98 protein-coding genes, 2 tRNA genes and 2 pseudogenes (1 of these 102 running past the window's edge) are annotated in these 115,343 nt (G+C 60.4%); 58 read left to right on the top strand and 44 right to left on the bottom strand.

Annotated features, from left to right (window positions below; genetic code table 11):
• The 7 genes in view from AC56KL_RS13850 to AC56KL_RS13820 are tightly spaced (at most 30 nt apart) and all read left to right on the top strand, a layout consistent with a single transcriptional unit that may run on beyond the window.
• A protein-coding gene (locus AC56KL_RS13850; protein ID WP_497180739.1) for a hypothetical protein crosses the window boundary here: on the top strand, window positions 1–575 show its 3' portion. The gene continues 334 nt to the left of window position 1, outside the view; the window shows 575 of its 909 coding nt (coding positions 335–909); the start codon falls outside the window, past its left edge; the stop codon is at window positions 573–575.
• Window positions 576–935, top strand: coding sequence for a FliM/FliN family flagellar motor switch protein (locus tag AC56KL_RS13845; protein ID WP_497180738.1), 360 nt, complete (start codon window positions 576–578; stop codon window positions 933–935).
• On the top strand, window positions 932–1,741 hold the full coding sequence (fliP, locus tag AC56KL_RS13840) for a flagellar type III secretion system pore protein FliP (RefSeq protein ID WP_497180737.1): 810 nt from the start codon (window positions 932–934) through the stop codon (window positions 1,739–1,741). Before AC56KL_RS13845 ends, fliP begins: the two co-directional genes overlap by 4 nt.
• Before the next feature lie 30 nt (window positions 1,742–1,771).
• Window positions 1,772–2,041: a flagellar biosynthesis protein FliQ gene (gene fliQ, locus AC56KL_RS13835; RefSeq protein WP_497180736.1), complete on the top strand. Its 270-nt coding sequence runs from the start codon at window positions 1,772–1,774 to the stop codon at window positions 2,039–2,041.
• A gap of 20 nt (window positions 2,042–2,061) precedes the next feature.
• Complete coding sequence (gene fliR / locus AC56KL_RS13830) at window positions 2,062–2,844, top strand: flagellar biosynthetic protein FliR (protein WP_497180735.1); 783 nt, start codon at window positions 2,062–2,064, stop codon at window positions 2,842–2,844.
• Window positions 2,834–3,973 carry a flagellar type III secretion system protein FlhB gene (flhB, locus tag AC56KL_RS13825; RefSeq protein WP_497180734.1) on the top strand — a complete coding sequence of 380 codons (1,140 nt, stop codon included), beginning with the start codon at window positions 2,834–2,836 and terminating at the stop codon, window positions 3,971–3,973. Before fliR ends, flhB begins: the two co-directional genes overlap by 11 nt.
• Window positions 3,970–6,072, top strand: a complete 2,103-nt coding sequence (locus AC56KL_RS13820) for a flagellar biosynthesis protein FlhA (RefSeq protein WP_497180733.1) — start codon at window positions 3,970–3,972, stop codon at window positions 6,070–6,072. Before flhB ends, AC56KL_RS13820 begins: the two co-directional genes overlap by 4 nt.
• Window positions 6,073–6,133: 61 nt before the next feature.
• Here AC56KL_RS13820 and AC56KL_RS13815 read toward each other — a convergent pair whose 3' ends face one another.
• The gene (locus tag AC56KL_RS13815; RefSeq protein WP_497180732.1) at window positions 6,134–6,961 is read right to left on the bottom strand and encodes a hypothetical protein; all 828 of its coding nucleotides are present in this window, start codon (window positions 6,959–6,961) and stop codon (window positions 6,134–6,136) included.
• Between the two features lie 82 nt (window positions 6,962–7,043).
• A complete protein-coding gene (locus AC56KL_RS13810; protein WP_497180731.1) occupies window positions 7,044–8,198 on the bottom strand; it encodes a flagellin N-terminal helical domain-containing protein in 1,155 nt (384 codons plus the stop codon).
• A 261-nt stretch (window positions 8,199–8,459) separates the two neighbouring features.
• On the opposite strand from AC56KL_RS13810, the gene dusA reads away from it, so the two are divergent.
• The 8 genes from dusA (at window position 8,460) to AC56KL_RS13770 (ending at window position 17,550) form a co-directional block, all read left to right on the top strand.
• A complete protein-coding gene (gene dusA, locus AC56KL_RS13805) occupies window positions 8,460–9,479 on the top strand; it encodes a tRNA dihydrouridine(20/20a) synthase DusA (RefSeq protein ID WP_497180730.1) in 1,020 nt (339 codons plus the stop codon).
• Window positions 9,480–9,818: 339 nt separating this feature from the next.
• Window positions 9,819–11,615, top strand: coding sequence for a methyl-accepting chemotaxis protein (locus AC56KL_RS13800; RefSeq protein ID WP_497180729.1), 1,797 nt, complete (start codon window positions 9,819–9,821; stop codon window positions 11,613–11,615).
• A gap of 96 nt (window positions 11,616–11,711) precedes the next feature.
• A complete protein-coding gene (locus tag AC56KL_RS13795; protein ID WP_497180728.1) occupies window positions 11,712–12,041 on the top strand; it encodes an energy transducer TonB in 330 nt (109 codons plus the stop codon).
• Window positions 12,042–12,201: 160 nt separating this feature from the next.
• Window positions 12,202–12,642, top strand: a complete 441-nt coding sequence (locus AC56KL_RS13790) for a YXWGXW repeat-containing protein (protein ID WP_497180727.1) — start codon at window positions 12,202–12,204, stop codon at window positions 12,640–12,642.
• Between the two features lie 219 nt (window positions 12,643–12,861).
• Window positions 12,862–13,389 (top strand): PEP-CTERM sorting domain-containing protein, encoded by a 528-nt coding sequence (locus tag AC56KL_RS13785; protein ID WP_497180726.1) that lies wholly within the window; start codon window positions 12,862–12,864, stop codon window positions 13,387–13,389.
• 188 nt (window positions 13,390–13,577) lie between these two features.
• Entirely contained in the window at window positions 13,578–15,581 is a 2,004-nt protein-coding gene (locus AC56KL_RS13780; protein ID WP_497180725.1) for a carbohydrate binding domain-containing protein, read from the top strand.
• Window positions 15,582–15,896: 315 nt separating this feature from the next.
• Entirely contained in the window at window positions 15,897–16,508 is a 612-nt protein-coding gene (locus AC56KL_RS13775) for a PEP-CTERM sorting domain-containing protein (protein ID WP_497180724.1), read from the top strand.
• A 484-nt stretch (window positions 16,509–16,992) separates the two neighbouring features.
• Window positions 16,993–17,550, top strand: coding sequence for a hypothetical protein (locus tag AC56KL_RS13770; protein WP_497180723.1), 558 nt, complete (start codon window positions 16,993–16,995; stop codon window positions 17,548–17,550).
• Between the two features lie 525 nt (window positions 17,551–18,075).
• On the opposite strand, the gene AC56KL_RS13765 is transcribed toward AC56KL_RS13770, so the two are convergent.
• The 3 genes from AC56KL_RS13765 to AC56KL_RS13755 form a co-directional block, all read right to left on the bottom strand.
• A complete protein-coding gene (locus AC56KL_RS13765; RefSeq protein ID WP_497180722.1) occupies window positions 18,076–19,032 on the bottom strand; it encodes a hypothetical protein in 957 nt (318 codons plus the stop codon).
• A 543-nt stretch (window positions 19,033–19,575) separates the two neighbouring features.
• Window positions 19,576–20,781 carry a site-specific integrase gene (locus AC56KL_RS13760; protein ID WP_497180721.1) on the bottom strand — a complete coding sequence of 402 codons (1,206 nt, stop codon included), beginning with the start codon at window positions 20,779–20,781 and terminating at the stop codon, window positions 19,576–19,578.
• Window positions 20,744–20,974 (bottom strand): DUF4224 domain-containing protein, encoded by a 231-nt coding sequence (locus tag AC56KL_RS13755; protein ID WP_497180720.1) that lies wholly within the window; start codon window positions 20,972–20,974, stop codon window positions 20,744–20,746. The genes AC56KL_RS13760 and AC56KL_RS13755 overlap by 38 nt, the downstream gene beginning before the upstream one ends.
• A gap of 1,380 nt (window positions 20,975–22,354) precedes the next feature.
• Here AC56KL_RS13755 and AC56KL_RS13750 point away from each other — a divergent pair.
• Complete coding sequence (locus AC56KL_RS13750; RefSeq protein WP_156648926.1) at window positions 22,355–22,729, top strand: SpoIIAA family protein; 375 nt, start codon at window positions 22,355–22,357, stop codon at window positions 22,727–22,729.
• Window positions 22,730–23,112: 383 nt separating this feature from the next.
• Entirely contained in the window at window positions 23,113–23,694 is a 582-nt protein-coding gene (locus AC56KL_RS13745) for a PEP-CTERM sorting domain-containing protein (protein ID WP_497180719.1), read from the top strand.
• Between the two features lie 914 nt (window positions 23,695–24,608).
• Here the strand turns inward: AC56KL_RS13745 and AC56KL_RS13740 are convergent.
• On the bottom strand, window positions 24,609–26,822 hold the full coding sequence (locus AC56KL_RS13740; RefSeq protein WP_497180718.1) for a DUF4214 domain-containing protein: 2,214 nt from the start codon (window positions 26,820–26,822) through the stop codon (window positions 24,609–24,611).
• A 175-nt stretch (window positions 26,823–26,997) separates the two neighbouring features.
• Here AC56KL_RS13740 and AC56KL_RS13735 point away from each other — a divergent pair, with 175 nt between their 5' ends.
• Window positions 26,998–27,219: a hypothetical protein gene (locus tag AC56KL_RS13735; protein WP_497180717.1), complete on the top strand. Its 222-nt coding sequence runs from the start codon at window positions 26,998–27,000 to the stop codon at window positions 27,217–27,219.
• 335 nt (window positions 27,220–27,554) lie between these two features.
• On the opposite strand, the gene AC56KL_RS13730 is transcribed toward AC56KL_RS13735, so the two are convergent.
• The 6 genes from AC56KL_RS13730 to AC56KL_RS13705 form a co-directional block, all read right to left on the bottom strand.
• A complete protein-coding gene (locus AC56KL_RS13730; protein WP_497180716.1) occupies window positions 27,555–29,054 on the bottom strand; it encodes a recombinase family protein in 1,500 nt (499 codons plus the stop codon).
• Window positions 29,048–30,580: a recombinase family protein gene (locus tag AC56KL_RS13725; RefSeq protein ID WP_497180715.1), complete on the bottom strand. Its 1,533-nt coding sequence runs from the start codon at window positions 30,578–30,580 to the stop codon at window positions 29,048–29,050. Before AC56KL_RS13725 ends, AC56KL_RS13730 begins: the two co-directional genes overlap by 7 nt.
• A 1,042-nt stretch (window positions 30,581–31,622) precedes the next feature.
• Window positions 31,623–31,967, bottom strand: a complete 345-nt coding sequence (locus AC56KL_RS13720) for a hypothetical protein (RefSeq protein WP_497180714.1) — start codon at window positions 31,965–31,967, stop codon at window positions 31,623–31,625.
• Between the two features lie 111 nt (window positions 31,968–32,078).
• Window positions 32,079–32,669, bottom strand: coding sequence for a hypothetical protein (locus tag AC56KL_RS13715; RefSeq protein ID WP_497180713.1), 591 nt, complete (start codon window positions 32,667–32,669; stop codon window positions 32,079–32,081).
• Entirely contained in the window at window positions 32,666–32,998 is a 333-nt protein-coding gene (locus AC56KL_RS13710; protein WP_219861718.1) for a hypothetical protein, read from the bottom strand. Before AC56KL_RS13710 ends, AC56KL_RS13715 begins: the two co-directional genes overlap by 4 nt.
• An 879-nt stretch (window positions 32,999–33,877) precedes the next feature.
• Complete coding sequence (locus AC56KL_RS13705; protein ID WP_497180712.1) at window positions 33,878–34,207, bottom strand: H-NS histone family protein; 330 nt, start codon at window positions 34,205–34,207, stop codon at window positions 33,878–33,880.
• Window positions 34,208–34,367: 160 nt separating this feature from the next.
• On the opposite strand from AC56KL_RS13705, the gene AC56KL_RS13700 reads away from it, so the two are divergent.
• Window positions 34,368–35,675, top strand: a complete 1,308-nt coding sequence (locus AC56KL_RS13700) for a DUF2569 family protein (protein WP_497180711.1) — start codon at window positions 34,368–34,370, stop codon at window positions 35,673–35,675.
• 315 nt (window positions 35,676–35,990) lie between these two features.
• Here AC56KL_RS13700 and AC56KL_RS13695 read toward each other — a convergent pair whose 3' ends face one another.
• The 4 genes from AC56KL_RS13695 to AC56KL_RS13680 all read right to left on the bottom strand — a co-directional run bounded on the left by AC56KL_RS13695 (window position 35,991) and on the right by AC56KL_RS13680 (window position 37,794).
• The gene (locus AC56KL_RS13695; RefSeq protein ID WP_497180710.1) at window positions 35,991–36,329 is read right to left on the bottom strand and encodes a hypothetical protein; all 339 of its coding nucleotides are present in this window, start codon (window positions 36,327–36,329) and stop codon (window positions 35,991–35,993) included.
• 116 nt (window positions 36,330–36,445) lie between these two features.
• Window positions 36,446–36,697: a hypothetical protein gene (locus AC56KL_RS13690; RefSeq protein ID WP_497180709.1), complete on the bottom strand. Its 252-nt coding sequence runs from the start codon at window positions 36,695–36,697 to the stop codon at window positions 36,446–36,448.
• 16 nt (window positions 36,698–36,713) lie between these two features.
• A complete protein-coding gene (locus tag AC56KL_RS13685) occupies window positions 36,714–37,025 on the bottom strand; it encodes a hypothetical protein (RefSeq protein ID WP_497180708.1) in 312 nt (103 codons plus the stop codon).
• Between the two features lie 142 nt (window positions 37,026–37,167).
• A complete protein-coding gene (locus AC56KL_RS13680; RefSeq protein ID WP_497180707.1) occupies window positions 37,168–37,794 on the bottom strand; it encodes a tyrosine-type recombinase/integrase in 627 nt (208 codons plus the stop codon).
• A gap of 140 nt (window positions 37,795–37,934) precedes the next feature.
• Between AC56KL_RS13680 and AC56KL_RS13675 the strand changes: the two genes are divergently transcribed.
• The 4 genes from AC56KL_RS13675 to AC56KL_RS13660 all read left to right on the top strand — a co-directional run bounded on the left by AC56KL_RS13675 (window position 37,935) and on the right by AC56KL_RS13660 (window position 42,623).
• The gene (locus AC56KL_RS13675) at window positions 37,935–38,264 is read left to right on the top strand and encodes an H-NS histone family protein (RefSeq protein WP_497180706.1); all 330 of its coding nucleotides are present in this window, start codon (window positions 37,935–37,937) and stop codon (window positions 38,262–38,264) included.
• A gap of 648 nt (window positions 38,265–38,912) precedes the next feature.
• The gene (locus AC56KL_RS13670; RefSeq protein ID WP_497180705.1) at window positions 38,913–39,239 is read left to right on the top strand and encodes a hypothetical protein; all 327 of its coding nucleotides are present in this window, start codon (window positions 38,913–38,915) and stop codon (window positions 39,237–39,239) included.
• Window positions 39,240–41,362: 2,123 nt separating this feature from the next.
• Complete coding sequence (locus AC56KL_RS13665) at window positions 41,363–41,821, top strand: phospholipase D-like domain-containing protein (protein WP_219861723.1); 459 nt, start codon at window positions 41,363–41,365, stop codon at window positions 41,819–41,821.
• A gap of 301 nt (window positions 41,822–42,122) precedes the next feature.
• Window positions 42,123–42,623 carry a hypothetical protein gene (locus AC56KL_RS13660; protein WP_497180704.1) on the top strand — a complete coding sequence of 167 codons (501 nt, stop codon included), beginning with the start codon at window positions 42,123–42,125 and terminating at the stop codon, window positions 42,621–42,623.
• A gap of 376 nt (window positions 42,624–42,999) precedes the next feature.
• Here the strand turns inward: AC56KL_RS13660 and AC56KL_RS13655 are convergent.
• Window positions 43,000–44,427, bottom strand: a pseudogene (locus tag AC56KL_RS13655) (IS1182 family transposase); the annotation flags it as partial.
• Window positions 44,428–44,582: 155 nt separating this feature from the next.
• Between AC56KL_RS13655 and AC56KL_RS13650 the strand changes: the two are divergent.
• The 5 genes and pseudogenes from AC56KL_RS13650 (at window position 44,583) to AC56KL_RS13630 (ending at window position 50,861) form a co-directional block, all read left to right on the top strand.
• A protein-coding gene (locus AC56KL_RS13650) for an IS5 family transposase (RefSeq protein WP_497180703.1) occupies window positions 44,583–45,385 on the top strand; the annotation gives its coding sequence in 2 pieces (ribosomal slippage) (window positions 44,583–44,709 and window positions 44,709–45,385; 804 coding nt in all).
• 1,369 nt (window positions 45,386–46,754) lie between these two features.
• Window positions 46,755–47,084: a transposase gene (locus AC56KL_RS13645; RefSeq protein ID WP_497180702.1), complete on the top strand. Its 330-nt coding sequence runs from the start codon at window positions 46,755–46,757 to the stop codon at window positions 47,082–47,084.
• A 152-nt stretch (window positions 47,085–47,236) separates the two neighbouring features.
• The gene (locus AC56KL_RS13640; protein ID WP_497180701.1) at window positions 47,237–48,148 is read left to right on the top strand and encodes an IS110 family RNA-guided transposase; all 912 of its coding nucleotides are present in this window, start codon (window positions 47,237–47,239) and stop codon (window positions 48,146–48,148) included.
• Window positions 48,118–48,360 (top strand): annotated as a pseudogene (locus AC56KL_RS13635) (IS3 family transposase); the annotation flags it as partial. The gene AC56KL_RS13640 and the pseudogene AC56KL_RS13635, both read left to right, overlap by 31 nt.
• 956 nt (window positions 48,361–49,316) lie before the next feature.
• Entirely contained in the window at window positions 49,317–50,861 is a 1,545-nt protein-coding gene (locus AC56KL_RS13630) for a plasmid recombination protein (RefSeq protein ID WP_497180700.1), read from the top strand.
• Between the two features lie 159 nt (window positions 50,862–51,020).
• Here the strand turns inward: AC56KL_RS13630 and AC56KL_RS13625 are convergent, their stop codons facing one another.
• Complete coding sequence (locus tag AC56KL_RS13625) at window positions 51,021–51,605, bottom strand: hypothetical protein (RefSeq protein ID WP_497180699.1); 585 nt, start codon at window positions 51,603–51,605, stop codon at window positions 51,021–51,023.
• Between the two features lie 382 nt (window positions 51,606–51,987).
• Between AC56KL_RS13625 and AC56KL_RS13620 the strand changes: the two genes are divergently transcribed.
• Complete coding sequence (locus tag AC56KL_RS13620) at window positions 51,988–52,314, top strand: ribbon-helix-helix domain-containing protein (RefSeq protein WP_497180698.1); 327 nt, start codon at window positions 51,988–51,990, stop codon at window positions 52,312–52,314.
• A gap of 212 nt (window positions 52,315–52,526) precedes the next feature.
• Here the strand turns inward: AC56KL_RS13620 and AC56KL_RS13615 are convergent, their stop codons facing one another.
• Entirely contained in the window at window positions 52,527–53,060 is a 534-nt protein-coding gene (locus tag AC56KL_RS13615; protein WP_497180697.1) for a hypothetical protein, read from the bottom strand.
• Between the two features lie 231 nt (window positions 53,061–53,291).
• On the opposite strand from AC56KL_RS13615, the gene AC56KL_RS13610 reads away from it, so the two are divergent.
• From AC56KL_RS13610 to AC56KL_RS13600, 3 genes are all read left to right on the top strand, one after another.
• Entirely contained in the window at window positions 53,292–53,768 is a 477-nt protein-coding gene (locus AC56KL_RS13610; protein ID WP_497180696.1) for a 3'-5' exoribonuclease domain-containing protein, read from the top strand.
• A gap of 80 nt (window positions 53,769–53,848) precedes the next feature.
• Window positions 53,849–54,532 (top strand): hypothetical protein, encoded by a 684-nt coding sequence (locus AC56KL_RS13605; RefSeq protein WP_497180695.1) that lies wholly within the window; start codon window positions 53,849–53,851, stop codon window positions 54,530–54,532.
• 11 nt (window positions 54,533–54,543) lie between these two features.
• On the top strand, window positions 54,544–55,032 hold the full coding sequence (locus AC56KL_RS13600; RefSeq protein WP_497180694.1) for a hypothetical protein: 489 nt from the start codon (window positions 54,544–54,546) through the stop codon (window positions 55,030–55,032).
• A 201-nt stretch (window positions 55,033–55,233) separates the two neighbouring features.
• On the opposite strand, the gene AC56KL_RS13595 is transcribed toward AC56KL_RS13600, so the two are convergent.
• The 4 genes from AC56KL_RS13595 to AC56KL_RS13580 all read right to left on the bottom strand — a co-directional run bounded on the left by AC56KL_RS13595 (window position 55,234) and on the right by AC56KL_RS13580 (window position 58,504).
• Window positions 55,234–55,309: transfer RNA gene (locus AC56KL_RS13595), tRNA-His, on the bottom strand.
• Between the two features lie 82 nt (window positions 55,310–55,391).
• Window positions 55,392–56,276 carry a glutamate racemase gene (gene murI, locus AC56KL_RS13590; RefSeq protein WP_497180693.1) on the bottom strand — a complete coding sequence of 295 codons (885 nt, stop codon included), beginning with the start codon at window positions 56,274–56,276 and terminating at the stop codon, window positions 55,392–55,394.
• A 68-nt stretch (window positions 56,277–56,344) separates the two neighbouring features.
• On the bottom strand, window positions 56,345–57,880 hold the full coding sequence (locus AC56KL_RS13585; RefSeq protein WP_497180692.1) for a fumarate hydratase: 1,536 nt from the start codon (window positions 57,878–57,880) through the stop codon (window positions 56,345–56,347).
• 21 nt (window positions 57,881–57,901) lie between these two features.
• Window positions 57,902–58,504: a TIGR00645 family protein gene (locus AC56KL_RS13580; protein WP_497180691.1), complete on the bottom strand. Its 603-nt coding sequence runs from the start codon at window positions 58,502–58,504 to the stop codon at window positions 57,902–57,904.
• Window positions 58,505–58,698: 194 nt separating this feature from the next.
• Here AC56KL_RS13580 and acs point away from each other — a divergent pair, with 194 nt between their 5' ends.
• Entirely contained in the window at window positions 58,699–60,693 is a 1,995-nt protein-coding gene (gene acs / locus AC56KL_RS13575; RefSeq protein ID WP_497180828.1) for an acetate--CoA ligase, read from the top strand.
• Between the two features lie 195 nt (window positions 60,694–60,888).
• Here the strand turns inward: acs and AC56KL_RS13570 are convergent, their stop codons facing one another.
• Together AC56KL_RS13570 and AC56KL_RS13565 are read right to left on the bottom strand one after the other, a co-directional pair.
• Complete coding sequence (locus tag AC56KL_RS13570; RefSeq protein WP_497180690.1) at window positions 60,889–63,567, bottom strand: polysaccharide deacetylase family protein; 2,679 nt, start codon at window positions 63,565–63,567, stop codon at window positions 60,889–60,891.
• Window positions 63,568–63,710: 143 nt separating this feature from the next.
• Complete coding sequence (locus AC56KL_RS13565; RefSeq protein WP_497180689.1) at window positions 63,711–64,076, bottom strand: VOC family protein; 366 nt, start codon at window positions 64,074–64,076, stop codon at window positions 63,711–63,713.
• 81 nt (window positions 64,077–64,157) lie between these two features.
• On the opposite strand from AC56KL_RS13565, the gene AC56KL_RS13560 reads away from it, so the two are divergent.
• From AC56KL_RS13560 to AC56KL_RS13535, 6 genes are all read left to right on the top strand, one after another.
• Window positions 64,158–64,484, top strand: coding sequence for a hypothetical protein (locus tag AC56KL_RS13560; RefSeq protein WP_497180688.1), 327 nt, complete (start codon window positions 64,158–64,160; stop codon window positions 64,482–64,484).
• Between the two features lie 76 nt (window positions 64,485–64,560).
• A tRNA-Ser gene (locus AC56KL_RS13555) sits at window positions 64,561–64,651 on the top strand.
• 411 nt (window positions 64,652–65,062) lie between these two features.
• Window positions 65,063–67,027: an acyltransferase family protein gene (locus AC56KL_RS13550; protein WP_497180687.1), complete on the top strand. Its 1,965-nt coding sequence runs from the start codon at window positions 65,063–65,065 to the stop codon at window positions 67,025–67,027.
• A gap of 580 nt (window positions 67,028–67,607) precedes the next feature.
• Entirely contained in the window at window positions 67,608–68,723 is a 1,116-nt protein-coding gene (locus tag AC56KL_RS13545; protein WP_497180686.1) for an alpha/beta hydrolase family protein, read from the top strand.
• A gap of 373 nt (window positions 68,724–69,096) precedes the next feature.
• The gene (locus AC56KL_RS13540; protein ID WP_497180685.1) at window positions 69,097–71,133 is read left to right on the top strand and encodes an acyltransferase family protein; all 2,037 of its coding nucleotides are present in this window, start codon (window positions 69,097–69,099) and stop codon (window positions 71,131–71,133) included.
• 122 nt (window positions 71,134–71,255) lie between these two features.
• A complete protein-coding gene (locus tag AC56KL_RS13535; RefSeq protein ID WP_497180684.1) occupies window positions 71,256–72,605 on the top strand; it encodes a chymotrypsin family serine protease in 1,350 nt (449 codons plus the stop codon).
• Between the two features lie 16 nt (window positions 72,606–72,621).
• Here AC56KL_RS13535 and AC56KL_RS13530 read toward each other — a convergent pair whose 3' ends face one another.
• Window positions 72,622–72,948: a hypothetical protein gene (locus AC56KL_RS13530; protein WP_497180683.1), complete on the bottom strand. Its 327-nt coding sequence runs from the start codon at window positions 72,946–72,948 to the stop codon at window positions 72,622–72,624.
• Between AC56KL_RS13530 and AC56KL_RS13525 the strand changes: the two genes are divergently transcribed.
• The 4 genes from AC56KL_RS13525 (at window position 72,947) to AC56KL_RS13510 (ending at window position 77,952) form a co-directional block, all read left to right on the top strand.
• Window positions 72,947–74,560, top strand: a complete 1,614-nt coding sequence (locus tag AC56KL_RS13525; protein ID WP_497180682.1) for an ABC-F family ATP-binding cassette domain-containing protein — start codon at window positions 72,947–72,949, stop codon at window positions 74,558–74,560. The two genes, AC56KL_RS13530 and AC56KL_RS13525, sit on opposite strands and share 2 nt — an antisense overlap.
• 40 nt (window positions 74,561–74,600) lie before the next feature.
• A complete protein-coding gene (waaF, locus tag AC56KL_RS13520) occupies window positions 74,601–75,623 on the top strand; it encodes a lipopolysaccharide heptosyltransferase II (protein ID WP_497180681.1) in 1,023 nt (340 codons plus the stop codon).
• Between the two features lie 22 nt (window positions 75,624–75,645).
• Complete coding sequence (rfaD, locus tag AC56KL_RS13515; protein WP_497180680.1) at window positions 75,646–76,647, top strand: ADP-glyceromanno-heptose 6-epimerase; 1,002 nt, start codon at window positions 75,646–75,648, stop codon at window positions 76,645–76,647.
• 147 nt (window positions 76,648–76,794) lie between these two features.
• The gene (locus tag AC56KL_RS13510) at window positions 76,795–77,952 is read left to right on the top strand and encodes a sensor histidine kinase (protein WP_497180679.1); all 1,158 of its coding nucleotides are present in this window, start codon (window positions 76,795–76,797) and stop codon (window positions 77,950–77,952) included.
• A gap of 61 nt (window positions 77,953–78,013) precedes the next feature.
• On the opposite strand, the gene AC56KL_RS13505 is transcribed toward AC56KL_RS13510, so the two are convergent.
• Together AC56KL_RS13505 and AC56KL_RS13500 are read right to left on the bottom strand one after the other, a co-directional pair.
• Complete coding sequence (locus AC56KL_RS13505; RefSeq protein WP_497180678.1) at window positions 78,014–78,418, bottom strand: putative quinol monooxygenase; 405 nt, start codon at window positions 78,416–78,418, stop codon at window positions 78,014–78,016.
• Window positions 78,419–78,596: 178 nt separating this feature from the next.
• A complete protein-coding gene (locus AC56KL_RS13500; protein WP_497180677.1) occupies window positions 78,597–81,191 on the bottom strand; it encodes a hybrid sensor histidine kinase/response regulator in 2,595 nt (864 codons plus the stop codon).
• Between the two features lie 352 nt (window positions 81,192–81,543).
• Between AC56KL_RS13500 and AC56KL_RS13495 the strand changes: the two genes are divergently transcribed.
• Together AC56KL_RS13495 and AC56KL_RS13490 are read left to right on the top strand one after the other, a co-directional pair.
• Window positions 81,544–82,023: a chemotaxis protein CheW gene (locus AC56KL_RS13495; RefSeq protein ID WP_497180676.1), complete on the top strand. Its 480-nt coding sequence runs from the start codon at window positions 81,544–81,546 to the stop codon at window positions 82,021–82,023.
• A gap of 51 nt (window positions 82,024–82,074) precedes the next feature.
• Window positions 82,075–83,691: a methyl-accepting chemotaxis protein gene (locus AC56KL_RS13490; RefSeq protein ID WP_497180675.1), complete on the top strand. Its 1,617-nt coding sequence runs from the start codon at window positions 82,075–82,077 to the stop codon at window positions 83,689–83,691.
• 75 nt (window positions 83,692–83,766) lie between these two features.
• Here AC56KL_RS13490 and AC56KL_RS13485 read toward each other — a convergent pair whose 3' ends face one another.
• On the bottom strand, window positions 83,767–84,786 hold the full coding sequence (locus tag AC56KL_RS13485) for a porin (RefSeq protein ID WP_497180674.1): 1,020 nt from the start codon (window positions 84,784–84,786) through the stop codon (window positions 83,767–83,769).
• Between the two features lie 298 nt (window positions 84,787–85,084).
• Here AC56KL_RS13485 and AC56KL_RS13480 point away from each other — a divergent pair, with 298 nt between their 5' ends.
• Window positions 85,085–86,185 (top strand): aldose epimerase family protein, encoded by a 1,101-nt coding sequence (locus AC56KL_RS13480; RefSeq protein ID WP_497180673.1) that lies wholly within the window; start codon window positions 85,085–85,087, stop codon window positions 86,183–86,185.
• Window positions 86,186–86,211: 26 nt separating this feature from the next.
• Here the strand turns inward: AC56KL_RS13480 and AC56KL_RS13475 are convergent, their stop codons facing one another.
• A complete protein-coding gene (locus AC56KL_RS13475; RefSeq protein ID WP_497180672.1) occupies window positions 86,212–87,588 on the bottom strand; it encodes a serine hydrolase domain-containing protein in 1,377 nt (458 codons plus the stop codon).
• A gap of 90 nt (window positions 87,589–87,678) precedes the next feature.
• On the opposite strand from AC56KL_RS13475, the gene AC56KL_RS13470 reads away from it, so the two are divergent.
• From AC56KL_RS13470 to AC56KL_RS13460, 3 genes are all read left to right on the top strand, one after another.
• A complete protein-coding gene (locus tag AC56KL_RS13470) occupies window positions 87,679–88,689 on the top strand; it encodes a GlxA family transcriptional regulator (protein ID WP_497180671.1) in 1,011 nt (336 codons plus the stop codon).
• A gap of 147 nt (window positions 88,690–88,836) precedes the next feature.
• Window positions 88,837–91,578 (top strand): GAF domain-containing protein, encoded by a 2,742-nt coding sequence (locus AC56KL_RS13465; RefSeq protein ID WP_497180670.1) that lies wholly within the window; start codon window positions 88,837–88,839, stop codon window positions 91,576–91,578.
• 53 nt (window positions 91,579–91,631) lie between these two features.
• Complete coding sequence (locus AC56KL_RS13460) at window positions 91,632–92,321, top strand: fumarylacetoacetate hydrolase family protein (protein WP_497180669.1); 690 nt, start codon at window positions 91,632–91,634, stop codon at window positions 92,319–92,321.
• A gap of 107 nt (window positions 92,322–92,428) precedes the next feature.
• Here the strand turns inward: AC56KL_RS13460 and AC56KL_RS13455 are convergent, their stop codons facing one another.
• On the bottom strand, window positions 92,429–93,217 hold the full coding sequence (locus AC56KL_RS13455) for a hypothetical protein (RefSeq protein ID WP_497180668.1): 789 nt from the start codon (window positions 93,215–93,217) through the stop codon (window positions 92,429–92,431).
• A gap of 130 nt (window positions 93,218–93,347) precedes the next feature.
• On the opposite strand from AC56KL_RS13455, the gene AC56KL_RS13450 reads away from it, so the two are divergent.
• A complete protein-coding gene (locus AC56KL_RS13450) occupies window positions 93,348–94,205 on the top strand; it encodes a hypothetical protein (RefSeq protein WP_497180667.1) in 858 nt (285 codons plus the stop codon).
• Window positions 94,206–94,393: 188 nt separating this feature from the next.
• On the opposite strand, the gene AC56KL_RS13445 is transcribed toward AC56KL_RS13450, so the two are convergent.
• Window positions 94,394–95,431, bottom strand: a complete 1,038-nt coding sequence (locus tag AC56KL_RS13445; protein WP_497180666.1) for an asparaginase — start codon at window positions 95,429–95,431, stop codon at window positions 94,394–94,396.
• Between the two features lie 364 nt (window positions 95,432–95,795).
• Here AC56KL_RS13445 and AC56KL_RS13440 point away from each other — a divergent pair, with 364 nt between their 5' ends.
• Complete coding sequence (locus AC56KL_RS13440; RefSeq protein ID WP_497180665.1) at window positions 95,796–96,203, top strand: hypothetical protein; 408 nt, start codon at window positions 95,796–95,798, stop codon at window positions 96,201–96,203.
• On the opposite strand, the gene AC56KL_RS13435 is transcribed toward AC56KL_RS13440, so the two are convergent.
• A complete protein-coding gene (locus tag AC56KL_RS13435; protein WP_497180664.1) occupies window positions 96,189–97,070 on the bottom strand; it encodes a pirin family protein in 882 nt (293 codons plus the stop codon). The two genes, AC56KL_RS13440 and AC56KL_RS13435, sit on opposite strands and share 15 nt — an antisense overlap.
• Before the next feature lie 125 nt (window positions 97,071–97,195).
• Here AC56KL_RS13435 and AC56KL_RS13430 point away from each other — a divergent pair, with 125 nt between their 5' ends.
• The 5 genes from AC56KL_RS13430 to AC56KL_RS13410 all read left to right on the top strand — a co-directional run bounded on the left by AC56KL_RS13430 (window position 97,196) and on the right by AC56KL_RS13410 (window position 103,448).
• Entirely contained in the window at window positions 97,196–98,743 is a 1,548-nt protein-coding gene (locus tag AC56KL_RS13430; protein WP_497180663.1) for a dipeptidase, read from the top strand.
• A gap of 472 nt (window positions 98,744–99,215) precedes the next feature.
• The gene (galT, locus tag AC56KL_RS13425) at window positions 99,216–100,322 is read left to right on the top strand and encodes a galactose-1-phosphate uridylyltransferase (protein WP_497180662.1); all 1,107 of its coding nucleotides are present in this window, start codon (window positions 99,216–99,218) and stop codon (window positions 100,320–100,322) included.
• Window positions 100,319–100,540 carry a hypothetical protein gene (locus AC56KL_RS13420; protein WP_497180661.1) on the top strand — a complete coding sequence of 74 codons (222 nt, stop codon included), beginning with the start codon at window positions 100,319–100,321 and terminating at the stop codon, window positions 100,538–100,540. The genes galT and AC56KL_RS13420 overlap by 4 nt, the downstream gene beginning before the upstream one ends.
• Window positions 100,537–101,625 carry a galactokinase gene (gene galK, locus AC56KL_RS13415; RefSeq protein WP_497180660.1) on the top strand — a complete coding sequence of 363 codons (1,089 nt, stop codon included), beginning with the start codon at window positions 100,537–100,539 and terminating at the stop codon, window positions 101,623–101,625. The genes AC56KL_RS13420 and galK overlap by 4 nt, the downstream gene beginning before the upstream one ends.
• Window positions 101,622–103,448, top strand: coding sequence for a glycoside hydrolase family 2 protein (locus AC56KL_RS13410; protein ID WP_497180659.1), 1,827 nt, complete (start codon window positions 101,622–101,624; stop codon window positions 103,446–103,448). Before galK ends, AC56KL_RS13410 begins: the two co-directional genes overlap by 4 nt.
• 106 nt (window positions 103,449–103,554) lie before the next feature.
• On the opposite strand, the gene AC56KL_RS13405 is transcribed toward AC56KL_RS13410, so the two are convergent.
• The 7 genes from AC56KL_RS13405 to AC56KL_RS13375 form a co-directional block, all read right to left on the bottom strand.
• On the bottom strand, window positions 103,555–104,214 hold the full coding sequence (locus tag AC56KL_RS13405; RefSeq protein ID WP_497180658.1) for a hypothetical protein: 660 nt from the start codon (window positions 104,212–104,214) through the stop codon (window positions 103,555–103,557).
• A 174-nt stretch (window positions 104,215–104,388) separates the two neighbouring features.
• On the bottom strand, window positions 104,389–104,790 hold the full coding sequence (locus AC56KL_RS13400) for a VanZ family protein (RefSeq protein ID WP_497180657.1): 402 nt from the start codon (window positions 104,788–104,790) through the stop codon (window positions 104,389–104,391).
• An 85-nt stretch (window positions 104,791–104,875) separates the two neighbouring features.
• Window positions 104,876–105,190 carry a hypothetical protein gene (locus tag AC56KL_RS13395; protein WP_497180656.1) on the bottom strand — a complete coding sequence of 105 codons (315 nt, stop codon included), beginning with the start codon at window positions 105,188–105,190 and terminating at the stop codon, window positions 104,876–104,878.
• 568 nt (window positions 105,191–105,758) lie between these two features.
• Entirely contained in the window at window positions 105,759–106,523 is a 765-nt protein-coding gene (locus tag AC56KL_RS13390; RefSeq protein ID WP_497180655.1) for an SDR family NAD(P)-dependent oxidoreductase, read from the bottom strand.
• A 118-nt stretch (window positions 106,524–106,641) separates the two neighbouring features.
• Window positions 106,642–107,163, bottom strand: coding sequence for a TPM domain-containing protein (locus AC56KL_RS13385; RefSeq protein ID WP_497180654.1), 522 nt, complete (start codon window positions 107,161–107,163; stop codon window positions 106,642–106,644).
• A complete protein-coding gene (locus AC56KL_RS13380; RefSeq protein WP_497180653.1) occupies window positions 107,163–108,044 on the bottom strand; it encodes a TPM domain-containing protein in 882 nt (293 codons plus the stop codon). The genes AC56KL_RS13385 and AC56KL_RS13380 overlap by 1 nt, the downstream gene beginning before the upstream one ends.
• A 3-nt stretch (window positions 108,045–108,047) precedes the next feature.
• A complete protein-coding gene (locus AC56KL_RS13375) occupies window positions 108,048–108,659 on the bottom strand; it encodes a LemA family protein (RefSeq protein WP_497180652.1) in 612 nt (203 codons plus the stop codon).
• Between the two features lie 157 nt (window positions 108,660–108,816).
• On the opposite strand from AC56KL_RS13375, the gene pyrF reads away from it, so the two are divergent.
• The gene (pyrF, locus tag AC56KL_RS13370; RefSeq protein ID WP_497180651.1) at window positions 108,817–109,638 is read left to right on the top strand and encodes an orotidine-5'-phosphate decarboxylase; all 822 of its coding nucleotides are present in this window, start codon (window positions 108,817–108,819) and stop codon (window positions 109,636–109,638) included.
• A gap of 92 nt (window positions 109,639–109,730) precedes the next feature.
• Here the strand turns inward: pyrF and sbcB are convergent, their stop codons facing one another.
• Window positions 109,731–111,188 carry an exodeoxyribonuclease I gene (sbcB, locus tag AC56KL_RS13365; protein WP_497180650.1) on the bottom strand — a complete coding sequence of 486 codons (1,458 nt, stop codon included), beginning with the start codon at window positions 111,186–111,188 and terminating at the stop codon, window positions 109,731–109,733.
• A gap of 105 nt (window positions 111,189–111,293) precedes the next feature.
• Complete coding sequence (locus AC56KL_RS13360) at window positions 111,294–112,259, bottom strand: GGDEF domain-containing protein (RefSeq protein WP_497180649.1); 966 nt, start codon at window positions 112,257–112,259, stop codon at window positions 111,294–111,296.
• A 104-nt stretch (window positions 112,260–112,363) separates the two neighbouring features.
• Between AC56KL_RS13360 and AC56KL_RS13355 the strand changes: the two genes are divergently transcribed.
• Window positions 112,364–113,170 (top strand): helical backbone metal receptor, encoded by an 807-nt coding sequence (locus tag AC56KL_RS13355; protein WP_497180648.1) that lies wholly within the window; start codon window positions 112,364–112,366, stop codon window positions 113,168–113,170.
• A gap of 54 nt (window positions 113,171–113,224) precedes the next feature.
• Here AC56KL_RS13355 and AC56KL_RS13350 read toward each other — a convergent pair whose 3' ends face one another.
• Both AC56KL_RS13350 and AC56KL_RS13345 read right to left on the bottom strand, forming a co-directional pair.
• A complete protein-coding gene (locus tag AC56KL_RS13350; protein ID WP_497180647.1) occupies window positions 113,225–113,602 on the bottom strand; it encodes an HPF/RaiA family ribosome-associated protein in 378 nt (125 codons plus the stop codon).
• A 279-nt stretch (window positions 113,603–113,881) separates the two neighbouring features.
• Window positions 113,882–115,153, bottom strand: coding sequence for an MFS transporter (locus AC56KL_RS13345; RefSeq protein WP_497180646.1), 1,272 nt, complete (start codon window positions 115,151–115,153; stop codon window positions 113,882–113,884).
• Window positions 115,154–115,343 lie beyond the last annotated feature (190 nt).

Below are 115,343 nucleotides of genomic sequence, written 5' to 3'. Positions count from 1 at the left end.
CGAGCGCACCGCGCGACCCGAGCCTGGAGCGCGTGACCGCGACCGAGGAGCGGCTGGCCGCCACCCTGACCGCACAGCTGGCCGAACAGCTGCATGCGCGCGTGGCCGAAGGCCTGGAAGCCGTCGCCGTGCAGGTGCCGGGTGCGGACGCCGCGGTGGTGGAAGCGCCGGTTGCGGCGAGCGCGCCGGGCAAGGCCGGCTGGGTGATCCGCGTGACCCTGTGTACCCAGGGGGTGGCGGATGGCGCTGGCGAACAGCGCAGCCACTGCTGGATCGGCCTGGACCAGGAACTGATGTCCCATGTGCTGCAGGGCCTGAAGGAGGAACGCAGCAGCGTGCGCACCGCGCGCGCCGGCAACGACGGCCTGTCCTCCGGCCTGTTCGTCAGGCTGGATGGCCGCCTGGCCAGCAAGGAAACCACGCTGGGCGCGCTGTTCGAACTGAAGGTGGGGGACATCATTCCCGTATCCGTCGGGCGCGCCGACGTGCTGCTGGACGAATCGCGCCTGTTCACGGCTGCCGTGGCCGAACATAAAGGAAAGCTCTGTTTAACCTCTTTTGAAGATGCCGAGTAAATGGATATGAACCTGAACGAGCAACTGACTGGCGCCGACCTGATCATCGACGACCTCGAGGGCGTCGAGGCGGCCACCGCGGTCGCGGGCAAGAACGCGGCGCGCCAGCTGCCGCAGATGATGCGCCGCATTCCGGTGACCCTCACGCTGGAAGTGGGCTCGGCCCGCCTCTCGCTGCAGGAACTGATGGCGATCGGCCCGGCTTCGGTGGTGCCGCTCGACGCGATGGCCGGCGAGCCGCTGGTCATCAAGGTCAATGGCGCCCCGATCGGCCGCGCCGAAGTGGTCGTCGCCGGAGATCAGTACGGCCTGAAGGTCATCGACCTCGACGGCCTGAACCTGGATGCCCTGACGTCATGATGCAGGCCGTCCGCGGCGCACGGGTGGAGTCGCCCCGGCGCCGCATCGCACCGGCCCTGGCCGGCGCACTGCCGTTGTTGGTCCTGCTCGCGCTGCTGCTGGCCGCGCTGCCTGCCGCGGCGCAGCAGCAGGGACCGAGCATCCTGCCCGGGGTGATCCCCGGTTCGACCCAGGGGATGACGGTCAAGTCGCAGATCCTGGTCCTGATGACCCTGCTCGGGCTGCTGCCCGTGATGGTCATGATGATGACCAGCTTTACCCGTTTCGTGATCGTGCTGTCGCTGCTGCGCCAGGCCCTCGGCCTGCAGCAGGGCCTGCCGAACCGGATCATCACCGGCATTGCGCTGATCCTGACGCTGCTGGTGATGCGTCCGGTGGGCGAGGCCGTATGGCGCGACGCCTTCCTTCCCTATGACCGCGACAAGATCGGCCTGGAGCAGGCCCTGAAGATCGCCGAGGTGCCGGTGACCCGTTTCATGCTGGCCCAGACCAGCAAGACCTCGCTGGCCCAGGTCGCGCACCTGGCGGGCGAGCCGGCCAACCTGGCGCCCGAGCGGCGCGGATTCACCGTCAAGCTGGCCGCCTTCGTGCTGTCGGAGCTGAAGACGGCCTTCCAGATCGGCGCCATGCTGTTCATTCCCTTCCTGATCATCGACCTGGTGGTGGCGTCGGTGCTGATGGCGATGGGCATGATGATGCTGTCGCCGCTGGTGATTTCGCTGCCCTTCAAGCTGCTGCTGTTCGTGCTGGTGGATGGCTGGACCCTGACCGTGAACACGCTGGTCGGCAGCATCCACGCCTATTGACGGCCGAATCATCGCAAGAGAGATAGACACATGAGTCCCGATATCGCTGTCGACCTGGTGGTCGAAGCCCTGCAGGTCGTGATGCTGCTGGTGCTGGTGCTGGTGGTGCCGGGCCTGGTCATGGGCCTGGTCGTGGCCCTGTTCCAGGCCGCCACCCAGATCAACGAGCAGACCCTGAGCTTCCTGCCGCGCCTGCTGGTCACGCTGGCGGCGGTGATCCTGGCCGGCCACTGGATGACGTCCACGCTGATGGATTATTGCGTGTCGGTGTTCCAGCGCGCGGCCACGCTCGCGTCCTGACGGCGGGCGCACGACATCCCATGGAACTGGTCGGCTTCCTGCTGCCGCTGATGAATGCCTTGTGGTGGCCGTTCGCGCGCATCATGGCCATGCTGTCCACCGCCCCGGTGCTGGGCGAGGGCGCGGTGCCGGTCCCGGTGCGCGCGCTGCTGTCGGTGGCGCTGTCCTTCGTGCTGCTGCCGGTGACCACGCAGAACGCCAGCATGCCCGACCCGTTCTCGCTGGCCGGAGTGGTGACGATGTTCGAGCAGGCCGTGATCGGCGGCGTGATCGGCCTGGCCCTGCAGTTCGCCATGGCCGTGATCGCGATGCTCGGTTTCGTGGCCTCGAGCCAGATCGGTTTCTCGATGGCGCAGATGAACGACCCGATGAACGGACAGGCGTCGGACGTGGTGTCCGGCCTGCTGTCGCTGCTGGCGATCCTGGTGTTCTTTGGAATCGACGGCCACCTGGTGCTGATGGGTGTGGTGGGCCAGAGCTTCAAGGCCTGGCCGGTGGGCGCCGGCTACGGCCCGCTGCTGCTGGAGGCGGTGGCGCTGAACGTGGCCTGGGTGTTTTCGGCGGCGGTGCTGCTGGCGCTGCCGATCGTGTTTTCGACAATGGTGGTGCAGCTCGGGTTCGGTTTCCTGAACCGGGTGGCGCCGAGTTTGAACCTGTTTTCGCTGGGCTTCTCGCTGGTGACGATCTTCGGTCTCCTGATGCTGGTGCAGGTCGTGCGTTTCATCCCCGAGCATTACGTCGCGATGACGAACCAGATCCTGGAGATGCTGCAGGAGCAGATGAGGATAGCGCATGGCCGATAACGGAACCGGCGGCGACAAGACCGAAAAACCCTCGGCGCAGAAGCTCAAGAAAGCGCGCGACGAGGGCCAGGTCGTCCGCTCGAAGGACCTGGCGACTGCGGTGGGTATCCTCATCAGCCTGAAGCTGTTCGCCATGCTGCTGCCGGCTTACCTCGAGTCTTTCCGCTCGCTGTTCCGGATGGTGTTCGTGCCGCTGGGCGAAACGGGCGCGATCGAGAACGCCATGTCGGTGGTGTTCACCGGTGCGCTCCTGCTGCTGGTGAAGATGGTGCTGCCGCTGCTGGCAGTCCCCGCGGCGATCATCGTCGCCGGTGTGATCCCGGGCGGCTTTGTGGCGTCGAGCAAGAACATGGCGCCCAAGTTCAGCCGTTTTGGCCCGATCACCAATCTGGGCAACCTGTTCTCGCAGAAGCACTGGATCGGGTTTGCGACCTCGAGCGCCAAGGCGGCCGTGCTGGGTTTCGTGCTGTGGCACGTGTGCGAGTCCAGCATGAAGGCCTATGTCGAGCTGCAGCGCCTGCCGCTGGGCGATGCGCTGGCGGGCGGTTCGGCCCTGATGCTGGACGGCCTGATGGCCATGGTCGCGGTGTTCGTGGTGTTTGCGCTGGTCGACGTGCCGGTGCAGGCCTTCCTGTTCACCAAGAACCAGCGCATGAGCAAGCAGGAAGTCAAGGAAGAACACAAGAGCAATGAAGGCCGGCCCGAGGTGAAGCAGCGCATCCGCCAGCTGCAGAACCAGCTGGCCCAGCGCAGCGTACGCAAGACCGTGCCGACCGCCGACGTCGTGATCGTCAATCCCGAGCACTACGCGGTGGCGCTGAAGTACGACACCAACCGCGCCGAGGCTCCCTTCGTGGTGGCCAAGGGCGTGGACGAGATGGCGCTGTATATCCGCCGCGTGGCGCGCGAGCACAACATCGAGACCCTGTCGCTGCCGCCGCTGGCGCGCGCGATCTACAACACCAGCCAGGTCCAGCAGCAGATTCCTGCGCAGCTGTACCAGGCGGTGTCGCAGGTCCTGAATTACGTTCTGCAATTGAACGCGTTCCGTGCAGGCCGGCGCCAGGCGCCCCCACGGTTCCCCAACGAGATGGCCGTTCCATCTCACCTGAGTGAGGTTACTGCATGAGCATTTCCGCCAACTTCAACGCTTTCATCTCGGAGCTCAAGCGCCAGAAGTTCGCCGGGCCGGTCTTCCTGATCGCGCTGCTGGCGATGATCATGCTGCCGCTGCCGCCGGTGCTGCTCGACGTGCTGTTCACGTTCAACATCGTGCTGGCGCTGATCGTGATCCTGGTGTCGGTGACCGCCAAGCGTCCGCTCGATTTCTCGGTGTTCCCGACCGTGATCCTGGGCACCACCCTGATGCGCCTGGCCCTGAATGTGGCCTCGACCCGCGTCGTGCTGCTCAACGGCCATACCGGCCCGCACGCAGCCGGTAACGTCATCGAGTCCTTCGCCAATGTCGTCATCGGCGGCAATTTCGTGGTCGGCCTGGTGGTGTTCGTGATCCTCATGATCATCAACTTCATCGTCGTCACCAAGGGCGCGGAACGTATCTCGGAAGTGTCGGCGCGCTTCACCCTGGATGCGCTGCCCGGCAAGCAGATGGCGATCGACGCCGACCTGAACGCCGGCCTGATCAACCAGGAGAAGGCCACCCAGCGGCGCAAGGACGTGGCGGCCGAAGCCGACTTCTACGGCGCAATGGATGGCGCCTCGAAATTCGTGCGCGGCGACGCCATTGCTTCGATCCTGATCCTGATCATCAACCTGGTGGGCGGTATCGCCATCGGCGCCCTGATGCACGACTTGCCGCTGGGCGAGGCGTCCAAAGTCTACGCGCTGCTCACCATCGGTGACGGCCTGGTGGCCCAGATCCCGGCGCTGCTGCTGTCGGCGGCGGCCGCGATCCTGGTGACCCGCATCGGCGAATCGGGCGACCTGGAGCACCAGGTGAGCGGCCAGCTGCTGGCCCAGCCGGCGGTGCTGTACTCGGCTGCAGGCGTGATGATCGTGCTCGGCCTGGTGCCGGGCATGCCGACCCTGACCTTCTTCATCTTCGCCGCGGTGGTGGGCTATGTCGGCTGGAAGCTGGGCAAACGCGTCAAGGCGCCCGACAATGCCGGCGTGGCGGCGATCGAGGCCGCGCTGCGCGACGAGCGGGCGCCGGAACTCGAGTGGCAGGCGCTGCCGGTCGTGCAGCCGGTGACGGTGGCGGTCGGCTACAAGCTGGTTGGCATGCTCGATGCAGCCCAGGGCGAGCCATTACTCAAGCGCATCAAGGGCGTACGCCAGAGCCTGTCGGAGCAGATGGGCATGCTGTTGCCGGCGATCGGCGTGCGCGACGACCTCGCGCTGCGTCCCGCGCAGTACGCGATCAGCCTGTCGGGCATCGTGGTGGCCGAAGCCGAGGTGATGCCGGACCACCTGATGGCGATCCCGTCGCCGAACGTGTACGGCGAACTGGATGGCATTCCGGGCATCGAGCCGGCCTACGGTATGGCGATCACCTGGATTGCGCCGGACCAGAAGGGCCATGCGCTGGGCATGGGTTACCAGGTGGTCGAGGTGCCGAGCGCGATCGCCACCCACACCTCGAAGGTGGTGCGCGAGTACCTGTACGAGCTGTTCCGCCACGAAGACGTGCCGGCCATCCTGGAGCGCCTGCAGGCGCTGTCGCCCAAGCTGGCCGGGGCGCTGGAAAAGGCGCTGACCCATACACAGCTGCTGCGCGTATTCCGCGTGCTGCTGGCCGAAGGCGTGTCGCTGAAGGACATCGTGGTAGTCGCCACCACGCTGCTGGACTGCTCGGAAACGACCAAGGACCCGATCCTGCTGGCGGCCGAAGTACGCTGCGCGCTGCGGCGCCAGATCGTTGCCGCCCTGTTCGGCAATAAGAAGGACATGCCTGTGTTTAACCTGTCGGCGGAACTGGAAAACATGCTGCTCGGTTCCCTGAACCAGGCGCGCCAGAACGGCGGCGGCAAGGTGGCGCTCGACAACTACCCGATCGATCCGCAGCTGCTGTCGCAGCTGCAGGTGAACATGCCGGTGGCGCGCGAGCAGATGAAGCAGCAGCGCACACCGCCGCTGCTGCTGGTGCTGCCGCAGGTGCGTCCGCTGCTGGCGCGCTACGCCAAGCTGTTCGCCCCTGGGCTGCATGTGCTGTCATACAACGAGATTCCAGAAAACCGCGACGTCTCGATTGTCGGTACGGTTGGATAAAATCTTATTTGATCAGAAGCCGTCTTATGAGATTCTGTTACGACTTGGCGTGATTTTCTTGCTACTGCATTGGCAGCAGCAATGCCAGTTCGGCGACCGCCCGGAACACTGGCAGGGTAAGGGCCTGCGCCGCCTCGGTATAAGCCAGCCGTGCGTGGACCTCCCCTAACGGAAGGCTGTCACGGTAGCGCCAGCGCAGCACCCGGAGGCCGGCGTGAGTTACCGCCTTTTCCAGCACCGGTTCCATCCTACGCAGGCGCTCCAACGCGCCCGCATCGGCGGCGTACAGTTCCAGCACCAGGCCTTCGGGCGCCGGTTCCACCTGCACCACCACCTTGCTCCCATCCGCTAGTTCGAGCTCCAGACGCAGCGCGGCGCGTCCACGGCGCCGCCGTCCCGGCGGCTGGTCCGCGTCTTCCGCGACCAGGCGCAGTTGCTGGACGTGCGAGCTGCCCGCGTGGACCGTGAAGCGCCAGGCATCCGGCGGCGGCGCCAAGGGGCTGTCGGGCTGGCGTAGCACGCGCCCGTCCTGGCAAGCGGCCAGCACGGCCGGCGGAAGCTGGCCGGCGTGGGCGCGCCCCTCGCGCTTCATTAACTGAGCACTGTAGTTGCGCAGCATCGAGCACCAGGAGATGGCTAGCGTCTGGCCGTCCGCCGCCGCGAAGTGCAGTTGGCGCGACATAAAAACCTGGTCCGGCCGCATCGCCGCACCGGCGGCGGCGATATCTGCCGCCGTAGGGGGCGGCCACAGTGCCTGCGAGGCCGGCAAGGGAGCGGGGAAAGCGTCCTGCTGCGCCATGGCAACGGCGACAGTGGAGGCCACCGCGACGACGTTCAGTTGCGGCGAAGGCGGTGGGAGCAGGGGGACGAGGGGAGGAATGCTAGCCATGGCGCATCCACAAATAAAGAGGGCCAACCGATGCTCGCGGCTGGCCCTGGCGATCCCTGGTGCTAGTCCAGGAAGGATAACATTACTGCAGCAGCGACATGACCATCGAGGACATGCTGTTCGACTGCTTCAGCATCGCGGTGCCTGCTTGCAACAGCATCTGGCTCGAGGTCATCGCGGCGCTCTCGCTGGCGAAATCGACGTCCATAATGCGGCCGGTGGCGGCCTGAGTGTTGCTGCTGATGTTCGACAGGTTGGTGGCGACGTGGTCCAGGCGGTTGGATGCCGCACCCAGCGACGAACGCACGGTGGCCACCGCGTCGATGGCGGTCTGCAACTTGTCGATCGAGGTGGTGGCCGAGCCAGCCAGAGTCAGCTCGTTGCCCGCCACGCCGAGGGTTGCGCCGAAACCGTTGTAGTTCTTGCTGGTCGCGCCCAGGGCGGCATGCAGCGCGCTCATGTCGGCGCCGACGTTCACGCCCATGGTTTCCGAGCCCGATGCGCCGATCTGGAACTTCATCTCGGTTGAGAACTTGCCGTCCTTACCCGACAGCAGCGATGCGTCAGCAGCGGTCTTGTAGGCAGCGGCTGCGGCGTCAGCGGTGGTGGTCTCGGCCAGCGTCTTGTCGGCCGTATCGAGGTTGGCTTTCGCGGTTGCCAAGGCGGTAGCATTGGCAGCGTTCGGCGTGGCGGCGTAGGTACCCGCGGCAGTGGTGTAGGCGGTCGACGCGGTGCCCTGTGCGGTGACGGCTGCAGCCTTGGCGGCGGCTGCGGTGGTCACTGCAGTTCCCGCTGCACCGGCTTCAGCGGCAGTCGCCTTCTTGGCCAGCAGTTTGGCGCCACCGAAGGAGGTGTTGCCGACAATGTTGCTCAGTTCGGTAGCCAGCGCGTCGAATTCCGACTGCATTGCCTTCTTGTCCGCGTCGGTTGCCGAAGCATCCGATGCCTGGGTGGCCAGGTCCTTCATTCGGACCAGGATGTTGCTGGTCTCTTCTAGGGCGCCCTCGCCGGTTTGCATCATCGAAATGGCATTCTGGGTGTTGCGCATGGCGACGTTCATGCCACTGGTCTGCGCCTTCAGGCGCGTAGCGATTTGCAGGCCGGCAGCATCGTCCATAGCCGAGTTAATGCGGAAGCCGGTCGACAGGCGGGTCATCGAGGTCGACAGCGAGCTGTGGGTGCGGCCGATCGCGCTTTGTGCGGAAAGCGCTGCGTTGTTGGTGTGAAGGCTCAGCATGGTGAACTCCTGATTGATATAAAGGGGAGAATTCTGTATTTCGAGTGCGTCACTCGCTCTCACAGATACAAGGCGACATGTTTCGGTGCGGCATTAAGTTCCATATGGAAATTCTTTTCAGAATACGTTTTTTGTTTACATAGCGTGATGTTGGGCTCGGCCAACCACGATGCTACCGGCCCGGTTATGCATCCACGAGATCTGGGGTTTTGCTCTATGATGTCGCCTTCCGTAGCCGACCGGCTGCATGCTACTTCTCTTATGAGTTTGATATTGCCTGTCCCAAAAGCCCAGTTGCCACCACGCCGCCTGTCGGTCGCCCCCATGATGGACTGGACCGACCGCCACTGCCGCGTCTTTCACCGCCACATCACCCGCCATACTTGGCTGTACACTGAAATGGTCACCACCGGCGCCCTGGTCTATGGCGACGTCGAGCGCCACCTGCGCTACGACGCCATGGAGCACCCGGTGGCGCTGCAGCTGGGCGGCAGCGATCCGGCCGACCTGGCGAAAAGCGCGAAGCTGGGCGAGCAGTGGGGCTACGACGAGATCAACCTGAATTGCGGCTGCCCGTCCGAGCGCGTGCAGAAGGGCGCCTTTGGCGCCTGCCTGATGGGCGAGCCGCAACTGGTGGCGGACTGCGTCAAGGCGATGCGCGACGCCGTGGCGATTGACGTCACGGTAAAGCACCGCATCGGCATCGACCACAACGAGGAATACGGCTTCGTGCGCGACTTCGTCGGCACCATCGCGGACGCCGACTGCCGGACCTTCATCGTACACGCCCGCAATGCCGTGCTCAAGGGGCTATCCCCGAAGGAAAACCGCGAGATCCCACCGTTGCGCTATGACGTGGCCTACCAGCTCAAACGCGAGTTCCCCGACCTGGAAATCATCATCAACGGCGGCGTGAAGACGGACGACGAGATCGCCCTGCACCTGCAGCATGTGGATGGCGTAATGCTGGGCCGCGAGGCCTATCACAACCCCTGGGTGATGGCAAGTTGGGACCGGCGCCTCTATGGCGATCCTGCAGCCCCCCTGAAGACGCGCCAGCAGGTGCTGGAAGCCATGCTTCCCTATATTGCCGAGCAGCTGCGCTTGTACGGCCAGCATGGCCTAAAGCTCAACAGTATCACGCGCCACATGCTGGGCATCATGACCGGGCTACCCGGTGCACGCGCTTTCCGCCAGATATTGTCCGACCCGAAGAAGCTGGCACGCGCCGACCCGGCCCTGCTGCTGGAGGCTGCGGCGCGCATGCCGCTTGCGGCCTGAGCCTCTCCTCTTTCGAAAGGCTCACGACGGTGCGCCATTTTTGTTTCTTGTCGGCAAATTGCTACATAATTCAGTGCGATTTGTATAGTCAAGTCGGTTAAAGCTTGCTGCCCAGCAATTCTGCACGCATAATTTCTACTGCGCCCTACGTGTTGAATTATGTCAACACCGTTGTTGAGCTGAAACAAGTTCGGATGCCGTGGTCGATTTCGACTTTCCGCGCAGAACTTTTGATTTATCCTGTCGGAAATAGTCGTAACTTCACAAACAGTTACGCCAGGCGTCGCACGGCGCAGGGATCCGGGCGAATTCGATCAATAGATACAGGGAAGAACAGGAATGGCTTTTTTGAACAACTTGAAGGTCGGTACCCGCCTTGCACTCGGCTTCGCGCTGGTGTTGGTACTGCTGATCGTGGTGACTGCGGTCGGCATCATGCGCATGTCCCAGATCCAGGACCGCCTCGACAAGGTCGTGAGCGTGAGCAACGTGTCGACTGCGCTCGTGACTGATATGCGCAACAACGTCGGCGAGCGTGTCGCTTCGCTGCGCGTGCTGACCCTGATGACCGACCCGGCCGACATGGAACCGGAAATGGTCAAGTTCAAGGAGCAGACCCGCAAGTACGAAGAAGCCCAGAAGAAGCTGTCGACCCTGTTCGCGGCCCATGCCAGCGACAAGGAAAAAGCACTGCTGGCACAGGTCAAGCAATTTGAAGGCGAGGCCATGCCCGCCATCCAGAGGGCATCGGAACTCTACCTGGCCAACAACGCGATGGATGCTACCCGCGTGATGATCCGCGAAGTCCGTCCGGTGCAGAAGAAGTGGACCGAGGCGCTGGACCAGCTGTCCGCTCTCGAAGAAAAGCAGAACGCCCAGAGCAAGGCCGACGCCGAGTCGGAATTCGAAAACGCCCGTAACTTCATGATCTTCATGCTGCTGGCCGCCGTCGCCATGGGCGTGGTGGCAGCCTGGCTGATCACGCGCAGTCTGCGCAAGCAGCTGGGTGGCGAGCCGGCCTACACCGCCCAGATCGCCGCCAGCATCGCCCATGGCGACCTGGCAGTGGCCATCGAGACCGAAGAATCGGACCGCGGCAGCCTGCTGGTGGAAATGAAGGAAATGCGTAACAGCCTGGTCGGCATCGTCGAACAGGTGCGCCGCGGCACCGAAACCATCGGCACCGCTTCGCGTGAAATTGCAGCCGGTAACATCGACCTGTCCTCGCGTACCGAACTGCAGGCCAGCTCGCTGGAGAAGACCGCGTCGGCAATGGAAGAACTGACCTCGACCGTCAAGCAAAACGCCGACAACGCCCGCCAGGCCAACGCCCTCGCCGCAACCGCGTCGGACGTGGCCCGCAAGGGTGGCGAAGTGGTGTCTCAGGTGGTGGGCACCATGGGCGAGATTAACAGTTCGGCCAGCAAGATCTCGGACATCATCGGCGTGATCGACGGCATCGCCTTCCAGACCAACATCCTGGCGCTGAATGCCGCCGTGGAAGCGGCGCGTGCCGGCGAACAGGGCCGCGGCTTCGCGGTCGTGGCATCGGAAGTGCGTAACCTGGCCCAGCGTTCGGCCGCGGCAGCGAAAGAGATCAAGACCCTGATCGGCGACTCGGTCGAGAAGGTCGAGCGCGGCAGCAAGCTGGTCGGCCAGGCCGGCGTGACGATGGATGAAGTGGTGACGAGCGTCAAGCGCGTGACCGACATCATGAGCGAAATCGCCAACGCCAGCGCCGAGCAGAGCGCCGGCATCGAACAGGTGAACCTGTCGATCATCGAGATGGACAGCATGACCCAGCAGAACGCCGCGCTGGTCGAGGAAGCCGCTGCCGCTGCGCAAAGCCTGCAGGACCAGGCGGGCGAACTGGCCCGCGTCGTCAGCATCTTCAAGCTGAGCGAGGGCGAGCAGTACCAGGCGCAGGCCCCGGCCCCGGCCGCGGCCCCGGTCGCCGCCAGCACCGCCGTCGTGGTGCGCCCGGCAGCCGCCAAGCGTCCGGCACCGGCCTTGAGGAAGGCGGGCGTGAAGAAGCCTGCTGCATCGGCGTCGGCTGCCCCGGCCTCGCACGACGACGCGCCGGCCAAGCCGAAGAAAGCCGCCACTGTCGCCAGCGACGAGTGGGAAGAATTCTAAGAGAGAAAATGCCGGCCCCCGGACCGGCAGCAGTGAGACTGCGAACCTTAAACAAAACCTTATAGCCTTATTGGGGGAATGATGAAAAACCTGACCATGAAACTGATTGCCGCAATGTCCCTGGCCGCCGCCGCCGGCGCCTCCTTCGCCGCCGAAGTGCCGGCATCCTTTGACCCTAAGAAATGTGCGGTCGAATATCCGAAGGCCTCGCTGATGAACGAAGAGCAGGGTACGACCTCGGCATCCTTCCTGGTCAGCGCCGACGGCACCGTGACCGAGTCGAAGCTGGACAAGTCGAGCGGTTTCAAGAACCTGGACCGCGCAGCCCTGAAAGGCCTGTCGTCGTGCAAGTTCAAGCCGGGCACCAAGGACGGTGCACCTGCAGCGACCTGGACTAAGGTCGACTACGCCTGGAAGCTGGACTGATCTCTTCCGCTCCGAAAAAGCCGGCATTGCCGGCTTTTTTTTCGTCCTCGGTTACATTTTCATAGCAGCATGTTTCGATTGTAAGCAGGTTTTTCATTTCTCCCGTGCGTGCTTGAGGCTGGTTATAGTGGTCTCAACACAAACCGACAGGAGAACCACCATGAAGAGCATTCTTGCCGCTACCGCAGCTGTCCTGATCAGTACCGCAGCCTTCGCGCCGGTCCAGGCGCAGGCCCAGGGGCGCACTGAAGTAATCGTGGTGCGCGAAGCGCCGCCGCCGCTGCGCCGTGAAGCGATCCCGCAAGCCCGTCGCGGCTATGAGTGGGTGCCGGGCTACTGGGCCTATAATGGCCGCCGCTACGTGTGGGAACGCGGTCACTACGAGCGTGTGCGGGCTGGCTATGTCTACCAGCAGCCGGTGTGGCGCCAGGACCGTAACGGCTGGTACCTCGACCGCGGCGGCTGGGTTCGCGACAACCACCGCCTGGCCCGCCGCGACCGTGACGGCGACGGTGTCCGCAACCGCTTCGACCGCGACCGTGACGGAGACGGCGTCCCGAACCGCCACGACGCCCGTCCGAACAATGCGAACCGCTATTAAGCGCGCTTGAGCTGGAACCCGAACCGCCTGCAATGCAGGCGGTTTTTCGTTCTGGGCCGCTGTAATGACAAGCTCCTGTCGAACGTCTTTACACCTCGTGCGCGGCAATCCTTGTGCCGTCTGGATAAGTCCATGAATTTTTGAAAAGTTTTCATTTTGGCATGGTAATTGCATATGCGGGAACCTGCGCACCTTCGCGTACTAACCAGGACTCCTACCATGTTCAATACTCTCGGTAAGAAAATCTGCGCTTTTGCTCTCTTCGTACTGGCGACATCGGCAAATGCGGGGCTGATGCGGGTCGGCTTCAACATCAGCGACGGCAGCATGTTCGGCCCGGATTATGGCCAGGGTTCCTTCATCTACGATACCGCCAAGCTGACGCAACCCGCTCCTGAAGCGACTTTCCGCGCGCCGCTCGAAAGCCTCGACCTGCACTTCGACTTTGGCGAGTTCACCACATCGTTCGTTAAGTCTGATGTGACGGCCCATTTCGAGATTGACGCCAGCAATATCGTTAGGGACATTAATTTTTTCGGAACGAATGCGGATGGCGTGAGGATCGAATTCGGGAGCTCGCCATTTGTCAGCAAGGTCAGCGGTGAGTTCGGCTCACGCACCGTGGTGTATTTCGTCGAAAGCATCACGCCCGTGACGCCGCAGGCGGATGTTCCAGAACCTGCAAGCCTCGGCCTCGTCGGCCTGGGGCTGCTCGGACTTGCCGGAATTCGCCGCAAGCAGCGCTGAGCGACAGGCTCTCCGGTCTCGACCCGCTACGGCGGGTTTTTTCGTTTACACCGCGTAAGACCCTGGCGGCTCGGCGAAGCGCACACATCGCGCAGAAAGTTAACTTGGAAACGATTCCAAACCTGTTTATTATTTGATCGCTACAAGATTTCTCCCATGGCGCAGTTAAAGATAATCAGGAGACACGGATGTTCCAATATAGATATCGTTTCGCCATCGCCAGCATCGCCTTTCTACTCAGCGCCTGTGGAGGCAGCGGCCGCTCCTCGCCGCCGCCAGTGGCAACGACGCCCCCGCCTGTGCTACCCGCACCGGACCCGGCCCTCGTCTGGAGCGACGACTTCAACGGCGCCGCACTCGACACCACGAAGTGGGGCTACCAGCTGGGCAATGGTGCGAACATTGGCAACCCTGGCTGGGGTAACAATGAGCTGCAGTACTACACGGACCGGTCGGAGAACGTGCGCGTCGAGGGCGGCAACCTGATCATTACCGCGCGCAAGGAACCGGTGATCGGCACGACTGCCGGCGGTAACGCAGGCCAGACCTTCACATGGTCTTCCGCGCGCATCCGCACCGCCGGCAAATTCAGTCGCACCTACGGCAAGATCGAATTCCGCGCCAAGCTGCCGGTGGGCAAAGGCCTGTGGCCGGCAGTCTGGATGCTACCCGAAGATAATGTCGGCAATCCCTACGCAAGTTGGGCGGCCAATGGCGAGATCGACATCATGGAAGGGATGGGGAGCAAGCCGACCAAGATCGCCCAGACACTCCATTACGGCGGGATGTGGCCGCGCAATATCTACACGGGCCAGGAGGCAACCATCGCCAACGGCGGCACCGTCAGCGAGTGGCACACCTACACGCTGGAATGGCGCTCAAACGAAATCAAGTGGTCGATCGACGGCGTCGTCACCGCGACGCAGACGAAATGGTGGAGCTCGAACGTCAATCCGCCGGATAGCGACGATGATCTGAATCCCTGGCCAGCTCCGTTCGACAAGCCGTTCTACCTCTTGATCAATCTCGCAGTCGGCGGCAATTTCGACGGCAATCCGGACGCCACGACGCCCGACAAGGCCGAGATGGCGATCGACTATATCCGCTGGTCCTCGCTGCCCGACGAAAAGCGCGATCCCGGTCCGCGCCCGGAGATGAAATATCCGTGGACACCGGCGACGACGGTTGCCCGTCCCGCAGTCAACGGCAACCTGGTTTACAACCCCTCGTTCGACTGGACCGCGACCAACGCCATCGTCGCGCAGAACCCGGATGTGGAGACCATCGCAGGCGCCAGTAATTCCTATTTCTGGAACCTGTTCAAACTGAATGGCGAAGCCAACGCGAGTAACGACGGCGGGGCGCTCAAGATCGACATCACGAACCCCGGCGCCGAAATCTGGAACGTCCAGCTCCAGCACAACAATATTCCGCTGAAAGAAGGGCGCAAGTACCGGATCAGCTTCGACGCACGCGCTTCTACCAACCGCAGCATGAGCTATACCGTGGGCGCCGGCCAGGACCGGAATTTCGAGTCTTATTCCGGCGGCGACCATCCTGCCGAGCTGACGACGGGCATGCAAAGGTTCACACGGACCTTCGATATGTCGTCCGCCACGAACAATGGCGCGCGCGTGGTGTTCAATCTGGCGAAAGCAGGGAACAACTTGGTGTGGATCGACAATGTCGTGGTCGAAGACATCGGCGCCGCGGACGCACCAAGCGGACCCGTCGTTGGTGTGAACCTGTTGAAGAACGGCGATTTCTCAAGCGACCTGGCGCCGAACTGGATCACCTGGGCCAGCCCCGGCACGGGTTCGCTCGTCGCGTCGACCGTCAATGGCAGTGCGCGGCTGGTGGTCACCGACGTGGATCCCGGGAATAACTGGCATGTGCAGCTCAACCAACCGAACATTTCACTGGTCAAGGGCAGCAGCTATACCCTAGTCTTCAAAGGCGCCGCCAGCGTCGCCAGGACGGTTGGGGTAGTGATTGGCGAGAACGGCGGCAGCTTCGCCCGCTACCTGGACGTGACTGCGGCATTGACACCGACGACCGGCACCTTCACGTACACGTTCACCGCACCGGTGACGAATGCGGCGGCCCAGTTGCAGATACTGGGGGCAGTCGGCGCGGCAGGGGATGACTACAACCTGACGTTTGACGATTTCAGCCTGGTGGCAAATCCCTGATCCGGCTTTCCTTTGTTTAAGAGGGCAGGCATTTGCCTGCCTTTTCCATTCTTCAGGCTAATCGGGACATTCCTGCACTGCTGGTCGCCAGCAGCGCAAAGACACAGGATCTCTATATATCAAGGGAAGCTGATCGCAGGCAATTACTAATTCTTGTCGAAATTTCTTACAGTATAGGTCGCCAAGTCAGCGCTGACTTAGTTAAGTAACTGTCAGCAATGAATATTTTCTTTACGGCACGATATTTGCTTTAGAGAATTGCCTACACCAGTCGCGCCGATGTCACTTCAATCTATCTACTTCTGCCAGGAAATCATGAAAATCTTGCCGTTCTTTCGCACCTTCATCGCTAGCTGTGCAATTCTTGCAGCTTCTCAAGCAAGTGCAGCAGCGATCCTTCAAGTGGACAGCAACGGCATCTTGACTGGTGCAAAGAACGTCGATGTTGCCGGAACGCTGTACGACGTCAAGTTCATGGATGGCTCGTGCGAATCGCTGTTTGACGGATGTTCCAACTCAGCATTCGCATTCACCACCAGTGATAACGCCGTGCTCGCAGCTCAGGCACTGCTGGCACAAGTGTTCGTCGACGGTTTGACCGGGAACTTCGACTCCGACGCCAAAAAAACATTCGGCTGTGCCGATAATGGCGTGTGCCATACCGTCATTCCATACGCGTATTCGGCGAATGGCAATCTCGCAGCCACAGAGATTCTAAATTTCAGCGCTTATATGGCTCTATTTGGAATGACGGATGAGGTCCAAGTCCATCAGTCGATTTTTGCCAGTGACACCATGCAAATGCCGCACAAGAATTTCGCTGTGTTTAACTTGGCATTGGCTGAGGAGGTCCCTGAGCCAGGCTCGATCAGCTTGATGGGGCTGGCCTTGGCCGGCCTGGCATTCGCACGCCGCCGCAAGTCGTAAGCAACGGCGGTCAGCTGCGCTTGTTCGCACTTCAACAGGCACGCGGGGTGGTTAGCCCAATACTCGCGTGCCGGTTCTTCTCCCTTGATTGCCTTCTCTCGTACCTTGCGCTGGAAGACTTTCGAAAACCTCGAATCGATCTTCCAAAAAAGAGAAAGGGCTACAAGCTGGAAGCGTGTAACCCTTTGCTATTGCTGCTGAATTCTTGGGGTGGCTGATGGGACTCGAACCCACGACGACAGGAATCACAATCCAGCCGTCAAATCTCAATTTTCCTTTTTAAATCAAGACCTTGAGTTTCTGTTTTTCCAACGAAACTTCATAAATCCGTGCCCAACCATGCGGGTCTCAAGCCATCCGTTGGAAATTTTTCGACTTGGAGAGAACAAGATTGTACGGTCTTACCTCTGAATATAATGCTGCTAAGTAATTTTTGATTTATATTAACTGATAGGTCACGTGAAGAGTCTAAGTTGAGGAAACAATGCCAAAAGTCGTGCAAATAGGTAGCCGGGTGCAGGGAGGCGCAGCAAACATCATGGGCAGAGTCGACTGCGCAATTAGGATCTCTGCTATCTTGCTGGAGTGGGCTATGGTTGAGGAATATCTTTCGAGAATGCTAAGCGCAGCTATGGGGACGCACGTTGTGACTGAAGGTGGCGGCATCAGTGTTCGGCACGATAGAAATTCGATGGTGATTATGGAAGAAATAGATTCAATCCATAAACGTTTGCAGATTATTGATCGGCTACTCCTTCGTTACTTGACCCCTGCCTTGGCTGACGAGTGGAGTCTCGTTAAAAATAGGATCAAGAGCGGGGCAAAAAAACGAAACTTCTGTGCCCATACAGCTTGGTTATTTCACGAAAACTATCCAAACGACCTCCTTTTTCGAAACGAGGACGGGATAGACTTATGTTATGAGCCAAAAGACTTCGATGAAATGCTACAGCATCTATCGGCAACGTGCAATGCTACAGCACTGCTGCAAGGAAAAATTCTATCTGCGATAAGAAACGGCGAAGTTAAAATCGATCGTTAGCATACACATTGCGCAGTTTGATTGGCAGAAACCACCAGCCGAGGTGTCATATTATCTGAACAGGGCGCTCGACAATGGCGTTAAGCTTGAAGAAATATCGGAATTTTACCCACCTTGATTTCTATTCTGGTTGGCCGAACGCAATAGGTGCCGTGAAGACCGTGAAGGCCGCGAAGGTCGTATTCGCTGAGGGCAAAATCGGTAACGAGTAGCTGCCTCCGGCCAAGTTAAGCTGCTTCAACTCGACAAGGAAGGCCAGGATAAGCGGGCTAGGCTGAACGATACTTTTGGTAAAGTTGCGCCGTGCGTGGTGCAGTGCACAACCGACGCGCTGTTCCGAGATCTCTGGCTTAGAGCGCCTAACAAAAACTCTCGACATACCACTAACAGATGAGCGAGCAGGCAAGTGACAGTCCGTGAAGAGAATGCTTAGGTGTCGCATACGCTTATCCGCTTATTTGCGAATAAGCTGCAACGGCTGATTCTGCCTGTACCAGGCCTATTTAAAATGCTGCAAAACTAGACTCAGAACGAAAATAATTTTTCGTCAATTCTACGCTTGATTGTCGTGGCGAATTTCTCGATCTCTCCGCAGAGACGTGTGACCTCATCGCTATTAATACTGATAGGAATGCCGGCTTTATCGTGTCCACTCCGATGTACAATATCGTGACGTTTGACCATCGCGTTCTGAAATATTTTAGTGCTGTCCAGATCGATACCCAACCCAATTTTGAACAGTGGGCTTACTTGGTCCCATCGATGCCAAACAATGTTCTGCAAGTATGTAAGAACATGCGACCTCAAATTTTTCTGCCGCTCGTAGATCTGTCCTAGGGACATTGGTTCGTCGCGAAAACGCGGGATCTTCGTGATAATGTTTTCTACGACCTGACTGTCGTGTTCGACCCAATATGAGATTGTTTCCCTTAGAAAGGCTTCTAAGGCACTAATCGCAGCGCCAAATGCAAGCTTTTCTACAAGACTCTTGGTATTAGCATCGCCAGACATTGTAAGAACTGCCTTGGCTTGTTGTAAACGCTCGACCAGACGAAGTATTGGCTCGTCGGCACGACGAAAGTTAGGCAGGTCGAAGAGATCATCATACTCATCCGGTGGATCATATCGCACCGGTGCCCACTGATCGTGATGCTCAGCGTGCATCTCTTCCACAACGATCTTTATTAGGTCTTGCTGAGCTAGGTTTCCGAAACGGTCAAAAATAACCTCAGCCGGATCATAAGGACCGCCGTTGATGAACAGGAAGCCGCCTTCACGACCATTGTAGGGAGTCTCAAGGACAGGATCGCAGAAGCGCGCACGGAACCACAAGCGCATAGCATCCAGTTTGTCGTCGTCAGACGCGGTTCTAAGCCAGTGGTCATTAATTTCCAATGGCTCATATTCTCTAAATGGGACAAATGCCTCCGACGGCAGGTTAGCCGCCTCATCTGCCTCCTTCCATTGTTTCCATCGTCCCATGATCTTTTGCTCGCTAGTGTGGATGGCCTGCCACCTCTAATAAGTGCGATTCGTAGAAAAGCAAATTTCGCTCAAGAATCCAAATATGCATCTACAATCGGCTGCTTAGAAGACTGCTCTTGGCCGATTGCGAGCGGTCGGCACGGCCCAGTGTACTTGGCTGTTGCCTGCTGAGCAACCACAGGGTTTTGTTAGGCGCTCTTAGGCCTAGCCTTGCACCAAGCGGCTGCAGTATCGTCATCGTCAGCGCTCTGGTTGCATCAGGCCAAGGCCCAGGTCACTTATTTTCTTAACCGGGCAATGGATAATGGCTTGACCAAAACGGAAGCATCCGAAATGCTGACCCAGCTCGCGTTTTACGCGGGCTAGCCGAGCGTGTTCTCTGCCATGCCATATTTAAGGACGTTTTCGCCAAGCGGGCCATTGGGTCTACTACCAACCAGGCGGCATCATATTCTGCCACAGGAACCGGCAGGGGGAGCTTCTAGATGTAAGTGAGGAAATGCATTGCTGCCAGAAGTTCTGCAATTTCGGTGCCATACATCACTCCGTGGCCTTCGCCCGTTTTTCTTGTCGTCGGTCGTAAAACCGGTGCGTAGTGGACGGATTCGCGTGCCCGGCGAACTCGTAGACGTCTTTGCTTCGGTTACGCAGCTTAGTTGTGATCGCGGCTGGACGAATGTCGGATAGAGCGAAATAATCCGGGTGCTCCGTGATCTTGTACCCCTCATATGGCTTGATCGTGGTCTTGGCCTTCCTAGCCGCCCGGTATCGGACTTCCCATTCCCGCTTTGCCGCCAGAGCAGCCGAAACCTCGCTGTCGAACGATGCAATCCAATCAAACATCGCGTCCGCCCACAGTGATCCCCACCCGCTTTTTGTGTATGGTTGGCCCTTTGCGTTCGCGAACAGGAACAACCGGCTTGCCGTGTGGGCCTGCTTCGCCCTTGCCACCACAGTTCGCAATCGTGGGGACCACTCGCGCAGCTTCGTCACCTCGTCCTCTCCCTTCTTCCGCTTCGCACTGATCACCCGCACCCCTTCTTCGCCAAAGCCGGTTACGTGGAAAGGCCGTACCTCAGCCGCCCGGAAACCAGTCAAGTAAGTAAACATGCCAGCGCAGCCCATCACCTGGTATCCAGACGTCTGCCGGCGTGACCAAAGGTAGAAACGGATTATCTGGCTCCGGTAGATCGTTCGAACCTTCCTCTCTGTCCTGTTCTGAATCATGTCATTAAATGGGTTCGCTTCGATCAGCCCCCAACGTATACCGAAGTAGCAAATGGTTGACATTAGCGACAGCTCCTTGTTTGCTTTCGCGGGGGCGCCGGCTTTCGCGCGCGCTTCCAGATACTGGTACCCGTGTTGTGTTTTCAGTGCCATAGGTCGCATAGCGCCAAAGAACTTCGTCAAGTTAGCGTAGGCGCCAGCGCGCACGGCCAGACCGTCTTTCGACTGGTCCTTGTAATGCTTTGGCGCCGCCTCATCTCGGAAACGCTCGATCATTTCTGCAACTGATCCGGCTACAACAACCCCCTGCTGTATGTCGAGGGCCTTCCGTTTGGCGGTACGGTCCGCGTCGGCAATCGCCTTCTTATCCCCTAATGGGGCGCTGGCCAAGGTCTCACTCCTGTTGTCAGGATATTGGTAGTACCAGGAAACCTTGCGTTTCCCAACCCGTTTATACAAACGGTCGATTCCCGTTCGTTCTTTACGACTTGAACGCAGTGAGGTTTGGAGTTTCGGCATTTCGCGAGCCTTTCGTTTCTTCAGAGATTCCCATTTTTCGGTCGTAATATGCACGAGCTACCTGAGGGAGACCCGTTGAAGCCACCTCGAATTTCCATCTAGTTGAAGATAACCAACCGATCATCCTACTGCGCTGGTTAGGTTTGCAACCGACCAGCTCAGCCAATTCATTTGCAGTTAAATACGTGCTCATTTCGCCCGTTCTAAGGTTAACTATTTTCACTAAACATTCTCATCTTGTAACGCGAAAATTTCCTGCGTTTGATGGGCGAATTTTAGAGAAAAAAACAAATAAACGAAATAGGCGAAATAAATTATTGAGGAGTAACTCGTTTTTTTCGCAAATTACCAACACTCCATGGAACACATCAACAGCGCGAACAACCTCGCTATTGCGACTCTAGAAGCATAAACTTTATTGATACCGTTTATTATTAATCTATTACGTTTTATTGGAAAGTGAATTTCTGATTTTTTACTCTCTGTCCGCTGTCGCGGACAGAGAAGTGGCTGTGTAGTTCTCTCACCGCTAAGTTTCCGCATTTTGAGCCGCGTCCCTGGATGATCCAACTAGCCCGATCGTCGCGACTGGGGTTTCAAAGAATTAGCTGGGCACCGGCGTACACGTCTCTTATAAAGACCTACGTATGGGTTTATGTCTGTTTTGAAGTGGGATTTTGCATTCACCCTTCGGGTGTCTTTGCAAAATCAGGGTACGAGCGCCTCTACGGGCGAAGCCGATCGCCTACTACCAGACTGCATGGGCAGTTGCTACCAAGCGAAGGGTCTCCTCGGTAGTAACAGGTCTGCTGGAACCTCAGCATGATCGACGTCCTGTCATGTCTCCGCCGTGATCGGCCCATCCTTGCGATTACTGCAGACCAAGCCGGATCGAGCAATCCTGATGAGCAAGTTAGGCGCAGGTTTGCGCAGTTTGATCGGCAGGTTTAGGACGCATGTCTCTTGGTCTAGTGCTTGAAAGAGTCGAAATGCTTGAGTGATTCTTTCGGAGCGGTTGAACTAGGGTTTACGGTCCCTGGTACTAAAGTTATACCATATTTGTTGCAAAATTTAGACCAATTTTAGGTTTGATTAGGATTTTCTTTTTTTTTGCGTTGTTAATCAATCCCGCTCCTATTAGGCAGGCTAGAGGCTCTAGGCATGGAATGGCATGATTATTGGTGAGCTCAGGTTAAAAAAAATAGACCAGAGATATCATTTGGAGTCCGGGAGGTCAATAGAAAATGCCAGTCGGCTTAACTGACTGGCATGAATAAAATCGAGCTTAAGTTCGTCGCGAAGTGATTTCACGGCCATGGAGTTAGTCGGTACGGTTTGACGGTACTACGGTAACGGGTGACTCAATTGTTGTTTCTTAGCCATGCGGAATTTTGCGAGCAACTTTACTTAGAACACCTAACAAAACTTTCAAGTTGCTCAGAAGGCAACAGCGGAGTACACTGAGCCGTGCCGACCGTCCGCAATCGGCCAAAAGCGGTCACATCTAAGGAGCGGTTGCCTTTAGTATTGCGGGGGTGGAATTGCGAGCTTTAAACTAATTTAAGTGGATAAAATGCCAAATACTCAACTTTGGATTGAGCCTCTCGGCAACGTCATTGTGGCCCGACTGAGAGGCGAATTAACCGAAGGCATGCTTGAAGAAACACACGAGCGGGTAGTCCAACTGCTTCAGGATACCGGTTACACACGCGTACTCTATGACGGATTGGAAATGGAGACGCATAACGTCGAGCTTGCACTGATGCAAGAAAAACTCGACAACACAACAAGGCAACTATTCCAAGATCGACCTCTCCGTAAAGCGATTTTGGTTCCGAATACACGACTGGCTTACTTAGCGCGGATCGCCTTCGGACAATTTGGTGAGGGGGAATACCGCGTTTTCTATAACGACCTTACGCAAGCCTTGCACTGGCTTGAGGAGTGAGCGGGCGGTCCGCTTTGGGTCGGATCAGGTCCTTCGTGACAGTCAGCGATTTTCCGGTCCTGGCGACCTGCTATGCTTCAGCTGACCGGCCGCCATCGGCCAGAAGCGGTCATTGCAAAGCAGTCGAGGCAAACGCCGCGAATATGATCATTGGACCTAGAAATGATGCCGTTGGCCAACTATACCTGTAGGAATGCGATCGGCTAATCGCTCTTGGGCGACAGCGGCAACTTCTAATGCTGCTCGACCTTTCTCGTTCAGAGGTCTGTCGAAAAATCTTACACTCATCTTACCTGCTTGGCGCTAACCAACTGTTTCTATGCGTAATTTTTACTTGGTATAATTTTTGCTCAACAATGAGTTCCACAAACTAGGGTTCTCATATGAAAATTTCATTACTTGTCAAGCTGATTGCCACGTCAGTTTTCAGCTTCACTGCTGTTGGTGCTTCTGCCATACCAGTTACCTACTCCAATAATTTTGCTGAGTTCTCGAACACAAACGCGGCAAACGCAACCTTTACCCGTACGATTTTGACGCCTGTCAAAGCCTTTTCGAATGGGACATTCACACTTAACATTCGGGGCGACTTTGATACGAACAGCGAATGGATAAATGTTGACATTGAAGGATTCAATCTTGGAAGACTTTTTGATAACAATCCTAGCAACGATTTGTTCGATTTTGCAACAGACGTGGGAACTCAGTACGGGTCACCTGTAACAACGTCGGCAATCATTCCACTCGCTAATCTAACTTCGATTCTAGCTGATGGAGCTTTGAGAATTACCTATACGTTGGGCCCTCAGGTAAATAATCTTCAAACTGGGGAATTCGCAAACGCTTCTATCTCATTTGAAAATGCGTCAGCAGTTCCAGAACCAGCAACTCTAACTCTATTAAGTTTTGGGTTGTTCGGTTTAGCTGCCGCTCGTCGTCAGGCGAAATTGAAAGGCAAAGATTAAATCTACTGGTTTATACTTCATACTAACTTGCGATAATCAAAGTTACATCGCAATATAGCGAATCGGACTGCACGAAGGAATCCGCCCAAGTCTCGTATATAGTCGGTAAGTAGTAACGGCTGATTTGGGTTGGATCTGGTCCCTCGTGACAGTCCGCGCTTTTCCCGACTTAGCAACTTGGTACAACAGTTGCGCACGAATTACGCACTGGCCATCCAACCATCTGATTTTAAACGGTTTCAGATTCCGGCCGGATTCCCCCTCCATCTGGCCGCTCAGCAGTAACCTACCGCTTTCCGAAATCGCGCTTGCAGCTGGGTTAGCGTAGCGACAACAGTGTCTTGCACTGAGCCATACGCTAGCGTCCGCAATCGGCCTATTGTGTTGAAAAAGTCGGGCGGCAACTTTTATAACGAATTTTCGGTGATGTCGACAGCCCAACTGGCTCGCGTTCGTGCCATGGTGGCCGTTTTGGACAGTCGAGTTACCGATTCTTCGTTTCCGACCGACACAGGAGCCCAGTTTTTCAACACAATAGGCCAAAAGCAGACGTTCATGCAGGTGCACGGACTCGTGACTCAAAGGGTGCTCCACGAACCCGAGAGCGCTTGCATTCCTCTAAAGTCACGTTAGTGCAGACGCAGCCGTGCCTCCACATTATTGTGATTTCATTCTGCATACATATAATTACCAACATGCAACTTCTGCGCTTGAAGCCACCGCCTTGTATTGCAAGTCAGCGGAACGACAACTTTCGCGAAGGTGAGTTACTTAACCTGCTGACCTCTGCTTCCGTCTTATCGTTTCGCATAATTTATTAATGATTGCGCCACACCCCCGGCGGCTTGGAAAAATTGGCAACAAAAAGCAGAGTCAAACAAGGAGCACATGATAATGAGGCCGTACGAAGGGCTTTAACCGCCAAAGGGGGCATAGGCAATACCGTTTTCCAATATACCGGTGAGTGCTATCACGTTTTCGTTACTCTCGCTGAACTGGCTCAGGATATCCACAGCATTTGCATTTTTGCTATCCATTGCCTTTAACCAGAAGGTGAACCCGCTCGGGTCTGGCGCTCGATGAAGGATATTCTGATAAATATTTTGCAGAAAGCTGCTGTTGCTCGGATTAGCTCCGTACATGGCAACGAATTCCTGCGAACCAATAAAAGCCGAGGCGACATCTCCAAGACTAGCGCCTTTCTCCATTTGGCTGATCCAATATCCCATACCTCCTAAGTCAGGCGTACGATTAAACGCAGCCTGATATAAGCGATAAGCCTGACCGGCAGACCCATAAATATCGAGCGTTACCATAGTATCGTCGAACTTGAGACGTTCAATGCCAGTCAACCAATCGATATCATTAGCGCGATTTTTATCAGATACCGTAACGCCATCCTTACCGATCTTAATCGAGTAAGAGTCGAGCTTACCGAGGTAGGCTGCTATGTCCATCCCGACGCCACCGTCAAGGATATCGCTGCCAAGGCTTCCCATAATGGTGTCGTTGCCAGCGCCGGCCTTGATGTGATTGGCTATTTCATTTCCAGTCAGGCGGTCATTGCCGGCACCGCCCAATAGGTCCTCAATAACGGTGCCAAAATTGATCGTTACCTGTGCGGGACTCACGATCGAACTAGTCTTATCACCGAGAAAGCTCCAATACCCTGGACGAAGGTCAAGCGTTACACTATCTGCGATAGCACTAGCATCTAGGGTGTCGCGGCCACTACCATCGGCGATAAAATTAGCTTTTTTTGAATCTAGCACCCAAATAGTATTCCCGGCCGAAAGCCCCTGTGCCGGTCCGTATAAGTATTGTAGTGCAGCGATATCGAACGGACTGTACGAGAGATGATAGTCTGAGCTTCCTTTGTTGTACGACATTAGCGTATTGCGCCCAACATCTTCAATGCCGTCCAAGTAGGGACCTTGGCCAACATCACCATTCGCATCCGGATGAGAAAAGGGGTGCTTCAGTCCCAGTGAATGTCCGAGTTCATGCAGCAGTGTCGCAACTCCTGAATTACTTGCACTTGGAGCTAGATTGGCCTCGCTGGTATTCAGCATTAGAATACGGCTGTTAGCGTAGCCTGCTGAGTTTGTTTGTCGGTTATTGGCCATGACAAGTACCGTTTCATCATTCGGATTGTCCGATTCACGAAACTGTACGTTTAGCACGGAACTCACGTAATCGAAGACCTTACGCGTGAACGTACGTTGAATATCATTGAATGGCATGAAACCAAGTTTGTCATTTTCCCCGAAGAATGCTGCTGGAGTTTGGGCAAAGTGGTACAAAACTGTTTTGGCCTCCCCGTTGATACGGGAGGTCGGTGCCTTTTCCGCAAGGGCTGCGATCCAATTTGGCAATTGCTGCACACCTGGAGCCCATGTCCAGGTTTCAACGCTACTGATCGGTCGATACCAATCAGCATAGATAATACCCTTATCGTTACCGCCATTATCGTAGATACGGTCGAGTAGGCTACGGATGATATAGGTGTCGTCTCCTTCAGCGTCAAAATACGTATTGGTGCCGTCGCCTCCGTCTAGCGTGTCGTTTCCTTTATCGCCAAAAATTGTGTCGTCCCCGGCACCGCCATAAATGATGTCGTTGCCCGCATCACCAATCAACTTATCATTTCCACTTCCACCGTTTAATAGATCATTACCGTCCCCGGCCAGCAATGTGTCATTCCCGTTGCCGCCATCGAGTTTGTCGGCGCCTACATAGCCGGATAGCATGTCATCCCCATTTTCGCCTAACAGGATGTCATCCCCGTGCCCGCCTTCTAGGTAGTCATCGTCCTCGCCGCCTTCAAGCTTGTCATCGCCCTCGAGACCATAGAGCGTATCATTGCCTGAGCCGCCTAATAACGTGTCATTTGCAGCGCCACCGTGCAACAGATCTTTACCACCGCCTCCATCAAGAGTATCGCCCTTGTCATCCTTAAGCCACGTCTGCGTAATTGGATCCCACATCCGGCTGTCGAGATAGTCGTCGCCCTCCTTACCGAGCAAGATGTCCGCTCCCCCCCCCCCATACAGCGTATCGTTGCCGCTGTCTCCAGTCAGTGTGTCATCACCTGAAGTTCCGGTTTTTCTGATGTTAGCAGCTACCATATGAGACTTTCATAAATTTATTGAGCAGTCCTATTGTGCAAGACGACGGAATATAAAGGGAAGGGCGAATTTGACGCGTACAAGTAACCGTCATTGACTGTTAGAGATGCAACTAATGTAATGTCCGATACGTAGAGACGCTTCTACGTTTCGATCTCTGAAAATTCAAAAATTCATGAAAGACGGGAAAACTGCACGCGACACCCGGCCGGAATGCTCGCAAGGTGGATTTGAAATGAAAAAGGAATTGATTGTCTCGCATAATTATAAAAAAATCAAGAGCGTGTTGCTAATTATGCAGGCGGGGTATTGGGCAGCCGCTGAACGACGGCCACTTCCGGCAGTGCTGCCCGACCACGAGCAGACTACATTAAATCTCGTAACAGAATTTTATTGATCTAGCTTTTGCTATCAGGTGGAGTATTCAACAGATATCGCTACCGCAAATGACATCGCGGTTCGCCTTCTCGACCTTGTTAACGGCAAATGGCTGCCAACTGGCGGGTCTGAGAGGGACGCTAACTCATTCATGGCTAAGCTTGCAGTGGATTCGCTGACGCTGTATCCCAATGGGCTCTGACGTAATTTCCGAGCTAGTGATCTCTTCGCCGGTTACGGTGTACTTGTATCGCTTGACACAGATGGCTAAGCCTCGGCCGCGATTCTGTATGGCGAAGGCGCCGTCGCGCCTTCGGTTACGTCTGCTCTGGGTCGAAAGGAGTCATTGAAGGTCTAAAGGAGACCGAACAACGCGCGTAGCCCGGAGTACGCATAGCGTTCGTATTTCTGCAGTGTCCTAGTCGACGGCCAAATATATTGATGGTCGGGGAAATCCGCGACGGGAATTAGGTACACCCGTTCCGGACGCTCATTAGACTGATCCATACGTACCCAAATCACGAAATCTACGGCCGGGTCGTGAGCCAGTGTCACCTTCCAGCAGGGGTAACTGCGCTCATATCGACAGCGTGTGCAGAGCAGACGCACCTTGATATCTCTAACGCGCCATGTACGCGGGCTGATTGCCTCCACCTCGGCCCTGTGTTCCGTCATACAGCGGACGAGTTCGTTCGTCATGTCACGTGTGACGCAACGCAGTCGGTAACGCGTAATGGTCGCATGAGGTAAGGAGGGCCAGCTGACGCCCGCTAGACCCATGGCAGAGATGAGACCATTGAAGCGAAAAGCGTACGATTTCGCTGCAGGCCCTGGCCCAGCATCAATCAGTGCTGGTGTCACTTTCCCGTGCTCGATGAACAGGTCACGCAGCGCGTCAAGCATCTCATCATCAGTCCATTGCCGCCGGCGCCGTTTGCGTTCGATCGCTGCTTGATCGAACCTATCTCGCGACACGAGTGCTTCGAACGCATTGTCTCTACGCACCCACTTTTTTGGATCATTAGCACGACGGGTAGTGCGCATTCGCTGAGTGCCGCGATTGAAGGTCATCGTGCCGACGTACTTGTCGTTGGTCAGTATCTGCTTTACCAAGTGCGCCGACCAGGGCCTGCACGTACAGGTTGAGACTCCTTCGCTGTTGAGCCTTGCGGCTATACCGACGTCAGTCATCCGTTCGTCAAGGTACATCGCGTAGATTCGATGGATCACGGCTTGCTCGTCTGGTGGCCCTGGCACATAGGTCACTCGATCACTAGGCATGTTCTTTCGTTCCCCTGGCTGCAAGATGCCTTTCGGTTGACCAGTTGCTGACAGAGCCATGCGACGCAATCCGTATCCGGCAGTGCCGCCTTGCTTGTAGCCGAGTTCGGTAAATCGTACTTGCGCACGGAAGACCTTAGCTGACAGCTCGCGGCTGTATTCCGCCGCCATTGCCCTCTTGAGCCCTTTGATTAAGGTAGCGATTGGGGAGCCATCGTTGTCGAACGACTCTGCGCAGTAACACACCGTTATCCCGGCACGCCGGCATGCGTACTCGTAGAAAGCCGCCTCATCAATGTCTTGAAAGCGTCCCCATCGACTAACGTCATAGACCAGGACAGTTGTGAACTCAGCTTGTCCAGATCTGATCGTTTCAAACAGCGAAAGCAATCCACTGCGGCCATCCAAAGTCAAGCCGCTTCGGCCTTCATCGCGAAAGACGCTCACGATCTCGCAGTTCTGCTTGTCAGCGTAGTCATGTAGTGCAGCTTCCTGATGGCTGGTCGAGTAGTTTTGATGTTCCGTAGACGCTCTGACATAGAGCGCTGCACGTACGCGGCGTTGGTTCAGCATAGTTCCTCCGCCTTGCTGACTTCAGGAGTGCCGAACATCGTTTCAAGTAAAACGTGTCTGGCGAATGCAAACTGATCTAAGTTGGTAGCTTTTAAGTAGACTGGCTTGGCTGCCAGGTCGGCTTGCGAAAACAGGAAATAGTCTGCAATCTCGCCGGTTGCAGGCTCCATGCGAGCAGTAATGGTGAAATCAGTTTGCGGCCGTGGCAATATTCTCCAGTTGCGAATCCCTCGCTTCGGATTACGTGGCACAGCGACATCGCATCGAACACGCACTGCTCCGTTCAACAACAAAGTATGACAGTCGGCAGTTCGCTCGACTGTGGCACCCGCAGCCAGGGCCAACGTTTCTGCATGCTCTAAGAGGTCTGCCTGAATTGCCAACAGCTTCTTCTTGGTATCGATAAACGCATATGATGCACATCGAGGCAAGCTAGCTGCGTCATACGCAGACACGAGGGATCCGAATGATCTAACCAGCAGCTGTGGGTCTGGCATCGTTGAGTCCGCAGCGATGATCTTTGCGTTAACTCTTCCGTGTCGGGCATAGCAGGCTTGCAATAGCGAGATTAGCTCAGGCTTGGTATAGCGTCGCTGGCGTCTTGCGCGCTCAGCCTGGACAGCGTCAAAGAGTTCCTTTGGAATGATTGGCGCGACTGCATCAGACTTAACGACCCACTCGGTGGGCTCGTTGCGTGTCCGAGGCACTGACAATTTGCAAGAACGCCGGTTATACGCAAGCGCACCGCAATACTTGACGTTGGTTAGAAGCGAGTTGACCATAGCCTGAGTCCATGGCCTCCCAAATTCACTTGAGATGTTCTCGCTGTTCAGTAGCCGCACAATGCGGCGCTCACTGCACCCTTCATTCAAATAAAGCGCATAAACGCGCCTGACTACAGCAATCTCGTTGTCTGGTCCCCATATGAGGATTACTCGATCGGTTGACGAAACTTTCGTCTCGCCGTACTCGAGTACGGCTCGCGGAGTACCGCAAGCTTTGAGCGCGAGGCGCCGTAATCCAAAGCCGGCGTGCCCACCTTGTTTGAAGCCCATTGCAATGAACCGAGACTGTGCTGCGAAGACCTTCTCAGAAAGATCACGACTGTACTCAGCAGCCATGACACGCTTCATGCTCTTCAGTAGCGAAGCGTAGGGGCCACTATCGTCGGTGAAGCGCTCACCGCAATACACCACGGTGATCCCAGCACGACGACAGGTATGTTCGTGATACGCAGCCTCGTCAATGTCCTGAAACCGTCCCCAGCGGCTAATGTCATAGACGATGATATGGCTGAAATCGGGCTGTGCTGACTGAGCGTCTTTCATAAGCGACGTTAGGCCGGGCCGCCGTCTGATATCCAGGCCGCTCTTACCGTCATCGACATACTCACGAATGATAGTCAGATTGCATGCAGCCGCGTACTCCCGGATCTTCGCGCGTTGGTGATCAGTCGAGTAGTCCTGGCTCTCAGTAGACATCCGCACATACATCACCGCCCGGTGTGGGTTGTGCTGCTGAACCATGGACGCCTCCGTCATCGGTAACTCAGGGCCAATCTTACGCGGAAATCTATCCGTAGATTAGCATCGCTACCGCGTAGGTGATGGCTGTTTGCTGACTGTAGAGACCGCTATCGATCACTGTGTGTTGGACTAATGTTCATCGGTCTGCATTCGACCCAAAGCAGACATCACCAGCTATTGCCGTAGTGATGACTATAAGTAAAAATCCAATAGTGTTTAGCTTTTGCTGCTAATCAAAGAGAAGTGCGGCGACATCGTCTTTGCTCAAATGTCGAGAGGTATTAACCGCCGTGTCGAGAGTCGCCAAATTCGTTTGCCCTTGTCCCGATGTCAAAACCCCTAAGATATAGATGGGCACGAACATAAGAATGCCAACTATTACGCCGACAGGGCCGGCAAACGACAAGACGTCTGAAGCTACCATTGAAAGCGCACTAATGGCGACAATTAAGACAATTGCGGCAATTTTGATCAGTCCACCTAGTTGTATCAACCAGTGCGCCGACCTGTATGCATCTCGGTAACGACGAGTCAATGCCTGAACAATTTCACTCTCTCGTGATCCGCTTGCATTGGCGAGGACTTGGGACCGTGGCAATCCATTCGACAACAACGGTTCAGTTGGCAAGATATGGTGTGAACTCGCAGTTGTCTTCCCACGTTCGGTCCCGCATTGCCAACAAGCGTCGAACTCCTCGTCGATAGTCTCTTTACAGCCTCTGCACTTCCACATAGTGTCGCCTTCTCTAATCTAACCAAAGTTATTTTGCTGCACTCTACGCCTCGGTCAGGGTCGGCCCGCCGTGCGGATCGAGCGCAATCATAGTTCTGCGCTTTGGAACCGCCCAAGCGAATTTGTCCAGAAATCCAGCATGGGATAGTCGTTCTCGCGCCGGGCGTTTCATGTTCTTCTTGTTCCAGCAGCGGCCAGGTTGCGGACGGATGCCAAGTTAGGTTTACGCCCTCAGTAATCGATGGGTAGAGCTCGCAGCTAGCGCCATCTTGTCGGGAGGTCTTTACATCCTCTAACGATGCCGAATCGCTACTTCTTCATGTTCAGACATGCGCCGTAGAGCTGGTCCTCGAAATCCTGTGCAGCCTTGCGCTGATTTGAAGGGGCCTCCATGCGAGACGTTTTGTACGCATCTTGAACCAGCGCCTTCATGCCCTGACGAAGTTCCGGGGAGTCCATAGCCTCGGCTGCCTGCATCTGTTTAATCATCGAAACGCCTTGCTGACGATTCAACATTACTTGCTTGCCCAGTGACGCGTAAGAGGTGCACAGGTTGTCCCAAGCCATTTTGTTCTCGGCTGCTTTCGAATCGGCTGCATGACAAAGAGGGGTTAAGACCAGGGCATAGATTGAAGCGAACAAGAGACGTTTCATTGATTTCCTTAGGGGATGTGATCTGTTCAAGGCGTTGTGATACGGACTGGTGCTGCCGCTGTTGTCAAAGTGACGCCAGTCGCCTTCTACGCAATCCGTCGCGGCGCCCAGCTATCCGCACTTCTCGTTGAACTTCTCGAGCGCCCGGCTTTTGCCCAACATGTAATCGTCGATGTATACGCGTCCGCTCTGGCCGTTGCTGTACAGAACATCCTTGAAACCATAGCCACTGAGTTCCCCAAGGATCCCATCGTGCGCGACGGGGTCGTATCCGCCATACCATTCAAGCAAATACAAACCTTGGGGACCGTCGGCAATAAAGTAGCTGCAGCCGCGTGTGCGCAACAAAACATGAATCGGTGCGTTGCTTGTCGCATAGCCTGCTGGCTCAGCTTGGCGGCGCTTGGCGCTCTTAGAGCCTACCTTGGGGCGGGGCTGGAGCGCGAATATGTGGATTGTTTTACCAGCGGCCACCATTTTCCCCGCACCGGGGCAGATCGCGGCCTTAGGGCCGTAGGCGTATAGATACTCGTAGGAACCCGAAACCTCGTACAGACCTCCCTCGGCGGTCTTGAACACCTCGCCATGGTTGCCCATGAAGGGCGACGGTCCGACGATCGTGGTTTCGAAGCAGTCCTGCGCCTGTGCGCTTCCGCCCGTCAGTAACAAGCCACACAGAACCAGTGTGTACGCATACCTCATTTCTGTTTCCGGTCATCCGCCCGCTTCATCAGCAGCACTTGGCGTGCCTGGTCCAGCTCGTGGTTGCGCCGATATGCAGCAATTTCGTTTTCGTCCACCGGGCCAGGAACTCGGTTTCGGACGAGTTGGTAGAAGCGCGCGGATTCCTGTCTGCAGGAGCCAGCGACGGCCGGTGCAATCGAGGCAACGTCGGAGACCCTATCGTCCAATTGCAGCGAGGCTTTGTACAGGCATAGGATGACCTGCTGGTTCACGTCGGAAAGCTCGTCGGCCATTGCCGGCGTTATCAGGGCAAGCCCCAAGCCCAAGGTTACAGTCAACTTCCACATCTGTTCTTTTCCTTGCGCGCCCGCAGGCGCAATCGAGCACAAGTCTCATGTGTCGGCGGACACACTAGTGTGCAGGCGTCGGCGATAAGCCTCATCAATACCGGCGAGTTGGCTCAGCAGGCGTCTTATGCTCCCAAGGGTTAGTCGTCGAGCTCGATCGCGTGTAGGGATTGGGTGTCGGCTGAGCTTGGGGGAGCGTCGACGGGCGGGAATAGCTGTGCGGGTCGGGCTCTGGGGCTTTTGTCCCTTCCTTGCCTGTGTAAGGGTTGATATTCCCCCGAGTACTGTAGTTGTCATTACGGGTATCGTTTGGACCCGACCGGTAATGTGGGGCAACGTAGGTTCCGTCTTTCTTCGTGTAACCGCTTACGCTAACTTGCGCAGTAGCTGATCCCGTAAATACACACAGGATCGCTGCTAGCACACTTATTTTCATCTTCATCTAGTTTCCCAGGCGGCATCGTAGCGTGCCGTTCGCCTGTCGATTCTATATTGATAAAGTGAGGTAGATTCTCACAGATCTACACGGATGTATGGATGGAAGAACTTGCCTAGTTCACAGTTGAAGGTTACGCAAGTTGACTGGTATCGCGGCAGTTTTGATAAGTCCAGGTTAGTGTAGCTGTGTGTCTGCTACCGACCCGAAGTGGCCGCTGCGCAAGCCGGTGCGCGCTAACTATGCAGGCGTGCAAATACCGGGCTCAAACCCCACCCAGACATATTCGTAGGAATTAATTCCTGAACCGTTGGATCGGCGCTCAGGCCCTCACTCTCGCGTAGTTCGTCCAATCGCCGTGGACAACCAAAGAGCCCTCACAGTCGTAAAGCAGGAGCGAAACCGCGTTGCTCTAGGGATAGAAGCCAAGTCAGCGCCAGCCGCTAGATGCGGAAGTCATCCATCGACTTCCCACCAGCAAGCCCTTCTGCGACCCACTTCGGCTGGCGACCACGACCAGTCCAGGTCTGGCTTTTGTCGCTAGGGTTTTGATAGCGCGCCAGAACCTTCTGCCCTTTGCCGCCCTTCGGTTTTTTGCTACCTACAGCAAGAAGTTCCTCTACAGAGACCCCTGCGTCCTGAGCGATCGCCAGGATTTGTTCCCGCGCCTTCTGCAAGTCCTGGTGCTGCCGAATCCTGATTTCCTTTTCAATGTCATACTGCAGGCCCTTTAGTTCGCTGAGGTTGTAGCCTGATAGATCAATATTTGCCATTCCGATATCCCTTCAATTTGGGTGAATGTGTTGCGTACCACGCCGATTCTACGCGAGAGATATTCGCATCGGTAATAACGCGGGTAAGTAGATTTTCCTAGTGGCATGCCATTGACTCTGTTAAAGTTGCGTTGTTATAACTTAAAAATGGAGTTGACGCGTGGACAGCTCGCTTTGGGCGTTTCTGCCGCTGGTTTTACTTATCGCGATTGTCATAGCGACCGTCTACTTTTTGCGTCGGAAAGACAAAAGTGAAGCTCCGGGACCGAAGGGGCAGAGCCCATACGGCGTCCACGGGTGGCTAGCCTTTTACATCGGGGCGTCATACTACCTTGTACCTCTATTCTCGCTTGGGCGTCTCAATGCCGACCTGTTGAGCGCAGAAGCTTTGAATCCGGCGCTTGTGACGCTAGCAGAATGGGGCAACTATAAAGCCGGCAGCTGGTTGCTGCTGCTGATTGCGATTGCTGTGCAGTGGCGCGCGGCTTGGCTGCTGAAACACCGCTGGACACCATCCAGCGTTCTCTGCGCCAAGATCGTCTCCGTCGCCCTACCGATCGTACTAATCGCCGGCGACGCTTTGCTCAGTGCTGTCACGCTCGGTGTGAACGACGCACCAAGTTCTCTATTAGGCCTCATTAAAGGGCTGTTCTCTGGACTTTGCTGGTTAGCGTATTTTCAGTTCTCCAAACGCGTTCGGAATACGTACTATTCAGGCGAAACAGGAAAACCTGTACCGCCCAATAACCTACCTCAAGGTAGTGGAGCTGACGTACCAACGTCCTTTACAGCTTCGACACCCAGTGCAGAGGGGCTAGTTTTGCCACCTCAGTCGGCGCGGTCGCTGGAAGACTTCAAGCCTCTCACCGGGCCAACTATGCAGACGGCCAACGACGATACACTGGCGCCTCTAAAGCCTCGGGTGGACCTGGCATCAGTTCGAGAAGCGGCTCCGGCCGCCGTCGATGACGCTCTTTGGGGCGCTGCCATGGCGGAGCTGGAAGAAGGTCGCCGGCACGCAGCGACCTGGGCCCGGTCTTTCGCCATAGCCGATGGCGACGAGGCGAAAGCAAAGGCATCGTACCTTCGCGAACGCGTGCGTCAAATGCATGAGGAGGCCACAACGGTTAGGCACACGGCGGAAGCGCAACAGCGGGCAGAGATTACGGAGGCGGAAAACCGTGTGGCCGCTGCCATGAAGCGATTCGTCGAAGGGAGCCATCTTACTGAAAACGAGATCGCGACTCTCGTAAATGCTTCCAAGGAAGACCATTCGCTAACGCGGATGACAGACCGAATCCGAGGAAATACTCTGCTGCACCTTTGCGCTCGCCATGGGCTGTACGAGGCGGCATTGGCACTCCTACGCAATGGATCCAGTCCCGATGCTGGCAATGGTAACGGGCTAAAGCCAGTTGATCTGGCAGTTCCAGACACTCCACTCGCGTTGGCTTTACAAACAGCTTAGCCGTAATAGGCTTTTATGGAACGTTGCTATTCCTCACGCTGAACTTGATCATTGTCGACTTGACGCTGCGCCTAATGGCGCCGTATGTCAAAATTGACCTGAAGGAATGGATCAAGCCGACCAATTGCTGATCCATCAAGAAACGAGAAGCCCCCTTTTCCGATTTTGGAAGAGGGGGCCTTTGCAATTTGTAAGATCCTTATAGCTTGTGTCCAGTCCCTTCATAGTACGATCGCTCGTCTCTGCTAAACAACTTGCAACTTGCTATTAACCAAGTTCCGAGTAGTCTGGCGCCAGATTGTCTTTGATTCGGCATCACTGGTACTTCTGAATGTTTGCCGACGTATCGAATTTATCCATACAGCGGTCTCGATCTTTCTGGCGGAACGCTTTGAGGTCAGCGCTGAATGATCGGAAGTATGCTCGTGCCTCGTCGGCCTTTACAGGATCGCTCTCGCGTGTGTATTTGATAATTTTCGCTTTGTTGTACACGACATCTTGGCAAATTTGTTCAAGCTCACTAATCGGCACAATGACTCCGTCATACCGCGTCACTGTTTCCACTGGCGCCGCCTTCTTCGCGTCTCCACATGCTGATAGGCCGGCACAGATGAGCACACTCACAGCCATACACACAGTAATCCGACTTTTCACACTCACTCCTTGCTAGGCCGGCACCACGCTGACCTCTTATCGTCTCAGCCGCGTCCCGCGCGGCGTTGGTAGTGCTGAGCTTCTCTGCTTAGTCTTCTCTTTACGGCACCCTTCGTTCAGCTTTGGCTGCGAATTGTTTCAACATCGCACAACTGGCGGTAAGCCTGGACAGCGAACTGTGCAAGGCCAGAGTCGAGGGGCAGGCCAGTATCCAAGTCGATCCATTGGTTGCGGCTGTTCCCGTCGACCCTAATCTTTGCGGTCCAGTCACCGAACGTCCCTTGATAGGTAATTTTTCCAAAACTCATCTCGTACGAGAGTCCTACGACGGCAGGAAACGCTGGGCGAGTTATCCATTGGTTATTCATCGTTCTTCCGTTCTTCTCACTTGTCCCAGTTCTCGTCGTTCTGCGGCTCAGGCCTTTTTTCTCTATTGAGGTAGAACCAGGTTAGCGCTGCCACGGCGATCACCGCGAATGAAAAAAAGTTCCACTTTGACAAAACTGCGTGGTAAATCCCGTATAGGCCGGCGGCAAACCAAAGTGATATAAAGATGATGCTGATCTTTCCATCCCAAACCTCTCTAAGTGTCGCATAAAGCCCCCCTGCAGCAAACAGCAGGAGAAATGCCGAGAACGCCACCGCTATGAGTGTGCTGATGCCCATCAGAATGAAGCGACCGATTTCGAGGAGCATAGACTTTCCCTTTTAATTTAGGACATCGACTCGTCCAGCGGCTCCTGAGCCTCTTCCAGACGACGTCCGCTTCTGGCCGTAAGCGGCCCTGGCCATGGGTCACTTACGAGCCATGCTGAGAAACTATACCCTGTTTCATACCTCAGACTTCAGTCTGCTCCGCGATCTCCAGTGCGTCATCGACCTCGATGCCGAGATACCGCACCGTGCTCTCTAGCTTAGTATGGCCGAGAAGCAGCTGTACAGCACGAAGATTTTTCGTGCGACGATAGATCAATGTCGCCTTCGTTCGCCGCATTGTATGAGTTCCATACGCCGCTGGATCCAAGCCGATGGATCGCACCCACCTGGCGACGATGCGTGCATACTGACGAGTCGAGAGATGATGCGAGTTCTTCGCCCTACTCGGGAACAGATACTGGTTCGATGTAAGCTCTCCAGCTGCAATCCAACCTTGAACCGACTGGCGAGTCTGCTCCGTGATTTCGAACTGAACAGGCCGGTGGGTCTTTCGCTGCATAACAATCGCACGATGGAATATGCTGCCACCTTGAGCAACGTCTTTCACTTTCAGACTGACGAGGTCGCAACCACGCAGCTTGCTATCGATCGCCAGATTGAAAAGTGCTAAATCTCGTGAGTGTTCCGCAATCTGCAGTCGGATCCTTATCGCCCAGATTTCCTTCAACTTCAAAGGGAACTTCTGACCGACCAGACGCCCTTTGTTCCATGGAATACGCTGGCTGCCGGTATCGCTACTTGTGTTCATATCAATCTCCTCAGTGAGCAAGGCCTAATTTTGGTCCGCAGCCAGAAGAAGAGGTTCAATCGAAGTCGAGCTAGCCCATGGGGCATAGTAGAATCGATGCAATGCGCAACACATTCAACTAAATTGAAGGGATATCATCAATGGCAAATATTGATCTGTCGGGCTACAACCTTGGCGAACTGAAGGGCCTGCAGCATGACATTGAAAAGGAAATCAAGAACCGCCAGCACCAAGATTTGCAGAAAGCACGGGAGCAAATCCTAGCAATCGCGCAGGAGGCGGGGGTGTCGGTCGAGGAGCTGCTTGCTGCAAGTAGCAAGAAATCGAAGAGCAGCAACGGGCAAAAAGTTCAGGCGCGTTATCAGAACCCCGGTGACAATAGCCAGACCTGGACTGGTCGTGGGCGCAAGCCGAAGTGGATTGCAGAAGGGCTTGCTAGCGGAAAGTCGATGGATGACTTCCGCATCTGACAGCAAGCATTGACATCGCTTCCACCAGTAGTGCAACGCAGTTCTGTGCCTAATTTACGATTGTGGAGGTTCACTGGTTGTCCCAGGCGGGATGAGATTGAGTACCTCCCAAATGACCACGTTGGCAAAGCCATGGTCCTCAAGAAACCGCATGGCGTACAGCAACCCATGCGTCTTCCTTAACTGAACAGCCGCAACGAGCAACTTAGCCTTGCGGTGGAGGTCGGGTTTAAGCTGAGTAGTCATCAGTGCATTGTAGAGAACCCGTGTGTTCCGACCATGATATGGATCAAGCAACTGCACTGCAGACTGCGACGATGTGCATGGATGGGCGACTTGCTTGAGTCCGCCTTCGGCCAACAGCGGACGGTCAGCGTACGCTGACTGCCCGGATGACGCACTTGAAACCCGTTGATGTCACAGTGCAATCGTGTGTATGCATGGGTATCCGTTATGACGGCGAACGGCCAAACACGGGAAGATACGTATCTGGAATGTGAAGTATGCATCACGCATGCCATAACAATTTGTACCGTCGAGAAAACAACGGATCTTTGCTAATGTACAATGAATGTAGTAGTCTAGAAAGTCTCAATAAATTGGATCGTATATATGGAATGTGTTCGTGCTGTTGTCATCCTGGCAAGCTTGTCCCTTACGGCATGCGCTACGCCTTTTAAAGACTATGACGGAACAGCAAAACGTGCTGCAATTGCCAATATTTGTGAACGAGAAAAATTAATATCGACGGCCGACTTCAATGCCTACGTCGCCTTCCAGTTCGGAGAATACGCTCACCAAAATTTGCAAATTGTCGATATGCCCCGCTTGGAGGCACAATACTTTCTGGAAGTTCAAAGTGGTTTGAAAGCGCTGCCGACAGCAAGTCAGTTTGATCGCGAAAGATTAAAGTTGTCCTGTGCTGAAGTGGCAACGGTTGCGCGAAGGGTTGCTCCGAACCGTATCGCTCCCTAGCCTTCTACATGTGCGTAGGTCTTAATCAAATTTAATGCGCGACTATTTTTGGTCTGACTCGCTGATGACTCAATGGCAAACTCATTCACTTTATTTTCTAACTCACCTTCAATAGTGAGCCTCTATTATCGCAATTTGTACGTAGTAGGACTAGCACTACTTATACTCGTTGCATCGGGTCAGGCATTCGCGCAAGCGACGGTTTTAGACATCACAACTGCAATAGTTACCAATGCCATTACCGATGAGAACAATTCAGATACTGCGCTTGCTCAGAAGATTTGCCTTGCTGGTGGGCGGTCTAGCATCGACTGTCCTAGTTATGTAGGCGTAGGTCAAGCAATCTGTTTGTCGAAGGGTCGATCTAGTCTCGACTGTATGTCTTACACTAGTGTGGGACAAGGGCTTTGTCTGATTGGAGGCCGATCTAGTCTCGATTGTATGAGCTATACCACTATCGGACAGGGAGCATGCTTGTCAACCGGGAGAAGCTCGCTCGATTGCCCTTCATTCATTTCGGCTGCAAGTGGGCTTTGCATGGCCAAGGGACAGGATTTCAGCACCTGTGCCAACATCTCGCTGCCTGGTGCTGTGGCAGTGGAGGTCCTAGACGTAGATTGGGCTTGGGATAGGTTCTACGATGAACAACGCAAAATCCAATGGCGTTGCCGGGGTAGAAACACCGGTGCTTTCGCGGACGATTTTAAGTGCGCGTCTAAGTCCCGTGGCGACGACACTTGGCCTGGTAATTAATATTGAACGATGTAGAGTCGGCAGGTATTCTAAAATTTGAGCACCGCCTCATCGCTCCCGGATTTTAACGCCGGTAAGCAATCAATGCGTTATTATCAACTTCATAGGCTTCGCCCAATCTATCGTGACCACTTCATTGTTTCAAATCCACAGTTCGGTCTTCATAGCACAGCCTTACACTGTAGACTTGCCGTTCTAACAAATCGTTAAGGCATATATGCATAGTGTTTCTAAGCTCTTTCTCTCTGTTACTCTCACGTGCTCGGTTGGCACTGTGCTCGCTGAACCGATGCCGCAGAAACTCAGCAAGGCTGATACGGCGCTCATTAAAAAGCTGAGCATGGAAGTAAGCGCAAGCTTGAAAGACCCTGCGTCTGCTCAGTTCCGGAATGTGACGCTGAACCGTAGCACGAAAACAATATGCGGCGAAGTAAACGCAAAGAACGAGTATGGTGGATACGTTGGTTTTAGGTGGTTTGCGCGTACTGAAGGGGTCGGGGGCATGATTGTCCCTCCTACGCCGGGAGTGTCAAGGGAGCAGATAATCGCACTGCTAAACCGACCTACCGATGACAATGGCCAGCCGAACGCTATTCAGTGTGCAATAAAATAGATTCGTGGCATAGGCTCGCCTTCATATCTTTAGTCGCCAAGGGATGAACATCTGGTTCGTCGCGCCGCCAACTCTTGGCTGGGTCCGCTTTGGGTCGATTCCAACCGTTCACAGATTCTCCGTAGTGTTGAATTAGCGCTTCAAAAGCGGTGGTAGAGAATGGGAATACTTGACTAGACTCATCCTGTTGCATTATGGTAACTACTTACTTGCGCTATAAGGACTGGTAACGGCAATGAAGAGGTTGGCACTGCCTGTCGATAACATTTGACTCGAAGCTTGAAACAAATACTTGAGGGTTTATGACAATAGAACGTCCTGGAAAAGCAACACGCTGTGTTGGATGCGGCAAGACCGGCGCCGAAAAAACCGGCTCCAACAATTGGAAGATGTGTGATAAATGTCTTACAACGTACTGCACGTCTTGCTATCAAAAAATAAAAAAATCCTCGTCTGCTTGTACTGATCATTCGCCTTGGGGACGCTGGCTAACAGCACATGGGACTTTCTCTACAATGACATTCAAATAGTATAACTGGCTAACACAAACTGTCGATAAACCTTTCTTACGATGAGCATAATAGGAGTTTTCCGCTAGCGCGCATATTGCCGTATGCGTTCGTCCGTTTCGGGTTGGCTTCTGCCTTAGACTAGGCGGCAGAAGGCGACTAAGAGCAATCGTTCGTATATCGCACTCTTATGTCGCAAATATGAGCTTCTAAAAAACTTAATTGGTCTATGAAAGTTGTGCACGCTTATGCTCCTCCAAACGAATTCTGGCAAACGAAAACACGTTCACCTGTTGTCTGAGCTAATCAAGAAATCGGAGGTGTCGATCCTGTGTTCCGGGTGGATCAAACTTCCTGGGCTAAAGGACTTGCTGCCGTCGATTGACGCAGCGCTCGCCAATGGTGCCGCCATCACGGTTTATTCCAACCTGACGGAAACCCTAGAAGGTGTGGCGCCAGCGCTGGCCTCCCGCACAGGGCTGACGCACCGCATGGTTGCCCCCCCCAGTCGTGCGTTGCATACCAAAATCTACTACTTCGAAAGCGGCGATAAATACACGGCTGTGATCGGCTCAGCGAATATTACGAAGGGGGGCTTGAGCACTAATGAGGAACTGTCTGTGACGATGCATGGGACACGCGGCGACAGTTTTTTCCTCGAGTTGCAACAGTACCTCGCCATTCTCGCAGCGATGAAGTTTGCCTGAAACATGACAGAGATCACCGCGAGTCTGCACGCGTGCCGTTGCCTGCGACTTCTAAAGAAGGATGATTGTCTGCTTTGGGTCGGATCCGGTTCTTCGTGACAGTCCGCGATTTTTCGTTCTCGGCAACCTGCTATGTTGGGCTCAACGGCCGGGTTTGGCCTGAAGCGGACGTTTGAATGAATATATAGAACGCTACCTGTTGAATGAAACTAGTTTCTATCTAGCTGATTCTCAGGGTTTTCTCTCAGAAATGCTGATAGCATAATGCTTCGTGCCCCCGGCTTTCGGATATTAGAACAACATGACCCCAATCGCTAAAGCAGCACACCGAAGCCACAAACTGCGAGTCCGATTGTTTGGAAGTGCATTGCTTGCATTATTAGCAGTCACGCCGCTTGCCAGCCTTGCTGGAACAGCGGTTTTTCCAACTCCAGAACAACTCAATGAATACTGCAAGGGCGTGGCCGTCGCCCAGGTTTCGATGATGACTACCTGGCTGAAGCATCCTGACGGTGCTTTAACGCTGGCGCGCTGGAAGAACTTCGCTTTAGTTGAGGCGATGGGAGTCGCAGGGATTTCGAAGGTTGCGCGCTTAGGAATCGCAAGCCACATCAACGAGTTCACCGACGAGCATCGGCGCCAGATGAGCGCACTGCTGCGCGTAGGACTATTGGACTCGGGGCAATCGAGAGAGAGATTCCTACAGTCGTTGAAACCAACGATCCCGGATCTGATGAAGGAGAAATTCCTGAGCTGTCGCGAAGAGGTTGCGTCGGCGATATTACCGGAGCAGACGAAGTAAAGCTACCGAACCATGGGGTTTGCTGCCACGTGTAGCCCTGCTGGGTTGAAGCAGCGAGTCTATCTGTAAAGTTGGACCTTACGGTGAGCATGTAGCGTACGCTGATGCATTTGCGGACGCGCGGCTTGAAAACGTAATCTATCATTCTTTAGCATGACCGTTTGCGCGTAGCGAAAATGGCCCCGCTAACGTCTCCAATGGGTCCAGAGCGTGTAAAAACTCAAAACGACGGACGGGGAGCTAAGTAGTACGGATCAAGGCCAGTTCTAGAATTTAAAGAAGCGTTCCAGGCCTCGTAGTCCCATCTGGGCATTTTCAGCAAGGCCAGTACGGATAACGCTTCAAACAGGCCTTGCAGCGTCAAAAAATGGGCGTATGCCCTGATCGCTGCCAGCATTTTCTCAGTGCCGAGAATCGCTATCAAACGCCTGAAGTTATAAGCGAGCACATGCAGGCTCATCTCTGCTTTCACGCGCTCCAAGCCTTTCGTCAGGAAGTGCGCTGCTCCCATCCATGCCTTGATCGTTGCATATGGATGCTCAACGGTGGAGCGCCGAATTCGCATGGCATCCGGCGTCTGTTCAAGACGCGCCTGCATCTCATCGAGCACGTCCTGATGTTCCCAGCGCGTTATGCGTCGTTGCGGGCTTGGCGTGCATTTGTCCTTGAGTGGACAGCCCTTGCAGTTCGAACTCCAGTACCGGTGGTTCGTCATGCCTTTCTCGACGCTCGCGAAGCGCCATATCAGGGATTCCCCTGCCGGGCAGCGGTACTCGTTCTTTTGCGGGTCGTAGATGAAGTCGGCCTTGTCGAACCGGCCGTCGGCTTTGGCCCCGGAGGTTTTCGTCGGTGGCACTAAAGTGCAGATTCCAGCTTCGTGGCAAGCCAGGATTTCTTCGCCCTTGAAGTAGCCACGATCAGCAATTGCCGTCAGTGTCTTCGTGCCGATGGCAGCGCGGGCTTTCTTGGCCATGCCAGACAATTGGTCGCGGTCGCTGCCGTTGTTGGTTACCTCATGTTCAACGATCAGATGATGCTTGGCGTCGACGGCGGTCTGCACGTTGTAGCCAACGATTCCTGAACCGCGCGCCATCATCGAACGCGAGTCCGGGTCAGTGAGCGAGATCTGCGTTTCCCCAGTCTCTATCAGCTTCGCTTCAATTTCCTTCAGCGTAGCCATTTGCGATTTCATCGCTGCGATCTTGTCGTTTAGACGAACGCTTTTCGCCTGTGCGGCAGTCGGTTCCTGCCGGTCAGCCGTGTCAAGTTCTGCCAGGTAGCGACTGATGTTTGCCTCGATCTCGGCCATCCTGCGCTTGAGTATTGCATCGGTAAAATTGCGGTCGCTGCTGTTGACGGCCTTGAACTTGCTGCCGTCGATCGCGACGACCGCGTCCGAGAAAAGGTCCAGCTGCTGGCACAGCACGACGAACTGCCGGCAGACCTTGCCGATCGCCTTGCCGTTATCTTTTCTGAAGTTCGCTATCGTCTTGAAGTCGGGCGCCAGGCGTCCCGTCAGCCACATCAGCTCGACGTTGCGCTGGGCCTCACGCTCAAGCCGCCGGCTTGATTGAATACGGTTGAGATAACCGTAGATGTAGAGCTTGAGCAGCACGGAAGGATGGTAAGCGGGGCGCCCTGTCTTTGCCGGTAGCACGCGGGCGAATCCCAGGCTGGCGAGGTCGAGCTCTTCGACAAACACATCGACTACCCGGACTAGATTATCCGCAGTCACGTAGTCGTCCAGGTGCTCAGGCAGCAACGTGCCTTGTCCGCGTTCTTCGCCCTCGATAAAGCGCTTCATATGGCACCTGTAGGATGAGATACTGGCTCAACGTTTACCGACCCGGTTTCGTTTACATGGCCCTACGTTTTTACACAACCTGGGTCGATAGCGGACGTACGCAGGCTCAGTCAGAGCACTAACATGGCGTCCGTGTTTGTAGACGGACTGATGCCATGGCCCGAGCACTTCTTCCCGAAGACCTGTGGTCCCTTATCGCCGCTCATCTTCCAACCCGTCGCCCATCGCCGAAAGGCGGCCGCCCGCGCATCGATGATCGCGCGGCGCTGACCGGAATCCTGTTGTTTTGAAGACTGGAATACCGTGGGAGTATCTGACGCGCGAACTCGGCTGCGGCAGTGGCATGACATGCTGGCGGCGCCTTCACGAATGGATGCTAGCTGGCGTTTGGCAGCGCGTCCATGAGGCGATTCTGCGACGGCTCCGAGAGCACGACCAGATCATGTGGGATCGGGCTTGCGTTGACGCTGCGAGCGTACCAGCACCTGCTGGAGGCGAACACACGGGTCGAAATCCCACCGATCGCGGCAAACTCGGCTGCAAACACCATTTGCTGGTGGATGAGCGTGGGCTTCCCCTAGTCGCCCAAATCTCGGGCGCGCAAGTGCACGATTCTCGATTCCTCATCCGGTTGGTAGAGTCAATCCCGGCAGTTAAGGGGCTCGCAGGTCGTGCCCGCAAACGCCCAGGTAAGCTGCATGTCGATCGAGCATACGCTTCGAGAGCCCATCGGGCTTGGCTGCGCAGTAGGGGCATCGCGGCTCGTATCGCGCGTTACGGCGTGGAATCGCGCGAAAGGCTTGGACGGTGGCGTTGGGTCGTCGAGCGAACCTTGGGTTGGCTACACCGCTTCCGCAGATTGCGCATCCGGCATGAGCGGCGAGCAGACATGCACCAAGCGTTCCTGTCGCGTGCCTGCTCGCTCATCTGTTGGCGGTACGTCGAGAGGTTTTGTTAGGCGCTCTTAGCCTAAGAGCGTCTAACAAAACTTCCAGAGCAAGGCGCGACGCCGAAGACAGTACGACTGTACGGCGAGGCGTTGCAACGCAGCTATGGAGGTTTTGTTAGGTGGTCTAAGCCGAGCAGTAGCGCCGTTGCTGGCTCTCGAATCTATCCCTCTTTACGCAAATTAATTGGCGATTCCAGATTAGGTTCACCCACAGGCCAGTCTATTTGTTAGCCAAAAATAGCCATTAGATCGCGTGCATGAGCTATACATGATGACGCTAATTGCAGCATACAAGGGCGCGTCTCATCGGCTGAACAGTGCAGTTTCGGTTCTCGAAGCAAGCAGAATGTTGTATGTCAACAACAATTCTTACGATATTTTTAGATGAAAACTGCTCTTTTAAAGCGTCCATGTAAATACGAATGCAAATCCAATTTTTACTAAATTTCGCAAATATTGAAAGTTTATATGCACTATTTTTAACTAAAATGGACTTCGCCAACAAAATTGCGTGCCATCGTTAGAGAATTCGGTGCCATCGTTAGAGAGTTCGGTGCCATCGTTAGAGTATGCGATATGTGGATAACTTCCAGTACGCAAGGTTCAAACCATTGATAGCAAAAGGATTTAGAGTAACTAATCAGAAACTTAAAGTTATCCACAAAAGCTCTCTAATGATGGCACCGAATTCTCTAACGATGGCACATGTCTCTAATGATGGCACCTTACCTCTCTAGTGACGGCACCGGAACGCTCTAGTGGTGGCACATTACCTCTCTAACAATGGCACAATTGAAGCAGTTTTAATCAATGAAATCAATAGCTTGCGTGATAGGTAAACAAGATCTTAAGGTTTACAATAAAAACTCAAGCTGTTTTTAAACGCGCGTGACGAGGCGTCGCCACGACCACATGAAAAAAGCTTCCACGTGTCTGGGCAATGCGCGAATGCTCTAAATCTAGGGCGCTGCTTGATTGCGTAAACGTAGGAGCGAACTCTAAAATAGGACTGTGTTCCGCTGAAAGCCTCCTGGCAAAGATGCTATCTAAGCGTCAAGACGGTCATCAATCGAACTTGATCATCATCTCAGGTATCGGCTGATCTACCATCCGGCGAGATTGCATTTGAAAATTACTCAGGTCAGCAGCAGTGTTGACATTTTTACACTTAAGCAGAGGTCCATGTCAAAAAGCCTAGACGAACAACTACTCGGCGCGGAGAGTCAAGCAGCCGCGTCCGAAGCAGTTCGTTGCGTGGTAGAGCGGGCAGCAGCAAACGAGTGCCGTCGTTGCGCCGAGGCAGTTCAGGCGAACTTTGGCCTTCCCCCACCACGACGGACACTTTCGATAGGTATCATGTTCCTATCGGAGGTATTACATGGCACGTGAAAGACGGTTGTTCTCAGAAGAGTTTAAGCGCGAGGCGGTCAAGCTGGTAGGCCAGCCTGGCGCGAGCAAGGCGGCGATAGCCCGCGACCTTGGCATCGGTGCCAATTTGCTGGGGCGGTGGTGCAGAGAAGCTAACGTGGATGTAGAGGCACCTGGCGGGCACGAGAAGGTATCGCCCCAGGAGTACGAGCGCATGCGGCGCGAGCTAGCGAAGGTCAAAACGGAGCGCGACATATTAAAAAACCGCCCCACACGGTCGCCCATGGCCCTCATGAATAGAAACTCCAGACGAGTACACTGGTTGCACGCAGGACTGTGACCGAACGCTTTTTGGAGGCATAGACCCCGTCAAAAAACCTGGTCCAGGGGAAGCTGCGGACTCATATGTGGCGGCACCATTTGGCGACCCCGTTTAGGAAGTTGATCAATTCCGAGTCCCCGTCCTGCACCTGACTATCCAGGAGGTGGGTCATGTCCAGAGAGCGTTTACGATCCAAGCCCAGCGGGCTGCCGATCATTCATCCATTCGCAGCCGGCATCGATATCGGTTCGCGATTCCACGTCGCCGCCGTCAGCCCGGATCTGTGCGACGAACCAGTCCAGACCTTTCAGGCTTTTACTAGTGACCTGGAGCGCATGGCCAGTTGGCTGGTCGCGACCGGAACAAAAACGGTCGTGATGGAATCTACCGGCGTCTACTGGGTGGCTGCCTATGAGGTACTCAAGTCGCACGGGCTGGAGGTAATCCTGGCCAACGCCCGCGAAGCGCGCGCAGTTCCCGGTAGAAAAAGCGACGTCAACGATGCCCAATGGCTGCAGCGCTTGCATGCCTGTGGCTTGCTGCGTGCGAGCTTCCGTCCTGGCCGCGATATCGCAGAATTGCGTGCCTATCTCCGTGCACGCGAGAAGCACACCGACTACGCCGCCGCGCATATCCAACACATGCAGAAGGCGTTGACCTTCATGAACATTCAGCTCCATCACGTCATCGCCACGATTACCGGCGTCACGGGCATGAGGATCATCCGTGCCATCGTCGCCGGCGAGCGTAATCCCGATACCCTGGCGGCGATGCGTGATGTACGCTGCAAGGAAAGTCTGGAAACCATCCGCAGTGCTCTAGTCGGTAATTACCAGCCCGAGCATGTTTTCGCTCTCAAGCAAGCGCTAGCCCTCTACGATTTTTACCAGCAGTGTATCGACGAATGCGACGCTGAAATTGAACGTACTGTGGCTGGTCTGAACATTGGAAAGCCGATGCCGGACGCGCCCCTCCCCAAAGCCAAGCACCGCAGCAAGATGCCAAGCGATCCGAAGTTCGACGTGCGCGCCGCCCTGTATCAGCTGACCTGCTCGCATCCCACGGCATTGTTTGCAGCATGAGCCGTCGCGGTAATTGCTGGGACAACGCCGCAATGGAAAGCTTCTTCTCAACGCTCAAGACTGAACGCCTGAGCAAAAAGCACTATCGGACCAGAGATGATTTACGGGCTGACGTATTCGACTACATAGAAAGGTTCTACAATCCACGCCGGCGTCATTCCACTATCGGCTACATCAGCCCGGTACAGTTTGAAAATCTAAAATGCGCCTAACGGAAGTGTCCGTATCGATGGGGAAGGCCAAATAGTCAAACGGTTCGGGATTAGTCTTCTCTAAGATGGTCTCGTGTAGGTAGACCAAAGGTTCCATCTCAGGCTTCGCGAAAGCTGGCATAGGCACATGAGTAGGAGCCTTTAGAGAAACGTCTGCTTTGAGACGATAGCCCGCGTACACAGCAGCAGCCCAAACATTTCGATGGCGACCGTGATCGCACACGGACCGATCCCACGGCCACTTCTTCGCGAAGACTCTTCTGGTTGCCTGTAGCGTGTTATTTCTGGGCCACTGCCGATTACAAAAAGACTGAAGGCCGCGTATCAATGGTCGCGGGGCGTTACTGCACCCCATTCAGGAGTTATATGAGCTATTGAGCGCGGTTTAATCCTGGCTCAATATACCAGCGAGTGAAGAAGCGGTGCGATAAGCACACTGCGATATTAGGTCGAGGAAGGCAAGTGCGACCAGAGTGTGAAGCGAGGGTAATCGAAGTGTGGAAAACGCACCTATGCGAACTACACTGCTGCCGACGCTGGTGCAATGCCAGTGCGATAAGCACACCGCCAACACAATTCGCTTCAATCAAGACTTTCACGTCAGTGCTTGCCTGAAAGACTTTTTCGGAGGAATGCTGCACACACAGTGGAGCTCATGCTGCTGAGCATAAAAACAATTTCACCAGCTGTGGAGTAGGGGATCGCATTAGCTCACGGCAGTGTCCGGCTGAAGGCCCGTGCCCTTAATACAGGAGCACACGCCCCACGCAGTGGGCCGACACCTCTGCTTGCAGAGGTAAGAGTCGGTTACTCATACCTCACAAAATCAAAATAAGCGGCGAAAATAAGCTAACTGAAAAATTGGGCCTTTTTGATGTGCTATCGTTATGAATATAAAGGCAACGAAGATTGCATATACGTACTGGCAAGGACTAGGAAATAACGGGACACAAATCATGGCACGCAAAATTACGCAAAGAGACGCTAAAGACTCGATAACCAACGGGTTCCAGTTCGCTAGATACGAACGCTTTTCTTTCGCACCTAGCACAAAAAACAAACGCTTGGGACATCACCAAGCGGATTATGGCAAGACCCGCTCAGGTAGTGCCTGGTCTGTAGCCGACATCTTGCGTGAGGCAGCGCGTAAGCCAACCGACTGGAAAAAACATTTTCCGCACGTACTGGAACCTCAGCCGCCGACCGTTGCCTATGGATGCGACCCGCTCGAAGTGGAAGCGCTCGCTGCGCACTGGATAGCGACCGTGAAACAATCGAACGGCAAGCGGATGCGTCCTGACACTCCGTCGATGGTTGCTGGGGTCATTAGTTGGCCTCCGCATCGTCCAGTGGAGGAATTCAACGAATTCCTCGCCTACGGAGTTGAGAGGCTAAAAGAAATATACGGCGAACGACTCCGAAGCGTAGTAGCACACTACGACGAAATAACGGAAAGTCAGGGCGCGTTGCACTATCACTTCTATGTAGTTCCGCTTGACGGTGAAGACTTCGGAGTTATCGACAAAGCGTATGCCGCAGATAAAGGTGAGCGTAAAAGGGCTAACTCAACTGACGACGAGACGAAGAAGAAGGTCGACAAATACGGGAAAAAATATGCGACAGGTGCCCGAAAAGCCACGGGAGCGCAAGCCCTGGTCGACTGGCAAGAAATGATCCACGAAAAGATCTCCAAAAAATTCGGCCTGCTGAGGACTGGACCACGTCGCGAGCGCTGGACGCGAGACGAGACAATGCTGAGATTGCGCATGGCTGAGTCAGCACGCCAGATAAAGATCGCCGAGGAGGCGTTGACGGACGCTGCAGAAAAGCAGGCAAAGATCGATGAAGAGAACGACAGAATTCGCCTGCAGCAGCTTGAGTTGGCGTACTTCGAGTCCCAACGTGAAATCGAAGCGCGTGCACTAAAAGAGGATTTCTACACTCAGCTGTTCGATGCAGAAGATGAAAAGGCCCGCCGCGAGGCAGAGTTCGATCATCGCCAAGAGGCTATTGAGCGTGAACTTATCTTAAGCAAGCGGCTGAGATTAGACGCAGAAGAGAAGAGCAACCGAATAATTGAAAAGTCGAAGAGCGTACTGACCGCAGAGCATGAACTAGCAGTGCGCGAGCAACGAATTTCTAGATTTATAGAAGGAACGCCGTCTAAGGTTATTGCAGAATTTAAAGAGATGGAGCTCGAAAAAGAAAAATTGAAAGCGGAATTGGAGTCTGCCTCGAGTAAAGTTCACTCTTTAAAAAAAGAACTTATCGTTTACAGAAACAAGATTTTTGCCTTAGAGGCCGCTGTGATCGCTATGCGTAAGCTAGTTGGTGAGACCTATCACTGGATAAAGAAGAAAAACCTGGATGTTGCTAATGCGGTGGCAAAGAGATTCAATGCAATTATGTCGGCATTGAATGGAAGCGAAAATGAAGGGAGCGATACTGAACTTGTCGAGGAAAAAGGTCAACGAGGCTTTAAATATACGTTAAAGAAGTAAGAAAAGTGCACTTCGGTGCGCTGTTTTGCAGTCGTTCCTACAGCATGTACGCAACGCATTTACGAATTAACTGAGAAGCGCTTGTACGCGTTAGCTATGACTGCTGACGAACTTCCGGAGTAGCTACGAGCTCTACAAGAATGGATGCGAGAGAGCAATCTATTTTGACATTACGGTTGTGTAAGCGTCCTGCATAATTTCATAGGCGTCCATGATCTGAATCGGAGCAATATCACCAATGCCAGCAATTTTCATCCTAAGGAACTTGCTATTGTCATCATAGAGACGGGTCATGTAGAACTGGCTGCACTCACTTAAGTTGCCGTTCGACATCAGTGAAACATACCGATCCAGAGCCTCAGCAGTGTCTTCAAGCTGCTCTTCCCAGCCAGAACTAAATATCTGACGTGTCAACGGGGCTGCTATGTCACGGGAGAACGTAAGCCAGAATACGTCATCGTAGACGCGCTTGATGAAGCATGAGACGCCAGAGATACGAAGCACTGAATACTCGCGAGCGCAACGCTCCCGCTGGGCGAACGTGATGCCTAGCGACTCTCGTGTCTCATCATCAGGGACTAACTCATAGTTCTTTTCGAGAGGATAGTTCTCCAGAAAGTACCTGTTCACCCATAGGGCCAGGTAGCGAGGGTCTTGGAAGATATCTAACTCGGTCAGCGGTGGTTCGGAAGGCGGAGGCGCTACCATGGCGGCGCTCTGTTTAGATTTAAGGAAGTCGAACAAGCCCACGTGCACCTCGTCAAATTATTGGTTCAGCCATCATACAGTCTTCCAAAGCGTAAGCAAAGTTGTAACCCCTATCGCGAAAATCACGAGAAAATAAATTTGGATATGGCTGTCGCGGAAATCGTTGTATTTTTGCGAAATCAGGCGGATAAATTAAAATTCGCTTATGGTTACGCCGTTTCCATGAAAGTGCGATCAGAAAGATTTGTACAATTACTTGTGTGAACATTTAACTTTTAGGGGGAAAACCGTGACTAGCAAAGACGTTTATATACAGATTTCAGTAAAGATCCATACGACTCAATACTATTTCTCGATTGTGGATCAAGGAGCTAGTGCGGAAGGGTACCTTCTCCTTGTATACTCGATCGACGAACACATGAAGGAGACAATTCCGCTATCAGTTTTTCATCACCTCGACCTAGAGCACGTAATGCAAGTGAGAGATGCGGTAATAGAAGCTGAGAAAAACAGCGAGTTTTATATCGTCCGATCTGGTAAAGAAGTGTTTCAGGATGTGAGCCTTAAAATATTGCCAGCAAAGAAGAAGAAAAAGGAAAAGATTTTCTCCATACGCTTTGATCGTGAACTGAAAGCGAAGTTTGCCGAGAAGTGTGAGCGCAGCGGTAGGTCACAGTCAGAAGCTATGCGGATATTCATGGAATACTATCTCGCCCATGGTATTCCTGTCTTGGCAGAGGCCTGAAATGAGATCGAAACGTAAAACGGATAACGGCGATGGAGACTTTCGGGCCCGTTACGGCGTAGCCAGCGCCGATGTTGAAAAAATCCGCGAGCGACAATAGCTCCGGCGACTAACGCAACTGTTGCAAGACGCTCAGCGTTCTTGTGGAGGCGTATTCGCCTTCTGCTGGCAATCATAAGCTGTAGGGCGGAAGTGGTCATGATGAGGTTTTTCTATTTAATTAATTTTAGTTGAATACGTTTGTACGAAGCAGGTATAGCTACGTTGTGCATGCCGTTGTCTCGCATGAAGATTCCATGCTTCGTTTTCGCCTCCAAATTCCCTCGTAGAAATTCTTCCACTGTGACCGTATGTATATCGCCAGATGGGCCATCATCATCATTGTATGTTTTAAATGGTGGAGGATTCAGCGATTCATATCGTACAGACATATTCTGGAGCGTCCGTAGTACCTCATTAACGTCGGCATCGTTACTTATATAGATCGCGGACTCTGGGGCCTCATCAGAAGGCACAAGGGGTTTCGCTTGCCTATCAGGCTTGAAATGATCCACAACTAGGTTCTTGTCGTATGAGTCGACGGAAAGAATTAGGATGATTCCGTCAAACCGTGCTGCCTTTGAGAGCCGCTGCAGCATATCAATGTCCAGCTCTTCTAGTAAAGAAATAGGAATATTTTCAAGATGATATATCGATTGCAGAGTGTAGTAAAAGAAAGTTAGGTCAGCAAAGTCGTCAATATCCATAATATACTCCTAAGTTTTAATATCTCTGGTCAGCATTCAAACTGTTTAACTTATAATAAATCGAAATTTGTAAAGCTTTTCTGGAAGAGGGCACAGTTGAAGATATTTTTGAATTTTGATGCGCGAATCGTTTTGCTCTGAGATACTAAAAGGGTACTGTAGGTTACATTTTGGAAAAAAAGGGTAGCGAACCTGTAAAGCTGATGCCGTTACCGATAAAGGGGCGTTACTATGCTGCAGCAGACGTTGTTTATGGATACTGAGTTCACTGATTTCGAAAATCCAAAGTTGATTAGTATTGCGCTTGTCGCTTCTAGTGGGGATGAGTTCTATGCAGAAGCCGAGTATCCGCTTGATGAGTGCAGCGATTTTGTACGTGCGACCGTGCTTCCCCTGCTAAATCAAGGCAAGAAGCCTTTATCTTTGGAAGAGGTGCGAGCTGCGCTATTGAACTGGATCGAAGCAATGCGCCAAGACGAGCCAGTCTTAATTTGTTACGACTCTGAGTACGATCGTAAGATGTTTGATCAGATTTTCAACGGCGATATGCCGCTTGGTGTTGTGCTGCGTAACCTCGGTCCTTCATATGTAAATAAACTGAAGCAGTATGAATTCCACGTGCGGCACAAGCAGGTAGAGCATCATGCATTGCATGACGCACGAGCATTGAAGTACGCTTTTCGCGGATGGGTGCGAAAAGTTCGATAAGCTTTATTTTCTCAAGAATTCACTTTTGGCGGGCGCGCCGCAGCGGTAGCATAGTTACATTGCAATCTTGCGGAGGCATAATGGCACGTGAAGAGTTTCTTGATGAGCTTTCTGACGATTTTCCGTGTCAGCGGATCTACTCGTACGATGAGAGCTTTCGCTACGAAACAGAGCGTCGGTCGATCATGGATGCCGTACTTGATGGCACTTTCGAGAAATATGAATGTGCAGTCAAAGAAAGTGAATTCAGCTATAAGATCACTGCTGACGCTGTTTTTTCTTTAGAAGTAAAGTACAAAGAGGACAGTTGGAAGAAGGACTTTAAATACGTGGCAGAGGCGTTCGATATCGGAGAGGCAGCATATCGTTTTTTCATTGTAGTGCCACGTGTCCTGGATGAAGGTGAAGTGCTTTTAGCAGCAGAGCGTGGTCTAGCAGTCGATCAAGAGTCGCGCGGGAAACACGATCATTGCGAGCAGATTCAAGAGCTGGAAGAGATCGAAGTCATCACGCCGCCACACTACCGCGCCGAAGGACGGTTCCTTGTCTCGACTGTCTTCCTCTGCAAGGACGGGAGGTATGCGGTCAGCGTGATCCATCTACAACCTGGCGCGCGGCAGTTCGCTCTCTTAGATGCGGTGTACACAGATGTCGGTTTTGCAGAACTGATCGCCGTAGGTTACGTGACTCACTTCGATCTAGCGACATGTCCTGGGCCGTTCGATGAGGTCTACCAAGAGGTCTATAGGCGCGTTACACACTAAAGAGGGGTTCCATGGGCACTATCGCCTTCCATCCGAACATGGAAGTACAGCGGCTGGTAAAGATCGGTTTGCTGACTGCAGGCATGAACTACCGCATCGAAGCTGACGGGACAACGCTCCTGGCATTCTGCAACCGACTCGAAGGCCGCACTCTCTTCGCCTCGATCTCATACGATTCTCTTCGCCCGCCGGCAGAAGTATATGGGATGATCATCAGGGAGAAAGCGGACGGAGAAGAGGAAGAGATTGCGTCTGTGTATCGTCACGGATCCCTGGAACATCTTGTGCGCACAGGGAAGGGGTTGCTCTGCCTGTACGATATAGACCCAAAACCGATTAAGAAGGCTGCGAAGGCAGTTGTGACAGTGCATTTGGACGAAACACTGCGGCAAGACTTTAACGCAGCCGTGGGCGCTACAGGAGAGTCACAAGCGGTGGTGCTGCGTCAGCTTATCCGTTACTTTATAGGGAAAGGTCCCGATCCTCGCGTGCCCAGATAGTCGATTACAGTCAATTATAGTCTTCTATAGTTCATTCTTAAGAACATCAAGAATGTGCCCTGGGTAACATCAGAAGCAATAAAAAAGCCACCTAATGGTGGCTTTCAATTTTAAGTCCGTTGGAAAATACGAGCCTTCGTTGGAAAATTCACAATCCGAAAATTTCGAATTCTTGTAATCCACTGAATCTAAAGGAATTCTTGGGGTGGCTGATGGGACTCGAACCCACGACAACAGGAATCACAATCCTGGACTCTACCAACTGAGCTACAGCCACCATTGTCTTGCATACTGCTTGTCTGTCCCGCTGTTTCTGAGACAGAACAAGATTATACAAAGGTCTTCCCCAACTGGCAAATTTAAATGTGCGTGCCGGCCGGCTTGGACAGTGTCGCCCCGAGCGCGACCTCGTGCGCGGACACATCCTGGCCCAGCAGCCCGGCAAAGGCGGCGGTGAGCGCCGCGGCGCTGGCGCTGGTGCATCCCTCCAGGCGCGCAGGTTGGCAATGCGCGCCGCCGGGGCGGCGCAGCAGCTGCGCCGCCTCGAGCAGCCGCGCCAGCTGGCGCGCCACGGCGTCGCCTGTATCGATCAGCGCGACCTCGGCGCCGGCGCCGGTATGGCGGCGGATGACGTGCTCGATCGAGGCCTGCACCAAGGGGTAGTGGGTGCAGCCGAGTACCAGCGTGTCGGCGCCCTGCGCCAGCAGCGGCGCCACGTAGCGCTCCAGCATCGCATCCAGGGCCGGAGAGCCGGGTTCGCCGAATTCGATCTGGTCGGCCAGGCCGACGCAGGCCTGCAGCAGGAAGCGCGCGCCGGTCGTCCCGGCGATCTGGTCGCGCAGCAGCAGGAACTTTTCGCCGGCCAGGGTGCGTTCGGTGGCCAGCACGCCGACGGTGCCGTTGCGGGTGGCGGCCGCGCCGGGCTTCAGGCCCGGCTCGACGCCGACGATCGGCATGTCGGGATAGCGGTCGCGCAGGACGCGCACGGCGGCCACGGTAGCCGTATTGCAGGCCACGACCAGCGCCTTCACGCCGCGGGCCGCCAGGTAGGCGGCGATGCCGAGCACGCGCTCGATGACCACGTGCTCGGGCTTGTCGCCGTAGGGGGCGAAGGCGGAGTCGGCGAAATAGAGGAGATGTTCGTGCGGGAGCTGCGCCTGGATGTGGCGCAGTACCGAGAGGCCGCCGACGCCCGAGTCGAAGATACCGACGGGGGCGTTTTGTTCAATGGTGTTGGAGACCATGTGGCGGCGGAGAAGGGAGTTGGACGCGCGGTCGGCAAAGCCGACCACCCTACGTTACAACGAGATGCTCAGGCCGCGGTGACCGGAATGCCTTTCAGCGACTCGATCCTGGCCGACCATTCCTTCGGGCCGGTGTTGTGCACCGAGGTGCCGGTGGAGTCGACGGCCACGGTCACCGGCATGTCGGTCACGTCGAACTCGTAGATCGCTTCCATGCCCAGGTCCTCGAAGCCCACGACTTTCGCGGACTTGATCGCCTTCGATACCAGGTAGGCCGAGCCGCCCACCGCCATCAGGTAGGCCGACTTGTGCTTCTGGATCGATTCGATTGCCGCCGGGCCGCGCTCGGCCTTGCCGATCATCGAGATCAGGCCGGTCTTCTCCAGCATCATGTCGGTGAACTTGTCCATGCGGGTCGCGGTGGTCGGGCCTGCCGGGCCGACGACTTCACCGCCCACCGGGTCGACCGGGCCGACGTAATAGATCACGCGGTTGGTGAAGTCCACGGGAAGTTGCTCGCCCTTGGACAGCATGTCCTGGATGCGCTTGTGCGCGGCGTCGCGGCCGGTCAGCATCTTGCCGTTCAGGAGCAGGGTCTGGCCCGGCTTCCAGGAAGCGACTTCTTCCTTGGTGAGGGTGTTCAGGTCGACACGCTTGGATTTTTCCGTGTCCGGGGTCCACTGCACGTCCGGCCAGGTCGACAGCGCCGGCGGTTCGATGTAGGCCGGGCCCGAGCCGTCCAGCACGAAGTGGGCATGGCGGGTGGCGGCGCAGTTCGGGATCATCGCCACCGGCTTGGAGGCTGCATGGGTCGGGTACATGTTGATCTTTACGTCGAGCACCGTGGTCAGGCCGCCCAGGCCCTGGGCGCCGATGCCGAGCGCGTTGATCTTGTCGCACAGTTCGATACGCAGTTCTTCCAGCTTGTTCTTGGGACCGCGCTGCTTGAGCTCGTACATGTCGATGTCTTCCATCAGCGACTCTTTCGCCATCAGCATCGCCTTCTCGGCGGTGCCGCCGATGCCGATGCCCAGCATGCCCGGCGGGCACCAGCCGGCGCCCATCAGCGGCACGGTCTTGATGACCCAGTCGACCAGCGAGTCGGACGGGTTGAGCATGACGAACTTGGTCTTGTTCTCCGAGCCGCCGCCCTTGGCCGCCAGTTTCACATCGACGGTATCGCCTTCGACCAGTTCCATGTGGACCACGGCCGGGGTGTTGTCCCTGGTGTTCTTGCGCTCGAAGTGCGGGTCGGCCACGATCGAGGCGCGCAGCTTGTTGTCCTCGAACGCGTAGGCGCGGCGCACGCCTTCGTTGACGGCGTCGGTGACGGTGCCGGTGAAGCCTTCGAAGCGCACGCCCATGCCGATCTTCAGGAACACGTTGACGATGCCGGTGTCCTGGCAGATCGGACGCTTGCCTTCGGCGCACATGCGCGAGTTGGTCAGGATCTGGGCGATGGCGTCCTTCGCGGCCGGACTTTGCTCAGTCTCATACGCGCGCGCCAGGTGCTGGATATAGTCGGCCGGGTGGTAGTAGCTGATGTACTGGAGGGCTGCCGCGACCGATTCGATGAGGTCGCTCTGGGTGATGACGGTTGCCATGGATTTCTCGATCAGGGAGGTTTAATGTTTCGAATGCGTGGTCATGACGATGCGGTCGGTGTAGGCGATGGCCATGGCCGACAGCAGGAAAGCGCAGTGGATGATTGTTTGCCACATCATCGTTTCTTCTTTGTAGTTCGCCGCGTTGATGAAAGTCTTCAGCAGGTGGATCGACGAGATGCCGATGATCGCCATCGCCAGTTTCGTCTTGAGTACCGAGGCGTTCACGTGGGACAGCCATTCGGGCTGGTCCGGGTGGCCTTCGAGGTGCATGCGCGAGACGAAGGTCTCGTAGCCGCCCACGATGACCATGATGAGCAGGTTCGAGATCATCACCACGTCGATCAGGCCGAGCACGACCAGCATGATGGTGGTTTCGGTCAGCTTGGTCGGACGCGTTGCGCCCGGGACGGTCACGACGTCCAGGATGTGGGCGAGCGAGGCGGCATTGCCCATCGCGGCGCCGATCAAGTCCTTCAGTTCTACCCAGAAGTGGAACACGTACACACACTGCGCCAGGATCAGGCCGAGGTAGAGCGGCAGCTGCAGCCAGCGGCTGGCGAAGATCAGGTTGTTGAGCGGGGTGAGCTTTTTTGCTTCAGTCGGGGGAATTAACTGCGCCATCGCGATGCGGACTCCTGGATGCTGGATAAATTACAGCCGAGCATTCTACACCCGTCGGCGCGCGCATGCGGGCTTCCTTCGCCCCTTTGCGGCAAGGTTGGTAGAATGGCATTCGACAAGAAGCCTCTGTAAGGGCTCAGTAAGCGAGCGCCCCTAAGGTGTCCGGTAAAAACCACCCTACTATGGAGACGATGATGGCCGAGAACGAGAGCAATCAAGAATTCACGCTGCAGGAAAACCGCGTGTTCCCGCCACCAGCCGAGTTCGCCGGCACGGCCGCGATCTCCGGCATGGAAGCCTACCAGAAGCTCTGCGCCGAGGCTGCCAGCGACTACGAAGGCTTCTGGGCGCGCCTGGCGCGTGAAAACATCGACTGGCACAAGCCGTTCACCAGTACCCTCGACGAATCCGACGCACCGTTCTACAAGTGGTTCGCCGACGGCCAGCTGAACGCCTCGTACAACAGCCTCGACCGCAACCTCGCGAACGGCAACGCCGACAAGACCGCGATCATCTTCGAGGCCGACGACGGCACCGTCACCCGCGTTACGTACCGCGAGCTGCACGAGCGTGTCTGCAAATTCGCCAACGGCCTCAAATCCCGCGGCATCAAGAAGGGCGACCGCGTCATCATCTACATGTCGATGTCGGTCGAAGGCATCGCCGCCATGCAGGCCTGCGCCCGCATCGGCGCCACCCACTCGGTGGTGTTTGGCGGCTTCTCGGCCAAGTCGCTGCAGGAGCGCATCATCGACGCCGGCGCGGTGGCCGTCATCACCGCCGACGAGCAGCGCCGCGGCGGCAAGTCGCTGCCCCTGAAATCCATCGTCGACGAGGCGCTGGCGCTGGGCGGCTGCGACAGCATCCGCGACGTCATCGTCTACCAGCGCACAGGCGGCGACATCGCCTTCCAGCAAGGCCGCGACAGCTGGCTGCACGAACTGGTCGACAGCCAGGCCGCCGACTGCGAGCCGGAATGGGTGGATGCGGAACACCCGCTGTTCATCCTCTACACCTCGGGCTCGACCGGCACCCCGAAAGGCGTCCAGCACTCGACCGGCGGCTACCTGCTGTGGGCCGCGCTGACCATGAAGTGGACCTTCGATATCAAGCCGGGCGACGTGTTCTGGTGCACCGCCGACATCGGCTGGGTCACGGGCCATACCTATATCTGCTACGGCCCGACTGCGGTCGGCGCCACCCAGGTCGTGTTCGAGGGCGTGCCGACCTTCCCGCACGCGGGCCGCTTCTGGGAAACCATCGGCAAGCACAAGGTCTCGATCTTCTACACGGCGCCGACGGCGATCCGTTCGCTCATCAAGGCCTCGGACGTGGACGAGAAGGTGCATCCGAAGAACTTCGACCTGTCGAGCCTGCGCCTGCTGGGTTCGGTGGGCGAGCCGATCAATCCGGAAGCCTGGATGTGGTACTACAAGAACGTCGGCCAGGAGCGCTGCCCGGTCGTCGACACCTTCTGGCAGACCGAGACCGGCGGCCACATGATCACCCCGCTGCCGGGCGCCACCCCCCTGGTGCCGGGCTCGTGCACGCTGCCGCTGCCGGGCATCATGACCGCGATCGTGGACGAAGCCGGCGCCGACGTGCCGAACGGGCAGGGCGGCATCCTGGTCGTCAAGCGTCCGTGGCCGTCGATGATCCGCACCATCTGGAACAACCCCGACCGCTTCCGCACCAGCTACTTCCCGGAAGAACTGGGCGGCCGCTACTACCTGGCCGGCGACGGCGCCGTGCGCAACAAGGACACGGGCTACTTCACGATCACGGGCCGCATCGACGACGTGCTGAACGTGTCGGGCCACCGCATGGGCACGATGGAAATCGAGTCGGCGCTGGTGGCGCACCCGATGGTCGCAGAAGCAGCCGTGGTGGGCAAACCGGACGAGACCACGGGCGAAGCGATCTGCGCCTTCGTGGTGCTGAAGGGCGCGCGCCCAGGCGGCGAGGACGCGAAAAAGCTGGCGGCCGAGCTGCGCACCTGGGTGGCGAAGGAAATCGGCCCGATCGCCAAGCCGAAGGAAATCCGCTTCGGCGACAACCTGCCCAAGACCCGCTCCGGCAAGATCATGCGCCGCCTGCTGCGCGTGCTGGCCAAGGGCGAGACCATCACCCAGGACGTGTCGACGCTGGAAAACCCGGCGATTCTGGAGCAGTTGAAAGAAAGCGCGTAAGACCTCATCGCATCAGTTGAAAAGCCCGCTACCTCACAAAAGGAGCGGGCTTTTTCGTAGGGGTGGTCCGGTCCGGTGTACTGGACCACGCTTCGCCGACCGCGCGTTCAGCTACGACATGATCTGCCACCGCGCATCCGGGAGTTGGATGCGCGGACGGCAAAGCGTGATTTGGTCCACTGGACCAAATCACGCCTACAATTTCTCCAGCTGCTGCTTCGCATACGTTGCGCCCGAGCCCGTCGGCGCCAGCGCCAGGTAGGTCTTGTACGCCCCCTTCGCCTTCTCCTGCTCTCCACCACGTGCGTACGCATCTCCCAGGTTCCGGTACGCGATCGCCCGCGACGGATCCATCTTCACCGCATTCTCGAACCAGCGCGCCGCTTCGGCATACCTGTCTTGCTTGTAGAATACGAAGCCGAGGTTGTTTGCCGCCAGCGCAAAGTTCGGCCGCAGCTTGAGCGCCTCGGTAAACTGCGCTTCCGCCGCCGCATACTGCTTTTCCTTGTACAGCAACAGCCCCTGGTCGTTGGCCCGCTGCGCCTTCTGGCGGTTCGACACCGGCACCGCCGCCGGCGCCGTGATCCTGGTCTCGCCACCCTGCAAGTCCTTGACCACCACCGTGCCTGCCGGCGCCGACGCCTGCGCATCGAGCCTGGTATTCAGCGCAATTGCATCGCTCGACAACTGCGCCGTGTTCGACTCCAGGAATTCGCTCTCCTCCGGCAGTTCGAACACGAATTCGCCGCCCTCCGATCCCGGCAGGCTGCCGAAGGCCGGCGTCTGCTGCGACACGCTCGACACCGCCGGCGCCACATAGGCCGCCAGCTCGGTGCCGGTAATCAGGCTGTCGCCGTTCAGGTCGGCCTTGCCGCCGAGGCCCTGCAGCAGCGTCCAGGTGAATACCGAGTGTCCGTTGGGCCCGCCATCCGACACCAGCTGGTCGGCGCCGCCGGCCGTCAGCATCTGGCGGCCCAGGCGCCTGGCGTTATCGCGCAGGAAGGAGGCATTCGCCGCACCGCGCGTCAGGCCGAGGCCGCTGTAGCAGGCGTCCATGACGAACAGCGCATGCTTGGCCGGCAGGCTCTCGGCAATGTTCTGGATCTCGGTCATCGGAATCGCATCCGTGGCCAGCTTGTCCGGATCCGCATCGACCGGCACGATGTAGCCGAGGTCGCGCCCCGAGCTGAGCTTGCGCGTAGCGCCATGGCCGGCGAAGAACACGAAGATGCGGTCGTTCGGCTGCAGGTTGCCGTGCGCAAGCCGATCGTGGAAGGCGGCCAGGATGCCGGTGCGCGTCGCCTGCTCGTTCTTGAGCGTGATCACGCGCTCCGGCGCAAAACCGAATTTTTGCACCAGGAGCTGTCTAACTCCCTCGGCATCGCGCACTGCATACTGGAGCTGCGGCCATTTCTGGTACTTGTCGATGCCCACCACGATGGCCCACGAATTGGCATAGCCGGTCGCAGCCGTGCGTTGCACCGGCGCGGGCGCGCCTGCGCCGGACACCGTGAAGCGTTCGCCATCCCAGCCGGCGAACTGGTATCCCTCGGCCGTGAGGCGCTCGAGGATGCCCGGCAGCGCCTTGACGGTGCGCTCGTGTATGTCGTGGAACAGGATGATGCCGCGGCCTTCCTTGTCGACGCTGCGCAGCACGCGGTCCGCGATGGAGGAAGGTACCGGGTCTGCCCAGTCGAGCGAATCGATGTTCCACATCATCGACTTCAGCTGCGCACGTTCCAGCGCCTGCATGCCTTCGCGGTTGCGCGCGCCGTAGGGGAAGCGGAACAGGCTCGACCTCTGCGGGTCGACGGCCTTGAGCAGCGTGTCCGTGTTCATGATCTCGGCCTTCAGGCCGTCGCCGCTCTGTTTCGAGAGCTGGGCGTGCGAAAAACTGTGGTTCGCCAGCACATAGCCCGACTGCTTCAGCCGCCGCATGACCTCCGCGCCGCCGCCCAGCTTGGCTTTGCCCTGCGCATCGAGCGAGCCGATGTTGCGGCCGACGCTGAAGAAGATTGCGGGCGCGTTGTACTGCTTGAGGATGGCCGCGATCTCCTCGGTGTAGCGGCGGTGCGGGCCATCGTCGAAGGTCAGCACGACGGTCTTCTTCGGCAGCGTCTTGCCAAAGATCTCTCCTTCTTCCGCCCCCACGGTCGAGGGCACGGGAGGCGCGGGCACATCGGGCCTGGCCGGGTAGGGCAGGACCACGCCGTATTCCTTGAGGATGCTGTCGCGCCGGTAGAGCGTCTTCAGGTAGGCGACGTAGCTTTCCCACTTCTCGCGCTTGAGCTGGATGGAGCGCGACTCGAAGCGTCCGAACACGGCGCGGATTTCCTTCTCATAGTTGCGCTCGATTTCAGCCAGCGCATCGAGGTCTTCCGAGATGCGCTTGTGCAGCTTGATCGCCGGCAGCGACAAATCCTTGGCCACCTGCGCCAGCAGCGATTGCATCAGCTCGCGGTAGGCAAGGCGGTCGGCGTCGTACAGGCCTTCGCCGGACTCGACGTAGTCGAGCACGGCGCCGAGGGCATCGAAGCGGCCCGGATTGTTCGAGGCCAGCAGCCGGGCGAGGGCGGCGTCGACCCTGGCGCCGCGCTCCTGGTTCTCGTGAAACAGCTGCTGCCCGACCCGGTTGGCCTGGGCGCGTTCCTCGCTGGAGAGCGCCGCTTCGTCCTGCGTCAGCACGATGATCTTGCGGTAGGCAGCCAGCATGGTCTTCATGTCGGGCGAGATGGCGCTGACATCCATAACTGGGCTGGCAGGCGCCGTAGCGGCCGGTGGCGAGGGGGACTTGAGGCTGACGAGCCAGCTCCCGGCGGCAGCGCCCGCTGCCGCGACGGTGAAGACGAGGTAATACAGGACTTTGCGTTTCACAGCGTATCGTGCTGAAGAGTTAAGTTCGGGCAACGATACCACCGGGCCAGTAATGCCGGTTGAGGAAACCACTTCAGCTCAGGGCAAAAACGGCAATGCCGCCCTGGAGGCGCGATTTTTATGCGCTGCGCGTGAAGCCTGTATCAGGAAGACGACAGCACGAAGGTATTGCCGGCCGGGTCGCGGAACTTGGCGAACGATCCCCAGGGCTGCACGGTCGGCGGCTCAACGAACTCGACGCCGCGTCCGCTCAGCTGGCGGTAGCTTGCTTCGACGTTATCGCAGGCAAAAGACCCGTTGAAGAAACTGCCGACGCGGTCTTCCTGGCCGTCCGGCGTGAACAGCACGACGCGCGTGCCGGAGGAACCGATGCGCATCTCGATCCAGCGCTTGCCGGGGCCCATCGGCTGGTCGGTCGAAATGTCGAAGCCGAGCTTCTCGGTATAGAAGGCGAGGGCGCGGTCCTGGTCGGAGACGGGGATGCTGACGAATTTCAGTTGCGTGATCATGGAAGACAGCTTGTGGTTGTCGTGGCGAGCATTATCGTGGCAGACTCGCGGCTGAGTGTGCGTTTTATAACTATAGTATTCATGACTACCCGCCATTCTTCTCTCGATGTCTACGTGTTCGACGTCCTGATGCCCGACCTGGTCGGGCACGACCGCCGTCCGGCCGCCTTTGTCGTCTATCTCTACCTGCTCCACGGCGCCGAGGCACTCGGCCGCGACGCCGTGCCGGCGAGCCTGCAAACGATCGCGGTCAAGACCGGCCTGTCTAAGTCTCCGGTGCAAGTCCCGCTGCGTCACCTGAAGCGGCGTTTACTGGTAGAAGAAGATGAGCTTGGGACGCAACTGAACCCGGTGCGCAAGGTGTTGGGGCCATGGCGTCGCCGCTGGCCGGCTGAGCGTGCGTCATGAGGGATGGCGGAACAGTCTTGTATAGAAGAGAATCCTTGTTATAATAGGCGGCTTCGTGGATACACGAGACCCATCAGGAGAGATGGATGAGTGGTTTAAGTCGCACGCCTGGAAAGCGTGTGTAGGTTCATAGCCTACCGGGGGTTCGAATCCCCCTCTCTCCGCCATGAAACAATGCAAAAAGGCAACCCGAGGGTTGCCTTTTTGCATTGTTTCATGGCGGAGAGAGGTAGGGCCCCTGCGGGCCCTGCGTGGGGAAAAGCCGTCGCCCTGCAGGGCGAGGCGGGCCCGCGGAACGTGGGCGAAGCCCTAATGGCGCTGCCACGGACAGCATGGAACTCGACAACCCCGGGATTGTCTTTTGCATTGTTTCCTGGCGGATAGAAGCAGAGCCCCTGCGGGCCCTGCGTGGGGGATTCGAAACTATGCCATGTATCCCATCCACAGCCACCACCACGATGCCTGTCCAGCACACCCTAAGCGTCGTAAAAGTGACAAGTAGTACGAAATAATGTGGGACTTTGGTTGCGCTGTATGATTCTATAGGGCAATATCTTCAAATTTATTGCCATCTCCATATGTCTCACGTCCATACGAGTACCCGCGTCGATATCCAAGCGCTGCGAGGCTTGGCTGTGCTCGCTGTAATCTTATACCATGCAAAAATCGGCTCGATCGATGGGGGATTTCTCGGGGTTGACATTTTTTTCGTGCTGTCAGGGTTCCTCATCACAGAACTGATCAAAAGAGCTATCGACGAAAATAGCTTCAAATATAAAGAATTCTTGATTCGAAGAGCCAGGAGGCTATTGCCAGCGGCTGTGGTGACTTTTCTGTTCACCGCATTGCTTGCTCCAGTGGTGCTTTCTGCGCAAGAGCTCAAGGACTTTTGGGAGCAACTTGCTGGTGCGCTGACATTCACCGCGAATTTCGTTTTGATGAATCAGTCTGGGTATTTCTCAGGAGCAGCTGAGCTAAAACCTTTGCTCCATGTCTGGTCCTTAGCAATCGAGGAACAATATTACTTCGTTCTTCCAGCCTTCTTCCTGTTTCTACCCAGGCGGCTTTGGCTGCCGTCTTTGCTCATCCTGACGATCGCGAGTTTTACACTGTGCTTCTACAATAAGAACGAGGCATTTGCATTCTATCTTCTTCCCAGTCGTGCCTGGGAGTTGCTAAGCGGTTCCATCGGGGCCTTTTTGGTAAATATCGATTGGATTAAAAGCATTGCTAGAAAGTTGGCTTTGTTCAGTCTCGTCGGTTTGCTGATTTGTTTATTTGCCAAGCCGGTTCTATACCATCCCGGACCACAGGCTGTATTAGTTTGCATCGGCACGCTTGTCATCATACTGGCGCATTACCAAGCCTTCCAGCGCGGGATTGTGGTTGACATATTTGGTAAAATCGGCGATATATCCTATTCCTTGTATCTGGTTCACTGGCCGATTTTTGCTTTTTACAATAACATCGTTTTCGACCACAATCAGCCCTTTCAATATGTAGTGCGTATTCTGCTTGTGGGAGCCTCGTTTATCGCTGCCTGGGCACTTAACCGGTATATTGAGAACCCCTATAGAAATATATCGGTCCCATTGCCCCGGTATTCCTTGCATGCTTTGCTAACGTCTGCCGTGGTCGTGTTTGGTTTGACTCAGGCATACCTGTCAACTGTCTCGAATGATAAGGATTTTGCTCACGCCCAGCGTCCGAATGTGGGCTTCTCACCCGTATGTGCAACATCAACATCCGCTTTTGCACTAGCTCGTGAATGCCAGGACTCTTCGAAGCCGAGTGTGCTTGTGTGGGGCGATTCGTACGCTATGCACATCGTTCCTGGCTTGGCTCAAGAACAAATTTTTCGCGGGAAGTTAATTCAAGCGACAAAATCACGCTGTGGCCCATTGCTCGGACTCGCATCGATTGAGTATAACAGTGAACAATGGGCGCGAGATTGTATTGAATTTAATGACACCGTTCTTTCCTTCTTGAAGGCAAACCCGGAGATAAGGACTGTCGTGTTGTCCAGCCCCTTGCAACAATACACGAAGGGCGGGGGCGTTTTAGAGCGTAATTCCCAAGGCAATGGGTACTCTCCTTCCAAAGGCAATGCACAACTGGCATACGCTGGACTGGCACGTACCGTTGACGCGATACGCATGCTCGGACGGCATGTAATGTTCATTGCACCTCCACCACAAGCCGGGTTCGATATTGCGCGGTGCATCGAGCGCCGCGAGCGCGGGCTCTGGGTCAGCGGTGTCGATGCCGACTGCAGGATCGAAGTATCCAAGTACAAAAAGCAGAGTGAGGCAATCATCTCCTTGCTCGACAAAATCGAGACAAGCAAGCAGTTGAGCATCGTACGATTCGATGCGGTTCTGTGTGACGAAAAATTCTGCCGTACCCGTATTGGAGATGCCAGTTTGTATCGTGATGCAGGGCATCTATCCTATGAAGGCTCCTTGCTGCTTTTCCAGCAAAAGATGGTTCAGTCGCAGATTTTCGGCAGTATCAAGGCTGCAAGAAGCAATGAGAATAGCTAGAGTGTCGTGCCCGAATAGATATCGGTTCTTGTGCCAGCGTTCGCAAGAATATAGATACTTTCCCGATCTGGCACGTACGAGCGAGAGCAGGACTCTACCGGCTTTGAGCAGGGATTCGAATAAAGATGTGCAACCAAACTTTGGTCCCGCAGAGTGAGGCGAGTCCCCCGTATCGCGGCCACGGCCTAATGGAATGTAGACGAAGTGCGGCACGTGCACTGCGCTACGCACTTATTTCAAGGCCGAGCATCCGAATACCTGGTTGAGTCGTCCATTTCCCAAGTTCGTCGCATCCCAATACCATGCCATGACGACAGTGCTTATCATTTTCTCTACTTGTCCATTGGCGAAACCATGAAAGCAGAATCGTCCATGCTGCGCAGGCCAGCCTTGCTGACAGCGTTCGTCGCTATCACCGTCGGAAGCGTGCCGGCGGCGTCAGCGGCACGTACAACGCTCGACGCGCGCGTCGCGGCGGGCCGACCGCCCATCGTTGCTCGCGCATTTGAACCGGCGCCTTGTGAAACCGGTATCTTCCGAAACGACACCGCGAAGTTCGTCGCCCTGACGAAAGCGGCCAATGGATTCGACTACACCTTCAGACGGAACCGCCGGCAGCACACAGGATGCGAACGCGCTGGTCACGTGCGGACAGAACGTCGTGCGCATAGGAAGCAAGGACATCTGGCCGAAAGCCGCCATCACCGAGACGAATGCGCGATTCGCATCGAACGACATCACGCTCGCTGGACGCCTGATGGAAGCCCCGGGCGCAAGAAAGCACACGCCGCTCGTCGTCTACGCACACGGCTCCGAAGACAGCGCCTGGATCGATCACGCGCGTGATCCCTACCAGATGGTGGGGCGGGGCGTGTCGGTATTCATCTACGACAAGCGCGGCACGGGACTGTCCGGAGGCGAATATACGCAGAACTTTCCGCGCCTGGCCGACGACCTGGTCGCGGCGGCGCGCGAAGCCAGGCGGATGGCGCAGGGCCGCTACGGACGTTTCGGTCCGGTTGGCCTGAGCCAGGGAGGGTGGATCGCATCGCTCGCGGCGGCGCGCGCCGGGGCGGAATTCATCGGCATTGGCTACGGCCTGGCCGTCGATATCGCCGAGCAGGACGCGGAGAAGGTCGGCATGGAGTTGCGCGAGCGAGGCTATGGCGAGGACATCGTCGCCAAGGGCCGGATGGCAACGGATATCACGGCGCGCCTCGTCAAGTCCGCATACAAGGACGGGCTGGACGCGCTTGCGGATTTCCAGGACCGGTTCGGCAAGGAAGCCTGGTTCCCCATGATCAGGGGCGGGTACACCGGCGTGTACCTGGGACTGCCGGCAGACCATCTGCGCAAGCACGGCATGCCGCAATTCGACAAGCTAGAGGTGGACTGGTCCCATGACCCCATGCAGGTGCTGGACAAGGTCGATGTGCCGCAGCTGTGGGCACTGGCCGAGAACGATCGGCAAGCGCCTATCGCCTTGACCGTGGAGCGGCTCTCGACACTGCGCAAACAGGGTCGACAGATCGACATGTTTGTCTTCCCCGCAGCCGGCCACGGCATGTGGACCGACGAGCAGGCATCCGCTCTGCCACGCAAGCAGACGCGGATTGCACCAGGGTTCTACGATTTGATGGCCGACTGGGCAAAAGGCAAACTCGGGCGACAGTACGGAACAGCGCAGCTGCGGTAGCGCTGCCTGCCTGGTACAGGATGTATTGCGGGGACGCCGCAGCCGCAGGAGCTGTAGCGGCTGCCGATGAATAAGGTCTCGCTATCTGCCGGGAACACAAGGGGAAAGGCAAGCCGTGGGCTCTCCCTTTTATCAGTACCGCTTCTTTACAAAATGTAAATGGATGGCGCTCGGCTGAGTTGGCTTGTTATTATTGCAGGTGAAGCAAACGGAGGGCGTGTGTCCTTGGTCATGGAATGCGAAGCCTTCGCCAGCCGTGCCATGCAACGCTCCTGTAACAAGCAGCCCTCATATTGCATGGAGTGCACGCACACGCAGCACCACTCGTCGCAATCCCTGAAGCACCGCGGGTGCTCCATCGAGACAAGCCGACATGAAACGAGAAACCGACGCAGTGTCCCTCCCTCACGCCACACCCGCCTCCCGATTCCGCGCCGACATCAACGGCCTGCGCGCGTGGGCGGTCGCCGCCGTTGTGCTCTTCCATTTCAAGGTCCCCGGTTTCAACGGCGGTTTCATCGGCGTCGACGTGTTCTTCGTCATTTCCGGCTTCCTCATGGCCGGGATCGTTACCAGGGCACTTGAGTCGGGAAGCTTCTCCCTCTGGCAGTTCTACCTCGCACGGGCCAAGCGCATCCTTCCTGCGCTGCTGGCGCTGCTCGCGGTGTTGCTCGTGCTCGGATACGCTCTTCTGCTGCCACCTGATTACCGTGTACTCGGCACCCATGCCGTGTACAGCATCCTGTTCTTCACCAACGTCAAGTTCTGGCAGGACGCCGGCTATTTCGATGCTGCTTCGCACGAGAAATGGCTTCTGCACACCTGGTCGCTGTCGGTCGAGTGGCAGTTCTACCTGATCTTCCCGATCGTGCTGCTGCTGGCCTGGCGCCTGCGTCCGGCACGGTCGACCCTGGCGTGGGTGTGCGGCGCCGCGCTCGCCGTATCGCTGGCGGCCTCGGTGCTGGTGACGGAACGCGACACGAGCGCGGCCTTCTTCCTGTTGCACACCCGCGCCTGGGAAATGTTGGCCGGCGCCCTGGTTTTCCTGTGGAGCAGGGATCGAACGGGGCAGGGGACGATGGGCAGGCTTGCCGCCTGGTCCGGGCTGAGCCTGATCGCTGCATCGGTGCTGGCGTTCAGCGGCGCCACGCCGTGGCCGGGCTGGCGGGCAGCGCTGCCGGTTGCCGGCGCGATGCTGGTGCTGGCTGCCAACCGTCCCGTCGTCCTGACCCGCCACCCCGTCGCGCAGTGGCTGGGCGACCGCTCGTATTCGATCTACCTGTGGCACTGGCCTGTCGTGGTGGCGCTGGCCTATGGCGGCTGGCAGCACCATGGCGGATGGGCGGCGCTCGGCGTGCTGCTCAGCCTCGGCCTGGGTGCGCTGTCGTATGTACTGGTCGAGGGGCCGGCGCGGCGCGTGCTGGGGCGAATGCGGCTACGGCCGGCGTTCCTGGCGATCGGCGCCGCCGCCGTGCTCACCGCGGTCCCGGCAGCCTACGTCTGGCAGGGCGGCGGCATTGCCGGACGCTTTCCGGCCGAGGTCGAGCGCGTCGCCGCGGCCGCGAAGGATTTTCACCCCGACCGCAAGCGCTGCCACCAGCGCGCCGGTCACACGTCGCCCGGCTGCATCTTTGGGGCGCCGCAACGGAACGCCATCGTCATCGGCGACAGCCACGTGTCCGGCATGGTGTCGGCGATCGCGCAGGCCGGCGCCGCTGTCGGAAAAGGGGTGCAGCAATGGTCCTACGATGGCTGCATCTATTTGCCGTCGATGCGGCAGGTCCGTCCCGACCGCTTCGGCAAGGAGGCCGATTGCGCCGGGTTCAATACCTGGGTCGGCGCACGCTTGCGCGAGGCTCCCCCTGACGTGCCGGTGATCCTGATCGGCCGTTACGCGCGCTACGCCATGGGGCCGCAGGAGTCCGGCGCGGCGACAGGGGTGCCGGAAGTGTTTTTCGGCGATCGCCCCGCCGAGCGCACGACGCCGGCATTTCTCCAGCGTTTCAGCGATGAACTGGTGAACATGGCCTGTTCACTGGCCCGGGAGCGCCCGGTGTATATGGTGCGTCCACTGCCGGAAATGCCGGTCGACGTTCCCCGCTTTATGTCGCGCCGGATGGCCTGGGGCCTGGATGCCGAGGTGTCGGTGTCGCGCGCCGCCTACCTCGCGCGCAATGGCTGGGTATGGAAAGCCCAGGACGAGGCGCAGCGGCGCTGCGGCATCCGGGTGCTCGATCCCTTGCCGGCGATGTGCGAGGGGGACCGCTGCAGCGCAAGCCGCGACGGTATCCTGCTGTTCTATGACCACGGCCACATGAGCGAAACCGGCAACAAGGTGCTTGTACCGCTGTTCCGGCCGGTCTTCGATACGCGCGCGACTGCCGCGACCGGAGACCCTGCCGCGCCTTGATGATCTTGCGGTCATGCCACGCGCGTAAATATACGGTGACTCGTCCATACGTTAATGCTAAATTGACACTTTAGTAGTCAACAATAATTTAACGGGCGTTTCTTTCTAAGGGGAGAGCGACGATGGACGAGATGACGTTCGAGCAGTTGAAGCAGGCGAAGGAGTACTTCCACGCCACCGCGATGACCATTCCCGGGGTGCACGGAACGAGCATCGGTGTGAAGCGGGTCAAGGGCAAGCCCACCGGCCGGCTGGCCATCTGCATCCATCTTGCGCGCAAGCGAAGCCTGGATGCCATTCCCCCGGACGAGCAGATCCCGCTCGACGTCGATGGCTTCCCGACCGACGTGATCGAGCACGCACCCATCATCCGCTGCGACGCCACGTCGGAACGGCGCGCCATGTACGAGGACAACAGCAAGTACCGCCCGCTCGTGGGTGGCACCAAGCTCAGCGCAGGCTATTCCTTCGGCACCCTCGGCTGCATCGTGAAAAAAGCGGACGGCAGCTGCTACGCGCTGTCCGCGGCCCATGTGCTGGGCGACCTCGACACCACGGTGTACCAGCCGTCCAAGGCGAAATGCGACGAGATCGGTTCGACCGTCGAGGTGCAGGATTGCTCGCAGATGGACGCCGCCATCGCCAGCCTCGACTACTACCACGATGCCGGCCTGGCGACTATCCGCGAGATCGGCGCCATTACCGGCACCCGTGAGGTCGGCAAGGACGAGCTGCCTTACCCCATCGCGAAACGCGGCGCCTCCACTGGCCTGACCCACGGCAGCGTGACGGGCATCCAGTACAGCGGGGTGGCCGCCAACCTCGAGCGCTTCCAGGACATGCTGTTCATCGATGGCCGGGGCGACGAGTTCGTCGATCACGGCGATTCCGGCGCCGCCATCGTCCACCCGATCGACGAAGACCACAACCTGGTGGTTGGCCTGTTGTGGGGCAAGACGCCGGAGGGCAACCGGATCGGCGTCGCCACGCCCATCGACCGCATCACCGACGCTTTTGGCGTCACCGTCCTCACTTCCAGCGATCCGGTACGTCCGCCCACCGAGACCCTGCTCGGCCGCTTCGAAGCCTTCCTCGGCGAAACCGCGCGCGGCAAGGCCTACTGGGATGCCTACGCGCACAACCGCATCTACTTCCGCCACATCTTCCACCACGTGCCGCGGCTCGCTGTCACCTGGCGCAAGATGCCGGTAGCGGACATGATCGAGGCCCTGCGCGCCGCCATGCTCAATCCGGACACCCTGATTCCGATGAAGCTAGGCGCCCACGACACCGAAGAGGTGATGTGGGACCTGTACGAGGCGCTCGGCAAGTTCCTGCAGTCGAACCACCAGCACATGCTGCAGCAGCAGGCCGCGTCCTTCTGCCGGATGGTGTGCGGGAACATCGGCAACAGCTGGCGCAACGCGCTGCACGGCATTCCCATCCCGGAAACCGGCGGCACCGTGTGCTGAAGACCGGGCGCGCCGCTCACAGGTCATAGCGCGCCTCCAGCACCCAGGTGCGCTGCGCAGCGCTGGCGCGAACAGGCCGAACACGAAAGCCGCGAGGGCGATCCATGCACGCCAGACCTGTGTGGTCGCCCGGCTTGTCGATGGGCCGGGCATGTCGACATCCTGACGGGCTTGAGCTCGGGCTTGCGCTGGCCTTGCCGATGCATTCTTTGATATCATTCCAGCACATTTCCTTTGCGAGGGTTCGTCCGATGCGCCATTGATGCCGCCGTCCAGCAGACGGCCAGTTCTCCCACCTTCCCCTAGCAAGCAGGGGAGTTCCGGCATCCTTGGAGGTATTCATGACGCATCCTTGCCTTGCGCTCGACAGCGCATCTTTCATTCTTCCCGACGGCACGACCCTGCTGTCCGGGCTGTCCGAACACTTCGATCTGCGCCACACCGGCCTGGTAGGCCGCAATGGCGTGGGAAAAAGCGTGCTGGCGCAGTTGCTGGCCGGGATCCTGGCGCCGTCGTCCGGCCGCTGCATCCGGGAAGGCAGGGTGCACTACCTCTCCCAGCAGGTCGACGCGGCCCGGGAGGGCACGCTGGCCCTGCTCGCCGGCGTACAGCACGTGCTCGCGGCGCTGGCGCGCATCGATGCCGGCAGCGTGGACGAGGCCGACTTTGCGCTGGTCGGCGAGCGCTGGGACCTGCCGGCGCGCCTGCGGCACGCCCTCGACCAGGCCGGCCTGGCCCACCTCGACGCCGTCACGCCTGCCGACAGGCTGAGCGGCGGCGAAGCGATGCGGGTGGCCCTGCTCGGCGCCATGCTGTCGGAGGCGGACTTCCTGATCCTCGACGAGCCCACCAACCACCTCGACGGTCCGAGCCGCCACGCCCTGGCCGCACAGCTGCGCGGCTGGAAGGGCGGCTTGATCGTGGTCAGCCACGACCGCGCCCTGCTGGGGCAAATGGCGCGCATCGTCGAGCTGTCGCCGCAGGGGCTGCGCAGCTATGGCGGCAACTACGACTTCTATGTGCAGGCGCGCGCCGCCGAGCAGGACAGCGCGCTGCGCGGCGTCGAGCACGCACGCCAGGCCATGCTGCACGAGGAGCGCGCCATGCGCGAGCAGCGCGAACGCCAGGCGCGCCGCCAGGCGCAGGGCGCGCGCGACGGCAAGACCGCCAACCAGGCCAAGGTCCTGCTGGGACGGCAGAAAGAGCGCAGCGAAAACAGCAGCGGGCGCCTGCGCCGGCAGCACGAGGAAGCACGGCAGCAGCACAAGCTGCGCGTGCGCGAGGCGGCGCAGGCCCTGTGCGAAGACAGCACCGTGCGCCTGCATGTGGCCGAGGGCGGCGGCGCGGCGCAGCGCCGCGTCCTCGAGCTGGTCGACGCAGAACTGCCGTTCACCGCGCCCGCCTTGCGGCGCCTGAGCCTGGTCGTCACCGGCCGGCAACGCATCGGCATCACGGGTCCGAACGGCTGCGGCAAGTCGACCCTGCTGAAGCTGGCCGCGGGCGAACTGGCGGCGCCGGCCGGGCAGGTCAGGCGCGATCCGGCCTGCGCCTGGCTCGACCAGGGCCTCGGCACGCTCGACCCGGAGCGCAGCACCATCGCCCAGCTGCTGGAGCGTAACCGGACCACAGGACAGGACCGGCTGCGCACCTGGCTGGCCCAGCTCGGGCTGGACGCGCACAAGGTAGCGCAGCCCACGGGACAGCTGAGCGGCGGCGAACGCCTGAAGGCGGCGCTGGCCTGCGCCCTGTATGCCGATCCGCCGGCACGCCTGCTCCTGCTGGACGAGCCGGGCAACCACCTCGACCTGGCCTCGCTCGAGGCGCTGGAAGCGATGCTGAACAGCTACGCCGGCGCGCTGCTGGTGGTCTCGCACGATGAATTTTTCCTGGAGCGCATTGGTCTGACCCATCGCCTGGAAGCCGGCCCCGCCGGGTGGCGGCTGCGATTGCTATAATCCCGGATCACCATTGCAGGAAGCAGGGACACGAAGGACCATGTTGCGCACGCTAGTCATTTCCCCCAACTGGATCGGCGACGCCGTCATGGCGCAGCCGCTGCTGCGCCGCCTGCGCGAGCAGCACCCGGAGCGCCCGATCGACGTGCTGGCGCCCACCTGGGTGGCGCCGGTGTGGCGCGCGATGCTCGAGGTCGACGAGGTCATCGAATCGCCCTTCAAGCACGGTGCGCTGCAGTGGAAGGAGCGCAAGGCCTTCGCGAAGCTCTTGCGGGCGCGCGGCTATGCCGACGCCTACGTGCTGCCGAACACGCTCAAGTTCGCCCTGATCCCCTGGCTGGCCGGGATCAAGCGGCGCGTCGGCTACAAGGGCGAGATGCGCTATGGCCTGGTCAACGTGATGCACCATGACGACAAGGCCGCGCCGCGCCCGATGGCGCAGTTCTACGCCGCGCTGGCGGACGCGCCGGTGCGCCACCTGCCGCGACCAGAAAAGCTGCCCGAGCCCGCGATGGTGGCGGCGCCGGAACAGGCCGATGCGGCCATTGCCCGCCTGGGGCTGCCGACGGGCACCTACGTGGCGTTCGCGCCCGGCGCCGAGTTCGGGCCCGCCAAGCGCTGGCCGGCGTCCTACTTTGCCGAGCTGGCGCAAACGATCCGCGCGAACCGGCCGGACGCGCAGATCCTGCTGCTCGGCTCCCCGAAAGACCGCGCCGTGTGCGACGAGATCACGGCCATCGTGCCGCAGGCGCACAATCTTGCCGGCTCCACCTCGCTGAGCGAGGCGATCGCCCTGATTTCGCGCGCGGCCGTGGTGGTGACCAACGACTCGGGCCTGATGCACATCGGCGCCGCGCTGGGCCGCCCGGTGGTGGCCATCTACGGACCGACCGACCCGCGCCACACGCCGCCCTTGTCGACTCTGGCGGAGGTGCTGTGGCTGCACATCGAATGCTCGCCCTGCCAGCAGCGCGAGTGCCCGCTGGGCCACCAGAACTGCATGAAACAGATCCTGCCCACCGACGTGTGGCAACCGCTGCAGCCTATCTTGGCCGCAGCCTGAACGAATCGAAAAGAGGGTGACAATGATTTTGGTAACTGGCGCAGCAGGCTTCATCGGGGCCAACCTGGTCCATGCATTATCGAGCCGCATGCCCTTCAGCGTGTTCGCGGTGGATAACATGTCGCGTCCGGAGAAGTTCCTCAACATCGTCGATGCCGAACTGGCCGACTACGCCGACAAGGAAGACTTCCTGGTGCGCCTGAAGGCCGGCGAATTCGACGGCAAGTTTTCAAGCGTGCTGCACCAGGGCGCCTGCTCCAACACCATGGAGACCGACGGGCGCTACATGATGAAGAACAACTACGATTACACCATCGCCTTGTTCGAATTCTGCCAGCGCGAAGGCATTCCCTTCATCTACGCCTCGTCGGCGGCCGTGTATGGCGGCGGCAGCGTGTTCAGGGAAGAGCGCCGGCACGAGCGTCCGCTGAACGTCTACGGCTACTCGAAATTCCTGTTCGACCAGTACCTGCGGCGCCACTGGCAGCAGCACGGCATGGACAGCGGCGCCCAGGTCGTCGGCCTGCGCTACTTTAACGTGTACGGCCCGCTGGAAGGCCATAAGGGCACGATGGCGTCGGTGCCCTTCCACCAGTTCCACCAGTTCCAGCAAGAGGGCAAGGTCAAGCTGTTCGGCGCCAACGAGGGCTATGAGGCCGGCACCCAGATGCGCGACTTCATCTACGTGGAAGATGTGGTGAAGGTAAACCTGTTCTTCCTCGATCACCCGGACAAGCGCGGCGTCTATAACCTCGGCACCGGCCGCGCCCAGCCCTTCAACGACCTGGCCGTGGCCACCGTGAATGCGCTTGCCAATGTTGGCGGTGCGCCGCTGTCGCTCGAGCAGATCGTCGCGCAGGGCCTGCTGGAATACCTGCCTTTCCCGGACAAGCTCAAGGGCAAGTACCAGAGCTTCACCCAGGCCGACATCGCGTCCCTGCGCGCCGCCGGCTACGCCGAGCCGTTCACCGACGTGGCCACCGGCGTGGCGAAATACATGGCCTACCTGAAGACGGCGCACTGAGCCATTCATCAGCTTTGCCGATATTGCGAGCTCATCTATAAGATGAGCCGATAGCTCCGCCGTCGCCGATCGACGCGCCGCGTCGGAAAGCCGTCGTGTAGACTGCAATCACGTTCTTCTTTGACAACGCGATCGCTCTCCACGGCAATGAGTGCAAACCTCACCGGACACCTGTCCCCCGACGACCCCGACCTCTCGCCGATCACGCGGGCGATCGTGGCCCTGCGCGGCCAGGTCGTGCAGGCCTGGATCGAGGAGGTGCGCCGCGTGGTGCCGCAGGCGAAGGACCTGGCGCTGCCGATTGCCGAGAACACGCTGCCTGCCTATTTCGACACCCTGGCCGCGCTGCTCACGCCCAGCTATGCGGCGCGCATGGTCGGCGAGCTCGGGGCCCTGGCTGGCGAGCATGGCGGCGAGCGCGCGCGCATGACGAGCTACGACGCCACCGCCCTCATCCACGAGCTGCAGGTCTTTCGCGACGTGCTGTTCCGTGAACTGGCGCATCATGGCGTCGAGCTCGAGGATGGCCAGCGCGCCATGCTCGGCGCCCACATCGACGCCACCATCCGCGAAAGCGCCAACGCCTTCACCGTGGTGCAGGCGGCCCTGCGCGAGCAGTTCGTCGCCGCGATGGCGCACGACCTGCGCACGCCGCTATCCACCGCCCAGCTGGCGGCCGAGATGATCAACCACACCTCGCTTGATGCCGGCGTGCGCCGCTTCGCCGAGAAGATCGTCGCCAGCACCCAGCGCATCGACGGCATGACGCGCGAACTGCTCGACCGCATCGCCTTCTCCAGGACCGGGCCGGTACGCCTGCACATCGAGCGCCTCGACATCGTGGCCCTGGTGCGCGACGTGGTCCAGTCGGCGGAGGCCTTTCATCCGATCGAACTGGCGGCCGGCCCCGATCCGGTCGAGGGCTGGTGGTGCCGCGAAGCGATGCAGCGCGCGCTCGAGAACCTGGTCAACAACGCGATCAAGTACGGCGACCGGGTGGTTCCCATCCGCGTCACGGTGTCGACCACGATCGAGCGGGTGCAGCTGATGGTGCACAACGCGGGCCCGCCGATCGCGCCGGAAAACAGCGAGAGCATCTTCCAGCTGTACCGCCGCGCCGGCGGCCGGAGCCTGGCGGAAAGCACGGGCGAGGGTTGGGGCGTTGGCCTGGCCTATGTGCGGCGCGTGGCCGAGGCGCATGGAGGCAGCGTCCTGATGTCCAGCTCGGGCGAAGACGGCACCTCTTTCGTGATCGACGTGCCCACGGATGCGCGGCCCTACGCCGGCGCGCCTACCGCGGCTTGAACCCCGGCGGCTTGAACCACGGCGGCTTGAACCACGGCCGCCTGAAGCTCCAGCCGATGCTTTACGCGGAGCGCTTCGACATGGTGGCGTGTCCACCCACGGGCTCGGTCTCGAAGCGCTCGCCGAAACCGGCGATCAGCGGCCGCCCCCTGGCGATGGCCGCCTGCACCGACGGCAGCGACAGCGAGGCCTTGTGGCTGGCCTGGTCGACCCAGGTCTCGGTGATCCACAGCGCGTCCGCTTCCAGCTTGTCCTTGGCAATGCCGTAGCTGAGGCAGCCCGGCATGCTTGCAGTGCCCTCCAGCAGGATGGCGATGAGGGCGTCGCGCTGGCCCGGCTGCGCGCGCATTTTTCCGATCAATCCGTACATGGGGGTGGCTTCCTTCTTCTCGATTGTGGCCTGGGCCCGGGCGGCAAGGGGCAGGGTGGCCAGGGCGGCGACAGCGCTGCGGCGTGTGATGGACATGGCGTGACCCCTTGGGCAAAAGGCCCAGTATAGACGCGCAGGCAGCTCTGGTGCACGGCAAGCACTTGGAAAGACCCCGGCATGTGCACGCTGCGCAAGCTGTTCGCGCCTGGGGGCTTCGGCCTCGACGCATTGCGCGTCCAGGTCAAGCGCTGACGCGGCGCAGCGTCCGGAGTGCTCAGGCGGCGAGCGCGTCTGCCAGGATCCGGTCGAGGCTCGCCATGTCCACTGGCTTGACCAGGTGGTGGTCGAAGCCGGCCGCCGTGCTGTTGCGCCGGTCCTGCTCCTGGCCGTAGCCGGTGACTGCCACCAGGGTCGCCCGTCCGGTGGACGGATCCCGGCGCAGGCGCCGCGCAAGCTCGTAGCCGTCCATCTCGGGCAACCCGATGTCGAGCAGGCACAGGTCCGGCCCAAAGCCGGACGCCTGGGCCAGTGCGGCCTGCGAACCGTGTTCCACCCGTACGTCGTGGCCCCGGGCCCCGACGTACATGGCCAGTACCTGGGCCGCGTCGACGTTGTCGTCGACCACCAGCACCTTCAGGCGCGCATCGGGCGCCGCGGCTGCGGCTACGTCTGCGGCTACGGCTGCGTTCCCAGCGGTCGACGCCACATCGATCGCGCCGCGTCCGGCGCAGCGCGGCAGGCGCACCGTGAAGGTCGTTCCCATGCCCTGGCCGGCGCTTGCCACGCCCACGCTGCCGCCGTGCAGCTCGACCAGGCTGCGCACCAGCGCCAGGCCGATGCCGAGGCCGCCGAGCGAGCGGTCGGGCGTGCGCTCGCCCTGCACGAACATGTCGAAAGCGCGTTCCAGTTCCTCCGGCAGCATGCCGATGCCGTTGTCGCGCACCTCCACCAGCACGGTGTCGCTGCCGGCGCTCACGGCCACCGCGATGGCTCCCCCGCCTTCGGTAAACTTGGCCGCGTTGTGCAGCAGGTTGCCGACCACCTGCACCAGCCGCTTGCGGTCGCCTTCCACGTAGCAGGGCGCCGGCAGCAGGGCGAGCTCGAGGCGGTGGCCCTTGTCGCGTACCAGCGCCTGGACCTGTTCCGCGGCATCCTGCACCACCGCGTTGATGTCGATGCGCTCGCGGCTCAGGTCGACCAGGCCGCGCGTGACGCGCGAGACATCGAGCAGGTCGTCCACCAGCCCGGCCATGTGGCGCGCCTGGCGCGCGATGATGGCGCTGATCTGCCTGGTGCGCGCCGGGTCGAGGCTGCCCTTGCCCAGCAGCTGGGCCCCCGAGGAAATCGGGGCAAGCGGATTGCGCAGCTCGTGCGCCAGCATCGCCAGGAATTCGTTCTTGCGCTGGTCGGCCTGGCGCAGGGCTTGTTCGGCGCGCACGCGCTCGGTGACGTCCTGCAAGGTGCCGCGCAAGGCCCGCACGCGGCCGTCCGGCCCGTGCACGCATTCGCAGCGGTAGTCGAGCCAGATGCGGCGCCCGTCGGCGTGGCAAGCCTGCAGTTGCAGCGCGCCGCTGCCGCCCATGCGCACCAGTTCGCCAGTCAGGCGCTGCACTTCCAGCCAGGACGCGTCGCTCAGCAGGGTGCCGCGCTGCTGGAGGAAGGGCGGCATCGGACGCCCGAAGATGTGCGGCACCGAGGCCGACACCTCGATCTCTTCGCTGTCGAGGTTCCAGTGCCAGGTGCCGAAGCGCGCCAGCATGTGGGTTTCGCGCAGCGCCGATTCCTTGGCCGCCAGCTCGTGCGAGCGCTGCGCCAGCAGCGTGGCCGCATTGCCGATCGCGCCCGCTACATCCGCAGCTTCGCGTACGTGCATCTCGGGCAGCGGCGGCGGCGCCGCGCCCTGGCCGAGCGCCACGGCCTGGCTGCTCAAGGCCTGCACCGAGCGCGCCAGGCGGCCGCCGATCAGCCAGGCCAGGCACAGGCCGATCGTGAACAGCGCCGCGGCTACGCCCGCCATCAGGGCGAGCTGTCCGAGAAGCTCGGCGCGCAGGGTCGCTCGAGAAACCCCGATCGCGACGCCCCAGCCGGTGACGGACGAGCGCGAAAAGGTGCTGAGCAGGGGGACGCCCTCGCGCGAGCGCGAGTCGATGGTCCCTTCTTCGCTGCGGCTGGCGGCGCTGCTCAGCAGCGGATTGACCGGCTTGCCGACCGACTTCTCGGGATTCATGTTGCGGCTGATGATGATCCCGCGGCGGTCGAACAGCGAGGCGACCGCGCCTTCCGGCACGGATTTCGGCGTCAGGATGTCGGCGAAGTCGTCCGACGCCATGGCAAGGCTCAGGACGTAGCGCACCTCGCCGCGAATGCGCACCGGTACGTCCACGCTCACGGTGGGGCGGCGGCGCACCGCGCCGGTGAACACGTCCGATATGGCGGGACGGCCGGTGGCGAACACGCGCTCGACGGAAGGCGACGGGTCGAGCGGCAGCGGCCTGCCGTAGTCGACCACCGTGTTGAACACCTGCTGGCCGCTGCGGTCGCGCAGCACCACGTTCATGCGCCCGCCGGCGAGCGCCAGCGCCTCGCGCGCCTGGCTATGCACGCGCGCGAAATCCTCGGCCTCGAGCGCATCGATGGTGGACAGGGTCTCGGCGATCGACTGGCCCTGGAGCAGCTTGTTGTCGGCGCTGCGCACCAGCGCACGCACCGTCTGCAGGGTGTTGCGCTCGATCTGGGCGCGCGCCTTCTGGTACTGATTGATGAACAACAGCGAGGCGCCCACGACGCCTGGGAGCAGGGTGGCCAGCACCAGCCAGAGCAGGTAGGCGCGCAGGGGACGGCGCACGACGGGAGGAGAACTGGCGGTCACGGTGAACGGTAGACGGGAGGAAGGCTTTGATTCTACGTGACCATGCGCGCAATCACCGTTTTCGCACGGCGCCAGCGATGGACGCCGTCGTTCCCCACCCGTCAGCGGCGCCGGCGCGAGAACGGCGTCTTGAAAGGAATGTAGCGAACGCTCGTGCTATATGTTTTCGTCGAAGCAATGAATACAGTATGAGCGGGTCAAAAGTGTTGCGGCAAAGCCATATCGCGCACCAATGTGGACTTAAATATCCGCCGTTTTGCCATTTCTCCATCGAATCTGCACCAGATTGGACGTAATGTATCTTGCGTTCGGGCAATCGATGCCTGAGAAGAATAGAAATGAAGACCAGAGTATGGATACCGCCAACACTAGCCAAGACAACGAAGTACTGTCTTTCCGCCTGGCCGGGGAAGAATACGCAATCAGCATCCTGAAGGTGCAGGAAATCCGCGGATACGAAGCGCCGACCATGCTGCCGAGTGCGCCGGCATGCATCAAGGGCATCACGAACCTGCGCGGCTCGATCGTGCCCATTGTCGACATGCGCATCCTGTTCAAGCTGGGCGAGCCCGCTTATGATCAGTTCACCGTGGTCATCGTCCTGAACATCAAGAACCACGTGATCGGCATGGTGGTGGACAGCGTGTCGGACGTGGTTACCCTCACGGACGAGCAGGTGCGCCCGGCGCCCGACATGGGCTCGACCGCGGACGGCGACTACATCACCGGACTGGGTACCGTTGGCGAACGCATGCTGATCCTGCTCGACATCGACAAGCTGATGAGCTCTGAGCAGCTCGGCCTGGTCAACAGCGTGCAAAAAGCAGCGTAAACACCATTCCAACAGCCGGGCAGGAAGCCTGGCGCAATCGAGAGAACCACCATGAAACTGGCAAACCTGAATATCGGCACGCGCCTGGCCCTCGGCTTCGGCGTCATCTGTACCCTGCTCGTCTGCGTGATTTTGACGAGCACCGTCATGCTCGGCCGTATCAACAGCGGCACCGACGAAATCGTCAACAACCGGATGCCCAGGATCGAAGCGACCAACCAGCTGGTCGACGAGATCAACAATATCGCGATCGCACTGCGGAACATGATGCTGACCGCGGAGCAGGCCGACCGGCAGAAGCAGCTGGAAGTCGTCATGGCCTCGCGCAAGCAGATGCAAGCGATTCTTTCCGATCTGGACAAGACCCTCCAGCATCCGCAGGCGCGTGAGCTGCTGGCGAAAATGAACACCTTCGGCGGGCAGTACGTCGTGGGCCAGGACACCCTGATCAAGCAGGTCCAGGAAGGCCTCGACGAAGAAGCGCGCCAGTACCTGGCGGAGACCTTGCGTCCCTTGCTGGTCAACCTGAAGAAAGCAGTGGCCGACCAGAGCGCGCTGCAGAAATCCATCAGCAGCGCCAAGGCCGCCGAAGCACAGCAAACCTACGACAACACGGTGCGCCTGATGTGGGCGCTGGGCGTCGTCGCCATGGGCCTGGGCGCAGCCATCGCCTGGAGCATCACGCGTTCGATCACCCGTCCGGTGCAGCGTGCGCTGGAAGTGGCCAACACCGTCGCCGCCGGCGACCTGACCAGCAGCATCGAGGTCAGCACCCGCGACGAGGCCGGCCAGCTGCTGCAGGCGCTCAAGACGATGAACGAGAACCTGGCGCGCACCGTCGGCACCGTGCGCAGCGGCACCGATACGATCACCGTGGCGGCCTCGGAAGTGGCGGCCGGCAGCCAGGATTTGTCCGCCCGCACCGAGCAGCAGGCCTCGTCGCTGGAAGAGACCGCATCCTCGATGGAAGAACTGACCTCCACCGTCAAGCAGAACGCCGACAATGCGCGCCAGGCCAACGTGCTGGCCGCAGCGGCTTCGCAGGTGGCGCAGCGCGGCGGCGCCGTGATCGTCCAGGTGGTGGGCACGATGACGGAAATCGACGCTTCGGCCGGCAAGATCAGCGACATCATCGGCGTCATCGACGGCATCGCGTTCCAGACCAACATCCTGGCGCTGAACGCGGCCGTGGAAGCAGCACGTGCGGGCGAGCAGGGCCGCGGTTTCGCCGTGGTGGCGAGCGAAGTGCGCAACCTGGCCCAGCGTTCGGCGGCGGCGGCCAAGGAAATCAAGGCCCTGATCAACGACTCGACCGACAAGGTGGCCAGCGGCAGCAAGCTGGTGGCCGACGCCGGCGCCACGATGCAGGAAATCGTCGACAGCGTGCGCCGCGTGACTGACATCATGGGCGAGATCACCTCGGCCAGCCAGGAGCAGACTGCCGGCATCGAGCAGATCAACCAGGCCGTGGTGGAGATGGACCACGTGACGCAGCAGAACGCCGCGCTGGTGGAGCAAGCAGCGGCAGCGGCCGAGGCCATGCAGGAACAGGCGGTCAAGCTGAACGAGGCGATGGCGGCATTCCGCATCAATGGCGCCGCGCCGGCAGCCGCGCCGGCAGCGCCGCGCGCGCCCCAGCAGCGCGCCCTGAAAGCCCTGGCGGCCTGATAGCGAAACCCGGCCTGCAAGCAAAAACGGCAAGCCTTTGCAGGCTTGCCGTTTTTATTGGGAGAAGCGCCGCGCTTAGAACGAGTGGCGCACGCCCACGTTGAACACCGACGGATCGGCGCCGAATGCGGTGGCCGGCGGAGCGAAGGTGCCGCCGGCCGAGCTCAGGCCGAACACCCCGGTTCCGTTGTTGCGCACGCGCGCGTAGGTGCTGTACAGGTTGGTGCGCTTCGACAGCGTATAGCTGTAGGCCAGCGAGAAGCCGTTGCCGCGTGCGCCAGTCTCCAGGCGCTGCTGGTGCAGCGAGGCGAAGAATTTGTTGGCGCCGGCCGTGTAGGAGCCGCCCACGGTGATGAACCTGAACTCGTTGTTCGGGCCTTGCGGTTCGGCCTCCATGTAGGCGGCGCGCAGGTCGATCGCGCCGATGGTGTAGCCGGCGCCGAAGGTGTATTCCTTGTCGTCGCCGGTGGCCAGGCGCTCGGTTTGCTGGTAGCCGGCGCCCAGGTACAGCGGGCCGTTCTTGTACTCGACGGCCGCGCCCATCAGGTTGCCGGATGGGTTGTCGGTCTGGCGTTCGCCTGCGCTGTAGGCTGCCAGCACCGTGAAGCCGCTCAAGGCATTGCTCTTGTAATTGACCGAGTTGGACAGGCGGCGGGTAAGGCGGTTGGCGCCGAAACCGCCCAGGGTGGAACCGTAGAAACCGTGGCCCAGCGGGTCGGCCGACTGCGCCACCGCGGCGATCGGACCATATTCACGGCCCACGGTGATGGTGCCGAACGCGCCCTGCAGGCCCACCACGGCGCGGCGCTGGAAGGTGCCGGCCGCGTCCTGGGCGCCGTTGTCAAGGGCTACCCCGGCTTCAATGTTGAAAAGCGCTTTCAGGCCGTTGCCCAGGTCTTCGGTGCCGCGGAAGCCGATGCGGCTGGTCGACTGGGTGCCCGAGCTGACCACGGTGCGGCTGTCTTCGCCCGGTGCATCCGTATCTTCGATGCCGATCGAGGCGTCGGCGATGCCGTAGATCTGCACGCTGGTCTGCGCATGGGCCGCCAGCGGCAGGGTGGATAACAGGGCGATGGCCAGGAACTTTCTGTTCATTGAGTGTCTCCGGTGGTTGTTGGGAAGTCCGAACGCCGTTGTCGCTGTACTTGACAGAAACGGGGTGTTTCAAGGATCGACATTATTAATTGCATCGAAATGATGCCATGTTTGCTTGACGCCTTGCTTACACCGCTTCCTAGAAGAATGTGCGCGTAGCCAAAATGCCGCACGATCCAGCGCAAACTACGTGTTTCTACTTAAGCATGTGTTGTAATTTGGTAACGAAACTCGACAAGGCTCCTGGCGGACCGCGTGCGCGGGCGATGTCCGCCCCCATGTTAGGATCGGCGCATTCATGGCCGGTCCCTATCGGGGCGGCCGTCCACCAGACGAGGACGACAACAACGTGCGCACCGGTATCACCCAAGCGCCCTTCGGACAGACCCGGAGCGGCGAGGCCATCACCCAGTTCACGCTCGCCAATGCAAACGGCATGGTGGCGAAGATCATCGATTTCGGCGGCATCATCACCGAGCTGCATGTCCCGGACCGCGAGGGCAGGCTGGCCGACGTCGTACTGGGCTTCGACACGCTCGCCCCCTACGAGACCGACAGCCCTTATTTCGGGGCCCTGATCGGACGCTGCGGCAACCGCATCGCCAGGGGCAGGTTCACTCTCGACGGGCAGGATTTCACGCTGCCGGTCAATAACGGCAACAACCACCTGCACGGCGGCGCGCCAGGCTTCGACAAGCGCAAGTGGAGCGCCACGGTGGCAGGCGACAGCCTGCGCCTGGTGTACGCCAGCCGCGACGGCGAGCAGGGCTATCCGGGCAATCTGACCGCCACCGTCACCTACCAGCTGCTCGATACGAATGAACTGGTGGTGCGCTTCCACGCCGTGACCGACAAGGCCACCCCGGTCAACCTGACCCAGCACTGCTACTTCAACCTGGCCGGCGGCGGCGCCATCCTCGACCACGTGCTGAGCATCGATGCCGACAGCTTCGTCGCCATCGACGCCGAATCGATCCCGCTCGGCGCGCTGGCGCCGGTGGACGGCACGCCTTTCGATTTCCGCTGGCCGCAGGCGATCGGGGCCTGCATCGACGACGACGACGTCCAGCTGCGTAATGGCCAGGGCTATGACCACTGCTTCGCGCTCGACAAGCCGGAGGGCAGGGCGATGACCCGCGCGGCGCACGTGATCGAGCCGGTGTCGGGGCGGGTACTTGAACTGTTCACCGAAGAACCGGGGGTGCAGTTCTACAGCGGGAATTTCCTCGACGGTTCGTTGCAGGGCAAGGGCCGGGTCTATACCCACCGCAGCGGTTTTTGCCTGGAGCCGCAGCACTTTCCCGATTCGCCGAACCAGCCGCGCTTCCCGAACGTGATCCTGCGTCCGGGCGAGGTGTATGAAACCGAGTCGCGTTTCCGGTTTTCGGTCGAGCGCTGAGCTGGTACGGCCTTGACCGGGGGGCGTCACTCGAGAGAAATCCCGAGCCGCTCGATGACGCCGGTCGGGCTGATCTGCGTGGCGAGCAATGCGTTCTCGTTTTCGAACAGGAAGCGGTAGCGCGCCGTCGCGCTGCTGCCTTCGCTACCGCGCGCCAGCACCTCGACCGAGCGCAGGGCGCCGAAGTCGCGGAACTCGTTGGCGAGCTGAGTCACCCAGCGCTGCGTGAAGCGTCCGCGTTCCTGCTCCGACAGGCCCGTGGGCACCTGACCCGCAAGTAGCTGTCCGATAGTCGCACGCACACGGGCAGTGCTGGCGGGATCGGCGTCCGGGATCGCCGGCGCACGCGCCACGGCCAGTGCAGGCACGTAGTGGGCGGCGATCATGTCGGCGATCTTGCCCTGGCGCGCGGCGGAAGAATTTGCCAGCACGATGACCGAGAGGCGCTCGTCGGGATAGCGCAGGTAGAGGGCCTTGAAACCTTGCCAGGCGCCGCCGTGCTGCACCGTGCGGCGGCCCTTGTAGCTGCCGACGTACCAGCCGTAACCATAAGGGCCGCTGCTGCCGTCCGCCAGCCGGGCCGGCGTCCAGCTGGCCTGTTTGATGCGGGTGTCGAGAATGGTGTCGCCGTCGAGCGCGATATCCCAGCGCGCCAGGTCGCGCGCGCTCAGCTGGATGGTGCCGTCGGCAGTCCGGTTCAGGCTGGGCGCTACCCAGCGCTGGTTCTGCAGCTTGCCGTCGATCCGCTCGTAGCCGGCCGCGCGGTGGGGCACGATGTCGGCTTCGCTGATCACGTCGGCCCTCATGCCGAGCGGCGCGAAGATACGTTCCTTCAGCTGCTCGCCGAAAAACTTGCCTCCTACCCGCCGGCAGATGAAGCCAAGCAAATGGTAGCCCGCATTGCTGTAGGCGAAGCGCTCGCCGGGAGCGAACAACAGCGGCATGGAGGCCTCCAGCGCGATCAGCTCGTCATCCGTGTAGTCCTTGCGCAGGTCGATCTTCGTATACGGGTCGCCCAGGCCGGATGTGTGCGTGAGCAGGTGACGAATCGTGATGCCGGCCCATGCCTCCGGCGTATTGTCCAGGTGGCGCGATATCGGGTCGTCGAGTTTCAGCTTGCCGTCCTTTTCGAGCAGCATCACCAGGGCGGCGGTGAAGGTCTTGCCAACCGAGGCCGACTGGAACATGGTATCGGGCGTGGCCGGCACGCCGTGCTCGACATTGGCCAGGCCATAGCCGCGTTCGCGCACGATCTTGCCGTCCTTGAGCACCACCACGGCCACGCCCGGTACCTGGCGCCGCTGCATCTCACGCCCGATCGCATCGTCGAGCGCGTCGGCGCGGACAGCGCCGGCAAACAGGGCGGCGGCGAAGGGAATCGCAATGGAAATCCGATAGCGCATGACGGCAGGCCTCATCTGGAGAATTAAGGCTCGTATTGTAAGTGCCCGATCGTTGACATCCATGCCATTCATCGTTGAATATCTGCCACGATGAGCACTCCATCCGACCCGCATACCGGCGCCTGCACCGGTCTCTACAGCCCCGTCGATATCTGGCTGCTGGTGTTCCAGAACTTCATGCTGCTGGATGCGACAGGCCCCATCCAGGTCTTCTCCACTGCCAATGACGAGGCGCGCGATGGGGGGCGCATGCTGCCTTACCGTATCCACGTGGTCGCGGCAGGCGGCGGCCTGGTGAGTTCGTCGTCGGGCGTCAGCCTTGCGTGCGAGCCGCTGCCGACCTCCCTTCCCCGCGGAGGCACCATCGTCGTATCGGGCGGCCGGGTGGCGGACCTGCCCTCCGCAGGCAGTGCCGCCGTCGATTGGCTCGGGCAGGCGAACCATACCGCGGCGCGCATCTGCGGCGTCTGCACCGGCGCCTTCGTACTGGCGCGCGCCGGCCTGCTCGATGGCCGCCGCGCCGCCACCCATTGGCAAGACGTGGGCGAGCTGAGGCGACAGCATCCAGCCCTGCTGGTCCAGGACGATGCGATCACGGTCAGCGACGGCAGGTTCCACACCTCCGGGGGCATCAGCGCGGGGATGGACCTGGCGCTGGCCCTGGTAGAAAACGACCTCGGCCGTGCTAGCGCGCTGGCAGTGGCGCGGCGCATGCTGCTCTTCCTGAAGCGGCCCGGCGGACAGCGCCAGTTCAGTTCGGGAGGCCTGGCTGCGCCCGATGAGCAAGGTACCTGCGCACTGCTGACCGCCTGGCTGCGCCCGCGCCTGGGGCAGGTGATCGCCATCGAGGCGATGGCGGCGGCCTGCGCGCTGTCGGTCCGTACCCTGCACCGCAGACTGCGCGCGGAAGCAGACACTACACCTGCGCAGTTGCTGGCGCGCCTGCGCCTGGAAGCGGCCTGCCGGTTCCTCGAACAGCCGGGAATGACGGTCAAGCGGGCAGCGCGCGACAGCGGCTACGGCACGGAATACAACTTGCGGCGGGCCTTCGCCGCCCAACTGGGCGTGCTGCCGAGCGAGTACCGGTCACGCTTCGCCTAGACGGGCTGCGGCGTACCGCGCGCGGCTCATCGGCGATGCTCGATATAATCCCCCGGATATAAAAAGTTAGCGGCGAGACAACAAATTACGGCGACAGGCCTCCCTTGCCTGCGACCGGCGCCGCGCAAACCCACTGGGGCGATCCTGATGAGTAACGAAAGCAGTCTCTCCCTGCTGCCGGAAGGCGGCGCGGCGCTGCCCGGACAGGCCAATGCAGGTCCGTGGTCCGTTTTTCCCTCGATAACGTCCGACAACTGGCCGGCAGGCATGCAGGCCATTGCCGACCTGATCGTGGCCACCCGCTTTCCGATGGCGATCGCATGGGGACCCGAGCTGCGCCTGTTCTACAACGACGCCTATGCCGAGCTGCTTGGCGACAAGCATCCGGCTGCGATGGGCCAGCCCTATCCCTCGGTGCGCCCCGAGCTCTGGCCGCGGCTGCAGGCGCAGGTCGCCGAGGCGCTGGCGGGGCAGCCGGTGCATCTCGAGAATGCGCTCGCGGACTTCTACCGCAACGGCAAGCTGGAGCGCCGCTATTTCTCGGTGTCGATCACCCCGGTGCGTCACGATGGCGCGATCATGGGCGTCTACTTCGTGCTGTCCGACAGCACCTCGCGCGTGCTGGCCGAGCACCGCCACGCCTTCCACCTGAAGCTCAGCGACACGCTGCGCGGCCTGGTCGACGCCGTCCACGTGATGGAAGCGGCAAGCACCCTGACCGGCCAGTACCTGGGTGTGGGCCGGGTCGGCTACGGCGAGGTCGATGCAGCTGGGCGCAGCGTGAGCGTGGACCGTGACTGGACCGACGGCAGCATCGCCAGCCTGGCCGGCGAGTCGCGCGAACTCGACAGCTTCGGTCCCGCCATCATCGAACAGCTGCGCGGCGGGCGCACGCTGCGCCTGGACGACATCGCCCTCGACGCGCGCGCGGCGCCCCATGCGGCCGCCTACGCCGGCATCGGCGCCCGTTCGATGGTGATCGTGCCGCTGATCGAGGAGGGCAGGCTGGCTGCCGTCTTCTACCTGCACGAGCAGCGCGCGCGCCACTGGAGCGACCAGGAAGTGGCGCTGGCCGAGGACGTGGCGCGCCATACCCGCGAAGTGTTGCGGCGCGCCCGCGTGGAGGAATCGCTGCGCGACGAAAAGCGCGTGCTCGAGATGCTCAACCGCACCGGCCAGGCGCTGGCCTCGACGCTCGACCTGGAAACCCTGCTGCAGGCGATTACCGACGCCGCCACCGAGCTGGCCGGCGCACGCTTCGGCGCCTTCTTCTACGATGCGCACGGCGCGCATGACGAACCGCTGCAACTGACCACGCTCTCGGGAGGCGCGCGCACGGTGCTGGATGGGCTGGACGGGCCGGGCAAGCCGTGCGCCACCGACATCCCGCGCCCCGTCTTCGACGGCGATCGCCCGCTGCGCAGCGACGACATCGGCTGCGACCCGCGCCATGCGGCGCTCGGGGCCGGGTGCGGCATTCGCGGCCACCTCGACATGCGCAGCTACCTGGCGGTGCCCGTGGTCTCGCGCTCCGGCGAAGTGCTGGGCGGCCTGTGCTTCGGCCATCCGGAACCCGGCGCGTTCACCGAACGCACCGAGCGCATCATCGCCGGCGTGGCGGCGCAGGCGGCCATCGCGATGGACAACGCGCGCCTGTATGAGGTGGCGCAGAAGTCCGCGCTGGAGCGCGACGCGCTGTTGCAGAGCGAGCGCGCGGCCCGCGTGCAGGCCGAGCGCCTGAGCCATACCAAGGACGAATTCCTGGCCATGCTGGCCCACGAGCTGCGCAACCCGCTGGCGCCGATCAGCAGCTCCGCCAGCCTGCTGTCGATGCAGTTCAAGGACGAGCCGCGCATCCGCCAGACCAGCACCATCATCAGCCGCCAGGTGCGCCACATGAGCCGCCTGATCGACGACCTGCTCGACGTCTCGCGCGTCACGCGCGGCCTCGTCAAGCTCAAGCTCGGCGTGGTCGACTTCCGCGACATCGTCTCGGGGGCGCTCGACCAGGCCCGCCCGCTCATCGCCGAGAAAGGGCACGAGGTGGCGCTGGCGCTGCCGCAGCAAGCGGTGACCGTGCGCGGCGACACCACCCGGCTGGTGCAGAGCGTGGCGAATATCCTCAACAACGCGGCCAAGTACACGCCCAAGGGTGGGCGCATCGCGCTGGCCCTGGACAGCGTGGAGGGGCGCATGCGGCTGACGGTGAGCGACAACGGCTCGGGCATGCCGGCCGAGCTGCTGCCGAACGTGTTCGACCTGTTCACCCAAGGGGCGCGCACGCTGGCGCGCTCGCAGGGTGGGCTGGGACTGGGGCTGACCCTGGTCAAGCGCCTGGTCGAGCTGCACCAGGGCGAAGTCAGCGCGCACAGCGAGGGTGTGGGCATGGGCAGCCGCTTCACGCTGTCGCTGCCCTGCGTCGAGGCCATTCCTGACGCCACCGGCGACACTGGCGGGCCGGCCCAGGACGCCCAGGGCATGCGCCTGGCGCGGCCGCTGCGCCTGGTGCTGGTGGACGATAACGCCGATGCGGCCGACAGCCTGTCCACGCTCCTGAACGTGCAGGGCTACCACACGGCGGTCGAATACGATGCGCGCTCGGCGCTGCGGCGTGCGCGGGCCGAGCGGCCGGACGCCATGCTGGTGGATATCGGCCTGCCCGACATCGACGGCTACCACCTCGCCGAGCAGCTGCGCGCGATGCCGGAAACGCGCGACACGGTGCTGGTGGCTATCACCGGCTATGGCCAGGCCAGGGACCGCGAGCGGGCCATCGGCGCCGGCTTCGCGCACCACCTGGTCAAGCCGGTGGACATGATGGCGCTGGTGCGCATCTTGGAGTCGGTGGAGGCCGTGGCGGCGCGCGCGCAGGCAACCAGCATCGCCTGACGCGCGCCGTGCGCCGCGGTTATCATGGGCGTCCCGTCCATGAAAGGATCAAGATGTCCTCCTACGTCTTCAAGGCTCCCGCCGTGCCCTCGCTGGCCGTGGCCGGGAGCGACGAACGCTTCCCGATCCGCCGCGTGTTCTGCGTCGGCCGGAACTATGGCGCGCATGCGCGCGAGATGGGCAGCGACCCGGACCGCGAGCCGCCGTTCTTCTTCACCAAGCCGGCCGACGCCGTGGTGCCGGCCGCCGGCGCCCTGCCGTATCCGCCCGCCACCCGGGACCTGCACCACGAGGTCGAGCTGGTGGTGGCGCTGGGCGCGGGCGGCGCCGACATCGATCCCGCCGGCGCGCTGGACCTGGTATGGGGCTATGGCGTGGGCCTGGACCTGACGCGGCGCGACCTGCAGGCGGTGGCCAAGGACGCCGGCCGGCCTTGGGACATGGCAAAGGGCTTCGACGCTTCGGCCCCATGCAGCCCGCTGGTTCCTGCTGCGACGCTCGGGCATCCCGTTGGCGCGCGCATCTGGCTCGAGGTCAACGGGGCGCTGCGCCAGGAAGGGAAGCTGGACGAGATGATCTGGCCGATTCCCGACGTGATCAGCCACTTGTCGCGCCTCGTCACGCTGGCGCCGGGGGACCTGATCTATACCGGCACGCCGGCCGGGGTGGCGGCCTTGATGCCGGGCGACCGGGTGCGTGGCGGGGCGGATGGGGTGGCGGAGTTCGCGCTGACCATCATGTAGGGTGGTCGGCTTCGCCGACCGCGCGTTCAAACCGTGCAAGATCTGCTCGTGCGTTTTTTCACTCGCTAACGATCACGGCGCGGTCGGCAGAGCCGACCACCCTACAGTTAGCGGCCCGCGATCAGCGCCTCCATCTGCGCCAGCAGGGAGGCCCGCGCCGCATCGATCTGCGCCCCGTTCGTCTTGCCCGACAGCGCCGCGCGCTCCTTGCGCCCCAAGAAATACGCCACCCGCTCCGCATTCGCCCCTGACGGATGCGGCAGTCCGTGCAGCACCTGCCCCGCGCGGACGCGCCCTTCCGCCACCAGCCAGTCGAGCGTCTCGCTGACGCTGCCGCCCATCGGGATGTACAGCGCGTCCGGCAGCTGGGCCGCCTCCCGGGCGAACCAGCGCAGGACCTGGTCGCGCAGGAAGGCATGGCGCAGCGGAGAAGGCGAGCCGCTGTAGTTCTTTCCGTCGACGAAGACCGGGTGGCGCAGGATGGCGCTCACCTGCACCAGGCCGGCGTCCGCGCCGAACAGGCTGGCGCAACTGGCGATGCCGAGCCAGCGCTGCACGCCGATGGCGTCCAGCAGCGCGACGAAGTTGGGCCGGATCGCGCCGCTGAAGGCGCCCGCCAGCCGCGCGGCGCGCAGCACCGCGGCGTCGTCACGGCCGGCCGCCAGCTGGCGCCGGGCTTCGCCCATGGCGTTCTTCCACTGCGCGAAACCCGGCGTGATGCCGGCCACCACGATGCGCGCGCGCGGGTGCACCGATTCGAAGGGAATGTAATGGGTGCTGTAGCGGCCATCGCGGCCGAGCAGGAAGGCCTCGGGGATCTGGGCGGGACCGGCTACCTGCGCCAGGTCGAGGCTGCGGATCGTCTCGCGGTAACGGCTGAAGAGCACTTCCGGCATCGGGTTCCCGGGGTGGTTGAAAGCCCCATGGTAGCGCAGCCGGGCAGGGCCGGGCGGGCGCAAGCCGTGGGCGAAAACTGGTACGCTATCCCCAACGACGAGACGGCTGGACGAAGGGGAGGAAAATGCCATGGCGGCAGTCGCGCTGATCACGGTGCACGGGATGGGAGAAACCCCGCCGACCTACGCCGACGCGCTGATGGCGCGCCTGCGCGGACAGCTCGGGGCGGCGGCCGGGCAGGTGGTAATGCGCTCCGTGTACTACCAGAAGATCCTGCAGGACAACCAGAACGCCGTCTGGGACGCTACCCGCGCGCGCAGCACCGTGCGCTATCCCGACCTGCGCAAGTTCGTGCTGTTCGGCTTCGGCGACGCCGCAGGGCTCGAGAACCGCAAGGAGTTCCCTGGCTCGGTCTATGAGCTGGCCCAGGGCGAGATCGCGCGCACGCTGCTGTCGGCGCACGCCGCGGGTCCCGGCATGCCGGTGGTATTCGCGGCGCAGTCGCTCGGCTGCCAGGTGCTGTCGAGCTACATCTACGACGCGCAAAAGGCCGCGCGGGGCCTGCCGGTGAGCGCCGGCATCTGGCGCAACATCGACGTTTGGGCGGACAGCACGCTGGGCCGCGCGCTGACGGCGAGCGAGAAGACCTTCCTCGGCGCCGGCACCTGCGCCGCGCTGGTGACCACCGGCTGCAACATCCCCGTGTTCGTGGCCGCCCACAAGCACATGCACGTGGTGCCGATCGCCCCGCCGACCAGGCTCTTCAAGTGGATCAACTTCTACGATCCGGACGACGTGCTGGGCTGGCCGCTGCAGCCGCTGCCGGGCGGCTACCGCGAGCTGGTGGAAGACCGCATCGTGAACGCCAGCGGCGGGGTCGCCAGCCTGCTGCTGCGCAGCTGGAACCCGCTGGCCCACAACAGCTACTGGGACGACGCCACCGTGGTCGAGGCCATTGCCGCGCTATTGCGCCGCCTGGTGGCCTGAACCCAGCCAGTCGCGATGACGTAGGGGTGGTCCAGTCCAGTGGACTGGACTACGCTTCGCCGACCGCGCGTTCAATCAGTCGATGAGCAGATGCGCTGTATCTATTCACGCGAAATTTGAACGCGCGGTCGGCATAGCCGACCACCCTACCACTGCAAGCTTTCGCGCGAGACAGTCGATAGGCAAGCTCAGGCGACCGGCGCCAGCGTGAACACAGTTCGGATGTCGCCCGCCGGCGTGCCGCGCGCGTTGCGGATGAGGGGCTGCCGATAGGCCTCGAGCTGGACGCGGCGCGCATCGTCCAGCAGGCCGAGCTGGTCGAGCACGCCGTACACCGCCGGATGCAGGGCGCGGCTGCTGCCGTCGGCAATCTTGATCGCGATCCCGAGGCCGGCCGAGCGGATGCCGATGGCCTGCACCGCGTCGGCGCCGATCTTGGCCACCCAGTCGCCGCCGCCCGCCCGCATCCACGCCAGGTCGGTGCGTGCGCTGCCCGACACCATGTCCGGCCGCGCCGTCATGGCATCGAACAGCATGCCCATGGCGCCGCCCAGCTGCGGGTCGGCGCTGCCCTGGGCCAGCCGTGCATACAGGTGGGCCAGGGTCGACAGCGGCATGGCGTAGTTCGGCGCCGAGCAGCCGTCGATGCCGGTCGCCATGCGCGCGGCCGGTATTCCCGTTACCTCGGCCAGCGTGGCGCGGATGGCCTGCTGCAGCGGGTGGGCGGGCTCGACGTAGCCGCGGGTGGGCGCACCATGCAGGCGGCACCAGGCCAGGAAGCCGCTGTGCTTGCCGGAGCAGTTGTGGTGCAGCGGCGTCCAGCTGCGGTCCGAAGGAAGGGGCTGGCCGGTAAATTCGTAGAACAGCGGCGCGGCGCAGCCGCATTCCAGGTGGCCGGGGTCGAGGCCGATCCTGGCAAGGATCGCGCCCACGCCTTCCAGGTGCATGTCCTCGCCCGAATGGCTGGCGCACAGCAGCGCCAGCTCGTCGCGCGTCAGGCTGAAATGCGCCGGTCCGTCGGACAGCACGAAGGGCAATGCCTGGAAGGGCTTGAGCGCCGAGCGCGTGAAGGTGGGGTAGTTCGGGTCGCCGGCCGCATACAGCAGGCGTCCGTGCACGTCGACGACGGCGATCGCACCCAGGTGCACGTTCTCGACGACATTGCCGCCGCTGTCATCGGATGCGGGATAGCCACGCGTGGTGGCGACGAGGGGAATGGCTTGCATGGCTGCTCGCGGCGTGAGGAAGACAGCACTACTGTAAGGCATCGGGCGGCGTGGAGACGCACGCTCGGGAGCGCCAGGTTCCACGGGCGGGCAAGGGCATTTCGAGACATCTGTACGACGTGCAGATGTCGACCCCGCGCGCAAATACATACCTCCCGGCCGGGGGTGGTTTTTTGCATTTCAGGGTGTCGTTTCGTCGTTTCGGCGCTTTCGCATTGAGCCTGCGCGGCATCTCGCTACACTTCTCTCATCGCCAGACAAACCCTGATAAACGCTGGCGAATTTGACCAACTGGACCGCGCGGCACGAGCAGTTTCGCCGCACAGGTCCGACCTCACATTCGACCTGAAAGGAAGTACCGATCATGCGCACCAAACTCCTGCTTGCCGCCGCCACCTTCTTCACCCTGACCGCCGCTGCCACCGCCACTGCGGCGCCGCAAGACGCGGATACCAAACACGTCAAGGTCGTCGGCGCCCAGCCGAAGCAGACCATGATGGCGCCGATGATGTTCGACAACGTGCAGGGCCGCTACGACCTCGAAGACGGCCGCCAGCTGACCGTCACCGGCAAGGTCGACGGCGCCAAGCGCACGCTGTACGCCGACATGGGCGACGGCCCGACCGAGATCGTCCACGTCGGCAACAACCGCTTCGTGGCCATGAACAAGGACATGCGCTTCGCCTTCGACCACCAGACCAGCCGCAAGCTGCCGGACACGGTGCGCATCAGCAGCCTGGCCGGCCGCCAGATCGCCCTAGCCCAGCGCTGATCCGAAGCGCCCGGCCCGGTAGTCGTCGATGGCCTGGGCGATTTCCTCGCGCGTCGTCATCACGAAGGGGCCATGCGACACCACCGGTTCACGGATCGGGTCCGCATGGCCGAACACCACCACGCAATCCTGGCTGGACCCGGCCTGGCGGGCGCAGAGCTCGACCGTGTCGCCGGTCTCGTCCAGTTCCACCAGGTGCATCGGCCTCACCATCTCGGCGTGCTGCCCCACTTGCACCTCGCCGCGCGCGACGTAGAGAAATACGCTGCGTCCGGCCAGTCCCTCGAACACGATGCTGCCCCCGGGCCGCATCTGCAGCGTGCTCATGAACACGCCGGTGAGCGAACGCACCGGGCCCGTCCTGCCTTCCCACTCCCCCGCAACCAGGTTGAGCACCACCTTGCCGCCGTCTATCGGCAGGGCAGGGATGTCGGCGCGTTGCAGCCCCGTATAGGCCGGCTGGCTCATCTTCAGGCGCGAGGGCAGGTTCACCCATAGCTGCAGGATCTCGATCGGGCCGCCGCGCTCGAGGAATTCGCGCGGCGACACTTCCGCATGCACAATGCCGCTCCCGGCCGTCATCCATTGCACGCCGCCGGCATGGATCACGCTTTCGTGTCCGGCATTGTCGCGGTGCGCCAGCATGCCCTCGAGGATGAAGGTGACGGTCTCGAAGCCGCGGTGCGGATGCGGGCCGAAGGGCAGGCCGCGGTTGTGCGGCGGGTAGGTCTGCGGGCCGTGGTGGTTGAGGAACAGGAAGGGATCGATCTGGTCGACGAGGCGGCCGGGCAAGGGGCGCTGCGTGACCAGGTCGCCGATGTCGTCCCGCATCGCGGGGTGCAGGCGGTGGACGGATCTGGCGGTCATGGCGGGGACTCCTGCTGGTTCTGTAGGCCTTCACGATAACCCGATGGCCGCCGGCCGGGCGCACAGGCCTGTGCTAGACTCATTGCGATTTTGCAACCTGCGCTTTACACCTGGAGACGGCACCCATGATCCGACAAACCCTGCTCGCCAGCCTGCTGCTGGCATCCTTCGCGCTGCCGGCCGGCGCGGCCAACAAGCCGCCGAGTGAGGTCGCGGTGAAGACCGCCAAGCATGCGGCGAGCACCTATCGCAAGGACGTCGTCGATACGCTGGCCCGGCTGGTGAGCTACAACACGGTGGCCGACAAGGCGGTCCCCTCGGACAGGAACCCGGTCCACATCGCCTTCAAGGAAGCGCTCAAGGCCGAAGCACAGCGCCTGGGCCTGGATTATGCGGACCATGGCTGGACCGTGATCATCGGCCTGGGCCAAGGCAGCGAGCGGGTTGGCGTCATCACCCATGGCGACGTGCAGCCGGTCGATCCGGGCAAGTGGAAGAAGTCGCCCTTCGTGCTGGACCGCACCAGCGAGCCGGGCAAGCTGCTGGCGCGCGGCGCCGAAGACGACAAGGGCCCGATCGCCACCGCGCTGTATGCGATGAAGGCGATCCGCGACAAGGGGATCCCGCTGTCGAAGCGCATCGAACTCTACGTGTACATGGGCGAGGAGTCCGACTGGCAGCCGCTGGTGGAGTTCCTCAAGACCCACCAGCCGCCCCAGGTCAACATCACGCTCGACGCCGAATATCCGGCAGTGACGGCCGAGAAAGGCTACGGCACGGTCGCCGTGACGGTGCCGAAGGCGGGCGCGGTGGCGCCGCCGGCAGACCAGGCTTATGTGGCGGAATTCGGCGGCGGTTTCTTCGGCAGCCAGATCCCGGAAGACGCGAGCGCGCTCATCGCCAACGCTACCCCTGACATCGAGAAGGCGATCCGCGCCCGCGGCGCGAAGCAGGAAGGCATGCAGTACAGCTTCAGCTGGCAGGAAGCCGGCCCGGGCGGCAGCCCGGCCCGTAGCCTGCACATCAAGGCCAAGGGCGTGTCGGCCCACTCGTCCAAGCCGGAAGACGGCGTCAACGCGGTGAGCATGCTGGCCGACGCGCTGGCCGTGCGTCCCTGGGCCAATACGGTGGCCGGCGGCGTGGTGAACTTCCTCAACGAGATGGTCGGCACCGGCATCTACGGCGAGAAGTTCGGCAGCATTGCCTACCGCGACAGCTTCATGGGCCCGATGACCTTTTCCCCCACCGTGATCAAGCAGCGCGAGGGTGACAATGGCGGCATCGAAGTCTCGATCAACATGCGCCGCCCGCAGGGCAAGACGAGCGAACAGCTCACGAATGAAGTCAATGCCGCGCTGGCGCAGTGGCAAAGCCGCCAGCTGCCGCTGGCGAACGTGACCGTGCGCATCGGCGACCCCTGGGTACAGAAGAACGCGCCGCACCTGCCGACCTTGATGTCCGTGTTCTCGTACTTTACCGGCATGAAGGACCCGAAGCCGGTGGCGGTGGGCGGCGGTACGAATTCGCGCCTGTTCCCGGGTGCGGTCAGCTTCGGCCCCGCCATGCCGGGCAAGGTCTACACCGGCCACTCGGAGCACGAGTTCATCACCGAGAAGCAGCTGATGCTGAACCTGCAGATGTACACGGCGGTGCTGGTCGAACTGGCGAAGTAGGCTCGACCACTGCCGCTGCAGCCCCGGCGCCGTCCGGGGTTTTTTTTCGCCTTGCCGGAGGCTGCGCTCATCATCGCAAGCATGGTGGGTTCGTAGGTTTATGGCTCGCCCAAAAGTGTAAATTTATCTAATCGTACTGTAGGAGCGTACTTACAGGAATATGGTGCCCATCTGGGCCAGATCCGGCTTTCCCTTGGAAGGACAGGGCAGCCTGCGGGACAGGCTTTTCCCCTGTGCGATGGTTGCGTTGATACCCGGAAAATACCTCGGTGCTAGAGGGAAAATGTGGCGAAAACAGCATGATAGGATCGTTTCTATCGATTGCAGCGACACCGGTTTTTCCGGTGCCGGCGCGCGCTTGTTGCCGACGCGTATGGCCGACGCTTATTGCCAACGCTTATTGCCAACGCTTATTGCCAACGCTTATTGCGAACACTCGCGCCCAGGCTTGCTCGACATTTTTTTGGATGCCATGCAAAGCAAAGACCTCAAGAAACCGGACGGACGCAACATCACGCTCTACAGCAACCGACCGATCCCGGAAGGGATCGTTGCGCCCAGCCCTTTCCTTGATCCCCAGCATGCCAATCCGCACCTGCGCTGGCACCCGCTGCGCGGCGAATGGGTCACCTATGCCGCCTTCCGGCAGAACCGCACTTACCAGCCGCCACCCCAGTACAACCCACTGGCCCCGATGGCCGACCCGGAGCACCCGACCGAAATGCCGGCCGGCCACTACGAGATCGCCGTGTTCGACAACCGCTTCCCTTCGCTGGCGCTGGAATCGCACGACCCGCCCGCGGTGACGGTGCCGAGCGCGCCCGCCAACGGGCATTGCGAAGTGGTGGTGTTCACCCAGGATGCGCACGCGGCGCTGGCCTCGCTGCCGCTGTCGCGCATCGAACTGCTGCTGTCGGTCTGGGGCGACCGCACCACGCGCATCGGCAGCCGTCCGCACATCCACTATGTGCTGCCGTTCGAGAACCGCGGCGCCGAAGTGGGCGTAACCCTGCACCATCCGCATGGCCAGATCTATTCCTATCCCTTCGTCCCGGCGGTGCCGGCGCGCATGCTGGCGCAGGAACGCGAATACTTCCTGCAGCACGGCGCCAGCTTGCTGTGCGACATGGCGCGCGACGAAGCCGCAGACGGCAAGCGCGTGCTGTACCACGACGAGCACGCGATCGCCTTCGTGCCGGCCTGTGCCCGCTATCCCTACGAGGTGTGGGTGATGCCGACCGCGCCCTGCAAGGACTTCGCGGCCCTGGCCCCGGGGCAGCGCGCCGGCCTGGCGCGCGCGCTCAAGACCGTGCTGCTCAAGTTCGAGACCCTGTGGAACCGTCCGTTCCCCTACCTGATGGCGTGGTACCAGGCGCCGACCGACGGCATGGAGCACCCGGAAACCCAGCTGCACGCGCAGTTCTATCCGCCGTACCGCACCAAGGATCGCCTGAAGTACCTGGCCGGTACGGAACTGGCGGCCGGCATGTTCGCGATGGACGTGCTGCCCGAAACCACGGCCTACGAACTGCAGCAGGTGGAAGTCAGCCTGGACGAACTGGCGGAGGCAGGCGCATGACGGCGCGCGCGATCGTCGCCGGCCCGGGCACCGCCACCCAGCCGGAAAAAGGCATGGCATCTGCGTTCAACCCGAGTTTCGCGGGCGTCAAGATCGGAGACACTTTCCTGCTCGGCCCGGAAGGGCTCGAGAATCTCACGTTCGACCCCGGCTGGCCGGCGGCGGACGTACATGGCCGCAAGCGGCCCCTTTGGCTGGAGGCGCAAGCATCATCATGATGAATACCGACACTTTCTTTGGCGGCGCGCCAGAAGTGAACGCGTCGGCGCCCGGACGCGTGAACCTGCTCGGCGAGCACACCGACTACAACGACGGCTTCATGTTGCCGGTGGCAACCCCGCAGCGCACGCTGGTGGCGATGAGCCGCAGCGGCGACGACCATTTCCACTTCTACTCGCCAACCTTCGACAACACCGTCACCTTCGCCTACGACGGCAGTGCGCCACAGGGCTACGGCAGCTACATCGAGGGCTGCATCCGGCTGGTGCAGGCCGAGGGCGTGGAGGTGCCGCCGCTGCGCATCTACGTCACGACCGACCTGCCGGTCGGCGCGGGACTGTCGTCCTCGGCCGCGCTCGAGGTGGCGACCCTGCGTGCGTTGCGGGCCTTGCTCGGCTTCGAGCTCGACGACGTGAAACTGGCCCGTATCGCCCAGCGCGCCGAGATCGACTATGCCCACGTGAACTGCGGGATCATGGACCAGATGGCGTCCAGCCTTGCCGACGAGACCAGCATGCTGTTCATCGATGCGCGCACGCTGGAGCACCGGCTGGTCAAGATGCCGTCCGATACCGAGCTGATCGTGATCGACTCGGGCGTGGCGCGCAAGCTCGCGGCCAGCAAGTACAACGAGCGCCGCGCCGAGTGCGAGGAAGCCTCGCGCAAGCTGGGCGTGCAGGCGCTGCGCGACGTGCTCGATCCATCCTCGGTGGAAAGCCTGCCGTCGCCGATGCGCGAACGGGCCCGCCATGTGGTGATGGAAAACCTGCGCGTGCTGGAAGCGGCAAAAGGCGTCAGCGCCGAGCGCTTCGGCGAGCTGATGAACGATTCGCACTTCAGCCTGCGCGACGACTACGAAGTTTCGATCCCCGAGCTCGACGAGCTGTGCGTGCAGCTGCGCGCCGCGCCCGGCGTGCTCGGGGCACGCCTGACCGGCGCCGGCTTTGGCGGCGCCTGCGTGGCGCTGTGCCGGGCAGGGCAGGCCAGGCAAGCGGCCGCCACCGCGCTGGCGGCCTATAACAAGCATGGACGACAGGGCCGGATCCTGGTTCCGGTTCCAACTGAACAGAAAGGACAACAATGAATCAGTTCGAATATCCTCGTCCCCAACTGGTGCGCGACAACTGGATCAACCTGAACGGCAAGTGGCGCTTCTGCTTCGACGACGAGCTGACCTACCATCTGCCGGACCGCGGTCCCGAGTGGACCCATGAAATCAATGTACCCTTCGCCGTCGAGACGGAGCTGAGCGGCATCGAGGACACGGGTTTTCACCGGGCCGTCTGGTACGAGCGCGAATTCGAGCTCGCCCCCAACGACAAGCGCACCATCCTGCACTTCGGCGCTGTCGACTACAGCGCCAGGGTGTGGGTCAACGGCCGGCTGGTGGCCGAGCACGAAGGCGGCCACACGCCGTTCTCGGCCGACATCACGGGCGTGATGCGCCCCGACGGCAGGCAGGTCGTCACGGTCTTCGTCGAGGACGATCCGGCTGACCTCGCCAAGCCGCGCGGCAAGCAGGACTGGCTGCTGGAGCCGCACTCGATCTGGTATCCGCGCACCACCGGCATCTGGCAGACCGTGTGGGTGGAGCAGGTGGAAGACACCTACATCGCCTCGCTGCGCTGGACCCCGATCTTCGAAACCTACGAGATCGGCTGCGAAGTGTTCGCGACCGGCCATACCCAGCAGGAGCTGTTCGTCGAGGTCAAGATCTGGCACGGCGAGCATCTGCTGGCGGACGACTACTACAAGCTGCTGGCGGGCGAAGCGAACCGCAAGATCGCGCTGTCCGACCCCGGCATCGACGACTCGCGCAACGAGATCCTGTGGAGCCCGGAGCGCCCGACCCTGCTCGACGCCGAAGTCACCCTGCGTTGCGGCGACCGCGTGCTCGACCGCATCCGCTCGTACACGGCGCTGCGCTCGGTCTCGATCAACCGCGACCGCTTCATGCTCAACGGCCGTCCATACCAGCTGCGCCTGGTGCTGGACCAGGGCTACTGGCCGGAGTCCTTCATGACGGCGCCGTCGGACGAGCACCTCAAGCGCGACGTCGAACTGGTCAAGCTGATGGGCTTCAACGGCGTGCGCAAGCACCAGAAGATCGAAGACCCGCGCTTCCTGTACTGGGCCGACCGGCTCGGCCTGCTGGTGTGGGAAGAGATGCCCTCGGCCTACCGCTTCAGCTCGCGTGCGATCACGCGCATGGTGCGCGAATGGACCGAGGCGATCCAGCGCGACTACAGCCACCCCTGCATCATCGTCTGGGTCGCGTTCAACGAATCCTGGGGCGTGCCGAACCTGACGCTGACCCAGGCCCATCGCAATGCCGTGGAGGCGCTGTACCACCTGACGCGCACGCTCGACTCGACGCGGCCCGTGATCGGCAACGACGGATGGGAAGCCTCGGCTACCGACATCCTCGGCATCCACGACTACGACTGCGACCCCGAGAAGCTGCAGGCGCGCTACGCGGTCACCGACCCGGTGCGCACCCTGTTCGACCAGCGGCGTCCGGGCGGCCGCATCCTGACCCTGGACGGCTTCCCGCACCGCGGCCAGCCGATCGTGCTCACCGAGTTCGGCGGCATCGCCTACGATCCGAAGCAGGATCCGGATGCGGACAAGACCACCTGGGGTTATTCGCGGGCCCACTCGGCCGAGAGCTACCTGTCGCTGTACCGCGACCTGTTGCGGGTGGTGAACGAAACCTTCATGTTCAGCGGTTTCTGCTACACGCAGTTCACCGACACCTTCCAGGAAGCGAACGGCCTGCTCAACGCGGACCGCACGCCGAAGCTGCCGCTGGAGGTCATCAGCGCCGCCACGCGCAACGTGGCCATGCTAAGGAAGCAGGTCGAGGCGGAAGGGGATGGCATTCCGGGCGGAACCGGCATGCCCTAAGGGATCGCGACGCCATCGCGACGACGCGCACCGGATGAAGGTGCGCGTTTTTTTTGCCCTGCGGCGGCGCAGGGAAGCGCCACGCAGCGGCGTACAGGGCGTGCGCCTAACGCTGGATGGCGCCGCCGGCGACGCTCACCCGGTCGCCACTGCGGAAGTCCGGCGTGGCGTCCTGGGTGATGACCTGGGTGCTGCCGTCGTCCATGCGCACCGTGACGCGGTAGCTGTTCGCGCTGGTGGCGCTGATCGTACCGGCGGCGCCGCTCGAACCGGTGCTGCCGGCGGCGCTGGAGCTGCCCATGCTGCTCGAGCTCTCGCGCGGGATGACCTCGATCGCCAGCACCGTGCTGTTCGGGGTGGCGCTCGCGCCGGCCGGACTGCCGGCTTGTGCCGACGAGCTGCCGGAGGAACCGGTGCTGCCGGAGGTGCCGGAGCTGCCGGAGCTGCCGGACTGGTCCCAGGTCGACGAACCGCTGCTGCCGCTGGTTCCGCTGGCGCCCGACGTGCTGGAGCCCCCTGAGCTGCCGCTGCTGCCGGTAGGGTTGCCGGCAGGGTCGGTGGCGCTGCCGGAACCGTAGCTGGACGAGCCGCCGGCGCCCGTTGCGCCGGTGGTGCCGCTCGAGCCGCCCGAGGTGGCGCTGCCCGTGCCGCTGCTGCTGGCGTCGCCTGATGCGTTGCTGCCGCCGCGCATGCCGGCGCACCCGGTCAGGCCCAGCGCAACAGCCAGCAAGCCCGCCAGGATCATGCTCTGGTGTTTTTGCTTCATGATCAACTCCTTATGGTGGATGTTCAATCGTGGATGTTCAATCGGATGCGTGACGATGCCACGTGCCACTGATGTGAGAGGCAGGAAGCGCGTCAGCGTTCCAGCTGACCAGGGTTGTAGCTGAGCTGAATCAAGTGGGCCCCGGGGGCCACGGATTTTCCGCAGCCGGGGGAGTCAGCGCCGGCGCGCGCTGTCCGGGTGGGGCAGGAGCACGGCCAGCGCCGTGCTGGTGAGCAGCGCCGCACCGACGTCGACCAACCAGTCGCGGATGTCGCCGGAGCGGTAGGGCAGGAAGCTTTGCACCAGTTCGTCGCCGGCGCCCATCAGGGCGATCGCCAGCACGGCCTTGACGGCGCGCACTGCGCCGCTGCCCGTGCTGCCGAGGAAGCACAGCAGGGCAAGGAAGGCGTAGGTCAGGCCGTGCAGTACCACGCCTGGCGCAAACTCGCCGACTTCGGCCCGCGCGCCGGGGATCGACCCTGCCACGATCACGGCCGCGTACAGCACCAGCGCGGTCTTGATGCGGGCGGAACGCAGGCGGGGATCGAGCAGGAGCAGCGACAGGAAAGCTGGCATGGCGGTGAATCGTCGGGCAAACGCCAACGATACCATGCCGCCCGTGTTCCCGGCCACACCGCCGGCGTGCCGGTCTTTCGGAAGCTCAGATCGTCAGCGCGGGTGCGCCGTTCGCGTAGCGGGCGTCGAAGCAGCTTTCGCAGTCGGCGCAGAACAGGTGGGCCATGCGTACGCTGTCCTGCTGCAGCACGAGTTTCAGATGGGTATGCTGGCACTTCGGACAGATTTCCCGCACGCTGCCGAAGGTCAGCAGGTTCAGGGGCACGCTGCCGTCGTCGATCTGGTCGATGACGCTCAGGGGATTGAGTTCGACCAGCACCAGGTGATCGTCGGCGTGGTGGCGCCGGCAAGCGGCGGACTCGGGCGGATGCGCGTAGGTCTCGGCGGTACGTAGACTCATAGGACAGGCTCCCATCATCGTGTGGTTTCCCGGCCCTTCTGCGCCGGGAGGAGCTTCATGATAGCCAAATCACGGAGAGCTTCAAGCCCCGCCGGAAGATTTTTCCTGGTGTATTGCCAAAAGGCAGAAAAAAATGCCCGCCAGAAGCTGGCGGGCACAACCCAAGATCGGGCCAAGAGACGCGAATCCGGTTGGTGTGTTGCACGCGGGTGCAGCACACCTGCTGCCATCACGCATATCGGTTACGTGTATCGCAGTAATTCAAGTATATGGGGTGTTTGTGACCACGCCGTGACAGTGATCAAACGTGAAGCTTGGCCAGTGAACTGTGCCAGGCCTTTGTGATCTCAACAATATCGTGAACAGGGGGCATGCTCGTCTTGTCGAACAGGCAACCGATGAGCAAAAAAAAAGCCCGCTCGAGGCGGGCTTAAAACTATTTTCTTGGAGGAGAATAGTGGAGACAGGTGCCATTATGTTGCGCCGCGAAATATATGTCTAATTTAGAATACAGATACCAGACATTAATAATTCGCATATCTTCAAACAGTAACTCTTGGGCAAGAATTTATGCGCGCACCGGCACCGTGTAGTTCAGCGCCATGCGCCCGCCGTCCGCGTACAGGGTTTGGCCAGTAATGTAAGAAGCATCCTCGCTCGCCAGGAAGGCGCAGATCGACGCTACTTCCTCCGGCTCGCCGCAGCGCCCCAGCGGCGTGCGCGACAGGATCGTGTGGCGGGCTTCCGGACTGTCGAGCACGGCCTTCCTGGCCAGTTCGGTCAGGATCGTGCCCGGCCCGATCGCATTCACGCGGATGCCGTGTGCAGCCAGGCTGATCGCGGCCACGCGGGTCAGCTGGTTGACGCCGCCTTTCGACACGACATATGGCACCTGGTTCGGAATGGTCAGTTCGGCATTGACGCTGGACATGTTGATGATGCAACCGGCCTGGCGCTTCACCATCTCGCGCGCAGCAGCCTGGCTGCACAGGAACATCGATTTCAGGTTGATGCGCAGCACACGGTCGAAGTCTTCTTCGGCCAGGTCGAGGAAGTCGGCCGCATGCGTTACGCCGGCGTTGTTGACCAGGATGTCGATCTGGCCGAATTCCTGGAGCGTGGCGGCGATCATCGCATCGACTTCCGGCTTCATGCCGACATCGGCCAGGTAGAAGCGCGCCGCCTCGCCCAGCGCCGCGGCGGCCTGGGCGCCTTCCGGGCGGACGTCGACGAGCATGACGCGTGCGCCTTCCTGTACCAGGCGGGTGGCGCAGGCCAGGCCGATGCCCTGGCTGGCGCCGGTCACGATCGCGATTTTGTTGGTGAGTCTCATGGCGGGCTTTCGTCGTATTCAAAGCCGCCATTGTATCCAGCCCGGCAAGCTGTCCGGCGACTTGCCGCGAGGCGCCGGCGGAGCCGAACGCGTACTCGCCGCCGTGGCCCACGCGCCATCACAGCATCAAAGGCTTGTCCGGCAATTCGTTGGCGCGGCTGCCGTTGGCCGGAAAGTGCTGGCGCAGCAGCTCGTTCACCTGCCCGATGGCGCCCAGGGTCGCCTCATGGAAGCGGCCTCCCTTGAAACCGTCGGTCATGGTACGGCACACGGCTTGCCAGGTGGCGCTGTCGATCTTGCGGTCGATGCCGCGGTCGGCCACGATGTCGACCTTGTGCTCGGCCAGGTTGATGTAGATGAGCACGCCGCAGTTGTCTTCGGTGTCCCACACGCCGTAGTCGGCGAACAGGGCCAGGGCGCGCTGGCGGTTGCTCACGCCGTCCCAGGCCTCGTCGACAGGCAGGGCCTTCTCGACGATCAGGCGCACTTCGCCGCGGTGGGTCTGTTCGCCTGCCGTAATGGCCTCGCTGATCGCCGTCAGCGTCGTTTCCGGAAAGGCACGTTTGGCCTCGCCGCTGCTGCTCGTCAGGTGGCGCCAGGCGCGCTTGATGCGCTGCATGAATCCCATCTCGATCCCCATTACCAGTCTCCCGAAGCGCCGCCGCCGTCGAAGCTGCCTCCGCCGCCGGAAAAGCCGCCCCCGCCGAATCCGCCGCCACCGCCGCCGAAACCGCCGCCACCGCGTCCCATGCCGCCCATGATGTTGCCGAGGATGATGCCGGTCGCGACGTTGCCCAGGCCACTGCTGCGGCGGTGGCCCCAGTGCTGGGGCGAGAGGCGGCTGCGGCGCGGGCGGAACATCGAACGCAGCAGGAAAAAGCCGATGATCAGGGGAAGGATCCCGAACAGCGAGAATCCGCCTCCGCCGTCGACCTGCACCTGGCGCTGCGGCGCCGGCTGCTGGGCCGGGGCCGGGAAGCTTTCCTTGTTCAGCAGGGTCGCAATGGCGCCGACGCCGGCCACCAGCCCCTCGTAATAATGGTTCTGGCGGAAGTGCGGCGCGATCACGTCCTGCAGGATGCGCTTCGATTGGGCATCGGTCAGCACGCCCTGCACGCCGCGTCCGGCCTCGATGCGCAGCCGGCGCAACGCGCTCGGGTTGTCACGCGCCACCATCAGGAGCACACCATCGTCGACGCCCTTGCGGCCCAGTTTCCAGGCGTCGGTGACGCGGATGCTGAACTGCTCGATCGCTTCCGGCTCGGTCGACTTGACCAGCAGGACCGCGATCTGGCTGCCGGTGCGCGCCTCGTAGTCGGCCAGCACCGCGGTGAGGCGCTCGCGCTGGCCAGGGTCGAGCATGCCGGCCTCGTCGACGACGCGGCCGCTCAGGGCCGGCACCGGCTTGAGCTGGGCGAAGGCCGAACCTGCCAGGCCAAAGGCCAGCATGCAGGCCAGCAAGCAGGCCAGAAGCGGGGCCCACAGGGAGCGTAGCGAACGGCCTTCCGTCAGCGCCCGCATCGCTTACTTGCCGAAGTCGACCGTCGGCGCGGTCGAGATCGCCTTTTCATTCTCGACCGTGAACGAGGGCTTGGTCTCGTAGCCGAACACCATCGCGGTCAGGTTGTTCGGAAACTTGCGCACGGTGACGTTGTAGTCCTGCACCGAGGCGATGTAGCGCTGGCGCGCGACCGTGATGCGGTTCTCGGTGCCCTCCAGCTGCGAGGCCAGGTCGCGGAAGCTGGCGTCGGCCTTCAGGTCCGGATATTTTTCGGAAACCATCATCAGGCGCGACAGCGCGCCGGACAGTTCGCCCTGCACCTGCTGGAATTTCTGGAACGCGGCCGGGTCGTTCAGCACTTCCGGCGTGATCTGGAAGCTGGTCGCCGCAGCGCGCGCCCGCGTGACGGACTCGAGGGTCTCGCGCTCGTGCGAGGCATAGCCCTTGACGGTATTGACCAGGTTCGGGATCAGGTCGGCACGGCGCTGGTACTGGTTCACCACTTCGCTCCAGGAGGCCTTGGTGGCCTCGTCCTTGGTCTGGAATTCGTTGTAGCCGCAGCCGGACAGCAGGGAGCCGGCCAGCACGGCCACGGCCAGGCTACGGGTCCAGCGCGAGAAAAGGGATGATGTCATGATCGTTTTGTCCATGGCAAGTTGTCGAATGGTCAAAATATACAGTATGTAAAGATAATCTGGCGCATCCAGCGGGCCCTTTCGCGGCGCGGACGGCCGGCGCCATGACTGGCAGTACAATATTGGGTTCGCCATATTCGACTGACAAGGGGCCCGAATGACATTCATCGACAAACTTTCTGCAGCATGGACCCGCAACGATTCCCTGCTGTGCGTCGGGCTCGACCCTGACCTGGCGCGCTTCCCGGCGCACTTGCAAGGCCAGCCGGACGGCATCGTCCGGTTCTGCAAGGCGATCATCGACGCCACGTCCGACCTGGCCTGCGCCTTCAAGCCCCAGATCGCCTATTTTGCAGCGCTCGGCGCGGAAGGCCAGCTCGAGGAAATCTGCCGCTACCTGCGCGAGCGCTATCCGCACATCCCGCTGGTGCTCGACGCCAAGCGCGGCGACATCGGCGCCACCGCCCACCAGTATGCGCGCGAGGCTTTCGAGCGCTACTGCGCCGACGCGGTGACCGTCAACCCCTACATGGGCTTCGACTCGGTCGAGCCTTACCTGGAATGGTCCGACCGCGGCGTGATCGTGCTGTGCCGCACCTCGAACGCGGGCGGCTCGGATTTGCAGTTCCTGGACGTGGGCGGCCGCCCGCTGTACCAGCACGTGGCCCAGCTCGTGGCCGGGAACTGGAACCGCAACGGCCAGCTGGCGCTGGTGGTGGGGGCGACCTTCCCGGACGAGATCGCGCAGGTGCGCAAGCTGGTGGGCGACATGCCGCTGCTCATTCCGGGCGTTGGCGCGCAGGGCGGGGACGTGGAAGCAACCGTGAAGGCGGGGCGCACCGCGAATGGGACGGGAATGATGATCAACTCCTCGCGGGCGATCCTGTATGCGGCGCCGCAGGCGGGGGAAGATTTCGCGGCAGCGGCAAGGCGGGTGGCGATGGAGACGCGCGACGCGATCAATGCGGCGCGGGGTTGAGCGGGCGCTGATGGTCTGCCAGGAAAATGGCGCCCCGGCCCGCGCCCTGGCCTCATTTCAGCAGAGCGCGCAGCGCCCAGGACGAAGCAGGCTCAATACCTGCTCGGCGCAATCCCTTCCGCATAGTCATACAGGGCGCCGAGGATATCCTCCGCCCGCTCGTCCGCGTTTTCGGACAGCGCATCGATCTCCATAAAGAGCTGGTCCACCGTCCGCGCCCCGCCCGCGCCCTCGAACAGCCGCGCCGCGCGGTGCGCTTCCCATAGTTCCCGCTCGTCTTCCGACAGTGTGTGCGGGAAGTTGCGCGCCCGGTAGCGGAAGAACAGCTCGCCCAGGCGCTCGTCCTCGAACGAGGGCCGCATGCCGGCCAGCGCTTCCGGCTTTTCATGGCGCAGCGATTCCAGCTTGCGCCGGTCGCCGTTGCCGACGAAACCGCCGTACAGGTCTTCGTCCACGTCCACCTCGCCGCCCACGGCCGGCTTCTTGAAGACTTCCGCCCAGATCGCGCTCATGTTGCGGCCCGCAGTTGCTTCCACAGCCAGGGCGGCATGGGCGCGCGCCTGCTCGACGTCGATGTTCCAGCGCGCCGCCATGGCGGGCTGCAGGGTCTTGAGGTTCCCGACCAGCATCGGCGACTTGTTCAGGTGCACGCTCTTGATCGGCAACCGCGTCATCCCTTCCGGCATGTCGGCGCTGCGGGTGAACAGGCGGGTGCGGATCGTCTCGACGTCCAGCTCGAACAGTTCCGAGGGGTCGTGGCGGCAGTCCCACACCAGGATCTCGTTCTTGTTGGTGGGATGCTGGGCCAGCGGCCACACCAGGCCCAGGCAGCCGTGTTCGACCGGGAACATGCCGGACACGTGCAGGAAGGGCTGGCGCTGGGCCGGTTCCAGGTGCAGGCCCATCTCGGACGCGACCCGGTCCTTGCGGCGCAGCTCCAGGCAGAAATCGAACAGCTTGGGCTGCTGTTGCCTGATGAGCCGGGCGAGGGCGATGGTGGCGCGCACGTCCGACAGCGCATCGTGGGCCGCGTCGTGGACCAGGCCGTTGGCCCGGCTCAGGTCTTCCAGCCGGAAGCTGGGCTTGCCGTCTTCCTTGCTGGGCCACGCGATGCCGTCGGGGCGCAGCGCATGGGTCATGCGCACCACGTCCAGCAGGTCCCAGCGGCCGCAGCCGTTCTGCCATTCGCGCGCGTACGGGTCGATCAGGTTGCGCCAGAACAGGTGGCGCGTCACTTCGTCGTCGAAGCGGATGGTGTTGTAGCCCACCCCGATCGTGCCGGGCTCGCTGAAGGCGGCTTCGATGCGGCGCGCGAATTCCACTTCCGGCACGCCATGCTCCAAGCAGTGCTGGGGGGTGATGCCGGTGATCAGGCAGGACTGCGGATCGGGCAGGAAGTCCGGCGCCGGCTGGCAGTACAGCATGACCGGCTCGCCGATCTCGTTGAGCTCGGCGTCGGTGCGGATGGCGGCGAACTGGGCCGGGCGGTCGCGGCGCGGCGTCGCGCCGAAAGTTTCATAGTCGTGCCAGAGGAAGGTATGCGTGCTCATGTGTTCTGATGGTGGCGCCGGGTCAGCGGCGGGCAGGCGCCATGGTGGCACAGATTGCGCCCAGCGTCAGCCGTCGCGGCCAGTGCGATGGGCGGAAAGCCGGCGCTACGCGCTGACGCGGTCGCGCCCGGCTTCCTTGGCGCGGTACAGGGCCGCGTCGGCCGCGGCCAGCAGCATCTGCTCGTCGCCGCCCGGGAGCAGGCTGGCCACGCCGAACGAGCCCGTGATGTGGGGCAGGGGCAGGCGCATGTCGGGGAAGACGATCGCCGTGCGCAGGCGCTCGGCCAGGCGCTCGGCCACCATGTGGGCCAGGCCTGCCTGGGTATCGGGCAGCACGGCCATCAGTTCTTCGCCGCCGTAGCGCACCGCGAAATCCGACGGCCGCAGCGACTCGCGGATCACGCCGGCGGCGGCCGCCAGGGCGGCGTCGCCGGCCAGGTGCCCGTGGGTGTCGTTGAAGCGCTTGAAGTGGTCGAGGTCGATCATGATGATCGACAGCGGGCCGCCGTCCTGGCGCGCGCGCGCGGCCAGCTTGGGCAGCATCTCGTTGAGCCAGGCGCGGTTGAACAGGCCCGTCAGGCTGTCGTTGAGCGAGAGCTGGCGGTAGAACTCGCCCAGCTTCTGGCGGCGCCGGAGCTGCGCATTCGCATGCCGCACCCGGAAGGACAGCAGGCGCAGCAGGTTCTTCGCCAGCACGTTCGAGCGGTCGATCAGCTGCCACACCAGTTCCGGTTCGATCACCAGCAGTTCGCAGTCTTCCAGCGCGGTCATCGCGGCCAGGTTGACGGCGTCGTCCAGCACCGCCTGCTCGCCCACGCTTTCGCCGGGCAGCACGCGCGTGATGCCGCTATCCTCGCTGCCGCTGTGGGCGTCCGGCGCCACTTCCAGGGTCCCCGACAGCACGATGTAGAGTCGCGCCCGCAAGCCGTCCTCGACGCGCCGGCCGGCTGCCACATGGATCACCGCGCAAGGGGCGAGGGCCGCGGCGACGGCCGGGTCGCCGGCGTCGCGGAACAGCGCCAGGTCGCGCGTACTGTAGGGGGATGCACCGAAGGTGCCGATCGGGTCCAAGTGATTCTCTGAAGGAAAGCGTCGTTACGTCCGGGAATGATAACCTATTGCAACTCCCCCGCGTGGGCTGGCGTTCCAGAAACAACAGTGGTCAAATGGCGGCCATGACGACTGCCCACTACCTGGTCGATGCCCTCGGCCACGCACATTCTCCCGCGCCCGGCGCCCGCATCGTGTCGCTGGTGCCCTCGATAACCGAATTGCTGTGCGATCTCGGCCTGGCCGGCCAACTGGTCGGCCGCACCGGCTTTTGCATCCATCCACGCGCGCTGGTGGAGGCGATTCCGAAGGTCGGCGGCACCAAGGACGTGAACATCGACAAGATCCGCAGGCTGGCGCCGACCCACCTGGTGGTCAACATCGACGAGAACGAAAAGCCGACGGTCGAGCGCCTGGCCGGGTTCGTGCCGAACGTCGTCGTCACGCATCCGGTGGCGCCGCGGGACAACCTGGCGCTGGCGCGCCTGATGGGCGCCATCTTCGGCGTGGAAGAGGCGGCCGAACGCTGGTGCGCCGCGTTCGAGGCCGAGTACGCGGCCCTGCGCGCACTGCCGCCGGCGCCGCCGCGCACGGTGCTGTACTGCATCTGGCAGGATCCATGGATGAGCGTGTCCGGCGACACCTATATCGCCGCCATGCTGGCCGAGCTGGGCTGGACCGTTGCGCATCTCGGCGAGGCGCGCTACCCACGTTTCGAGTGGTCCGGACAGCTGGTCGGCCAGCTCGACGCGGTCCTGCTGTCCACCGAGCCCTACCGCTTCACGGAAGCGCATGCGGATGCGCTCGAGAAGCAGCTCGGCATTCCGGTATTCCTGGTCGATGGTGAAATGATGTCGTGGTACGGCAGCCGCGCGCTGGCGGGCCTGCGCTACCTGCGCGAACTGCGGGCGATGCTGGAAGGGGGCAGGTAGAAAAGCACGCCCAGGAGCCGGGCGTGATTCGATACGCAGGCGATCAGGGTTCGATCACGAATCCGTGAGGTGCTTGTCTGCGAGTGCATCGACTGCGGGCGCCGCGTGGCCGTGCCGGTCTTTGTCCTGCAGGCGGCCGAGGGCGCTGTCGAGGGCGCGCGCCAGCTTGCCGCCGGCATTCTTGATCGACTGGCGCAGGTCGGCCGAATGCTCGTGCACGACGATCGGCTGGTAGCCGCTGACGCGCGCTTCCATCATGCAATAGTTGCCGCCGTCGGCGCCTTTTTCCCTGTTCTCATTGCTCAGGTGCACGTCCACACGGGTGATATGCTCGCCGAAGCGCTCGATCGAGCCGCGGACGACCGATTCCACGTGTTCGTCCAGGCCCTGGTGATTGGTGATGGTGCGGTCGGTATTGACGTTGATCTGCATGTGCTTGCTCCTGTTGTCATAACGGCTTCATCTTACCCGCGGCCCGGTTTTGGCCGCGTCCTGTTATGACACGTGGGGCCGGTCCGGCAACTTGCAAGGCCGGCCATACGCCGTTAGGGATCAGCGGCGGCGCCGATCGGACTGCCTGCATTGAAGGGTGGCTGCCGATGGCGGACAGGTAGCCGGGGCCGGTGGCCTTGCCGTCGCAGGCGACCACCTTGCCGGCGGCGCCGTGGATGAGCACCACGCCGGTCGCCGGCACGCCCGGCGCTTCGCGCTTTACGCCCGGGCCTTTTCGTCCTTGTCCTGCTGGTGGTGCGGGAAGCGGTCCATGCGCGACAGTACCGGGAACAGCAGCGCCCACAGCCCGGTCACGGCCAGCGTGGCCGCGCCGCCCAGCAGGATGGCGCGCACCAGGCCGAGCCAGCCGGCAGTGACGCCCGATTCGAATTCGCCCAGCTCGTTCGAGGCGCCGATGAACACCGAGTTCACGGCGCTCACGCGCCCGCGGATGTCGTCCGGCGTCTCGTACTGTACCAGCAGGTGGCGGATGTAGACGCTCACCATGTCGGCCGCGCCCAGGATGAACAGGGCGCCCAGCGCCACCGGGAAGCTGCTGGTCAGCCCCATCGCCAGCGTGCACAGGCCGAACACGGCGACGCCGCCGAACATCCACAGGCCGACCCGGCGCGTGATCGGATGGAAGGCCAGCACGATCGAGCACAGCGCAGCGCCCGCGCCGGGCGCCGTGCGCAGCAGGCCGAGGGCGGTCGGGCCGGCATGCAGCACGTCGTGCGCGTAGGCCGGCAGCAGGGCAGTAGCGCCGCCGAACAGCACCGCGAACAGGTCGAGCGAGATCGCACCCAGCACGATCGGGCGCGAGCGCACGAAGCGCAGGCCCTCGAGCAGCGATTGCCAGCTCACGGGGCCCTGGCTGCGCACCTGATGGGCGGCGCGGGTGCGCGCCATGCACAGCACGGCGACCGCGAGCAGGCTGGCCGCGACCATGTGCACGGTCATCGGCCCGAACACGTACAGCAGGCCGCCGACGATCGGGCCGGCGATCACGGCCACGTGGAAGGTCGAGGAGCCCAGGGCCACGGCCTGGCTGAAATCGCGGTCCGGCACCAGGTTCTTCAGCACCGCCTGCGAGGCCGGCATCATGAAGGCGCGCGCGGAGCCGAACAGCACCAGGATCGCGAACACCGGCCACACGACGGCGCCCTTTTCCGTGCCGGCGGTGGCCGTGAAGCCGACCAGCAGCAGGCTGCACAACAGCTGGGTGGCCATGCACAGCACCACGATGTTGCGCCGGTTGTAGCGGTCGGCCACGTGGCCGGCCCACAGGATCAGCACCAGGAAGGGCGCGAACTGCGCCAGGCCGATCAGGCCGAGGTCGAACAGGCTGCCGGTGATCTGGTAGACCTGCCAGCCGATGGCCACGCTCTGCATCTGCACCGCGAGCGTGCCGAGGAAGCGCGCGGAGAGATAGAAGGAGAGGTTGCGGTTGCGCAGGACGGCCAGGCCGCTGGAAGGGGACAGCAGGGACATGGAAGGATCTCTGGACGATGCTTGGGCTTGGTAGCCTTGCATTGTGCCCCAAAAGTCCGGTTTCCGTAGGGTGTGTTAGAGCAAAGTTGTAATGTCCGGATCTAGCAAAGTTGAAATGTCCGCTTTTGCTAGATAGCTCATGCTGTCGACTCCGAATCGTTTGGAGTCCAGTGTGAGCAAGTCCGGGAGC

The sequence above is a fragment of the Telluria sp. ZB4P34 genome, assembly GCF_059686055.1.
The sequence above is the reverse complement of the archived record's forward strand: the minus strand, read 5'-3'. Positions and strand labels throughout refer to the sequence as shown.

Coding starts and splice junctions, on each gene's coding strand:
- AC56KL_RS13845 (WP_497180738.1), top strand. CDS start 576: ATGGATATGAACCTGAACGAGCAACTGACTGGCGCCGACCTGATCATC.
- fliP (WP_497180737.1), top strand. CDS start 932: ATGATGCAGGCCGTCCGCGGCGCACGGGTGGAGTCGCCCCGGCGCCGC.
- fliQ (WP_497180736.1), top strand. CDS start 1,772: ATGAGTCCCGATATCGCTGTCGACCTGGTGGTCGAAGCCCTGCAGGTC.
- fliR (WP_497180735.1), top strand. CDS start 2,062: ATGGAACTGGTCGGCTTCCTGCTGCCGCTGATGAATGCCTTGTGGTGG.
- flhB (WP_497180734.1), top strand. CDS start 2,834: ATGGCCGATAACGGAACCGGCGGCGACAAGACCGAAAAACCCTCGGCG.
- AC56KL_RS13820 (WP_497180733.1), top strand. CDS start 3,970: ATGAGCATTTCCGCCAACTTCAACGCTTTCATCTCGGAGCTCAAGCGC.
- AC56KL_RS13815 (WP_497180732.1), bottom strand. CDS start 6,961: ATGGCTAGCATTCCTCCCCTCGTCCCCCTGCTCCCACCGCCTTCGCCG.
- AC56KL_RS13810 (WP_497180731.1), bottom strand. CDS start 8,198: ATGCTGAGCCTTCACACCAACAACGCAGCGCTTTCCGCACAAAGCGCG.
- dusA (WP_497180730.1), top strand. CDS start 8,460: ATGAGTTTGATATTGCCTGTCCCAAAAGCCCAGTTGCCACCACGCCGC.
- AC56KL_RS13800 (WP_497180729.1), top strand. CDS start 9,819: ATGGCTTTTTTGAACAACTTGAAGGTCGGTACCCGCCTTGCACTCGGC.
- AC56KL_RS13795 (WP_497180728.1), top strand. CDS start 11,712: ATGAAACTGATTGCCGCAATGTCCCTGGCCGCCGCCGCCGGCGCCTCC.
- AC56KL_RS13790 (WP_497180727.1), top strand. CDS start 12,202: ATGAAGAGCATTCTTGCCGCTACCGCAGCTGTCCTGATCAGTACCGCA.
- AC56KL_RS13785 (WP_497180726.1), top strand. CDS start 12,862: ATGTTCAATACTCTCGGTAAGAAAATCTGCGCTTTTGCTCTCTTCGTA.
- AC56KL_RS13780 (WP_497180725.1), top strand. CDS start 13,578: ATGTTCCAATATAGATATCGTTTCGCCATCGCCAGCATCGCCTTTCTA.
- AC56KL_RS13775 (WP_497180724.1), top strand. CDS start 15,897: ATGAAAATCTTGCCGTTCTTTCGCACCTTCATCGCTAGCTGTGCAATT.
- AC56KL_RS13770 (WP_497180723.1), top strand. CDS start 16,993: ATGCCAAAAGTCGTGCAAATAGGTAGCCGGGTGCAGGGAGGCGCAGCA.
- AC56KL_RS13765 (WP_497180722.1), bottom strand. CDS start 19,032: ATGGGACGATGGAAACAATGGAAGGAGGCAGATGAGGCGGCTAACCTG.
- AC56KL_RS13760 (WP_497180721.1), bottom strand. CDS start 20,781: ATGCCGAAACTCCAAACCTCACTGCGTTCAAGTCGTAAAGAACGAACG.
- AC56KL_RS13755 (WP_497180720.1), bottom strand. CDS start 20,974: ATGAGCACGTATTTAACTGCAAATGAATTGGCTGAGCTGGTCGGTTGC.
- AC56KL_RS13750 (WP_156648926.1), top strand. CDS start 22,355: ATGCCAAATACTCAACTTTGGATTGAGCCTCTCGGCAACGTCATTGTG.
- AC56KL_RS13745 (WP_497180719.1), top strand. CDS start 23,113: ATGAAAATTTCATTACTTGTCAAGCTGATTGCCACGTCAGTTTTCAGC.
- AC56KL_RS13740 (WP_497180718.1), bottom strand. CDS start 26,822: ATGGTAGCTGCTAACATCAGAAAAACCGGAACTTCAGGTGATGACACA.
- AC56KL_RS13735 (WP_497180717.1), top strand. CDS start 26,998: ATGAAAGACGGGAAAACTGCACGCGACACCCGGCCGGAATGCTCGCAA.
- AC56KL_RS13730 (WP_497180716.1), bottom strand. CDS start 29,054: ATGCTGAACCAACGCCGCGTACGTGCAGCGCTCTATGTCAGAGCGTCT.
- AC56KL_RS13725 (WP_497180715.1), bottom strand. CDS start 30,580: ATGGTTCAGCAGCACAACCCACACCGGGCGGTGATGTATGTGCGGATG.
- AC56KL_RS13720 (WP_497180714.1), bottom strand. CDS start 31,967: ATGAAACGTCTCTTGTTCGCTTCAATCTATGCCCTGGTCTTAACCCCT.
- AC56KL_RS13715 (WP_497180713.1), bottom strand. CDS start 32,669: ATGAGGTATGCGTACACACTGGTTCTGTGTGGCTTGTTACTGACGGGC.
- AC56KL_RS13710 (WP_219861718.1), bottom strand. CDS start 32,998: ATGTGGAAGTTGACTGTAACCTTGGGCTTGGGGCTTGCCCTGATAACG.
- AC56KL_RS13705 (WP_497180712.1), bottom strand. CDS start 34,207: ATGGCAAATATTGATCTATCAGGCTACAACCTCAGCGAACTAAAGGGC.
- AC56KL_RS13690 (WP_497180709.1), bottom strand. CDS start 36,697: ATGAATAACCAATGGATAACTCGCCCAGCGTTTCCTGCCGTCGTAGGA.
- AC56KL_RS13685 (WP_497180708.1), bottom strand. CDS start 37,025: ATGCTCCTCGAAATCGGTCGCTTCATTCTGATGGGCATCAGCACACTC.
- AC56KL_RS13680 (WP_497180707.1), bottom strand. CDS start 37,794: ATGAACACAAGTAGCGATACCGGCAGCCAGCGTATTCCATGGAACAAA.
- AC56KL_RS13675 (WP_497180706.1), top strand. CDS start 37,935: ATGGCAAATATTGATCTGTCGGGCTACAACCTTGGCGAACTGAAGGGC.
- AC56KL_RS13665 (WP_219861723.1), top strand. CDS start 41,363: ATGCTCCTCCAAACGAATTCTGGCAAACGAAAACACGTTCACCTGTTG.
- AC56KL_RS13660 (WP_497180704.1), top strand. CDS start 42,123: ATGACCCCAATCGCTAAAGCAGCACACCGAAGCCACAAACTGCGAGTC.
- AC56KL_RS13645 (WP_497180702.1), top strand. CDS start 46,755: ATGGCACGTGAAAGACGGTTGTTCTCAGAAGAGTTTAAGCGCGAGGCG.
- AC56KL_RS13640 (WP_497180701.1), top strand. CDS start 47,237: ATGTCCAGAGAGCGTTTACGATCCAAGCCCAGCGGGCTGCCGATCATT.
- AC56KL_RS13630 (WP_497180700.1), top strand. CDS start 49,317: ATGGCACGCAAAATTACGCAAAGAGACGCTAAAGACTCGATAACCAAC.
- AC56KL_RS13620 (WP_497180698.1), top strand. CDS start 51,988: ATGAAGGAGACAATTCCGCTATCAGTTTTTCATCACCTCGACCTAGAG.
- AC56KL_RS13615 (WP_497180697.1), bottom strand. CDS start 53,060: ATGGATATTGACGACTTTGCTGACCTAACTTTCTTTTACTACACTCTG.
- AC56KL_RS13610 (WP_497180696.1), top strand. CDS start 53,292: ATGCTGCAGCAGACGTTGTTTATGGATACTGAGTTCACTGATTTCGAA.
- AC56KL_RS13605 (WP_497180695.1), top strand. CDS start 53,849: ATGGCACGTGAAGAGTTTCTTGATGAGCTTTCTGACGATTTTCCGTGT.
- AC56KL_RS13600 (WP_497180694.1), top strand. CDS start 54,544: ATGGGCACTATCGCCTTCCATCCGAACATGGAAGTACAGCGGCTGGTA.
- murI (WP_497180693.1), bottom strand. CDS start 56,276: ATGGTCTCCAACACCATTGAACAAAACGCCCCCGTCGGTATCTTCGAC.
- AC56KL_RS13585 (WP_497180692.1), bottom strand. CDS start 57,880: ATGGCAACCGTCATCACCCAGAGCGACCTCATCGAATCGGTCGCGGCA.
- AC56KL_RS13580 (WP_497180691.1), bottom strand. CDS start 58,504: ATGGCGCAGTTAATTCCCCCGACTGAAGCAAAAAAGCTCACCCCGCTC.
- acs (WP_497180828.1), top strand. CDS start 58,699: ATGGCCGAGAACGAGAGCAATCAAGAATTCACGCTGCAGGAAAACCGC.
- AC56KL_RS13565 (WP_497180689.1), bottom strand. CDS start 64,076: ATGATCACGCAACTGAAATTCGTCAGCATCCCCGTCTCCGACCAGGAC.
- AC56KL_RS13560 (WP_497180688.1), top strand. CDS start 64,158: ATGACTACCCGCCATTCTTCTCTCGATGTCTACGTGTTCGACGTCCTG.
- AC56KL_RS13550 (WP_497180687.1), top strand. CDS start 65,063: ATGTCTCACGTCCATACGAGTACCCGCGTCGATATCCAAGCGCTGCGA.
- AC56KL_RS13545 (WP_497180686.1), top strand. CDS start 67,608: ATGGATTCGACTACACCTTCAGACGGAACCGCCGGCAGCACACAGGAT.
- AC56KL_RS13540 (WP_497180685.1), top strand. CDS start 69,097: ATGAAACGAGAAACCGACGCAGTGTCCCTCCCTCACGCCACACCCGCC.
- AC56KL_RS13535 (WP_497180684.1), top strand. CDS start 71,256: ATGGACGAGATGACGTTCGAGCAGTTGAAGCAGGCGAAGGAGTACTTC.
- AC56KL_RS13525 (WP_497180682.1), top strand. CDS start 72,947: ATGACGCATCCTTGCCTTGCGCTCGACAGCGCATCTTTCATTCTTCCC.
- AC56KL_RS13530 (WP_497180683.1), bottom strand. CDS start 72,948: ATGAATACCTCCAAGGATGCCGGAACTCCCCTGCTTGCTAGGGGAAGG.
- waaF (WP_497180681.1), top strand. CDS start 74,601: ATGTTGCGCACGCTAGTCATTTCCCCCAACTGGATCGGCGACGCCGTC.
- rfaD (WP_497180680.1), top strand. CDS start 75,646: ATGATTTTGGTAACTGGCGCAGCAGGCTTCATCGGGGCCAACCTGGTC.
- AC56KL_RS13510 (WP_497180679.1), top strand. CDS start 76,795: ATGAGTGCAAACCTCACCGGACACCTGTCCCCCGACGACCCCGACCTC.
- AC56KL_RS13505 (WP_497180678.1), bottom strand. CDS start 78,418: ATGTCCATCACACGCCGCAGCGCTGTCGCCGCCCTGGCCACCCTGCCC.
- AC56KL_RS13495 (WP_497180676.1), top strand. CDS start 81,544: ATGGATACCGCCAACACTAGCCAAGACAACGAAGTACTGTCTTTCCGC.
- AC56KL_RS13490 (WP_497180675.1), top strand. CDS start 82,075: ATGAAACTGGCAAACCTGAATATCGGCACGCGCCTGGCCCTCGGCTTC.
- AC56KL_RS13485 (WP_497180674.1), bottom strand. CDS start 84,786: ATGAACAGAAAGTTCCTGGCCATCGCCCTGTTATCCACCCTGCCGCTG.
- AC56KL_RS13480 (WP_497180673.1), top strand. CDS start 85,085: ATGGCCGGTCCCTATCGGGGCGGCCGTCCACCAGACGAGGACGACAAC.
- AC56KL_RS13475 (WP_497180672.1), bottom strand. CDS start 87,588: ATGCGCTATCGGATTTCCATTGCGATTCCCTTCGCCGCCGCCCTGTTT.
- AC56KL_RS13470 (WP_497180671.1), top strand. CDS start 87,679: ATGAGCACTCCATCCGACCCGCATACCGGCGCCTGCACCGGTCTCTAC.
- AC56KL_RS13465 (WP_497180670.1), top strand. CDS start 88,837: ATGAGTAACGAAAGCAGTCTCTCCCTGCTGCCGGAAGGCGGCGCGGCG.
- AC56KL_RS13460 (WP_497180669.1), top strand. CDS start 91,632: ATGTCCTCCTACGTCTTCAAGGCTCCCGCCGTGCCCTCGCTGGCCGTG.
- AC56KL_RS13455 (WP_497180668.1), bottom strand. CDS start 93,217: ATGCCGGAAGTGCTCTTCAGCCGTTACCGCGAGACGATCCGCAGCCTC.
- AC56KL_RS13450 (WP_497180667.1), top strand. CDS start 93,348: ATGGCGGCAGTCGCGCTGATCACGGTGCACGGGATGGGAGAAACCCCG.
- AC56KL_RS13445 (WP_497180666.1), bottom strand. CDS start 95,431: ATGCAAGCCATTCCCCTCGTCGCCACCACGCGTGGCTATCCCGCATCC.
- AC56KL_RS13440 (WP_497180665.1), top strand. CDS start 95,796: ATGCGCACCAAACTCCTGCTTGCCGCCGCCACCTTCTTCACCCTGACC.
- AC56KL_RS13435 (WP_497180664.1), bottom strand. CDS start 97,070: ATGACCGCCAGATCCGTCCACCGCCTGCACCCCGCGATGCGGGACGAC.
- AC56KL_RS13430 (WP_497180663.1), top strand. CDS start 97,196: ATGATCCGACAAACCCTGCTCGCCAGCCTGCTGCTGGCATCCTTCGCG.
- galT (WP_497180662.1), top strand. CDS start 99,216: ATGCAAAGCAAAGACCTCAAGAAACCGGACGGACGCAACATCACGCTC.
- AC56KL_RS13420 (WP_497180661.1), top strand. CDS start 100,319: ATGACGGCGCGCGCGATCGTCGCCGGCCCGGGCACCGCCACCCAGCCG.
- galK (WP_497180660.1), top strand. CDS start 100,537: ATGATGAATACCGACACTTTCTTTGGCGGCGCGCCAGAAGTGAACGCG.
- AC56KL_RS13410 (WP_497180659.1), top strand. CDS start 101,622: ATGAATCAGTTCGAATATCCTCGTCCCCAACTGGTGCGCGACAACTGG.
- AC56KL_RS13405 (WP_497180658.1), bottom strand. CDS start 104,214: ATGAAGCAAAAACACCAGAGCATGATCCTGGCGGGCTTGCTGGCTGTT.
- AC56KL_RS13400 (WP_497180657.1), bottom strand. CDS start 104,790: ATGCCAGCTTTCCTGTCGCTGCTCCTGCTCGATCCCCGCCTGCGTTCC.
- AC56KL_RS13395 (WP_497180656.1), bottom strand. CDS start 105,190: ATGAGTCTACGTACCGCCGAGACCTACGCGCATCCGCCCGAGTCCGCC.
- AC56KL_RS13390 (WP_497180655.1), bottom strand. CDS start 106,523: ATGAGACTCACCAACAAAATCGCGATCGTGACCGGCGCCAGCCAGGGC.
- AC56KL_RS13385 (WP_497180654.1), bottom strand. CDS start 107,163: ATGGGGATCGAGATGGGATTCATGCAGCGCATCAAGCGCGCCTGGCGC.
- AC56KL_RS13380 (WP_497180653.1), bottom strand. CDS start 108,044: ATGCGGGCGCTGACGGAAGGCCGTTCGCTACGCTCCCTGTGGGCCCCG.
- AC56KL_RS13375 (WP_497180652.1), bottom strand. CDS start 108,659: ATGACATCATCCCTTTTCTCGCGCTGGACCCGTAGCCTGGCCGTGGCC.
- pyrF (WP_497180651.1), top strand. CDS start 108,817: ATGACATTCATCGACAAACTTTCTGCAGCATGGACCCGCAACGATTCC.
- sbcB (WP_497180650.1), bottom strand. CDS start 111,188: ATGAGCACGCATACCTTCCTCTGGCACGACTATGAAACTTTCGGCGCG.
- AC56KL_RS13355 (WP_497180648.1), top strand. CDS start 112,364: ATGACGACTGCCCACTACCTGGTCGATGCCCTCGGCCACGCACATTCT.
- AC56KL_RS13350 (WP_497180647.1), bottom strand. CDS start 113,602: ATGCAGATCAACGTCAATACCGACCGCACCATCACCAATCACCAGGGC.
- AC56KL_RS13345 (WP_497180646.1), bottom strand. CDS start 115,153: ATGTCCCTGCTGTCCCCTTCCAGCGGCCTGGCCGTCCTGCGCAACCGC.